The organism is Helicobacter sp. NHP22-001, from assembly GCF_030270165.1.
Taxonomy (GTDB): domain Bacteria; phylum Campylobacterota; class Campylobacteria; order Campylobacterales; family Helicobacteraceae; genus Helicobacter; species Helicobacter gastrofelis.
Genome location: NZ_BSWS01000002.1, coordinates 57,672 through 147,159, shown reverse-complemented (window position 1 = coordinate 147,159; position 89,488 = coordinate 57,672). Strand labels below are relative to the sequence as shown.

The window sequence follows — 89,488 nt, the reverse complement described above, 5'->3', positions numbered from 1 at the left end:
CAAATAACACGCTTTAAGTCCGCTTTTTTGAGAAAAAAGCTTTCACCTTTTCCATGCAAGCTTTCTTAGAAGCAAAACGTGATAATAGCGGTTTTAAGCTTAAGGGGGGCTGAGACCGCAAAAATTCTAGAGCATAGCATTTAGTCATGTAGGCTGTTAAAATAACCCTAACACAATCCACCCCCTACAGCTAGCCGCTCTTAAGACAGAGATCGTTGGGTTAATTTTGGCACTAAATCAAGCACTAAATCAAGCAATGACTAGGGCTAAAATTAGGTAAATTTTGCTAGAATGGAAAAATGTTTAAAATCAAAGTACAAGCTTTTGGCGCAGCGCAGACAAATTGTTATGTCTTGCAACTGAAGCAGGGCGATTTGGTGATCGATCCGGGGGTTGGCGCATGCTCTTGGGTGCGAGAGCATGCCAAAAATCCCTTGGCTATCTTAATCACGCATGGGCATTATGACCATATCTGGGATGTAGCTGCCTTGAAACAGGCTTGGGCTAGTGTGCCCTTGTATGCACCCAAAGAGGATATGTTTATGCTCACCACAGATTGCTTTAACTTGGGACAGCCCACTTGTAAAGAAGCGGACATTCATCCCATTGAGGGGTGCAAGGGGAACTATTCTTTTGAGGTGGGTGGGGTAGAGATCGTCTATTGGCACTTCCCCGGACACACCCCGGGTTGTAGTGTTGTTGAAGTTAACGGGGTGTTCTTTAGTGGAGATTTTATCTTTTATAGAAGCATAGGGCGTTATGACTTCCCCTACTCTAATCCACAAGACATGAAGGATTCTTTGCAACGCTTTTATGCTTTGGATAGGGCAGATTGTGCCATTTACCCCGGGCACGGGCACGCCACAAGCTTAAAAGCCGAACAACCCCACATACCCGCTTGGATCGCACACATTAACCCTTAAGGAAAGGAAAGAGATGACAGAGAGCCAAAAAGAACGCTATAAACGGCATTTGATGTTGGAGGATGTGGGCGAGGAGGGACAGGAGAGGTTGCTTCGTGCTAGCGTGCTCGTGATCGGGGCTGGGGGTCTTGGCTCGCCTAATTGTTTTTATTTGGCGGCGGCAGGCATTGGGCGCATTGGGATTTTGGATTTTGACATCATCGAATTGAACAATTTACAGCGCCAAATCATCCACACCACACAGGAAATCCACAGCTCTAAGGTCAAATCTGCCGAGCGTAAAATGTTGGCTCTAAACCCTGAAGTGCAGGTTGAAACCCACTTTGAAAAGCTAACCGCTACAAACGCCCTGCATTTAGTTCAAGATTACGACTTTATCATCGATGCGACCGACAATTTTGCGAGCAAGTTTTTAATCAACGATGCTTGTATTCTAGCAAGTAAACCCCTAAGCCATGCCGGGATTTTCAAGCACCATGGGCAGACCATCACAATTTTGCCCAAAAAGAGTGCGTGCTTTGCTTGCGTCTTTGACAAGCCCCCAAGTGTAGAGCTTAACAGCGTGTTTAAAGCGGGGTTGTTTGGGGTTGTGCCCGGCGTTGTGGGCTGTATCCAAGCTTCTGAGGCGATTAAATATTTTCTAGGTTTCCCCTTACTCACCAACCAACTCTTGCATGTAGACACCAAGAGCATGGATTTTAGAAAAATCAATGTCCAACGCAATGCAGAATGCCGTGTGTGTGGGGCGCATGGCATTGAAAACTTAACGGATTATCCGCAGTAGATTTTAAAGAAAGGGTAGTTTCTCATGGATTTGTCATCAATCCTAGGTGTGTTTTTGGCGATTGCGTCTATTTCAGTGGGAGATATTTTAGAGGGGGGTAACCCCATCCATGTAGTGCATCTAAGCTCACTCATCATCATCATACCCACGACCCTGTGCGCGGCAATGGTGAGCACCCATGCCCACCATGTCAAGGCGGCCTTTAAAGAGATCAAGATTGTGTTTTTAAACCCCAAGGTGCATTTACAAGACACGATTAAAAACATCGTGGAACTCTCCACAATGGCAAGAAAAGACGGCGTGCTTTCGCTAGAGTCCAAGGTGGCGCAGATCGAGGACGACTTCTCCCGCAATGGCTTTTCAATGATTGTGGATGGCAAAGACATTCACTCCGTGCAAGAGAGCCTAAATGTGGCGATCGAAGAGTTAGAAGAGTATTACCACGGGGCGGCGCACTATTGGATCACCGCCGGCGAGAGCGCGCCCACCTTTGGGCTCGTGGGAGCGGTGTTGGGCTTGATGCTCGCTTTAAAAAAGCTAGACAACCCTGCAGAAATGGCACTGGGCATTGCGGGGGCTTTCACCGCCACGGTTACGGGGATCATGTGTTCTTACGCCCTTTTTGGTCCCTTTGGCAACAAGCTTAAAAATAAGTCTAAAGACATTTTAAAAGAAAAGGTGGTGATTTTAGAGGGCATCATTGGGATTGCCAATGGGGATAACCCACGGGACTTAGAAATGAAGTTGCTCAACTACATCGCCCCCGGTGAGCCTAGAAAGTCGCAGTTTGAATAATGGCAAAGAAAGCTAAAAAGGTCGAGTGTCCTGCTGGGGAGCGTTGGGCTGTGCCTTATGCCGACTTTTTGTCCTTGCTACTCGCCCTTTTTATTGCCCTTTATGCGATCTCTGTGATCAATAAAGCCAAAGTCAAAGCCCTTAAAAAAGAGTTTATTAAGATTTTTGACTACGCTCCCGTGCCAGACTCTGTGCAACCTGTGATCCCCATCCCCCCCGCCCCGGGCGAAACCCAGAGTAATGAAGTCGAAGAAGAAAAGGAGTCTAAGGAGCATGCTAGTCGATCGCAAGTTACTATCACCAAAGTGGGCGAGGGCTCGATTTTAGAGCAAACCGATCATGGAGCTGTGTTAAAGCTACCTTCCAACTTGCGTTTTGAAGACCCCCCCTATGGAGATGTCATCAACGCCTCCATGCGCGAATACATCCGCCGCATCGCTAAGATCATCCAACTCTTGCCCGATCAAGTCCAAGTCAATGTGCGCGGCTACACGGATAATACCCCTCTGCCCGCTGCCAGCCACTTTAAAAACCACTACACCTTAGCGGCGAGTCGGGCATATAAGGTCATGCATGCTTTGCTAAATGATGGCATTAGTCCGCAAAAACTCTCTTTTGCCTCCTATGGCAAGAACAACCCCATCTTCCCCAATAACAGCGTTGAAAACCGCATACGCAATAATCGTGTAGAGATTTATTTTTACACGAGCCAGCACAATATAGAAAAAATCCGCTCCATTTTAGACCATAACATGGGCGAAATTAATGGAGAAGGTGATTGAAAGCAGTTCTTGCGCTTAGTTTACTCTTAAACTCTTTGCTTGCCTTGCCCACCGGCGAACAACTTTTAAGAGAAGAGCAAGTGCAACTGCCTAAAGTCCCCTTAAGTGCGGTGTTTTTTAGCCAAAAACAGCCCTACACCTCTTGGAGCAAAGATTATGGTGTGTGGCAAACCAAGCACATTTTAGAGATCAGGGCCCTTAGCAAAAGGGTGCATATCAATAAAATCACCCTCAATCGGGGGCGTTGTGCCCTCTTGCCTATTCTGCCTAGTTACATTTTGAACTTGGGTGAAAAAATGGACTATGAAGTCTTTTGCGAGGGGCGCTTAAGGGTGGAAGTGGACACGGACTTTGGGGCGCAAATCTTTCATTTGCGCGAAGATCTGCCTAACGACCCATCTTAGACTTAAACTTCTCCACTAAGTGGTGGTAATCCATGAGTTGATCAGCATCTAGGGCTTGGCTGATTTTATGCACCCCTTGTGCGTAGATTTGCGTTAAGATTTGGTAAACATTGCTGTCAAAGCCTTCCCCGCGTATGGGGGTTACCACACTTGTGGGCATAAACCCACCTGAAACGCTACGCTCTTGGCGCACGGTCACACGGGTGCGGACTTGATAGCCGGGCAACTCCAAACTTGCCATGTTTAAGGGTTTTTTGCTCTTAGGCTCTAGAACTTTTAAAGTCAAATAGCCCATAGACAAACTAGAGTTTTTGCCCTCCAATCCACCATTTCTTAACCTATCCTCTCGTAGGCTAATATCCTCTAACACTTTCACAGACCCATTCACTTCTACAAGCACATAGCCTTGCTCTTGCTGGGTAGGGGTTAGGGGGAGTTTTGCCTCTTGCACACTAAAACCGCGTTTTTCTAGGATTTCTTTGATTTGATCGCGCATGGAATCCTTGAAACCTTGTTGCATATTCAGCGGCACCGTCTTACTAAAGGTGATGTTTAAGGGCGGGAGCAAGACCAATAAATGGTTTTTGGGTTCGGGTTTTTCGTTTTCTTCGTAGTAAGAAAAGGGGATGGGGCCTTGTTCGTGTTTGTCGGGGGCTTTAGGCGCACAACCAAGCCCCAACAGACCCACTAATACTAATGATAAAAGTCTAGATTTTTGCATGTTCTCCTCAATGTTTTTTTAAAAAACGCCCAAGAGCTTTTACCAAACGCATGAAAACTTTTAATTTTTTATGGCTTTCATAAAGGGATTTACCCCGGCGTTTAGGCATTAGCAAGAATAAGTGGTCTTAAACTCAAAGGGGTGGGGGCGGCTCTCCCAAGGGAAGACCTCTGAGCGGAATTTAAAGCTCTGGTAGGCTTGGATAAAATCTTCGGTAAACACTTCCCCTTTTTTCAAATACTCTTTATGCACCAACATTTCCTCTAGCGCACTTCTTAGGGTGTGGGGGAGTTGTTTAATCCCTTTGTCTCTGATCTCATCTAGGGTGAGCTGGAAGAGGTTGATGTCCATGGGTGCGCCCGGATCCATTTTTTGCGCTAGCCCGTCTAAACCTGCCATTAAAATGGCGGCAAAGGCCAAGTAAGGGTTGGAAGAATTGTCGGGAAAGCGGAACTCAAAACGCGCCGCCTTGCCCTTCACCCCATAGGGGATACGCACGCTGGCACTGCGATTTTGCGCCGAATAAGTTAAAATCGAGGGGGCTTCAAAGCCGGGGATCAAGCGTTTATAAGAATTGCTAGAGGCGTTGGTAAAAGCCGCCAAACTTCTGGCGTGGCGCAAGACCCCGCCTAAAAAGTGTAGCGCCATTTGGCTTAGGTTTTTGTAAACATCACCGCTAAAGAGATTCTCGCCATTTTTCCACAAACTCACATGCGTGTGCATGCCGCTGCCATTGTCCCCGTGCAAGGGTTTTGGCATAAAAGTCGCCGTTTTGCCATTTAAATGGGCGACCATTTTCACCACATATTTAAGTTTTTGCACATTGTCCGCCGCCTCCACTAACTCCCCAAAGCGCACGCCGATCTCGCCCTGCGCCTGCGCCACTTCGTGGTGCACGACATAGGTTTCTAGCCCCACTTGGTTTAACACCTTGACAATTTCGGCGCGGATGTCCATCATCGTGTCCGTGGGGGGGGTGGGTAAATACCCGCCCTTATGCCCCGTGCGGTGCCCGAAATTCACCCCCCCCTCAAAACTGCGATCCCTATTCCATTCGCCCTCTTCGCTGTCAATTTCATAATACTGGCAATTTGCGCTGTTTTTGATCTTAATGGAGTCAAAAATAAAAAACTCATTTTCTGCCCCAAAGTAAGCCATGTCGGCAATGCCAAGATTTTGTAAATGCCTTAGTGCCCGCTTGGCAATGCTTCTAGGGCATTTTTCGTAGTCTTGCTCTTTGTAGACATCCCACACATCGCAAAAGACTATAACCGTGATATCCGCACTAAAGGGGTCGATGAAGTAGCGGATCAAGTCGGGCTTTAAAATCATATCTGACCTATCAATGCTCTGCCACGCCTTAATGGAGCTTGCGTCAAAAGGGATACCCTGTTGCAACAAGTCCTTATCCACACCCCCAATAAAATAGCCCATGTGATTCCAAGTGCCTTTCACATCTGTGAATCTAAAATCCACAAATTCCACTTCTTTTTCTTTACAGAAGGCAAAAAACTGCTCTACATCTGCATCGCTGTTATGAATGTCCATCATTATCCCTTGAATTTTTCGTCTATTTTAACATGGCTAGCATTAAGGCATGGCTATTGAGCCGATTTGACTAGGGCGGATGAGATAGGGGGCTTGAGGGGTTTTTAAAAGAAAAACGGTCTAGCTCAAGCTTGTATAGCTCTTGCAATTTGTTAAACTCCCACCCTTAAGGGGAAAACATCGCCTTAAACCGCTTTAAATTTTAAAATTAATTGTACTACAATACTAGAATCCATGGTTTCGTGCAGTTAATGGTCTGTGTGGGGTGTGGACATTTACCACATATTTGGATTAAAATGTTTTGATAGGTGCTGGGGCTTATGCGGATTGCCCAGATACGAGATGGTTAATGACAGTTGCTTTTATTTCTCTTAAATTGGTGTCCTTGTGTAACAAAAAGAGAGCCAAGACTTTAAAAATGCTTGCAGTGTTTGGGGCTCTTGGCATGGCTTTTACAGCTTGCCAACAGGGGGGGGGGGGGGGCGAGCTTAAGGCATGACTTACGCAATGGCTTTTTTGTCGCCGCTAGTGTGGGCATTTCAAATGTGGCTACAAGCACACAAAAGCACACAACCACGCCCATTTATTCCTCAAGAACTCTCCAAGCCGCAAAGCTACAAGATGAAATCGTTTCTAACATCAACCAAATGAATGTAGCACTTAACGGCATTTGGCAAGTCATTGAGGCGGCTCAGCAGAACACAAGTGCGATCCCTATCCAAAGCATAAACATGCAGTTACCACTCGCTCAATTTAAGGCATTAGCGGCAGAAGTTCAACAAGAACTCAGCCAATTTTCTATAGTCCCCGGGGCTTTGGCAGAGTTGCAAGCAACGCTCCAAGTCCTAAATTTAGAGGCTAAAAAATTACAAAATCTCAGCAAAGCGGACAACACCCCCTCAACTTCTTTTTCTAATTTGCAAGACACAAAGAGCACACCCAACTCCCAAATACAACAAATCGCCTCCATTGTTAAGAACATGCAAGGTGCGCTAAATGAAATCACCACACAAGAGGCGCACATCATGCAAGGTGCCAACAACTACAACTCTGAATACAACACTTGGCAGAACCAAATAAATCAACAAGACGCCTACCAAGCCATTTACAACACTCTTAAAACCGAGTTAACCAACATGGAAAAATCAATCGAAAAAGCCGAAATAGCCGAAAATGGTGGAAATGGTGGAAATGGTGGAACACTTCAAAACACATTAGGTAGAATCGATGGGCTATTGAAAGGTTTTGAAAACATTACAACAAGTAGCGCAGGTCTACAAAAGGTCCTCAGCTCAAAAGATTACGAGGATAATGTAAAACAAGGTAGGCAAGACGCAGAGGGTTGCAAAAACCTAGCAGCTACCCCCGAACTTTGCTTCGGACAATCTTTTCCCATAACTAGTCTTCAGCAAATGTCCATGCAAAATTTTTTACAAGTTCTAGGGTGGTTTAGGGAACTGGCTAAATATGCTGAATATGAACAAACGATACTTTCATCATCTGGTCCAGAGGAACAAAAGATACTAGACAAATATATTAATAGTCTGGAGGCAGCTTATCGCTTTAATCTCGGTACAATTCTTGATAGCTCAAACAATTTTTCAACAATCTTAGGCAGTCCACAGAAGTACTTCCCCATCACCCAACAACTCACCCCGGTCTCCGCCCCACATATCCAAGCTCCAAATTTTAAAAAAATGCCCTCTTCTGTAAACATTACGAGCACAAGCTTTATAAACTCCGTCTCCCGTGCCGTAAACAGCACTATCTTTGAAAACAAGGCTTATAACCTTGGTGGAGGTGCTGGCTACCAGCGGTTTTTTAGCAAATACTTTGGCTTTGATGTGTTTGCGCTCGGTGGCTATTCCTTTCTAGTACCAGCCCCCGGTTTTGCGGCACTCAAAAAACTAGATGTGGGCTATTTGCAATTAACCGCAGATATTTTGGCAGATTTCTATGTCAACAACGATGCGTCTAATGCAAATTTTGCCGGCTTTTATGTGGGCTTTACAGAAAAATTCAATTTTATGGGCACACAAGCACCGATAGCCCCCACCCACGGGGTTTTATACGATTCGCTTATCGACTTTGGCACAAGATACCAGCACAATGCTTGGGTTTATAAACTAGGTGTGAGGATCCCCTTGTATAAGGGCACACCTTTTCGCATGGGCTATCAAGACTTTACCTACTTCATCAACAACACGCCCTCAAATATTGAGGTCTATTTTATGCTAGAAAGACTTTTTGGCAAATGGACCGGTCGACAAACAAGACCTAGGCGTATTAGGTGAGCAGATAGTAAGCCTAGTCATCTAAAGGCTGCAGACTTACAAAGAAAACCCGTAGTTAAAGAAAACATTAAAATGGGTGCTACCCTCTTGGATCAGCACCTCGCCCGCATAATCTTGGGTATTTACACGAACCTTTAAATTTCTTTGTATCAAGGGCACAGAGACACCGAAACTATACTTAGAGCGTCCGTAGTAGTAGTTAAAGCCCGAAACCGCATTTACATTGCCTGTGTCCCTAAAAGTCCGCAGTAAGTTATAGCGATTCCAAAGCCCCCTAGCCCCTACGAAAATCCCCATGCTTGCTTTGTCATTTGCAAAAAAATTCACCAACATATCCGCCCCAACCCCAGCACCCATTTGCGTGACGGTCTTGGCATAGCCTTTTGTTTTTGTCCAGCCATATTTAAAGAGTGCGTAGTAGGCTAAACCAAAGTAGGGGTTAAAAAATTGCTGATAACCACTTTTGACATTAAAGCCCACAATGGCATCCGTGCTTTGGTTATTCAAGGTGTTAGAGAAACCTTGCATAAAGCTTGCGTAGGGAACAGAGTTGATTGTGTGCGAAATGGGGATCTCGGTGTAATTGATCGGCAACTTATTGGCATGCCCTAATTGCGCCCAAACCTTTTCAGTCAATCTAACAAAACCGGCATCCACCTTTTGGTTGTCGATGGTGTATTGGCTATTGGGGGCATTGGCATAGGTCATGTTGCCGTTGTGGGTGTAATTCTTGGTGTGTGCAAACTCGTGTATAATGGCCTCTAAAGGCTCGTGCTCACGCTCTTTTGTCAAAGTGTCGTAAGTTTTCCACATCCTAGCCCTTGAAGGGTCTATCATCCAAGGTTGCAAACCAAATGACCCCACCCCTCCCAAACCATAGAGATTATATTTTTTCTCATTGATCACACCAAGATCGAGATGTGCTGCTTGGCGGAAAACATCCACCACTACTTGCGGATCGATCTTAGAAGCCACAGCACCTAGTTTGCTAGGATCAAGCCTACCATTTTGCCCGGGAGGTGTCCTATCTGAGAAGTCAAAAGGGGCATTTAAAATTGCCTCTTCAAATTCTTTTGAGCTGAGAACGGAAGTGAGGTTTAAAAGCAAATCCACATATTCGCTCGCTTGTTTGGGAGTGGGGGGCTGCCAATTATTCGTTTTATCCCCATTGGACCAATCCACAAAAGTTCCCATTAGATTAACTTTAATCTGCTCAATCGCCTCCAATACCCTATGCGTGATGACATCGGATTGTGCAGAACTCCTAATCAAAAATTCAGAACCTAAATTGTTCTCCACTTTGGCAATTTCTGGCAAGAGATTAACAGAGAGGGTTGTTTCTATGTGCCCGGGCAAGGATTCTAGCGTCCCAACCTTAACTTCTTTGCCATTGATGTTAGCGTAGAGATCTACATTGTGGAGCGTGTAGGGTAGAAAGTTTTGCAGAGTGAGAGTTTTGTCTTTAAGAGAGATTTTAATGGGGGATAGAGTGTTGAAATCTCTCTTAGGATTTTTAATCACCTTATCTGTAGAGTTGAACATGGTTAAAGCGTGTGCTTTGAGTTGGGCAGTACTAATAAAAGATGTCGCCCTTTGTTTCTTAGCCAACACCTCGCTACTTTTTAGCATGCCTGTCATAAACCCCGCCTCTATGAAGAAACCACTCTTGGAATCCGCCAAGCATTCACCAAGCCCCACCAACACGAGGGCATAAAGTAACTTACTCATACCAAATATTGCTAGCATAAAATTTTTAATTTGTCAAGAGCTAGTGCCATTTGGCATTTTTATTTTAGAATAAAGGCTTCTAAAGGCTTCGTAGTTACCCATAAAGAAATGGGGGCACGCCAAAAAACTTGGCAAAAATACCTACCTAATTTTTAAATCATCATTGAACTGCAACCTAAAACGATCGCCCTTAAAGCCGTCTTGTTTAATGGCTTGCTGCCCAGCTGCACTCTTAAAGTATTGGTTTAACAGAAGAAAATAAGCGTCATGGGTTACGCCAATTAAGTTTGGCTGGTAATAGGGAAAGGTTGTAGGGTCAAGCACCCACTCTGCAGTTTTGTTGTAGGCTTTAAAAAGTTTTTGGGCTGTGCGGCTATGCCATAGATCAAAGCCATTTTCTGCAAGTAATTGTCCGGCTACACTGATAGGTGTAAGGGCAAAGTGCGTATAGGCAATTCCCTTAATGCCCTTAGTGGGGCCTCCATTGTAATTAGCGGTGTTGCTGCGCACGATTTCTTTTGCCATCACACCATTTTCATCAATGGCATTTAAAATCCACTTTTGCCACTTATGCGCCATCCTTAGAAGCAGAGCATGATCACCGATTACAAGTGCGCTACTCACACCAAAAAGTATACTCCAAGCCCCGATGTTATTGTCTTTGCTATAACGCGCATACACTAGCATATTACGAGAAAATCGCTCAAATGCAGGGCTAGGAAACTTTGAGCGGATGAAAAGATAAGCCATGTTCATGTAGGGCATGTAGAAATTGATCAAGTTTTCGGCTTCTTTTGAGCCAACCACTTCAAGACTTTGTGCCCACTTCTCCAAGATCTCTTTAGCTCTTTCTCCGTATTCTTTCTTTTCACTGACAAGGAAGCCTAAGGCTAAATCGTAGGACAGAGTGGCCGATCTTTTGAATTCTGCGCTGCATGGATCGGCTTTTCTCTCACCCGTGGGGGTATAATGTGGCAGTGTGTTAAGTTGCGTACATGTTTGGATTTCTTTTCTAAGCTTTCTGTGCAGATGGGTAGAGCGCTCCAAATGAGCAGAGTGAAAATCTCTAAAGAAATATTGCGTGGCTTGCAGAGTGCTTAAAAAATACAATCCTAAAAGTATCATTTTTTTCATCATGTTCCTTACTAATGCATATCTGTTGATTCTACCAATAATCTCACCTTTTGGAGAGGAAGTTGTAATTTTATGGTGGATAATCTAGTATGCTACAATAACACATGAAGACTTGCAAAGGATGGGTATGACAGACTCAGAAGGACCAAAAATGGGTAGGTTTTAGAGATAGGGCCACAAGCCAAGCACATGGCACAAGAATCTAAAGAGGTGCGTACTGCGTGTAGGGCGAGGTTGAATGACCCTGAGATTTTAGCGGTTTATCAACGATTGGCAAAAAAATAAGTGTTTTTTTTGTTTTTTTTGTTTTTTTGAAACGGTGATTGAAATCCATGATGAGATATTAGGGCTCACCGAGGGGCTTAAAGATTATAATCTAACTAGCATGGGGTATTTAGAGAGTGTCCTAAACTATATCCGCAACGATAGGCATTGCCCCACTTTTGAGTCTAAACTCGCATATCTTGTCTTTTCATGTGTGAAATTCCATCCATTTTTTGATGAAAACAAGCGCACAGCCGTGTATTTAGCCATACACTTTCTCAAGCTCAATGATAAACCTATAAACAATGATTGTGAAAAATTTTTTGAACCCTTAGTGTTAGACATTGCTACGGATAAGATTGGTAAGGAATAACCAGAGAGGACACTCAAAGAATACCTAAAAAAGGGGTTTAATGACAGATATATTGACAGAATCGTACTTTAAGTCTTATGGGGGAGTTTAAGTCCATTTACGCTAGCATGCGGCTTTAGTTTATTTTAGGGGTTTGCTGTGGTGCATGTGGTTTTGAGTGGGGGCAGTGGCAAGAGATTATGGCCTTTAAGTCGAGAGCACTTCCCTAAACAATTTTTAAAACTCTATGGGGAGCAAAGTTTATTTGGGTTGGCTTTGGAGCGTTTGAAATCCCCCAACGCAAAATTTTTAGTGGTGTGTAACGAGGTGCATTACTTCCACGCCCTAGAAGAGATCACAAAAGCCCATTTAGAAAAGCACACGCAATTTTTGCTAGAGAGTGCGGGTAAGAATACGATGAACGCCTTAATGCTTGCCGCCCTAGCTTGCGACTCTAATGAGATTTTAGTCATCAGCCCCACAGACCACATAATGGATAAAGAGGCATTCAACACTGCCTTACAAACCGCCCTAGATTGCGCCAAAAATAACCATATGGTGCTCTTTGGCATTGCTAAGAAGCCGAGCAACCAATACGGCTTTATGCGCTGTGAAAAGGCACAAAATGGGGTGTGTGCGGTGTTAGACTTCATAGAAAAGCCAACCCCCGAAGAGATTGCCAAATTGCAGCAAGAGGACGGAGATTTTTATATCAATAGTGGCATGTTTGTCTTTAAGGCAGGGGTGTTCTTAGAGGCGTGCAAACAACACGCCCCCCAAATGTTGGAGGCGTGCAAAAAGGTTTACCTCAGCGCCAAGAAACTGCCCACCATTTTAAAATGCGAGGATATGGCAGATCTAGAAGAGGGCAGCGTGGATGTGTTGTTGTGGCAAAAGTGCAAGGGGTTAAAGCTCGTGCCCTTAGATGCCCATTGGCAGGATGTGGGGCATTTTGCGAGCTTGCAGGCGAGTTTGCCCGCCGATGATGTGGGCAATGTGGCGCACCAAGGCACGCTTTTAAACCTACACGCCAAGCACAACTACACCTACAGCACGCCCGATAAATTGGTGTGTTTGCTAGGGCTTGAAAATTGCGTGGTGGTGGATAGCAAGGACGCTTTGCTAGTCGCCACAAAGACGCATTTAGATCATTTAAAAGAGCTTGTGCTGTGCGTGGGGGAGAAATACCCCAATCTGCTTAAAACCTACCCCCTAGAATACCGCCCTTGGGGTAGTTTTGAAGTGCTGCTAGAGCGTCCTTTTTTTAAGGTAAAACTCTTAGAGATCACCCCACATAAACGCCTGAGCCTTCAAAAGCACCAACACAGAAGCGAGCATTGGGTCGTGGTGGAGGGGGTGGCGAGTGTGGTGGTGGGCGAAAAGTCTTTAAGTGTGCCCACCAATGAGAGCGTGTTTATCAAACAGGGGCAAATCCACCGCCTTGGCAACGACACAGACCAGCCCCTAAAAATCTTAGAAGTGCAATGCGGAGCAATCCTAGATGAAAATGATATTGAACGCTTGCACGATGACTACCAAAGACCTTAGAGGATAAAAAGACCACCCTCATCGTAGGCATTATAGGATAGGATGGGAGCTATTTAGCCCACTTCCACTAGATTTGGCTATGCAGGCATTAAAAGGTTGTTTGTCTTTTCGCCGCCCGTATAGACGCGATTTATGAAGACATCCTTGCCCATAAACTGCTTTTTGCACTATGGCGATTTGATCGACCCAAGCAACAAGCTAGCTTAGTTGCCAAAGTCTAGCCCGCAAAATGAAAACACCCCCTTAACCCACGAAGCCCCCACGCCGTAGCTAAACTCTACGCCTATTACATCAGCAAGAAGCACTGCGAAGCCTACAACATGTTTGCGCTCAATGGGATTTTATTCAACCACGAAAGCCCCATGCGGGGCGAAACCTTTGTAACGCGTAAAATCACCATGGCACTTAGCCGTATTGTTTTGGGACTACAAGAGTGCTTGTATTTAGGTATTTGGATACTAAGAGGGTTACGGGCACGCCAGGGACTATGAGCCATGCGCTTGATTTTACAACACAGCCAGTCGGTGGATTATGTGGTGACGAGCGGACAGACGATGAGAATTAGGGATTTCGTTTTAATGGCGTGTGAAAAGCTAGGGCTCAAGCTCGAGTTTTAAGGCAGTGGGCTAGATGAGAAAGGGTGTTGATAATTTTAAATCTAGCCCGCTTTTAGACAGTCTCAAACTTGCTCCGCTTAAAAAAGGGTGTGTGCTACTTAGGGTAGATCACCACTACTTCCGCCCATAGAGGTGAATTTACTCCCTGGCAACCCTCTAAAATTGAAAAAGAGTTAGGCTAGCAAAGGGAGTTTAGCGTGCAAGATTTGGTGCTAGACATGCTCCAAAGCGATTTAAAACGCCCCCATAAAGAAGCTCTAACTAGGTAGCAAAACGCCCGGGCTTTTTCCATATACCCTTTTTGTAGGCAATGTAAAAAAAGCCCGCCCGTGCAAAGGTTTCCAAACAAATCAGCACAAAGAACCAACGCACTGAAAGCCCCAAACGCCAAAAGATAAACATGGGCAAAATCCGCAAACTCCACAAGCTACAGGTGTTGATGAACAGCGATACCTTCGCCATCCCCGCCCCCCGAAACGCCCCATCGAGCACAAACAAGCAAATTAAAGGCATTTGCGACACCCCCACCGCCATTAAATACCACGCCGCCACCTGCACAACCTCCTTATTGGTGCTAAAGATTGTGGCTAGCTCTTTGGCAAAAACAATCATCCCCACGCCCAAGAAGCCCAGCCCCACCCCCGCCACTTTTAAAGTCGTGCGGATATACTCTTGCGCTCTGTTGACCTGATTTGCCCCCAAATGCTGCCCCACCAACACCATACACGCAATGGTGAAGCCAAGACCTGGCATGTAGCTAAAGGTTTCCACCCTTAAGCCCACTTGCATGCCCGCCAGCACTTCATTGCCATAACTTGCCACGAACTTAGACACCAACGCCATAGAAAAGAGGGTCAAGAGCCTTTCAAAACCCGAGGGCCAGCCCACTTGCCAAGCTTTCTTAAAGAGGGTGTTGTCAAAGACCAAGCGGAACTTTAAGGGGTTGTGCTTTTTAAGACTAATGGCTAAAAAGAGCAGCAAGAGCTCTATAACCGCCACCGCCACGCTCGCCACCGCTGCCCCCTTAATGCCAAGGCGCGCAAAGCCAAAATGCCCAAAAATCAAGGCATAATTTAAGAACAAGCACAGCGCACTCATCACAATTTTAAGCACAAAGGGGGTCAGGGTGTCAGACAAGCTTGCGAGTGCGCTTGCCATCGTGTTTTTCACCAAGAGGGCGGGCATCGCCCAAATTAAAATCTGTAAATACTCTTTGGCTAGGCTTCTTGCTGTGCCAGCAATTCCCATCCACTTGACAAACGTATTAATGCCAAGAAAGCCGGCCACCCCAGCCGCCGCACACAGCACACACGCCCCGATTAAAATGCTTGAGTAGCCTATGGCGACCAATTCGATATCCTTTGCCCCCACGAGGCGGCTTAAAGTCGCGTTTGTGCCTATGTAAAAAATGGAGTTTAGGGCGTAGAAAAGCATGATGTATTGTAGCCCCACGCCCATCGCCACAATATGGTTGTCTGAAAGCCGTCCCATGAAAACCACAGACACGGCGAGCACAAAAATTTCTAAAAAGTTATTCACCCCTGAGGGGATCGCCAGCTTTAAAATGCGCCTTAAACGCCACCATTTTTGCGCTTTTATAATAGCAACGCTCCCACTATGCCAAAGACCATGAGGGGGATATTGTAAACCAAGAAAGTGGGGATACAAGTGTCGTAGATGTGGTTGTGCTGCTGGTCGGCGTTTAGCCCCGTGGTCGGTCCTATGGTGCTATCTGAAGCCGGTGAGCCTGCATCGCCTAAGCCCGCTGCGATGCCTATAAGCAGGATTGTTGCTTTTGTGTCAAAGCCCAAAGCCACACATAGGGGGCAGTAAAAGGTGGCGATGATGGGCAGAGTGCCAAAGGAAGTGCCTATGCCTAGCGTGATGAATAGCCCAATCACTAGCATGATAAGAGCCCCCGCAAACTTACCTGAGATCGCCCCACTGGCGATATGCACCAAATCCGTAATGGCGTGTGTCTTTTGCAAAACTTCGCCAAAGCCCGAAGCCACGAGCATGACAAAGGCGACAAACGCCATCATTTTCACGCCCTCATCAATCACCATGTCCATCTGTCTCCACTTAATCACCCCCCCCACGAGCATCACCATAAGCCCAATAAACGCCCCAAGGGGCAAAGACCCCGTGAGGATCTGCACCACAAAGGCGAGCACAATGCCCACTAAAGCAAGATAGTCCTTTTTTTGCAGTTTCAGCTCTTCATGGGTGCTGCTTTCTAGGCGGTCTTCATAGATACGCGGCTTTCTATACAGCACCAAGATCGCCACCACAAGCCCGCAGAGCATGGCTAAACCAGAAATAGACATGACGGCCACCACTTCGCTAAGGTTGGTTTGTATGCCGTTTTGGTGTAGATTATCCACGATCAAATTTAGAAAAATCAGCCCAAAGCCCGCTGGGATGGTCATGTAAGGGGCTTGCAAGCCAAAGGTGAGCGCACACGCCACCGCGCGCCGATCGACTTGTAGGCGGTTCATTAAATGCAAGAGCGGGGGGATTAAAATGGGGATGAAGGCGATGTGCACGGGGATCAAATTTTGCGAAAAGCACGCAATGAAGGCGATTAAAAAGCAAAAAATCGTGCGTTTTTGATCCAACCAACCCACAAGCTTAAACAAAACCACCTTCATTAAATTACCGCTGGAAATCGTTACAGCCAAAGCCCCGAGCAGAATATAACTTAAAGCGGTTTCTAAATTGCCTTGCATGCCATTAATCATAATTCTTGTGGTGTCTACAAGCCCAAGCCCCCCCATAAGCCCACCCACAAGTGTGGCGCTGATGATCGCAAGCAAAATATTCAAGCGGGCTAAACTAAGAGCCACCATGACAAGCACGGCGATAACTGCGGGATTTGTGAGCAGCAAAACCTATCCTTTATCCACAACCCGTCTTATGAGGGGTTTATAAGTGTCGATGCGCCGATCCCTAAAAAAAGGCCACATTTGGCGCACTCTCGCGCTTTCATCCAAATCAATGCAGGTATATAAAATCTCTTCCTCAAAGCCCGCTTGGGCTAACTCTTTGCCAAACGCCCCAAAAATAAAACTAGAGCCAAAAAACTCTAATCCGCTCGTCTCCCCCGAAGGGTCAGCCTCAAAGCCCACCCGATTAGAGGCGATCACGGGGATCGTGTTGGCGATGCTGTGCCCCCTTTGCACCCCAATCCACGCCTGCCTTTGTAAATCTTTCTCCTCTAAATCCTCGCTCTCTTCATCACAAAACCAGCCGATCGCACTCGGGTAAATCAAAATATCCGCCTTTTGCAAGGCCATCAGCCTTGCTGCCTCTGGATACCATTGATCCCAACACACCAAAACCCCTAAATTGCCGACACTACTAGCAATGGGGGCGTATCTATCCCCTGGGGTGAAATAAAATTTTTCATAAAAGCGGGGGTCATCGGGGATATGCATTTTTCTTTGCACCCCGAGTAACTTGCCATTTTTCTCAAACACCACGGCGCTGTTATGATACACCCCCACCATGCGCTCCTCAAAGAGCGAGCCGACCAACACCACCTCGTGCGCCTTAGCCAGCCCACTTAAAAAATTGCACTGCGCCTTAAACTCCCGTGCCCATGCAAAATACTTAGCGTCCTCGTGTTGACAAAAATAAGGGTAGGGGTGCAACTCGGGCAAGACCACTAAATCTAAATGGGGGTGCTTGGCCTTGGCCTTGGCTAAAAGCGTGGCGATGTGCTCTAAAGTGGCTTGCACACTGCCCTGATAGCCGTGCTGTAAAATCGCAACTTCGATGGTGTTTAAATTAAAATCCATAAAAACCATGTGCGCTCCCTAAAAAAGATAAATTATAACAAAAAACCTACTCTTGCATAGCAAGGGTGCGTAAGTAGCCATTTTCACTCAGCATCACATACAACCGCCCGAGCATTTCCTTTTTATCCTCGCTATCCTCCAACAGCTCGCTATCCTCGATCTTTTGTTTCAAAATCCGCTCGATCTCTTTGGTGTCGTAGTCCAAATCCTCCAAAGCGTCTAAAATCGTTTGGGCTTGGGTGATATCGGTGAGTTCATAGCCCTCGTCTGTGATCTGCACGCTGCACTCTGTGGGGTGCGTGAATAAATTATGGTGCATGCCTAAAACCTCTTGATACGCCCCCACTAAAAAGAAACCCAAAAAATAATCTTCTTGGCGCACATCCACATCGTGCAAGAAAAGGGGTTTGTCTTTATCAAAGCTGATCTCCCCATCGCTATCGCATGTGATGTCCCATAAACTCGCACTCCTTGTAGGCTCCTCCTCTAACTTGTGTAAGGGCATTACAGGAAAGCCCTGCCTTAAGCCCCAATAATCGGGCAAGCTTTGGAAAAATGAGCAATTTAACAAATAACGCTCTTGCACCTGCTCTTGGATACGGATGATGTCGTTGTGATCTTTGTGGCGCAAAAACCCGATCGCCTTTTTAATGATCAAATGCCCCAACACCTCAGCATTGCTGCGATCTTGTAGGTCGATGTAGCCCAAATCAAAGAGCGTAAACAACGACTCCATGTGATCTAGGCTGTCGTGCAAATACTCAATGGCGTTTTTGCTATTGATGTTGTGGTATAAGTCCTCCATCTCTGCCACTAGGGGGGGGTTAGACTTTTTAAGGCGCAAGGTGCTTTCATCGTAATCTTGGGAGAACAACTCCAACACGGGGGCGACAAGCACGGCGTGTGTAGCACTGATGAAACGCCCCGATTCGATAAAAATATTTGGCTCTAGCTCTTTCTTATTTTTTACAATCTCTTTAAGCAAAAACACCACATCGCCGGCAAATTCCTCTAGGGTGTAGTTGCGCTCACACTGGTGCTTGTGCTGGGAATATTCAATGGCTAGCCCCCCGCCGATGTTGATGCTATTCAAGTTAAACGCCCCCATTTTACGCAACTCGGCGTAAATGTTGCCCGCCTCTTTGAGCGCCTTTTTTAGGGGGGTGATGTCGCTAATTTGGCTGCCGATGTGAAAATGGATCATGGTAAGTTGCCCTAGCAAGCCATGCGTTTCTAGTAGATGCATGGCTTCTAAGAGCTCGGTGCTAGCCAGCCCAAATTTGGCGTGTATGCCCGTGCTTTTGGCCCAAATCCCCACTCCTGCGCTGTGTAGGCGCACTCTAATGCCGATTTTGGGGCAAAATTTGGTGTTCTCGCCAATGGTGTTGTTCTCTAATGCCACTTCTAAAATGCTCTTTAGCTCGCTTAGACCCTCAATCGTTAGCGTGATGTCCGCGCCCATGCTCGCAGCGATGAAGCCTAGCTCGATCATCTCCTTGTCTTTAAAACCATTGACTGTAACGGGGGCGTTGTCGTGGATATACGCCATGGCTAAAATCAGCTCCGCCTTAGATCCCGCCTCTAGCCCATACGCCCCCTTAAATTTTGCAGAAATTTCCACCAAAGCATGCACAAAGTTTGGCATGTGGTTGACCTTTAGGGGAAAGACCGCCTTAAACGCCCCGCTGTAATGGTATTGGGAAATGGCATGGGAGAACATAGAAAAGAGCTTGTGCACTTGTTTAGAAATCAAATGGGGGAAGCGTAAAAGCAAGGGACCCTTAAAGCCCTGCTCGCGCATATCCAAGACCAAATCTAGTAGGCTGGGCTTGTTGCCCGTATTGACTTTTACAAGCCCCTCCTCAATGATAAAATCCTCCTTGCCCCAATAATTCAAACCATAATTTTGCATGCCAACCCCTATGCGTTGATGAGCTTTTAGTATAACTAAAAATGCTCTTTTGTGTTACAATCCTCCCTATGAAAAACCGCCCCCCCGCCATGCACGCCCTCTTAAATGCCCCAGCTTTGCAAGATTACCCCAAAGCCCCTCTAAAAGCTCTAGCCACAGCCCTTTTTAAAGCCCACCAAGTTACTCCCTTTGCCTGTGCAAGTTTAAATGAGTGGGTAGAGCTTGTCAAGGAACGCTACGACTCTTTAATGTCGCCCCCCTTAAAGCTCCTTTACAACGCCACGGGGGTGGTGCTCTCCACAAATTTAGGGCGCGCCCCACTAGAAGCTAGCCATTTAAAAGAGCTAGAACTTTTAAGTGACTATGTTAATTTAGAAGTAGATATGCAAACGGGCAAACGGGCGAATCGGTGCGCCCTAGTGCAAGAGCTCTTAAAGGTGCTTTTTGGCGCAGAGGACGCTTTGGTGTTAAACAACAACGCCAGCGCCTTAGTCTTAGTGGCAAGCGTCTTTGCCCCTAAAGCCCAAAACAAAGAAACCTTGCTCTCTTACGGGCAGTTAGTGGAAATCGGGGGGCATTTTAGGGCACACGAACTCTTGGATTGCGTAACAAATTTAAAGTTTGTCGGCAGCACGAATAAGACCTATCTACAAGACTACCAACACGCCCTAAGCTCCAACACAACCCTCATTGTAAGCATACATCTTAGCAACTTCTCCCAACAAGGCTTTGTCGCCTCGGTGGGGGCTAAAGAGTTGCTTAAACTCACCACAGCGCATAAAATTTTATTCTATGAAGACCTGGGCAGTCTGCAAAGCGTGCCACAGGTGCAAAAATCCTTAAAGCACGCCCATTTAGTGAGTTTTAGCGCAGATAAACTCTTAGGGAGCGTGCAAGGGGGGGTGGTGCTAGGGGCTAGTGAGTGCATCCAAAAACTAGCCAAACACCCCCTTTATCGGGCATTTAGAGCGGATAAAATCCAACTTTACATGCTTTCTAAAAGTTTGCAAGCCCACATACAAGGGCAAACAAACCCCACACAAAGATTTTTAGCCCAAGATAGGGACGCTCTTTTAAACAAGGCGTTAAAACTCTTGCAACTTTTAGGCGGAGTGCGGGCTACGCTCATAGAAACAACCGCTTTAGTGGGGGGGGGCGTGGCAGATAGTGGGCTTAAAAGCTTTGGCTTGCTCTTAACGCCTAAAAGAAATTTTAAAGAGTTACACCACACTTTGCACCAACAAGGGCTAGCCTGTGTGCTGCGCTACGATGGGGTGCTTGTAGACATCTTTGCGCTGTTTGAAAAAGACTTAAACACGATTGCTAGCATTATTAAAAATACACTTTAAGAGGAGTCCCCCATGCTTTAAGTTAACAACTGGTTAATGCCCACATCTAGGTTGGCAGTGGAGGTGCTGAGCGCAATGTCGTTGATGATGTTAAAATGCTTTTTACCAACATCATGAATCTTTTATTGAAAAATTAGACTACAAGTGTGCTCTTGTTGGGTTAACATGAGCGTTAGTAGACCAAGGCACAGCTTCAATCCATGCTTAAATTTTAAGAGCGGTAGATGTCTTGGATATTGTAAAGTCCGGGTTTTTGGACGGATAACCACTTAGCCGCCTCCAGTGCCCCTTTGGCAAAAATGTTGCGGTCCGTGGCAGTGTGGCTCAGCTCCAAATACTCCCCATCTAAATAAAAGCCCACAGTGTGCCGCCCCACGACATCACCCGCCCTTAAGCTCGTAAATCCGATCTCCCCCCCTTTGCGTGCGCCCTCTCTATGTTCTTGGATCACCTCTTTAAAATCCACACCTCTAGCGTGGGCGCAAGTTTGCCCTAGAGTCAAAGCCGTTCCGCTCGGTGAATCTTTTTTATAGCGGTGGTGGATCTCTGTGATCTCAATGTCGGCGTGTTCTAAGTTTCTAGCCACCTCTCCCACCACCTCGTTTAACACCGCCACACCTAAAGACATATTAGACGCGTATAAAACGGGGACTTTTTGGCTCAGTTCGGCTAAGACTTGCCATTGTTCTTGCAACCCTGTTGTGCCGCACACAAGGGGTAGGGGATTTGAAAGCAAGGCTTGCAAGAGCATGTCTAAAGCCTTGGGAGAAGAAAAGTCGATCACAAGCTGACAATGGGCAAGAAATTGCTCTACATCATTGGTTACAAAAGTTTCTTGGGGCAAGATTTGGGCGAGCTGCAGGCTCAAATTTTGGCGCAAAAAGACACTTGAAAGGGCCAGGTGGGGGTGCTTTTGTATCTCTTTAGCCAATAACCCCCCAACTTTTCCACTCGCCCCAAAGATCCCCACTTGTAATTGTGGCATTCAATGCCCCTCTAAATAGGCAAGAGCCGAGAGCGCAGCCGTAGCACCATCCCCAGCCGCACAGACCACTTGTTTTGCCGCCTGTGTGCGTATATCTCCAACGGCAAATAGACCTTTAATGTTTGTTCTCATCGCCAAGTCCACCACAACAGCCCCATGAGGATCGCATGCACAAAGCATGTCCCCATCCTCTTGTTTTAAAATTTCATTGTTGATTTCATAGCCCACAAAAATAAAAACTCCGGGAACGGCCAATTCTTTCACCATGCCCGTATGGGTGTTTTTAAACACCACACCGCTAACCCCATTCGCATCACCCTTGATCTCTTCAATCACAGCGGGGGTCAAAAACTCGATTTTGGGGTTATTTTTGGCTTTGTCTAAGGTAATGGGGGCGGCGCGGAAAGTATCGCGGCGGTGGATGAGGTAGACTTTGGTGCAAATTTTGGCTAGGTAAAGGGCTTCTTCTAAAGCCGTGTCGCCCCCGCCCAAAACCGCCACTTCTTTATTCTTGTAGAAAAAACCATCACAAGTTGCACAAGTACTCACCCCATTGCCCCAAAAAGTGTCCTCACCTTTAACGCCCGCTCTCTTAGGTCTACCACCTGTGGCTAGAATCACACTTTTGGCATAAAAAACCTTATTTTCATCCGTGTGGATTGCAAAATGTGTCCCATGGGGTTTAATCTGTGTTACAAGGGTCATTTCGTGCCTAAGCCCAAAGCGAAAACACTGCTCCTGCCAAGGTTGCATGAAGTCCAAACCGCTCACCACTTCACGCACCCCTGGGTAGTTTTCAATCTCGCTACTAAAGGTGATTTGTCCTCCGGGCGCGCCCTTTTCAAACAGCACCACCTCTTTAAGCCCCCCCCTTGTGGCGTAAAGCCCCGCACTTAGCCCCGCAGGACCCCCGCCGATGATCGCTAAGTCTAGCGGGGGCGTATTAGAGGAGTTTATCAATGTGATCCTTTAAGGATTGTTTAGAGAGTGCACCCACGGTTTGGTTGAGCACTTTACCATCTTTCATATATAAAATAGTGGGGATGCTACGGATGCCGTAGCGGGCGGACAACTCCTCTTGTTCGTCTGTGTTCACTTTGCAAATCTTAGCCCTACCGGCATATTCACTAGCCAGCTCATCAATGATGGGGGAGAGCATTTTACAAGGCCCGCACCAAGGTGCCCAAAAATCTACCATCACTGCGCCATTTTTAGTTTCTACATCAAAATTCTCATGTGTCAATTCAATATAACCTGACATTAATTCTCCTAAATTTTTAAATAGGTGTGCATTATAACATGGATTATCAAGCTTGCCTTTAAACCTAAAATATAATGTTTTGAATCCACTCAAACTGGCAATTTGGTAACTCCCCTTTAAGCGTGAGCACATCAATACAAAAGGCTAAATCATCACTAGGGTTTTTTTGAAAATAAAACCCGATGGTTTGTTGGATTTTTTGCAATTTACTAGGTGTAACGGCATAAAGAGGCTCGTCTTTAGCCCGGCTTTTTACCTCAATAAAGTGCAACACCTCATCTTTTAAAGCAATGATGTCAATCTCGCCATAAGGACTGAAAAAGTTGTGGCAAATAATGGCACACCCATGTTTTTGCAGATACTGGCAAGCCAAATCCTCGGCTAACTGCCCCCTTGTGTTCACGCTAAAATGGGGTAAATCTGCGCCCCAGTGCCTAGGTGCTCTTGCAAATAGGCTAGACTTGCGGGCGGTGTGGTGTAGATGTGCTCTTGCCCTACACAAAAGTGCAAAGTGGCGGGGATATTTTTAGGCATGGCTTGCTCTAAGCGGACATAGTGTGGGGTGGGGGGAGTGGGGGCTGTGGCGATTTTGTTCAAGGTTGTTGGCTTTGGGGTGTGTCTTTGTTTGCAAAAGTCTACAATGTCGTTCACCACGGCACTGGCTGTGGCTAACCCTCCCGCTCCCGCTCCATAGTAAAAAGTCTCCCCCACAAAGTCGCCCACGACAATAGCCCCATTCATTACACCTTTAACTTGGGCAAGTAAATGCCCTTGTGGCAGCAAGACAGGGCCCACGCTTAAGGCTAGCCCACTTACACTTTTATGCGCTTGGACTAGAAGTTTAAGGGTGTAACCTAAGCGTTTGGCATGCATTAAATCGGCGTTGCTAGTCCCCTCAATGCCCCGTACTGCCACGCCTTCAAGCGCAATCTGCCCTCCAAAGGCTAGGGAAGAAAGAATCAAAAGTTTATGTGCGCTGTCTTGCCCGCTGATGTCTAAGTGGGCATTTGCCTCAGCGTAGCCTAACTCTTGGGCTTGTTTGAGCGCATCCTCAAAACTAGACCCCCCGCTCATTTGCTCCAAGATGAAGTTACAAGTTCCATTGACCACGCCTTGTATGCTGATAATGGCATTAGATGCTAACCCCTCTTTAAGTGCCTTGATGAGAGGGATGCCCCCGCCCACACTCGCCTCAAAGCCGATGGGGCTGTGGATCAACTTTTGGTGCTTGGCAAGCATGGCTTTGTTTGCGGTGATAAAGCCCTTACCTTGCTCTAGGGCTTTTGTAGCGAGCTTGTAAGCCAAGTCCACCTGCCCACTCAGCTCCACGATGAGATCGATCTGCGGGTCGTCTAAAAGGGCGTTGATGTCCGTGCTTAAAGCAAAGCCCACGGGGCGTTTTTTGTTTAAATCCCGAATAACCCCCCTTTGCACCACCAACTCACGCCCACACCTTTGTGCCAACAGATCGGCGTGCTTGTTTAAAATCTCCACCACACTTAGGCCCACACAGCCCAAGCCCACAATCCCAATTCGAACCATCCTTGATTAAGCCTTGTTTTTGTTAAATTTATCGGTGAAAAAGTCCACAATCGCATCTAAGTATTTCAAAATAAAGGGGGTGATGAGCATGGAAAAGATGATCATCAACACCAAGAATTGTTGGATGTCGTCCGCCCCGACATGGATGATGTCGTGATCGCGCAAGAAGGCTAAAATGCCCTCGTGTTTTTGCAAGGTTAAAAGTTTGTGTTTGCTCGCACTCAAAAACACCACTAGGGCAAACTCCCCAATTTGCGCTAAAGACAAGGCGGCCTTTAAAGAGCTCTTGCTGTCTCTAAAGATGCGTAAAATCCCAAATAAAAACGCTGTTTTTAAGAACATGACAAAGACAAGTAAGAAAATCACCGCAAAGAGGTTTTCAAATAAAAAGCCCAAGTGGATTTGCATGCCCACCGTAACAAAGAAAAGCCCCAAAAAGATGTTTTTAAGCTGGGCGAACTCCTCTTGCACGCGGATACGATAACGCGACTTGGAGATCGCCATGCCCGCCACGAACGCCCCAAGCGACATGGAAAAGCCAAAAAAGTGGCTAAGGCTTGCTGCCCCAAAGACAATCAGTAGAATCGTTCCCATGAAAATCTCAGGCAAACGGCTCTCTGCGGCTAGGCTTAAAATCCTTGTGGCGGCAAGTTTTCCGGGCAAGAGCAAGAGGGTTAAAATGATCACCGCCGAAACGATGGTTTTGATCACCAAGCCTAAAAAGTGGTTACTCCCCCCACCCATGAGCATTAAAATCAAGAGCATGGGGATCGCCGCAATGTCTTGAAAGATCAAAATCCCCACCACAATTTTGCCCACGGGGGCGTTTAACTGCTTGCTCTCTTCAAAGAATGTCAGCACAATCGCCGTAGAGGAGAGCGAAAAGCCCATCGCCACAACCAAAGAAAAGCCCCAAGACGAACCCATCACAAAGTAGCCAAAGAGCAAGTACAAGGCGGAGGTAACGACTACCTGCAACCCGCCAAAAAGCAAGACCTCCTGTTTCATGGTCTTTAGTTTGTCAAAGTTGAACTCCAGCCCGATCATAAACATGAGGAACACGATCCCAAAGTCGGCGATTTCTGAAAGCGATTCAAAGTCTTGGATGTGAAAAAGGGCGGCGATGATAAGGCCGGTGAAGATATACCCGATGATGACGGGCATTTCGATCTTTTTAAGCAATAGACCGCTCACCACACTAAGTCCCAATCCTGCCACAACCACATACAGCGCATGCACTTCCATTTTGCGCCCTTATCCACTCTTTCAAACTGAATTTTAAAAGCAATTATTAAAAGGGGCTATTATATAATAAGTTGAATAAACGATTAAGGTTTTTAGAGTGGAACAAGCGATTGCGTTAGCGGGTGTGTATGAATTACAAGGGCGTGTTGTGGAAGCCTTACAAATTTACAAAAGCATTTTAAAGAGCGATCCACACCACAAGCAAGCCTTGCAAAGCCACAAACGCTTGAGTGCGCTTGAGCCAAAAACCCCCCAAAAACCCGCTCAAGCCAAGCCCAAAGTGGGGGCAAGTTTGAGCCAATACGCCCCCTTGCAGCGTTTTCAAATCCAAAACATGCAGACCCTATTTAGCCAAGCTGCCACCCCGGCTGAACTTGCAACAATCGAACAATGGTTACTCAAATGGAATTAAAAAACATCATCTCCCAAACTCTAGATGAAATCGAACAAGTCGAGCAAAAACCCAAGGCGGTTAACAAAACTCCGCCCCCCAAACAAAGCCCCAAGGTCTTGCAAGAGGAACAGCAATTCTTAAAGGACCTAGAGCAAAAGACCCTTTTACTCTTCGAGGGTCTAAAGTCCCCCCAAATCAAGAACTTGCCAATGAAGTTAGATCTAGTGGTCAATTATTTGCAATACCAACTCTATATGGTTCAAGAAAGGCTGAAATCTTTCAAGGATTGATTTCGTTTTCATTGATTTTATGTTAATATTTGGCGTTTGTTAACTTTCTATTGAGGTGCTTATGACCAAGATACTCATGATAGAAGATGATGTTGAGTTAGCTGAGATTTTGAGCGAATTTTTAAGCCAGCATGACATTGAAGTGGTGAATTGTGATGAGCCCTACACCGGCATCAGTGCCGCCACTACCCAACAATACGACCTACTGCTCTTGGACTTGACCTTGCCTAATTTAGATGGCTTAGAGGTGTGTAAGCGCATTTCTAAACAAAAAGACATTCCTATTATTATCTCTTCAGCTAGAAATGACCTTAGCGACAAGGTAGAAGCCCTAGAGTGTGGGGCGGACGACTACATCCCCAAACCCTACGACCCTAAAGAACTTCTAGCCCGCATCCAATCCTTGTTGCGCCGCTACAATAAAAAACCCCCACAAGAGGGAGAAACGCAAGCCAAAAACAACCTTTTTAAGATAGACCACGATGCTAGAGAGGTCTATATGCAAAATAGGAAACTCGAGCTCACCCGAGCGGAGTATGAAATTCTTACGCTCTTGATCAGCAAAAAGGGCTATGTCTTTTCTAGGGAGTCGATCGCCATTGAATCCGAGTCCATTAGTCCCGAAAGCTCCAATAAAAGCATAGATGTCATCATTGGGCGTTTGCGCTCCAAGATCGAGCAAGACCCTAAGAAGCCTAAGCACATCATCTCTGTGCGGGGGGTTGGCTATAAACTAGAGTTTTAAATGCCTTTTTCAATCTTTAGTAAGATTGTCTTTTTGTTTGTGATCTCGATCACAAGCTTTGCGGCGTTTTCTTACTATTTTATCCGCTCACAGATCGATCATGAGAATTTTCAAACCCAAATCCGCCACCAACAATTCATCACCACAATCAACCAAGTTCTAGCCGACAAAAATAACCGCTACTCTGCTGAAGTCTATTTACATGAATTGGGTTTTCAAGAGATCACCCAACAAGAACTGCACGAAATCCTAGACAAACAGAAGGGTATAATCGAAAACGATGAGAATCCCCTAGCCCGCATCATCAAGGTTGGCAACAAAATTTTTATCTCCCTTAAAAGTCAGGGCGACACGGTGCTGTATAAGGAAATCCAAAAGACCTCTTACCGCAACTACTACTTTGCGATCTCTGTGGGGGCGTTTTTAATCACCATGATTTTTGTTTTCATGTTGCAAGGTTTTATCCCCATCAATGAACTGCGTAAAAAAGTCCACCTATTTTCAAGCGGGGAAATGGATATAGAGTGCAAGTTAGACCAACAAGATGAGATCGGAGACTTAGCCCTAGCCTTTGACAATGCTATCAAAAAAATTAAAGGCATGAACGAGTCGCGCATTTTATTCTTGCGCGCTATCATGCACGAGCTACGCACCCCTATTGCAAAGGGAATGATTGTCGCCGAAATGGTGAACAACAGCGTGCAAAAAGAAAGGCTACTCACCACTTTTAAGCGTCTAAACGCTTTGATCGAGCAATTTGCCCGCATCGAGCAGCTCTCCTCTAAGAACTACAAAATCACCAAAGAAATGTTTTTGATGGACCGCCTATTAGAGCATGTAAAAAACATGTTGCTCTTAGACAAGGGGAGTGCTTGCATTGTAGCAAATGTGCCAAACCACACCCTTGAGACCGACTTTGAGCTTTTTAGCCTTGTGGTTAAAAATTTGCTAGACAATGCCTTAAAATACAGCCCCGATCGGCAGGTCAAAATTGAAACCATCGGTAAGGACATTGCCATCTCAAATCGGGGCGAGCCTTTAAAAGAGGACTTAATGCACTACTTCAAACCCTACTTCCACCACGAAAACCCTAGCGAGGCGCATGGTTTTGGGCTGGGCATGTATATCATCAAAAGCGCATTGGACACTTTAGAATTGCGTTTAAGCTACGCCTACAAAGATGAGCGCAACATTTTTACGATACACGGATGCATTTTGCAAGAATTTGGACCGCTCTTTTCCAAAGTGCCTAAACGGGGGGCAAAGGTCTAATGTTTGGCCTATTTGCCTGCGCCACCCCCGCCCTAGCCCACCAAGCCCTGCTCTCTTTGCAACACCGCGCCCAAGAGGGCGTCGCCCTAGCCACTGCTAACAGCCACATAGAGTTTAAGCAATCTCAAGGGTTACTGAGCAGCACCCCCCCCGATTTTTTCACCTCCGCCCCCCACGCTTTAGGGCAGGTTTTAGGCAGTTACCACGACTTTTACGCCAATGAGAGATTAGCCATCGCCTTTTGTGGCAATTTACACAACACAACAACCCCCGCAAAGTTCATCGCCAAAGCCCTAGAGCAAGCCACAGCCCCTAGTCTAGAAGCTAGACTTAAGGAAATTGTCCCCACGCTTAAAGGAGCTTACTCCTTTCTAGTCTTAGCCCCCAATGATTTAATGGCAGTGCGCGACCCAAAAGGTTATCGCCCCCTTTTTGTGGGGGATTTAAACGGCGGGTTTGCCCTAGCCAGCGAGACCTGCGCCCTGCAGGCTTTAGAGGCGATAAACATCAAAGAATCCCCCCCCGCCACGCTTTACACTAAAAAGGGCGTAGCTCTTTTAGCCACCCCCACGCCTAGCCCCTGCGTGTTTGAAGCCATTTACTTTAGCCGCCCTAGCAGCATAGTGTTTAACCAAAGCGTGTATGCCCTGCGTGCCAAATTAGGCCAAGCCCTAGCCAAAGAACACCCCTTAAAAGCGGATTTTGTGCTGCCTATCCCAAGTAGCGGCACCCTAGCCGCCCTAGCTTATGCCAAAGAACTAGGTCTAGACTTTGCCCCTCTTTTAAGCCTTAATCCCTATGTGGGACGCTCTTTCATAGAGAGCAGTCAAGAGAGCAGGGAGCTTAAAGCCCGCCAAAAATTTAGCCTAGTGGCTGAACCCATTAAAGGCAAGGATATTATTTTAATAGACGACTCTTTGGTTAGGGGGACGACCAGTAAAGTCGTGGTCCAAATGCTCAAAAGTGCAGGGGCTAGGCACATCCATTTATTGCTCACTTCCCCCGCCATTTTAGCCCCCTGCCTTTGGGGCATTGACATCCCCAAAGAAAACGAGCTTTTAAGCGTGCAAGGCCATGAAGCCCAAACTATAGGGATTGATAGCGTGGGCTTTTTATCCCTAAACGCCCTAAAGACAGCCATCAATACCCCCTTTTGCAAGGATTGTTTCATCTTAAAAAATAAGGATTGCCATGTTTAAACGATTCCGCCGTCTTAGGACCACGCCCACTTTGCGTAGCCTCGTGCGTGAAACGAGGTTACACACCGCCGACTTCATCGCCCCACTCTTTGTGCGCCAAGAAGGCAAGAGTGCGCCCATCGCCTCCATGCCCGGGGTGTTGCAAATGGATTTAGAGGATTTACTCAAAGAGTGCACCTTACTACAAAACCTAGGCATTAAGGCGGTGCTGCTCTTTGGACTGCCTAGCCACAAAGACAGCACGGGCTCAAGTGCCTTAAAAGATGATCACATTGTCGCCACCGCTACAAGGGCGATCAAAGAAAACTTTCCCGATTTGTGCGTGGTGGCGGATTTGTGCTTTTGCGAATACACCGACCACGGGCATTGTGGGATTTTAAAAAATGGGGTGTTAGACAACGATGCCACTTTAGAAATTTTGGCAAAACAAGCCCTCATCTTGGTGCAAAGTGGGGTGGATATGATTGCCCCTAGCAGCATGTTAGATGGTATGGTAGCCGCTTTACGCCAAGCCCTAGATTCTAACGGCTTTAGCCACCTACCCATTATGAGCTACTCTACAAAGTTTGCCAGCAGCTACTACGGGCCTTTTAGAGAGGCGGCTAACTCCGCGCCTAGCTTTGGAGATCGTAAGGCGTATCAAATGGACTTTTCTAACCGCTTTGAAGCGATTTTAGAGAGTTTAGAGGACGAAGTGCAGGGGGCGGACATTCTCATGGTAAAACCCGCCCTTGCCTATTTAGACATCATCAGGGACATTAAAGAACGCACCCTGCTGCCCCTTGCTATCTACAATGTGAGTGGGGAGTATTCCATGTTTAAACTCGCCCAAGCCCACAATCTCATGGACTACAATAATTTAGTGCTAGAGACCATGACCGCCTTTAAAAGGGCGGGGGCGGATATGATCATTAGCTACCACGCCAAAGAGGTGGCTGAGTTACTACAGAAAGGATTTTAATGGGACGGGCTTTTGAATACAGACGGGCAGCGAAAGAAAAACGCTGGGATAAAATGAGTAAGGTGTTTCCTAAATTGGCTAAGGCGATCACGCTAGCAGCTAAAGAGGGTGGAGGGGACCCGGCCAGCAACGCCAAATTACGCACAGCGATTTTAAACGCTAAAGCGCAAAACATGCCTAAGGACAACATAGACGCGGCGATCAAAAGGGCGAGCAGTAAAGAGGGGCAATTAGTGGAGGTGAGCTATGAGGGCAAGGCGAATCACGGGGTCTTGCTTTTCATCGAGTGCATGACCGACAACCCCACCCGCACCATCGCTAACCTTAAAAGCTACTTCAACAAAACCCCCGGGGCGAGCATTGTCAATAACGGCTCTTTGGAGTTTATGTTTTCAAGAAAAAGCGTTTTAGAGGGGCGTTTGGAGGATTTAAAACCTTTAAATCTGTCCTTAGAGGATTTGGAGCTTAGTTTAATCGATTATGGGCTAGAGAGTTTAGAAGTGGAAGGGGAAAGCTTTTTTGCCATTGGCGATTACCAAGACTTTAAACAGCTAAACGAGGGCTTTGAAACCTTAAAAATCCCTGTGCAAAAGGCGAGCTTGCAACGCATTGCCAACGCCCCCATTAGCCTAAGCGAGCAAGCCCTAGCCGAGAGCGAAAAACTGATCGACAAGATCGAAGAGGACGACGATGTGATCGCCCTTTACACCAACATTTCGTGATAGCGTTTTAAGATTTCACAGGCAGCGAGGCTATCCAGAGTGCCGTCCTTGCGGGCTTTTTGGCGTTTTTGTGTCTTGAGGTGGTGGGTGTGCTCTAGGGCATCTAGGCTGGTGTTGCACTCATTGACAAACACTACAGGGGCAAAGTTTAAAAGCCCCACAAAGTGCAGAATGCGTTTGCGTGTGTCGGCGTAGTTTTCAGGGGGCAAGCCCACCACAAGGCAAGAAGGCTTTTTGGTGTCTAAGAGGGCTTGCAACTCTTGACTGGCTTGTTTGCGGCTGGTGCGTAAAATCGGCTCTAAAGGCAGAATAATGCCCTGCACGCTTAAAGCCAAACCAATTCTCTTTAGCCCTATGTCGCACGCCATGATCATACAAGCACCACCCGCCCATTTTCTCTTTTCACCACGCCCAAGAGCTCTTGCTCGAGCACTAAATCTCCAAACACCGCATAGGCTTCTTCAAAGCTAGGGGACTTTTGGCAAAACTCTAAAAAGTCTGTATTTGTGCTTTGGGTTTTTGCAACCGGTAGGCTTAAGCCAAAATCCCTAGCTAAATCTCCCACGAACTCCACTATGTCGTAAATGGCTTGGGCTTTATTTTGCGCTAAAAGAGCATTTGTGCCCGGGCTCTCAAAGAGCCTTTGGGGTAGGACAAATAAGGGCTTGTTTAATTCTTGGGCTAATCTTGCACTCGCCATAGACCCGCTGTTTTCTTGTGCTTCGGGGATAACGACGACATCACTTAAGGCAATAACCAAGCGGTTGCGCTCTAAAAAGGTGTAGCGGTGGGGCTGCAAATCCTTAGTGTATTCGCTTAAAATCAGCCCCTCTTTGGCAATTTCTTTAATGACTTGGGCGTTGCTAGGTGGGTAAATGCGCTCTAAGGAGCAGGGGGCGAGCATGATCGTGGCGGGTAGGGCGTTTTTTTGAGCGATAATGTCTACGCCTAGTGCTCCCCCACTTATAACCACCGCCCCGATTTTGGCTAATTCTCTTGCCAGCGTGGCGGTGCATTGCTGGGTGTAGGTGGTGGGTTTTCTAGTGCCCACCACTGCCACCTTTAAGGGGGCTTGCAAGTGCCTTAACTCCCCCACATAGTGCAAGAGTTTAGGAGGGTTTTTTAGGGCTTTAAAACTTAAAGGCAAGAAGTCTAGGGGCTTTGGCGTAAAATGGCTTTGCATTTAAGAAGTGGGGGTTTGCTTTTCGAGCACAATCTCCACTTCTAGGGTGTCTATGTCGTGGTTGGAATTTGCCCGCACATCGATTTTGCTTGTATGGATGTATTTTTGCACAACGGCTAAAATCTCTTTTTTCATCTCCTCCATGTAGGGCAGACGGACACTGCGTTCATAGGCGAGCACGAGCTTTAAGCGGTCCTTGGCAATGTGTGCGCTGCTCGTGCCCTTAAACCATTTGGTGAGCAAGGTCATGCAAACAAGCCCCTTAACGCCCCCATCAACCCCCGCTTAGTTTTAAACTCTACAAAGGGGACATCCTCGCCCAAAATGCGCTTGGTGATCCTTTGAAATGCGAGTGCGCTTGGGCTTTGGGTGTAAATGATCGGCTCGCCCGTGTTTGTAGCGGATATGATTTTAGGATCCTCGGGCACTAAGCCGATTAAGGGCAGAGCAAGGATTTTTAACACATCCTCATTAGAGAGCATCTCTTGTTTCTCCACCAACTCGGGCTTAATGCGGTTGATCAAAATGTGCTTGACCATTTCTTGCCCGTCCTTAACCTTTTGGCTTTTGGCGTCCATGATCCCTATGACCCGATCGCTATCCCTAACACTGCTGACTTCAGGCGTTACCACCACGATCGCCCGATCGGCAAAGAGCATGGCGTGCTCAAATCCGCTTTCAATGCCTGCGGGCGAGTCGATCAACACGAAGTCAAACTGCGCTTTTAAATCCGCAATCAAGGCTTGCACTTTGGACTTCTCTAGGATATTTTTGTCCTTGCTCTGTGAAGCGGGCAAAAAGAACAAGTCTTTGTTCTTTTTGTCTGTGATTAAAGCCTGAGGCAACTTACAGTTGCCTTCCATCACATCCACCACATCGTAGACAATGCGGTTCTCTAGCCCCAAAATCATGTCTAAATTACGCAGACCTATGTCAAAGTCAATCGCCACGACTCTTTTGCCCTGCATGGCAAGCCCAATGGCTAAATTCGCCGTAGAGGTGCTTTTACCCACCCCGCCCTTGCCCGAAGTGATTGTGATGACCACGAAAACCCCTACTTAAACAAATATTGCCGCAAATGCGCCCCCACCTGCTCCAAGGGGTGCACCCCTAGGGCTTTGCGGCTCTCGTGGATTTGGGGATAGCCCTGCTCTTTCTCATCTAAGAAACTCTTTGCAAACGAGCCGTCCTGTATCTTCGCCAGAATGCTACGCATTCTTTCTTTCACGCTTGTATCCACGACTTTGCCCCCACTCACTAGCCCCCCATACTCAGCGGTGTTAGAGATATGCTCTTGCATGCTAACCAAGCCTTTAGCGTAAATCAAATCTGCAATCACCTTCAACTCTTGCACGCACTCAAAATAGGCGACTTCTTTAGGATAACCCGCCTCCACGAGGGTGTTAAAAGCGTTGAGCAGCAAGTGCTCCACCCCCCCGCACAGCACCGCTTGCTCGCCGAACAAATCGCAATGGGTTTCGTCCTTGAAGGTGGTTTCTAAAATCCCCACCCGCCCACAGCCCAAAGCGCAGGCATAACTTAGGGCGATTTCTTTGGCGTTTTTGTGGCTGTTGTCTTGCTGCACGCCCATTAACGCGAAGACTCCTCGCCCCTCTTTGTAATTTTCTCTTAGGGCATAACCCGTACTTTTGGGCGACACCAACGCTAAGCCCACACCCTCAGGGGCTTGCACCTGCCCGAAACACACGCTAAAGCCATGCGCAAAGATCAAAGTCTGTCCGGGCTGTATGTAGGGGGCGAGCTCTTGCTTGTAAATATCCCCGTGGATTTCATCGGGTAAGAGAAATGCCAAAGTGGAGCACTCTTTCACGCATTTTTTGACACTAAAGACTTCAAAGCCATCTTTTTTGGCAACGGCTGCACTAGGGCTTCCGTCATACAACCCGACTTGCACCGCCACCCCACTATCCCTCAAATTGAGCGCATGCGCACGCCCATGCGCCCCGTAACCCAAAACGGCGACCTTTTGGCTTAAAAGCGTTTCTAAATTGCCATCTTTGTCGGTGTAAATGGGTAAATCGCCCATAAATTACCCTTTTATTTATGATAAGTGCCTATTCTAAACGAAAACAACTTAAGTTTTGTTTTTAGGAGAGTGCGTGGCGCAAAACATCCAAGTGGAATTAGACTTTTTGCAAGACTTACTCTTAGAAATTTTACAGGAGTTTAGCCCTAAAAGCACTAGCTATTTTAGCACCCTCAAAAGCCTATTTAAAAGCTACGCCCCCCCCACGCAATTGGCCCAAGAATTGCAAGCCACGATTAAATCGGATCAAATCTTAGAAGTGATCAAAGCCTTTTCGCTCTACCACATCTTAGCCAATCTCGTAGAAGAGCGCTATAGAAACAAACAACCCTCCACCATGGGGCTAGCCAAAGCCCATAAAGATCTCAGCCAAGCGGGCTTTAGCCCTAAGGAACTTGCCGACAAACTGCAACACATCCGCTTTTACCCCGTTTTCACCGCCCACCCCACGCAATCCATGCGCCGCACCTTTTTAGAAGCGATCCAGGAAATGTTTGGCGATCTTGCTACGATTTTTGACCACCCCTGCGACCCTTTGGGGATGAAAAAAGCCAAAGAGCGGCTCGCCTACCGCCTGCGCCTGCTGTATAAAAGCCACCTCGTGCGCCAAGAAAAATTAGAGGTCTTGTTTGAACTAGACAACCTACTTTATATCCTAGAAAACTCGTTTCTGCCTAGCTGTTTAGATTTATGCCAACAAATCCAGGCGGCGTTTAAAACCCCCCCCACCCCCGCCCCGCTCAAACTGGGCAGCTGGATCGGCGGGGATCGCGATGGCAACCCCATGGTTACTAATGCCCTCATGCGTGAAGTCGTGGCGATCCAACACCACTTTATCATCGACCTCTACCTCAAAGAGCTAGACAAATTGCGCCGCGAGTTGTCTATCTCTGTGGACTTTTGCCCCATCTCTGCTGCCCTGCAAGCCGATTTAAACGAGTCCTATCACAAACTAGACCCCACGAGTGCAAGGTTGCACCCCAAAGAGCCCTTTAGAGCCAAATTGCTTTTAATGCAAACCAAATTAAAAAACCGCCTCATCGCCCTTAATTCGCCCACCCCCATTGACTTTAGCTACCAACACGCCGGCGAACTTGTTGCCGACATTGATTTGCTTTTAGAAAACTTAGAGCCCAGTTTGCAAGGCTCTATGCGCCGTTTTAAAAATTTAGTCTTGCTCACGGGCTTTCACTTGCTGAGTTTGGATTTTAGAGAACATCGGGCGGTGTTTGTCAATGCCCTGAGCGAGGTCTTTTCCCTGCTCTCTCTTGCCACCGACTTTTACGCCCTGCCTGAGGAGCAAAAGCTAGAAGCCCTCAACCACGCCCTCAAACTAGAGCCCATTTCCTTTTGGTCGCTGCTGCCGCAGGTGAGCGCAGAGTGCAAACGGCTACTAGAGGGCTTTTTAACCATGCTTTGGGCACAGTGCAAAATCGCCAAAAACGCCTTTTCAAGTGTCATCATCTCCATGACAACGCAGACAAGCGACCTACTCGCCGTGCTGTGGTTGGTCAAACAAGTGGGGCTAGAAAAAGATTTATACATCACTCCCCTTTTTGAAACCATTGAGGATTTAAACCACGCCCCCAAAATTTTAAAAGCCCTGCACGCCAACCCCCACTACCAAGCCTATTTGCAGGGCATGCAAAACACCCAAGAGATCATGGTGGGTTACTCCGATTCAAGCAAGGATGGGGGGATTTTTGCGAGCAACTACAACCTACACATGGCGATCTGCCGTTTGGTCGCTTTGGGTCAAGAGCTGGGCATTGAATTTATTTTGTTCCATGGGCGGGGGGGGAGTGTGAGTCGGGGCGGGGGAAGCTTAGAGGACGCTTTATTAAGTGCCCCGCTTTTTAGTGTGCAAGACACCTTGAAACTTACCGAACAAGGCGAAACCATCAGCTCGAGATACCTCAACAACACGAGCGCGCTCAATAATCTATCTAACATTGTGGGGGCGTTGCTAAAAAAGTCGCTCTACGATGAAAAGGGGATGTCTAAAAACCCCATTAGCCCCGCCACTAAAGAGCTCATGCAACAACTCTCAAAAATCTCTTACACCACCTACCGCCAGCTCTACACCATGCACGGCTTTTTGGAATACTTCAAACAAGCCACCCCCATCGCCTTTATCCAAGAGTTGAATTTAGGCTCACGCCCCGCCAAGCGCAAGGAAAGCACGAAGTTAGAGGATTTAAGGGCGATCCCATGGGTCTTTGCGTGGACGCAAAATAGAAGCATTTTACCGGCGTGGTTTGGCGTGGGCAGTGCGCTTAAGAGCGTGGATTTAGCCGATTTGCAAAAATGCTACCTTGAGGGTGGGTTTTTTAAGGTGGTGATCGACAACATCGCCCAAGTCTTATTAAAAGTGGATTTAGACACCGCTAGAGAATACCACCAATTCGCCCACGATGTCCCCAATGCTGCGCACATTTGGGCGCAGATTAAAAACGAATTTACCACGAGCCTAGAGCGCATTTTAGCTATCCGCCAAGAGAGCGCGTTATTAGAAAAAGACGAACTAGTTAGGCAAGGGATTTTATTTAGAACCCCCTACATCAACGCCCTTAGTTGCTTGCAAACCGAGCTCATCAAGGCGTTTAAGCACCACCCCAAAGACGAAATCAAGCTTGCCATACAAAGCACTTTAATTGGTATTGCTCAAGGCTTGAGAAACACCGGCTAGGGGGTTTCATGTTTTGGGTGTTGTGGCTTTTAGCGGTGGCTTGTTTGCAGGGTTTGACCATCCAAACCCTCCAAGATTTGCCCCTAAAACAAAAGAGTGGGCGTTTTAGCGGGTATGTCCTTTACAAAAACACCGCCCAAAAACAGCTCATTGTCGAGGGGGTGTATCGACTTCAGGGCAATCAACTTTTTTTACAGACCTTGCGCCTTAAAAAGTTACCCTCAAGCAAACGCGCAACGCCAGCAAAACACGCACTGCGTGTTTTGCCCCTAAAACTCCAAACCACGCAAGAGCTAGGTGCGCTTTTGCTAAATAAAATCCACAAAGGCACACGCATTTATTTCAAAGACCCTAGCCCCTCAAAAATGGCACAAATGCTAGACTTGCCTCCACAAACTTATCCGCACTTTGCGTCCCCACAAAGTGCCCCTTTTCTAACACCTCTAAGCCCCACAAGTGTGGGCGTAAACCCACCAAATATAGGCACGCAAAACCCGCCCCAAAACAGCACCAAAGAGAGCCAAGAGAATAAAAGTGTAAAAACCACATTCCCTACATTCCCCACCTACAACCCTAGAAGCTATAGCAGAAAACCCATGAGCACAAGAAAAACCACAAGCTCTAAGAGTTCTAGCCCACGCCCCAGCTCTGCTAGAAGTACAAGGGGTTCTACAGCCACAAGCCGCAATGCAGGCAGTTCTACGGGCGCAAAAAGCACCACAAGCACTAGAAGTTCTCCTTCTGCCCACAGTGCAGGCATACAAAGTAGAAACACACGCCGCTACAGCCCAAGGCGCACAAGCCCCAACCCCCAAAGTCCTCGTTCGAGCGCACAAAACACACCCCCTCTTTTAAGTCTGCCTTTAAGCACACAAGGGGCGCAAGAGGAAGCTTGTGGGGTTTGGAGCTATGACGATGAAAAATTGCAAGCCACACGCCCGAGTGTCGTGCGCGCTTTGGATAAAGCCAGCGGGCACTACATAGACATTAGCCCTTGTAGCCTTCAAGCCGACAGCGCACATGGCAAAGAGGCGGGGATCACGCTAGATTACGTAGAATTGCCCCCTAAAATTGAAGTGTTAGGACCCACCACGACCACACACACTTTTATTTTAAGCAAGGCAAATTACAGCGAAGGGCTATGCCCTAGAGCACGCACCCGCCAATGCCTGCAGATCGAGCCTAGCCGTGTTACAGAGTGGAGAAGCACCTACTCCACCACCACCACAAGGACCATTAGGACCTACCAACGCCCCCCACAAGTGGGGCAAGACACGCCCACAGAGTTTAGCACCACTACCGATGAGATCAAAGCCGAGAGAAAAACCGACATCAAAAAGAACGACTTACACTTAAGTCCTAAGTTTTTAGAGTTTGTAGAAGTGTATGAAAAAGAGTATTTGGATAGCCAAGTGGCGCACTCTAAAGAATATTTGGAGTGGCAAGATAAGTATGTCCGCCCAAGTCAAGGCACTTGCAAAGAATACCAAGTGCAAGAGCTGAGTAAAGGTCAAAAAACGCGCCCAAGCATCCACAACACCCGAATCCTTTGTGTCAAGAGCGGAAACTATCTACTAGAAGAAGATAAACAAAAAGTTAATTGAGCCAAATTTTTTAGAAAATCTTAAGTTTATTAGAATACAATACGCCAACTTTATTAAAAAAGTTCGATTTTTATTACTGGCTCTGCCGGTGGTTAGGTTGAGGGCTTTCGGGTTCTCTGTGTTTTGTGTTCGACCTTTAAAATTTAGAGCGAGGAGTTTTTCGCATCATGCATAAAAGATTGCTTTCGGCTTTGATAGCCTCTTTGGCGTGCCAAGCGGCTTTAGAAGCTAAGGATAAAACCTATACTTTGGGTAAGGTGTCCACCACCGGACAAAAAGGTAAAACCGACTACTCCGGACATGTCAATTTGGGCTATAGCGGAATCACCGCTCCTAAAAGCTGGCAAGATGAAGAGGTGAAAAAATACACCGGTAGCCGCACAGTGATCTCGCATAAAGCCCTCAGCCAACAGGCCAACCAAAGCATCGAAGAGGCCTTACAAAATGTCCCGGGCTTACAGGTGAGAAACGCTACTGGCGTGGGGGCGATGCCCAGTATCCAAATCCGCGGCTTTGGCGCGGGCGGGTCCGGGCACAGCGATGCCACGCTCATGCTCGTCAATGGCATTCCCGTTTATATGGCGCCTTACTCGCACATTGAGCTAGACATCTTCCCCGTAACCTTCCAAGCCATCGATCGCATCGATGTGATCAAGGGCGGGGGAAGCGTGCAATACGGACCCAACACCTATGGCGGGATCGTCAATATCATCACCAAGCCCATTCCCAAGCACTGGGAAAACCAAGTGGCGGAGAGAACCACCTTTTGGGCTAAGGCGCGCAATGCAGGATTTGCTGCGCCTCCTGGCAAAACCGGTAACCCATCTTTCTTAAAATCTTTGGGCAATGACATCCTTTACAACACCTATGTGCGTAGCGGAGGGATGATCAACAAACATGTCGGCGTGCAGGCACAGGCTAACTGGGTCGATGGACAGGGCTTTAGGGACAACAGCCCGACCAATATCCAAAACTACTGGCTCGATGGAGTCTATGACATCAACGAAAAAAACGGCATCAAAGCCTACTACCAATACTATAAATTCAACATCGCCCAGCCCGGGAGCCTAAGCGCAGAGCAGTACCAAGAAAACCGCTTTGCCAACATGCGTCCTTTGAACTCCAAAGGCGGGCGATCCCAGCGCTTTGGCATCGTGTATGAAAACCGCTTTGGCGATCTAGAAAAGGTGGGCGGTACTTTTAGCTTCACCTACTATGGGCAATTCATGACGCGCGACTTCCAAGTGAGCTCTAGCTACAACAGCGCGAACATGGTGACTTGCTTTAGTGCTGCAAGCTGTGCGGCGCAGGGGCTTAGTGGCTACAACTTAGCCGTGCCCTACTACGCCACGAACTACAATGGTTGGGCGGAGGTAGAAAACCCCGTGCGCTCCATCAACAACGCCTTTGAGCCTAAGGTGAATCTCGTGGTGAATAGTGGCAAGGTCAAACAAACCTTTATCATGGGCTTGCGCTACATGACCACCACCTTTTTACAACGCCAATACATGAACACCAACAATTGCGCGACCCAAACGAGCGGAGAAGGCAAGGGCTTTTTGTGTGCGGGGGCTAATGATATGAGCGGCTGGCAACCCCACATCAAACATGGTTTGTATAAGAACTGGAATAACTGGCGCAACGACTACACCGCCGTGTATTTGAGCGATCGCATCGAGACTTGGAATGGGCGCTTTTTTGTGGTGCCCGGACTGCGCTACGCTTTAGTGCAATACAACAATGAAAACGCCGCTAACTGGGCCTCCATCCCCAAAAAAGATCTAGAAAAGATCAAAAATATGAACAACTGGATGCCCTCGACTAATATAGGCTTTATCCCCATACAGGGCGATCACACGCTGCTCACTTACTTTAACTACCAACGCTCCTATGTCCCACCACAATTGGATGTTTTGAGCTATGGCGGGGCGGAATACTTCACCCAACATTTTGACACCGTAGAAGTTGGGGCACGCTACACTTATAAGAGTAAGGTTAGCTTCAATGCCGACTTTTTCCGCATTTGGGCTAGAGATTTTGCGACCGGGCAATATTCTATCTACACCAGCGGACCTATGAAGGGCAATGTGCGCCCCGTCAATGGCTATTCTCAGGGTGTAGAGTTAGAGGCATACTATAGACCCATTCAGGGTTTACAGCTCCACGCGGCCTTCAACTACATTGACACGCGTGTTACCAGCCACGGACCCTTAACAGACCTCAATGGCGATGTGCTGCCCGGGACCAGCTACAACAAGCACTTCCCTTTTGTGAGCCCCTACCAGTTCATCTTAGACGCGCGCTACACCTATAAAAAAACCACCCTTGGTTTGTCTAGCTACTTTTACAGCCGGGCTTACAGTGGGATCAGCAACAGCGCAGCGGGGGGCTACTATGGGACACAACACTATAGTGCAGGTGCTAACTTTGAGAGCGTGTTAAATAGCGGCTACCAATGTGCGGCGTGGTGTATGACCCAACACGAGGGGATGTTGCCCTGGTATTGGGTGTGGAATATCCAAGTGAGTCAAGTCTTTTGGGAGAGTGGGCGGCATAAAATTGTGGGTAGCTTACAGGTGAATAATATTTTCAACATGAAGTATTACTTCACCGGCATCGGTTCTAGCCCAGCAGGTTTGCAACCCGGCCCCGGGCGCTCGGTTACGGCGTATTTGAGTTACACTTTCTAAACTTTAGATTGGGTGATTTAGGCTATAATGTGGTTTTAATTTTGAATAAAGGCTAGCCATGTTGCGATCTCTTTACAGTGCGACCACAGGAATGCTCGGGCAACAAACCCACATCGACACCACTTCTAACAACATCGCCAATGTCAACACCGTGGGCTTTAAACGCCAACGGGCAGACTTCAACGATCTCTTCTATCAGGCTTTGCAATACGCTGGCACCTCCACCTCGGACACCACCAAATCGCCCAATGGCATTGAAGTGGGCCTAGGTGTGCGGACTTCCAGTGTGACGAAAATGTTCTCTCAGGGCAGCCCTAAAGAAACGGAGAACAACCTAGATTTAGCCATCACAGGCAAGGGGTTTTTCCAAGTGCAAATGCCCGATGGCTCTACGGCTTACACCCGCGCGGGCAATTTTAAAATTGACGATCAGGGCAATATGGTAACCACCGAGGGCTATTTACTCATCCCCCAAATCACCTTCCCCCAAGACACCACACAAATCAGCATCGGCGTGGATGGCACGGTGAGTGTAACGCAGGGCAATGCCAGCACTTCTAATGTGATCGGGCAAATCACCCTAGCCAATTTTATCAACCCCGCGGGGTTGCACGCTTTGGGCGATAATCTTTTGGCCGTAACCTCTGCTAGCGGTCCGGCCATTGTGGGTAACGCCAATGCCGATGGCTACGGGCAGTTGCGCCAAGGGTTTTTGGAGCTTAGCAATGTGCGCTTGGTTGAGGAGATGACCGATCTCATCACTGCCCAACGCGCCTATGAAGCCAATTCTAAGACGATCCAAACTGCGGATAATATGCTCCAAACGGTCAATAGTTTAAAACGCTAGGGGGCTTGACAAAGTCTTTTCTTTTACGTTAGAATGTGGGGTTTGTTTAATTTTTATAAAGGAGTTTATGGTATGGTGAAAAAAGCAATCAGCAATCAGCAATCAGCAAGGACAAGGCAAGTAAAAGTAAGTTTCTAGCCCTCTTTGGCTCTCTAGCCCTTTGTTCTTTTGCCCCTTTGAGTGCCGAGAAAAACGGGGTTTATACTTCCATAGGGTTTCAATACAGCATGGTTAAGACGACCAATAGTGGCGCAAGTTATGGGAAAATGAAGGTTGAACAGCCTACTTTCAGCTATAAAAACGGGCAAAGCAACATGTATGGCTTTGGCTTTAACATAGGCTACAAAGCGTTCTTTGGCAAAAGCAAACGCAATGGGTTGCGTTTCTTTGCCTACTACGATTATGGCTACAGCAACCCCAACTTTGATGGCCCACGCTATAACCTCAATGCCTACGGGGCGGGCATGGATTATCTCTTTGACTTCATCAACAAAGATGATACGCAAGTGGGCTTTTTTATCGGCTTTGCGCTTGCGGGTAACTCTTGGAACAACTCAGGAGCGTCTAATATAGAATCCACAGCTAAATATCTCAATGATGTCTTAGCCCCCTTAGCTGCCGCAAATGATGGAAGCGTAAAAGCCAGCACAAATTTTAGCTATTTTCAACTCCCTATCCAATGGGGGATTAGGGCAAATGTCAGCAAACACCAAGGTTTCGAGTTTGGCATGAAAATCCCCTTAGTGCGCAACTACTACTTTAAGTCGGTCGCCAAAAGCAATGCCCCCGGCGACAAAGCCGTTCACATTGACGGCATCACCTTCCAAAGAAGCGTGGTGTTCTACGCCAACTATGTGATCAACTTCTAGGCTAAGACTCTCTTAGCCAAAGTGGGGGGGTCGATTTGCAAGGCTTGCTCGACTAAAGAGCTTTTGCCATGCGCGGGGTAGCAATCTGCCACTTCAAAACTTTCAATGCTGACCCCCCCGCCCAAAAACTCTAACAAGGCGCTAGCTACTCCCCCCATTAAGTAGGAATCGCTAAAGACATAGATTTTAGAGTAGCGGGGCAGAATTTCTTTAAGCGCACTATCTAGGGGTTTTAAAAAACATAAATCCAAGAGAGCCACTTTTAGCCCCTTGTCTTCTACAAGTTTTAAGGTTTGGTGCGCCCGCCCCACGCCATTGCCATAGCCCACAAATAAAATATCTCCCTCATGTTTGAGAAGTGCGCATTTGCCTAGCGTGTAGGGCGTGGGCGCAAAAACCCCCTCTTCTAGCAAAAACGCCCCCCGTGGGTAGCGAAAAGCACAGGGACCCGTTGTGTGCTCTTTAGCAAAATGGATCGCATTTTGTAGCGTAGCGTTGTCTCTTGGGGCAAGTAAAGTCATATTAGGGATCGGGCGCAAATAGGCGATGTCTAACAAACCTTGGTGGGTTTCGCCATCCTCGCCCACAATCCCGGCGCGATCGATCGCAAATTTTACAGGCAAGGACATGATACCCACATCATGCACGATTTGATCGAACGCCCTTTGTAAAAAGGTCGAGTAAATGCTGACAAAGGGTTTAAAGCCCTCTTTGGCTAAAGCCGCCATAGAAGTTACGGCGTGTTGCTCGGCAATGCCGACATCCCAAAATCTTGTAGGGTAGCTGTCTATGAGTTTGCCAAGCCCCGTGCCCCCGGGCATGGCTGCCGTCACGCCCACGATTTTATCATCACGGCTGGCTAGTTCAAAAAGTGTGTTTGAATAAACTTGGGTGGGGTTAGCCACTTTGGGTGCGCTTTTGAGGCTTTGCCCCGTTTCTAAGTCAAAGGGACCCACGCCATGCCACTTTTCATACTTGCCCTCTGCCATTTTATAGCCCTTGCCCTTAGTGGTTTGGGCGTGGATGAGTAGGGGGGTTTTGGTGTCTTTGGCAATTTTTAACGCTTGCGTGATCGCCTCTAAGTCGTGCCCGTCAATGGGACCTAAATAGCTGATGCCTAGCTCTTCAAAGAAAATCCCCGGGGTGATGAGCTTTAAGGATTCTTCAAAGCGGTTAGCTAAATAATTCACGCCCTCGGGCATGGACTTTAAAATGTTTTTGATCCTCTCTCTAAAAGACTGGTAGAGTGGGCGTGCCATGAGTTGCGATAAGGCGTTGCTGATCGCGCCTATGGGCTTGGCGATACTCATTTCGTTGTCGTTTAGCAAAATCACTAAGGGGTATTTGCGATCGCCCAGCTCATCTAAAGCTTCGTAAGCAAGCCCTGCACTCAAACTTCCATCGCCCACCATCACCACCGGCACTTCTGCCTTGCCTTGCAAAGCGTAAGCCTTAGCCACGCCCACGCCCACAGAGATCGCCGTAGAGCTGTGCCCGGCGATGAAGTAGTCGTAGGGCGACTCACTAGGGCGCACAAAACCGCTAAGCCCGCCCATTTGGCGCAAAGTGCTAAAGCTCTCAAAGCGTCCTGTTAAAAGTTTATGGGCGTAGGCTTGGTGGCTGGTGTCAAAGATGAAGGGGTGTTTGTCCTTGTCAAAGACATTATGCAAGCCCACAATCAGCTCAATCGCCCCAAGAGACGAGCTTAAATGTCCCCCATGCGCACTCACCACTTCTAAAATCCGCTCCCTCAGTTGGGCACACACCCGCTCTAAATGGGGCAAATCTCTTTGATAAACTTCTAAATCCATGCCTTGTCTAAGCCTTTAGATTGTCTAGCACGCTCTCTTTTAAGTTCTTGTAGCGCGCCATTAAATTGCCATCAATGTTGCCCTGTGAGCTGGTGATTAAAACCCCCCCCTTAGCGATCGCATCGCTGGGTTCTAGCTTGATTTTGGGGAGGTTTTTAAGGTTTTGGGAGAGAAAGGGATAATCTAAAGTGTTGACCTTCACGCAAATGTCGGTGGCATCCATGATATTTTTTAACAACTCTTTAGCTAGGGCTAGGGCGACCTCTTGGCTCTTTTCCTCCACTTCTTTAACGATCACCTCTTTAGCAATTTCTACCGCGATCGCACTAAGTTCCTTTTCAAGGGCTTCTAAGTGGGTTTGGGATTGTTGCATTTTTTGATCGATCGTTGTGAGCGATTGCAATAAATGGTTTTTTTCCTCATCTATGCTAGCGCTCAGCTCGTCTTTAGCTTTTTGCTCGCCTTCTTTAAAACCTATTTTGTAATTGTCCTCCCTAGTTTGTTGCAAGAGGGTTTGGTTCTCCTCTTGGCTCTTTTCAAATTGCATTTGGAGTTTGGCAAGTTGCCCTGAGAGTTCATCGGTTTTTTTTAGCAAACACTCGATGAGGTCGTTTTCTAATTGTATGGAGCGTTCAATGGGTGCGCTTTCTTCAATGGGCTCGGGGTGTTGTTCTTTGGGCGGTTTTTTCTCCTCGGGTTTTTCGGCGGCAATTTCAGCAAAGGATTTAAAGGTGTATTTTTTAATCGTGTGCTTGTCAAGATCTTCTTTGGGGATTAAATTTTCATCGCTCGAATTATTCAATGACATCTTCCTCTCCGCCCATTTGGATCACGCCTTTTTCTGCGAGCGATTGGACGATCTCGATAATCTTGCGTTGCGCTGATTCGACATCTTTGATTTTCACCGCCCCCAGGTACGCCATTTCCTCGACGAATTGGTCGCTTGCACGGGTACTCATATTGCTTAAGAATTTTGTTTTTAACTCTTCTGTGGAAGTTTTGAGTGCCAAAGTGAGATCTTTTTTATCCGCCACCTTAAGGATTTCACGGATCGCAAAGTTGTCAAGCCCACTGATGTCTTCAAAGGTGAACATCATCTCTTTAATGTCATTGGCAAGTTTAGCATCGATGTTTTCAATGCGCGCCAAAGTCGTTTTAGCCGCTTTTTGCCCCAAGCGGTTAAAGATTTCAGCCACCGCACGCGTGCCGCCCACTTCGACTTTGTAGCTAGTGAGGGCTTCTAATTTATTTTCTAGCACGGTAGAAACCCGTTTAACCACCTGTGGGGAAATGTCGCCAAGACTTGCCATGCGGATACTCACCTCTGCTTTCATGTCATCGGGGAAAAAGCTTAGGGTTTCGGCGGCATTGGCCGATTCCATATGCGCTAAGATCAAGGCGATGGTTTGAGGGTGTTCGTTGATGATGAAGTCAGCAAGTTGCTGGGGTTTGATACGCCCCAAGTAAGAAAAGTTTTTTTGGGTTTGCAGGCTACGGCTCAGTTTCTCTAAAATGATCTTTGCCTGCTCGGGACCTAGTGCCTTAATTAAAAGCTCTCTAGCATACTCCAAACCGCCGCTGTTGATGTATTGGTTGGATTGCAAAATGGCAAAAAACTCTTCTAAAACCGCTGCCCCGATGGCTTTATCCGTGCCGTTAAGTTGCACGATTTGCTTGCTGATCTCGGTGATCGAATCCACATCTAAATGGCGTAAAATCCCGGCAGTGGCCTCCTCGCCCACTTGGATGAGCAAAATAGCAATTTTTTCAGACATCGTAAACTCGTCTAATTGCGTCTTCTGTCTAGGGGTTAGTTTAGCCATTAATTCCCTTTGGTGTTAGTGATAGCAACCTCATCCTTAATCAAAAGCTTAAACAAAGAGGCGATTTCTTCGGGTTTTTCTTTAATAGAGCTACGCACCCGCTCAAGCATAATATCATACTTAACATCCTCTTCATTAAAGCTCGCACTAAGCCCCAACTGATCCTCCACCTTTTTACGCATTTCGCCGAAACGATCGACCTCCTCCTCATCATCCTCGTCCATAGCAAAGAGGGATTGCACCTGTTCCTCTTCATCGGGGTGGATCTCAAGCATGCGTTGGCTGAAAGGCGTGATGACTTTTTTGTAAAAGACAAACAGCACCAAGCCTACAATGATGTATTTAAGCAAAGATGAGAAAGGACCTAAAACTTTCTCAGTAGTCGCCACGACTTTTTCATATGCACTCATGGGTACATATTTAGCCGACTTACCATTAAATTCAAAATTGCTGACGGTTACTGCATCGCCTCTAGCTTGATTATAGCCGATGGCTTGCTTGACTAAGGCATTGATTTTACTCATTTCATCCGCACTCAATGCGACATATTCTACACTCTCTGTGCCGTTTTTATCTACTTTTTTGTATTTGCCATCCACGACTACAGCGGCGTTTAAGCGGGTCAAAACCCCAAATTCGCCCTTGATTTCGCTCACGGTCTTACCCACTTCGTAGTTGGTGGTGTTGGTGGATTTCTCGTATTTTTCTTTTTCTGCGCTGTTTAAGCCTTGCACAGGCCCGATGTTGCTCACCACTCCGGGCACCCCACCCACTTGCTTTTTGGGTAAGCCCTCTTTTTTCTCTTCCATCGTTTGCTCACTGCGCACGACATTGTTAGGATCAAAGGTTTCTTTGGTGCTTTTCTTTTGGCTAAAGTCAAACTCCGCGCTCACCTTTGCCACGACCTTGTCGCGCCCGCCCACGATGGGAGCTAAAATGTTGGCAATTTTACTTTCTAAAATGTTTTCAAAGTTTTGTTTGTAGTGCAACTGGGCTTGGGCGAGTTCTCTCGTGGTGTCTAGCTCGTCATTTTCGCCCAAAGGCTCGCCATTCTCATTCACCAGCTTGACATTTTCCACCGTGAGTTTAGGCACAGAGGCGGCGATTAAATTTTTAATGCCTAAGATTTGCTTAGGCAACAAGCGCATGTTGGGTTTGATTTTGAGCATCACCGAGGCAGTAGGGGGGATCTCGCGGCTCACAAACACGCTGTCTTTGGGAATAGCGATGTGCACATCCGCCTTTTCAATCGGCACAAGGCTTTCAATGGTGCGGCTTAATTCCCCCTCAATCGCGCGGATGTACTTAATGTTCTGATCAAAGTCTGTTGCCCCAAAATCCTTCACATCAAAGATCTCATAGCCGACCTTACTAGTTTTGGGGATGCCCTGAGAAGCTAGAGAAATGCGCTCCTCATAGACCTTGTCTTTGGGGATTAAAATGGTGTCGTCTTTGGGGATTTTATAGGGGATGTGTTTTTGCTGCAGATGTTGTAAAATCAGCGCATTGTCGCTAGCGTCCATGCCCTCAAAGAGCACCCCATACCCGCTCAAATCCCCCCTATCTTTGGTCGGGTAAACCAATAAAAAGATCAAAAAACCCACAATTAAGGATACCGCCACCACAACAGTGATCTTTTGTGCTTTATTGAGTCTTGAGAAAAGACGGATAATCTGTTGTAATAAGCCCCTAAAATCCACGAGCCATCCCAAAAGTCATTGAACTAAGTCCGTTTTAAATAGCCTAAATAAAATCCCATAGAACAACACACACAGCCCATGCCCATTAAAAATCCCCCCAAAACATCCGTAGGGTAGTGCACTCCCAAATACACCCGATCATACATCATCAAAAAAATCCAAAAAAACAAGAACACAAAGCCTCCCACCTTTGCCCCCACATTTACCCTAGAGGTGCAGAGTAAAAACGCCAACAAACCATAAAAAAGTGTAGCGGCTAGGGCGTGTCCGCTAGGAAAGCTAAACCCATGCGCTAAATACAATTCTCCATTAGTGGCAGGGCGGGGGCGTTGCACAAGGTGCTTTAAGGTTTTAAGTGCCACCTCACCCACAAGCACGGTGCTAAAAAACCAAACCCCCAGAGCGGTGCGCTTTTTAAACACCCACCAAAGGGCGATGAGTAGAGCCGCGGGTGTGGTGAGTTTGGATTGGGCAAACCAAGTGCTCAAAAGCACAAATTTAAGCCAAATCCCTTGAGTGGGCTCTGGAGTGCGGATCAAACCAATGAAAAAGCGATCCACACTTTGCACCCACTCTTGTTTTTGGATCACCCCACTGGCATCTAACCCCAACAACACAAAGAAAATCGCCCCCCAAAACCACAACAACTTGACCGCTAATTTTTGCCCATTTCTCACACCCACCGACCCTTTATAGGGAGTTGCCATTTAAAATCTCCATACCACATAATAAGCGGGAATGATAACGAAAAATTGGTAAAAAATAGCCATAAACCCAGTCATTTACTAAGTATTTGCCCTACAAACGCATAAATTTTGACTATAATATCTCCACAAAAGCATAAAGGACAGTCCATGACAACAAATCCCTCAGAAGATGTAACCCCCCAAAATGAGAGCCGCCGAGAGTTTTTAAAATCAGCCGCCTTAGCCTCTGCGATGGGCAGTGCAGGGCTCTTAACCCCTCCCGCTTTGCAAGCCAAGGCCGAACATGCCCAAGAGGGCTGGAAGTGGGATAAAGCCGTATGCCGCTTTTGCGGTACGGGTTGCGGGATCATGGTTGCCACCAAAGGCGATAAAATCGTCGCCACAAAGGGCGATCCACTAGCCCCCGTCAATAAGGGGCTCAACTGCATTAAAGGCTACTTCAGCGCCAAGATCATGTACGGGGCGGATCGCCTTGTCGAACCGCTTTTAAGGGTCAATGACAGGGGTGAGTTTGATAAAAAGGGCAAGTTCCAGCAAGTGTCTTGGAAGCGCGCCTTTGATGAAATGGAAAAGCAGTTTAAAAAATATTATAGGGAAATGGGACCCACGGGGGTAGGTGTCTTTGGGAGCGGGCAATACACGATCCTAGAGGGTTATGCCGCCCTTAAATTGATGAAAGCCGGCTTTAGGGGCAACAACATCGACCCCAACGCTCGCCACTGCATGGCAAGCGCGGCTGCCGGGTTTATGCAAACCTTTGGGATCGATGAGCCCAGCGGGTGCTATGACGACATCGAAGCCACGGACACCATCATCACTTGGGGGGCAAACATGGCCGAAATGCACCCCATTTTATGGTCCCGTGTCAGCGATCGCAAATTAAACAGCCCCGATAAAGTCAGGGTTGTCAATCTCACCACTTTTTCTAACCGCACCTCCAGTGTGGCGGATGTGGAGATCATCTTCACGCCAAACACGGATTTAGCCATTTGGAATTACATTGCCAGAGAGATCGTCTATAACCACCCCGAGGCGATCGATCAAAAATTCTTAGACGATCACATTGTCTTTGCCACCGGATACGCCGACATTGGCTATGGCATGCGCTCCGATCCCAACCACCACGGCTTTAAAGCGAGCGAAAAGGACACCGTCGCCAAACAAAACGCCATCACCTTGGATGAAGATGAGGCGATCGCCTTAAAGCACTTGGGCGTGAAAGCGGGCGAGGTGTTTAAAATGGAGCACCAAAAACAAGCGGGCAAGCATTGGCAAATCACCTTCGCGCAGTTTAAAGAAGCCCTAGAGCCCTACACCCTAGACTATGTCGCCAGAGTCGCTAAGGGCGATCGCAACGAGTCGATGGAGAGCTTTAAGCATAAATTACAGCACTTGGCTAAACTCTACATTGAGAAAGATCGCAAAGTGGTGAGCTTTTGGACGATGGGCTTTAACCAACACACCCGGGGCTCTTGGGTGAATGAACAAGCCTACATGGTGCATTTCTTGCTCGGCAAACAGGCTAAGCCGGGCTGTGGGGCGTTTTCACTCACCGGCCAGCCCAGTGCATGCGGCACGGCTAGAGAGGTGGGGACATTTAGCCACCGCCTGCCCGCAGACATGGTCGTGAATAACCCCGAGCATGTCAAAATCGCGGAGAAACTTTGGCACTTGCCTAAGGGCACGATCAACCCCAAGCCCGGCTACCCCTTCTTGACAATGATGCGCGCCTTAGAGGATGGCAAAGTGAAGTTTATTTGGGTGCAGGTGAATAACCCTTGGCAAAACACCGCGAATGCCAACCACTGGATCAAGGCGGCTCGAGAAATGGATAATTTCATCGTGGTGAGCGATTGTTATCCGGGGATCAGCGCAAAAGTGGCGGATTTGATTTTGCCCACCGCGATGATTTATGAAAAATGGGGGGCGTATGGCAATGCCGAACGCCGCACACAACACTGGAAACAACAAGTCACCCCCGTAGGCTCGGCGATGAGTGACACTTGGCAGATTTTAGAGTTTGCCAAACGCTTCAAGCTCAAAGAAGTTTGGGGCGAGCATAAAATCGATGACAAGCTCACCTTGCCTAATGTCTTGGCTGAGGCGCGTAAAATGGGCTACAAGGACAACGACACGCTCTACCATGTGCTCTTTGACAACCGCTTTAGCCGTAAGTTTTTAGCCAATGACCCCATCGGTCGGGGTGCGCCCAACTCCGAAGTCTTTGGCGATAGACGCCATGTGATCGGCAGTGATGGCAAGCCTTTTAAAGGTTATGGCTTCTTCATCCAAAAATACTTGTGGGAAGAGTACCGCAAATTCGGCAGAGGGCATGGGCACGATTTGGCTTATTTTGACGACTACCACAGAGCAAGGGGGCTAAGATGGCCGGTGGTCAATGGCAAAGAAACCCTCTGGCGTTTCAACACCAAGTACGACCCTTACGCCAAAAAAGCCGCCCCCAATGGGGATTTTGCCTTCTATGGTAAGGCGGGTAAAAAGCTGGTGAGTGGGGATTTAAGAGGCCCACAGGGCACAGAGGCCAAAAGCCTAGCCAACAAGGCTAAGATTTTCTTTAGACCTTTCATGAAAGCCCCTGAGCGCCCCAGCAAAGAGTATCCCTTTTGGCTGGCTACGGGTCGGGTGTTGGAGCATTGGCACAGCGGCACGATGACGATGCGTGTGCCCGAGCTCTTTAGAGCTGTGCCCGAGGCTTTGTGCTACATGAATGAAGAGGATGGCAAAAAGCTAGGCCTAAATCAAGGTGATGCAGTGTGGATTGAATCACGTCGGGGTAGCGTGAAGGCTAGGGTGGATATGCGTGGGCGCAACAAGCCACCCGCAGGGCTGGTTTATGTGCCTTGGTTTGATGAAAATGTGTTCATCAACAAGGTTTGTTTGGACGCAACCTGCCCCATTTCTAAACAAACGGATTATAAAAAATGTGCGGTGAAAATCACCAAAGCTTAAGGGAGCTTGATGACAAAATTTAAGAGGGCTTTGGCGGTTTTGGCTGTGTCGGGGTTGTGCGTGGGGTTGTGGGCAGACCCAAACCCCTTTGCCCGCCCATGAGAGCGACCAAGAGCTCATCAGCATGGCGGGCAAAATAGACGCAGAAAAAGTCCCCGACTACCACATGGAGCTATACAAGCGGGCAAAAAAATTGAGCCTAGCAGAGCGCAAGAAGTTTTACCATAGGGTGATTGCAGCGGCGAACAAAAACACCGCCAACATGACAATGGAGGAATTTGAAAACCACATGGAGGCGATCCAAAAAGCGATTAGGGCTAGGGTGGCTAAAATGACGCGCACACAATTTGACGCCACGGGGTTACGCCTAGATGGCAAACTCCCCTACACAAATTAAAGGTTTTGATGCAAAGACGGGCGTTTTTACAAACAGCCCTTAAGGGGGCTTTGCTGTGCGGCAGTGGGGGGGCGTTTTTGGCTGCCATGCTCAAAGCCAAGCACAGCAAGGACTCGTATGCGCTAAGACCCCCCGGGGCAGAGGATGAAGAGCGTTTTTTGAGCCTATGTATCCGCTGTGGGCTGTGTGTGAAGGATTGCCCCTACAACACCCTAAAACTCGCTACTTTGCTCGATCACGCCAAGGTCGGCACGCCTTTTTTTGAAGCCCGCAAAGTCCCTTGCTACCTCTGTCCCGACATCCCTTGTATCAAAGCCTGCCCCACAAGCGCACTAGACAAGAAGCACTTAGAGAAAAATCAAGGCGTGGGCTCGCTTAAAATGGGTGTGGCGGTGGTCGATCCGATCTCTTGCGTGGCGTTTTGGGGGATTCGTTGCGATGTGTGCTACCGGGTTTGCCCCCTCATCGATCGCGCCATTAAGCTAGAAAACAAACACAACGAACGCACGGGCAAGCACGCCTATATGTTGCCCATGGTCCAAAACGATGTGTGCGTGGGCTGTGGGCTGTGTGAAAGGGCGTGTATCACCAAAGAGCCGGCGATTCGGGTCTTGCCCGTGGCGTTTGTGAGTGGCAAGGTGGGCAACCACTATGTCAAGGGCTGGGACGCAAAAGATCAAGAGCGGGTGAAAGACGCCAAGCCCAACACCCTAAACCCCAAGACAGACAACCCCCTAGACTACCTGAATAAGGGGCTTTAATGCGCTATTTAGTGCTAAGGCGGCTCATGCAATGCGGTATTTTAGCCCTTTTTGCCGCCAACACTTGGATACTCAAGGGCAATTTGAGCGCGTCTAGGTTGTTCAACACGATCCCCCTAAGCGATCCTTTTGCGGCTCTGCAGGTGTTTTTAGCCAGTTTGCACGTTGAGATCACGGCACTCTTGGGGGCACTCTTGGTGCTGTGTGTGTATGGCTTGTTCTTGGGGCGGGCGTTTTGTGCGTGGGTGTGTCCGGTGAATATGATCGTGGATTTTGCGGCGTGGGTGCGGCGCAAACTCCAATTTAGGGGCGTGCATTTGGGCTTGCCTAAGAATTTGCGCTACATCCTCTTAGCTCTAAGCTTAATCCTCTCCTTTGCGCTTGCCACGCCCGCCTTTGAGAGTGTGTCCTTCATCGGGGTGGTGCAAAGGGGGATCATTTTAGGCACGGCCTCGTGGCTCATTGTGGCGTTGTTGCTCTTTTGCGTGGATGCGTTTTTGGGTGATAAAATCATTTGCTCCAAACTCTGCCCCTTGGGGGCGTTTTATGCGCTCACCAGCCGCTACGCGCTCTTAAAGATCAAGCATGACGCGATGCGTTGCACCAAGTGCGAACTGTGTTGGGAAATTTGCCCCGAGCGGCAGGTGCTGTGGATGGTGGGGCTTAAAAGCGTGTCGGTCAATTCGGGGGAGTGCACCCGTTGCGGGCGGTGCATTGAGGTGTGCGAGGACGATGCGTTGGGGTTTAGCATTTTGGACTTGAAAGGAAGTTTTAAGAAAAAGGACCTAGGCTAGAGCTTTTATCGCTTTGGAGGATAAAAGCCATGCTAACCCTTTTTGCCATCCTCATCATCACTTCGTTGATCGCCTTGCTTTTGACCGATAAACTCTCGCCAATGGTCGCCTTAACCCTCGTGCCTTTAGGCGGATTGTTTGGCTTTTGGCTCACTTCTGCCCTAATCTTTCAGCCTGTAGTGCCTAAGAATTACGCTTATATGCTCAGCCACTCCAATGAAAAGCACTTTTTAAAGCACCTTGCTAAAGATAATGGTTTTGATCCACCAGATGGGCATTTGCGCCACGCCTTTAGAAAAGCGGGCAATGTGGCGCTGGGTTTCAAGCCCAAAATGAAGGACTACCCCCCACTCTCTAAAGCGCAAGTGGAAAAATTTTATCTAGCCGGCGCAGCAGCCCTTTATCCTAATGCCAAACACATTGAGGAGAATTTAGCTCCGCTCTTTGCCAAGCACAACGCCCTCTACACCTTTAAAGACCATATGCAAGAGTTGGTGCGCTACTTCAAACAGGGCATCGGCAAAGTGGCACACATCGCGATCATGTTCATCTTTGCGATTTTGTTTTTTGGGGTTTTAAACGATGTGGGGGTGTTTAATCCGCTCATCAATGCGCTGATTAAACTCAGTCAAGGCAGTGTAGTGGCGGTGTGTGTGGGGACATGCCTCATTGCGATGATCGCCCACTTGGATGGCTCTGGGGCAAGCACCTTTTTAGTGGTGATCCCTCCGCTCTTGCCCATTTATAAACGCTTAAACATGAACCCTTATTTGCTCCTACTGCTCGTAGCCGCCAGTGCGGGCGTGGCAAACATGCTCCCTTGGGGTGGGCCGCTTGGGCGTATCGCCAGCGTGCTAGGCACAGATGTGAGTGCGCTCTACACCCCCTTGATCAAGGTGCAGCTGCTTGGCTTTGCGTGTATTTTGCTCATGGCGGTGTTTCTAGGCTTTAAAGAAAAGCGGCGCATTATGAAGACGGGGCTAGAAGTGCAGGGGGGTTTAGGTGTGCAGACATTGGATCACCCTCGCTTTTTTTGGATCAATGTCGTAACCGCCCTGATTGCTTTGGGATCGGTGATGCTTAAAATCTTGCCTCCTGAGTTTTGCTTTCTCTTGGCCTTGTGTGCGGTGCTTTTAATCAATTACGCTAACCCCAAGGAGCGCATGGCAAAGGTGAAGGAATACGCCCCTGAAGCCATCTCTATGGCGGTGATCTTGCTTGCCGCCGGGGTGTATATTGGGATCTTAAGCGGCTCTGGCATGCTTGTGGATTTAGCCCAACATTTAAGCCTGCTCTTACCCGACTTTGCGACTAAACACCTACACATCATCACAGGAGTTTTTGGCGTGCCTTTTGAGTTGCTCTTAGACACCAATGGCTATTATTTCACACTTTTTCCCATAGTCGCCCACATCACCGCCCCCTATGGTGTGAGCGGGGAAGCGACAGGCTATGCAATGCTCATCGGTTCGATTGTGGGGACTTTTGTCTCCCCCTTTGCGCCCGCCTTATGGCTAGGTTTGGGGCTAGCTAAACTTTCTATGGGGCGGCACATCGCCTACAGCTTCTTTTGGCTTTGGGGGCTCTCCTTAGTGGTGCTCGCCCTTGCCAAACTCTTGGGGTTGTTTTAGACTACATGCTTTGGGGGACTTTCACATCTCCATAGTTCATCGCATCCTTAAAGACTTGGCGGACTGCTTGTTGCAGGGCTTTGATGGTGTTGGTGTGGATGGGTTTGATGGCGAGTAAATTCTTTTCAAGTAAGCCCCGATCGTAGCCATCCACGCGCACCAAAATAAAAACTTCTTGGTTATTGGGGTTGATGTATTCGCCCAGCTGGACTCCCTGATCTAGGCTGGCAGCGATGGCTTGGACAATCTGTTTAAAAATATTGTCATCAAAGGGGCGTTGATTGGCGTTTTGGGTTTGTTTGAACACATCTTTAATTTGCTTGCCGATGTGCTGGGCGACTCGAAAGCGCGCCCGCTCCCTAGCGATTTTCTCCGAGCGGGCGATCTGCCCGTCTATGATGTGCGAACTATCGATGCCCTGCGTGATGAAGGCACTACGGTCTTCAAGCATCCAAGCGGGCACATTGGCTAGAAAAACATCTTTCTTGTGTGTGCTGGTGCAAGCCGAGAAACCTAAAATCACCAAATAAAGCAAAGTCGGGGGTAAAAAGCGTGTTTGAAACACTTCAGTTCCTTTCAACAAGTTTAGGAACTGTAGTATACGCTTTTAGAGTGAATAAATCCCCCCCACTTGCAAGAATTACGAGAGTTGCCCTTTCACTTCACCGATCCAAGCATCGATGCGGCTGTCGGTGAGATCGTCCTGGTTGTCTTCATCGAGCACGAGACCCACGAATTTACCACCCTCTACAGACCTAGAAGCCTCGAAATTGTAACCATCTGTAGAAGTGAAGCCCACAACCTTACCAGCTTTGGCTTTTTCATAGATGTGGAAAATGCCCTCAGCAAAGGTTTCAGAGTAGGTGTCTTGATCACCAAGACCCACTAGAGCGATGGTTTTGTTGGCAAAATCCGTATCGCTCAAAGTACCTAAAAACTCCTCCCAGTCACTTTGCAAATCCCCAGCTCCCGCAGTGGGTGCCACCAAAACCACAGAGCTACAACCATCAAAGTCTGCTTTAGACGCTTTGGCCACATCATATACTTTCACCCCACCTAGTTTTTCAGCAATTTTACCGCTAATTGTTTCAGAATTTCCGCTGTCTGTGCCGTAAAAAATACCAACTGCCATGTTAATCCTTTCGTTTTTTAAAAATAAACCCGCCCATTATAACGAATTTTGGTAAAAATGCAAAAAGCAATCAATAGCAATCTGCAGAGAGTTTAAAGGGGGCTTGTTTGTAGGGGTAATTTTCAATGTCCATCACCAAATCCTTAGCTTGTTTGGGGGGGATTTGTACCTTAAAACTTTGGGTGTAGGTGTGTGCAAACACCCATTTGTGCAGATACTCTTGGAACTTATTGTATGATGGGTGTAGAATATCTAGGCGCAAAATACACTGATTGATGGCTAAATGTCCGACATTTTTGACATGGACCTTTGCCATAAAAGCATTGGTGTAGGTGAGAGAAAAGGCTTCGCGTATGTCGGTTTGGATTTTAAAAAGCTGCTCTTCAAGCAGATAGCGTACCGTAAAGGGTGTACCAAGGATACATAAGGTGGCTAAAATATAAAAAAAAGAGGACACAAGACCCCGGAACAAGAGCCCTGGGATATAAAAACACAAGAAAAACGCACAATGCATGCCAAAAACCACCAAGGCAAAGGGGCTGGCATTTGCCCAAAAGACCTTTAAATGGGCAAGGACAGAGTATAAAATTGTGGTCGTGTCGATCATTTATTGTGCGTGGTGGCTGTTGCCTTTTGGTGGCTCTTGGTGTCTAGCCAAATGTTGGGCACGGCACCGCCGGGGACCAAAAAGATTTGGGCGTTTTTATTCACTTTCAGTGCCTCGTCAAACTGCCCCTGGGTTTCAATTTGGCGCAAACTCAAAAGCTTTTCACTCAGGCTTTGGGCGATGCTGGTGTTGGCCGCAGATTTGGCCTTGGCCTCGATCACGATCGCATCCGCCACGCCCTGAGCTTTAATACGATTGGCATCCGCCTCACCTTTAGCTAGAGCCGCTGCTTTTTGGGCCTCTTGTTTGGCCTTTTCCACCTCGTATTTCACCCGCTCGGATTCTTGGCGGGCGATCTGCACCTTCTCGATCTGCTCTTTGATCTTGGTAGGCAAGACAATTTCTCTTAGCTGGATAGAACTTAATTGCACAGGAGAATTGGGCAGTTTAGACACCTCCTTATTAATGTCTGTGTTGATGAGAGCAGCGATTTCGTTGCGCTTGATAGGCAAGTCCTCGGCTGGATAGCGTCCCACCACAGAGCGCACGACATCACGCACCACAGGGTTGATGATCTTTTGCTCCCAACTAAGACCATAGGTGGCGATCGTTTGGGGCGTGGTTTGGGCGTTGAGGCGGTATTGCACGGTGAGCTCAATGGAGACGGTGAGCCCCCTTGAGTCCATCACATTGATCGCATCGTTTCTAAAAATCCCCTGATTTTTCCCCACAATCCCCATGTCCTCGGTGCGCGAAAAGTTGATCGTGCGCACCCTTGTATCTATGACTAGAATATCCTGCACTAGGGGGATAAAAAAGTGTATCCCGGGTTGCAAGGGGATCGGGTCGTAACGCCCCGCCGTAACCTTAATGCCGATCTCACCCGATTGGATCACCATGAAGGGCTTTGCCAAAAAGAGCAGGGCACACACAACAATCGCAATGATTAAAGTTGTGAATCGCTTGGATTGCAAGAAATTAGAGGGCAGAGTTGGGGGTTTGGGGCTCTTGGGGGTGTTGTTAGAATTATTGGGGGTATTGTTGTCAGAGTTAGGACTCTGCTTACGCTTTAGATGCTCGTTGAGATCAATGGGCATACACTTCCTTTAGACCCGAACGACATAATGCGCAAATTTTGCCAAATCACCGGTTGTTTCACCCTTAACAAGCCTCATATAGGTGTCGAATAGGGCTTTGGTGATGGGTTTTTTATCCGTGCCAATGGGTCTAAAGTCCAAAGACTTAATGGGTAAAATCTCCATACCCGTGCCCACAAAGAAGGCTTCTTGGGCGCTGTAAATTTCCTCACGCACCACATGGCGGTGCACCATGGGGATGTTTAAGTGCTCGGCGAGCTCAATGATGGTTTGGCGGGTGATTGAATCGAGCGAATAATCTAGGGGGGGGACAATGAGTTTGTCTTTTTTCACCATAAAAAAGCTTTCAGCCGAACCCTCCGCCACAAAGCCATTGACATCAAGCAGCAAGCCCTCATCGCAACCGCAATCTAAGGCTTCTTGCTTAGAGAGTTGGGAGTTTAGGTAGTTGGAGCTGGCTTTGGCTTTATTCATCGTGGATTGCACGCTGGGCTTTCTATAAGAGCTGGTTTTGACCTTAATGCCCTCGTGTTGGTTGTCTTTCCAAGTTACGGTGGCAATGGCAGTGTGGATGGGGGGGTTGCTCGCACAAATGCCAAGTGTGCCAAGCCCCATGAACACAAAGGGGCGGATGTAGGTGTTGGCATCGCACTTATTCGCCCGCAAGGTTTCTAGTGTGGCGTGGTTTAGCTCTTCTATGGAGTAGGGGATCTTTAGCCCCACCGCCTTACACGAATCCAAAAGCCGTTGCATGTGATCGTGCAAACGGAACACAAACAAGCCGTCCTTGCCCTTATAGGCGCGGATGCCTTCAAACACCAAATTAGCGTAGTGCAGACTATAACTGAGAACATGGATGGTGGCTTTTTCAAAGGGGACAAGCTTGCCATCTTGCCAAATAAAAGGGTGGTTCATGATGTTTTCCTATTTTTCTATTTTCTTAATACTTGCGTCTGGAGTCCTTAAAACGCCCATTTTTGCGGGGTCTCGAACTTCTTGGGGGTTTTTTAGACTCGCTTGGCTTTGACTCTGTAAAAATATGGTCTAAATCTACCTTGTGGCTCTTAAATTGCAAATTTAAGAGCTTGAGCACCAACTGAGAGGGTTCAAACTGCTCAGTCAGTTGCTCGTATAAGCTCACGACCTCAGCGTCCACTTCCACCTTTGAAAGGGCTTTGACCAAGCGATCCTCATCCATGTGTGGGATTTCGTAAAGCTCTAAAGACGCGCCGATGTCCTTTTGCATGCGTTGCAACTCTTTATATTCTAAGGGGGTTACAAGTGTGATCGCCACGCCCTTTTTGCCCGCCCGCCCCGTGCGCCCGATACGGTGGATGTAGCTCTCGGTGTTTAGGGGCATGTGGTAGTTGAATACATGGCTTACATCGCTGATGTCTAGCCCCCGACTCGCCACATCCGTGGCGATCAAGACATCCGCTTGTTTGGACTTAAAGGCTTTAATAGAAGCTTGCCTCGCCCTTTGCTCCATGTCGCCGTGTAGGGGCGTGGTCTTATAGCCCTTCGCACTCAAAAATTGGTGCAATTCATCCACTTCTCTTTTCATCCGCATAAAAATGATGCTTTTGCTGGGGGTTTCTTTATCCAACAAGCGCATGATCGCTTCGTTGCGCTCATGTTCATTGATCACATAAAAGCGTTGCGCAATGTCGGCGTTGGTTACATGCGTGGGGGCAATGTGGACGGACACGGGGTTTTGCAAGATTTTATTCGCCAACTCTTTAATGGGCGGGGGCATGGTGGCAGAAAACAAGAGAATCTGCGCATTTTCGGGCAAATAGTCAAAAATCTCTTCAATGTCATCCAAAAAGCCCATGTCAAGCATTTCATCGCTTTCATCCAAGACCACGACTTTGGGTGCAAAGCGTTTTAAGCGTTTGTTTTTTAGGTGATCTAAGAGCCTGCCCGGGGTGGCGATCATCACCTGCGGGTTGCGCTCCAAAAGTTCGCATTGTTTGCGGATGCTCTGCCCGCCATAGACACAAATCGTGCGGGTGCGTGAGCTTTTGCCGAGTTTAAAAATCTCATCGCTCACTTGCATCGCCAGCTCTCTAGTGGGCGTGATCACCAAAGCTTCTACGCTTTTATTGTTCTGCAAGTTTTGGATAATGGGTAGGGCGAAGGCGGCGGTTTTGCCCGTGCCGGTTTGGGCTTGGGCGATCACATCCTTGCCTGCAAGCACTAAAGGGATCGCCTTTTCTTGTATGGGGCTAGGCTGGGTGAAGCCCACTTCGGCGATAGATTTTAAAATCTTGGAGTTTAAGCCCAAATCTTTAAAAGACTTCGTGGGCTGGGTGGTTTCTTCAATGGGGGTTTGCATCGGTGGCTTAATGTCCTTAAATCTAAATGCTAGGTGTACTATAATTGTGCGGTATTATAGCAAAAAACTTAGGATAGGTAGATGTTCGAGGACAACCTTTTGACGCTCTTTGACAAAACACCCTTGATTGCTTCATTTTTGGCGGGCATTTTGGCGTTTTTAAGTCCCTGCGTTTTGCCCCTAATCCCCGCCTACTTGTCCTACATCTCGCAAACTTCTTTAGAGGAATTAAAAAGTGGCAACGCCCCGCGTTGGGCGGTTTTGGCTAAGGCTAGCTTGTTCGTGCTGGGCTTTGGTTTGGTCTTTTGGCTCATCGGGGTGTCTATGGCAAGGATCATGCACGCTTATTTAAACGCCCCTTGGGTGCGGGTGGTGGCGGGCTTGGTGGTGGTGGTCTTTGGCTTACACTTTTTGGGGGTCTTGCCTATTAAATGGCTTTACAAAAGCAAAACCCTAGAAGTGCGCCTAGAGTTTAAGAATCCTTTTTTAAACAGCCTCATCCCCTTCATTTTGGGCGTGAGTTTTGCTCTAGGTTGGACTCCTTGCATCGGCCCTATCTTTACAAGCATCGTCCTACTTAGTGGGGCGGAGCACGCCTATGGCATGGCGCTTTTGGGCGTGTTTGTGCTGGGTTTTGGGCTGCCCTTTTTGGTGGTGGCGCTGTTGCTTAACCAAGTGTGGGGAGTGCTCAAAAAAATGCGCACTTACAGCCGGGCGGTGGAGGTTTTCTCAGGGTTGCTCTTAGTGGGCATGGGTGTTTTGATCTTAAGCGGACAAATGGATCGCTTGGGGGCGTTTTTACTGCAACTTTAAGGAGGTCTTTTGTTACTCAAAAATATCAAGCTTATGGGCGGTGCGGGCGTGGATGTGCGCATTTTAGGCGCACACATCGTCCAAATCGCCCCATCCCTATGCCCCACAGAGGGCGAAAAGGTTTTAGAGGGCAAGGGGCTTACACTTTTGCCTAGCCTTGTGGATTTGGGCGTGTTCTTGCATAACCTGCAAGCCACCACCTACGCCGCCCTAAAAGCCCAAGCCTTTAAAGGGGGGGTGGGCACGCTCATGGGGATTGATTTAGAGCCCCTTTACTCTTTACACGAGCCAGAAATGCAGCCTTTGGACTTTAAAGAGGCAGAGGACAATTTAGAAAACACCACCGCCAAAGAGGCGCAAAAAGCCAAAGACCCCATTTGTTTGCACCCCTTAAACGCCAAACAACGCCTACAAAATTTATCTAAGATTGTAAGCAGTTTATCTAGCCCTGCCTGCCTTTACATTTACAACCTAGAGGGGCAGAAGCTCTTGCCCGCCCTAGATTATGCCAAAATGTTGAACTTGCCCCTGGTGTGCGGTGTGCGCGGCTATGAGGGCCGCCCCACTCTAGGCATCGCAGACAGCACCCCCCTAGCCTACAAACTCGGGCTGCCCAGTGTGAGCCCGCTCATCCAAATTAAAGAGGTGGGCAAATACGCCAGCATGGCGCTGCATATCCAAAGAGACACCATGCTAGATAGCGTGGTGGAAATGGACGCGTTAAACATCGCCGCAAGCTTAAAATCTCTAGGCGCGCCCCTATTCGTGCAAACCCCTCTACACCACCTCATCCTCACCGAGAGCGTTTATAGAACCTACGAGCCCCGCTTTAAAATCCTGCCCCCCCTGCAAAGCAAAGAGAAGCAAAAAGCTCTACACAAAGCCCTAAAAGGGGGGCAAATTGACATGCTAACAAGCCTACACTACACCCGTCCCCCCAAAGCGCAAGACATCTTTGAAGAAGCCCCTTTTGGCATGCATTGCATTGAAAGCAGCTTTAGTCTCGCCTACACGTATTTAGTCCAAACGGGCCTAGTGAGCCTTGAAAGGCTCATAGAGCTCATGGCAAGCACGCCGGCTAAATTCTTGCGGTTAAATTGCGGTGCGGTGCAAGAGGGCAAAGAGGCGCGCTTGATGCTCGTGGACCTTGGGGGGGAGGAGGTGGTGCAAAACCAGCACAGCCCCTACTATAAAGAGAGTTTAAAAGGGGTTGTGCGCTTGGTATTGCAAGGGGAAGATATTGTCTATGGGGCTTAAAATTTTGGGAGCGAAGTGCGCGCTTGTGTGTAACCCGAGCTTTGATATTCTGCCTAATGGGGGGGTGTTGTTTGAGGGGGGGCGCATTTTAGAAGTGGGCGATTACGCTAAACTTTGCACCAAGCACCCAAGCGCAAAAGCCCATTTTTATAAAAACGCCCTTTTAATGCCCGCTTTGGCAAACCCGCATATCCATTTTGAGTTTGCGGGGCAGAAAAATAATTTTAGCTATGGGAGCTTTGAGGGGTGGCTTAGCTCAGTCATGTCCAACAGAAGCCAAGTGCTCAAAAAAGCCACAGCGCATATGCAAAAAGCGGTGTGCGAGCAACTCATGCAAGGCGTGGCGAGTGTAGGGGCGATCAGCAGTTATGGTTTGGATCGCCCTATCTTAAAAGAGAGCCCCTTACGGGTGGTGTTCTTTGATGAGCTCATCGGGGCAAACGCCGATATCACCCCCGCTTTTGAGGCGTTTAGTAAGCGCCACGCTCTAAGCCTTGAATGTCAAAGTGCGAAATTCACCCCCGCCATTGCCATCCACGCCCCCTATTCAGTGCATAAAGACTTAGCCAAGCAGGTTTTAAGTACCTACAAAAGCCCCGTGGTCTCCACGCATTTTTTGGAGTCTAAGGCGGAGTTGGACTTTTTAGAGGGGCGGGGGGGATATTTCAAGGATTTTTACGCCAAACACGGGCTAAGTGCCCCACACTATGTAAGCCCTTTAGAGTTTTTAGACCTATTTCAAGGGCAAAAGTTGCTTTTAGTGCATGCCATGTTTGCCACAAAGGTGCATTTACAGCACGTCAAAGAGAGTGCGCACCCCACGCTCATTTCTTGCCCGCGCTCTAACCGCCTGTTAAGCGGTAAACTCTTGGATTTTAAGCAGGTAAATAAGGCGGGTGTGAAGATCGCCCTAGCCACAGATGGCGCAAGCTCTAATGCCAACACCCTACTTTTAGAGGAACTGCGCATCGCCCTTTTTGCCTTGAATGTTCCCCTTTTAGAGGCCCTACCCCAAATTTTGCTCGGGGCGACCCTACGCGCCAGCCACGCTTTGGGCCTACAAGGGGGGAGTTTGCAAGCGGGCTTTTTAGCGGATTTTGCCCTCTTTGGTTTTAACTCTCAGCCCAACTTACAAGGGGTGTTGCATTGGCTCTTGCAGGCAAGAAGGGCGCAGAGTCTATACATCGGCGGGGAGTGGGTGTGGGGCTCTAAAAGGGGTTTTAAGGCAAGGTAGGCTAAACTTCAAGGCTATTTCATGGGAGGTCTTAATGGAACTGCGCTTGGCGAAAATGGATCGCAAACAGAGCAAAACCCCTAGCTTGAGTTTAGAAGAATTGCACCAAAAATACCTAAAGAACGAGCATATTTTTTACTTTGCCCCCACAAATCCCCATAAGGATATGTTGGCCACGGTGGCGTTTTTGGAAAAAAAGAATTGTCGGGTGCATTTGTCGCAAGTGCAAGTAAGCTCGGATGAAAAGGACTTCATCTACCAAATGCACATCATTTAGGGCGGTTTGTGAAACTTTACATTGAAACGATGGGTTGTGCGATGAATAGCCGTGACAGCGAGCATATGGTGGGCGAACTTGGCAAGGTGGGCTACACCCCCACAAGCGAGCCTAGCGAGGCGGATTTGATTTTAATCAACACTTGTAGCGTGCGTGAGAAGCCAGAGAGAAAGTTGTTCTCTGAGATCGGGCAGTTTGCTAAGATTAAAAAGCCGGGGGCGAAGATCGGCGTGTGTGGTTGCACGGCAAGCCATATGGGCGCAGAAATCCTAAAAAAAGCCCCGAGCGTCAATTTTGTTTTGGGCGCGCGCAATGTGTCTAAAATCAGCCAAATCATCAAGCAGGATAAAGCAGTTGCCATCGATTTAGACCATGACGACAGCACTTATGTGTTTGCCAGCCAAGCCCCAAGCAGCGTTAAAGCCCTTTTAAACATTTCTATCGGGTGCGACAAGCATTGCACCTATTGCATTGTCCCCCACACAAGGGGCAAAGAGATTTCTATCCCTATGGATTTGCTCTTAAAAGAGGCGGACAAATTAGCACAAGCTGGGGTGAAAGAGATTTTGCTTTTAGGGCAAAATGTCAATAACTACGGCGTGCGCTTTAGCACCGCACACCCAAAGGTAAATTTCACCACTTTACTAGAAAACTTAAGCCAAATTAGCGGGCTTAAACGCATCCGCTTTACATCTCCCCACCCCTTGCATATGGACAACGCTTTTTTAGAGCATTTTGCCGCTAACCCCAAGGTGTGTAAAAGTATTCATATCCCCCTGCAGAGCGGCTCTAATGCCATTTTAAAAGCCATGAAAAGGGGATATAGCAGAGAATGGTATTTAGATCGCATCACCCGTTTAAAAACCCTCGTGCCTGAAGTGGGCATTAGCACGGACATCATCGTGGGCTTTCCTGGCGAAACGCCTAAGGACTTTACGGACACTTTAGATATTTTAGAGCAGGTGCGCTTTGACACACTCTATAGTTTTATTTACTCCCCCCGTCCGCTCACGCCTTCTTACACATGGGAGAATAAAGTCCCCAAAGAGGAAGCAAGCGCGCATTTAGAACGGCTACAAAGCCGCCACAAAGAGATTTTAGAGCAAAAGGCTAGAGCCGAGCTTGGCAAAACCCACGAGGTTTTGATCGAGAAAATCGCCGAGGGTGTGGCTGAGGGGCGCAGTGGTAACGGGCGGCTACTTAGCTTTGAGGCTGGCGGGGCTGGCGTGGGGGATTTTGTGGCGGTTAAAGTGGTGGCGCACCACAAGGGGAGTTTAAAGGGGAGGATCGCTTAAGTGTGTTGTTGAAACGCTTACGAAACGGCTTTGTTTTACGCGCTTTACCCGTGTTGCTCTATTGGGTTTTGCGGATTTTGTTTAAGACTTGTAAAAACCGCTTTTTTTTAGCCGAGGGGTTGCAAAAACAAACTTTCATCGCTAGCTGCTGGCATGGGGAGATGGCGATGTTGCCCTTTGCCTATTTGCGCATCAAGCCTAAAGCAAATTTATCAGTGATCGCCAGCCAGCATTTTGACGGCGGGCTAGCGGCAAAACTCTTTGAGTGCTTTGGCTTTCAAGCCATTAGAGGCTCTAGCAAAAAGGGCGGGGTGGGCGCGCTCATTGAGGCGATCAAAAGGCTCAAGGGTGGGGAGGATATTGGCATCACCCCCGATGGTCCCAAGGGACCAAGGCATAGCGTTGCCGATGGGGTGGTGGCGTTGGCACAAAAAACGGGGGTGGGGGTGGTGGTGTGCCGCGTGGTTTTTAGCAACGCTTTCACGCTCAACACTTGGGATCGCTTTAAGTTGCCTAAACCCTTTTCTAAAATCAATTACTACATGTTCTCCCCCTTGTTCATCCCTAAGAACATGGATTTACAAGAGGCTAAAGCGTTGCTGAAGCAGCGCATGGAGGCGGTGTAATGGGGGTTTTTAGCTTTTTTAAAACCGTCTTTCATGACAGCGTGCGCTCCTTGCTTTTCTCCGATGTTTTTATCTGTTTTAATTTAGACCATGAGGTTTTACTCGGGCGGGCAGAAAGGTTAAAATGGAGAAAGACACGCGAAATTGTCAACAAAGCCTACCCCGTGAAAGATGGCATGATCCCTATCAAGGCAGTAAAGGATACCCGCGATTTTACTAGCGTCTACCCTTTTTCTTATATCTGTGGGATGTCTAAAAGCACAGATCAAGGGATGTGTAAAAAATCTGAGTTGGAGCAACACATCCCACAGGGGTTGCGCAGAAAGGACTTAGTTGTCCTAGAAGTCGATGATTACTGCTTTTATATCCCCAAGCAATCTTTAGAAAGCGACCGTAAAACCTTTTCCTTCGCCTTCAAGGTCGACTACATTTTTTCACCTTTTCTTCTTATGTATAGCTTCATCAAACCCATGTTAGAAGAGAAAGTGGCCGTTTATGCACTCTTAGAACACTCTCGTTTGTTTGTGATGGTGAACAACTGCAAGAGCATTTGTTACAGCAAATTCTACCCCCTAGGAGTGATCGAGGCGGATTATGGGGTACAAATGCAAGAAGATCAAGTTGGCTATGAACACGAAGAGCATGTTTTGCAATCTTTTTTAAAGTCTATTGAGGCTAACCTGATGCAAATGGATTTTAATTTTGAGTCCCCTCCACCTGAAGAAAAGTCTAATCAAGACCCCAAAGCCTTAGTGGATAACATGTTCCACGCTTCCGATATTATCAAGTATTTAGAGGAGTCGATCAAGACAGCCTACGAAAACCCAAACTACCGTGTTGAGGATTTTGTCCAAAAGGTGTGGGTGTTGCACACCTATGAAATTTCTTACCAACTCATCGATGCGCTAAAAGACGAGCTCATGCTAGAAGTTGTCCACATCCCTATGTCTTTAGTCGAACAGATGGGAATTTTAGCCAAAAAAGAACAATACAATGAAGTTCAGCTATAGTAAACCTTTCCCCAAACACATGTTGGATCTGCTCGCCAAGATTTGGCTGTTTTATATTCTGCTCTCTATGGGGGTTGTATATGGCCTAACTTATCTTTTGCAAAAATACATTGAGATCACCAAAAGCAGGACAGAAATATCTCAAGTGCAGGGCCGTATTTATAGCCATGAGATCCACTATGTCCAAGAACGCATCGAACATACAAGACAAGCTTTAAAAAGTGCGCAAAGTCAAGCCTCCCACATAACTGGTACCAAAGACTCCATTAGGGGGATTTTAGAGATAATCCCCGACTCTATCACCATCAATTCTATCACCATCGATTATTCCAGCTTGGTTCTTAAGGGTGTTGTCCCCTCCAAAGAGGTTTTTAAGCGCACAATCCAACAAAGGCTCAACTTGATCTTTGAAAATAGCAATGTCAAGTTTTACCCTCTCAGTAATGGGTGGTTTAGCTTTGTTTCCATAAATTCCTCTGTTTTACCCTACATTGAAAAGGCGAGCGACTGACAGAGCAAAATCTCGAACAACTCTACGCTACCCGCTACGCTGAGGATTTGGCCTTTGAACGCTTGGTTAAGAACTTCGTCTTTTTCATAGTTTTTGTGGTGGTGGGGGTGGTGAGTGTGAGTCTGTGGCTCTACCCAAAGATGATCGGTTACCAATCTCAAGATGCCGATGCCCGCCAGCAAGCCATGATTGTTGCCTACCAGCGCCAAAATTTTGTCAACGCCTTGCAGGTCTACCGCACCATAAAACAAAAAAATAGTCGTTTGCTCAAGCACCCCAACTATGCCGTGTTAAACAATCATCTAAACACTCTACTACACAAGCACTTCACCCACATTCAAATCCGAAAAAAAAATCGTAGGATCGACCTCATAAACCATTGCATCTACGAGGAATTGCGGGTGAGCGCCCACGCACGCAATTTGGATGATTTTTACGCCTTTTTTGATGGTTTAGTGGGCTTTAGTGCGCATATGGAGATTGAATTTCCCATCACCATTGCCAAGAGTGAACATGCCCTTGCTTTAGACTTTGGCATGCGTGTCGCTTACAAAGCTGTTGAGCCTTAATGGATTTTACTTTTAACCCCAAAGCTTGCGCCACATGTGGGGCAAAATGCTGTTTAGGGCAGAAAGGTTATGTTTTTCTCAAGCCGGTAGAAATGCAAGCCATCAGCACATTTTTAAATTTACCTTTTGAGAGTTTCACCCTTAAATATGTCAAAAAAGTGGGCTATGCCTACAGCCTGCTAGAAAAGCCCGCTAGCAACCCTAAAGAGGGCTATGCGTGCATATTTTTGGATGAAAACACAAAGCTTTGTCAAATCTACCCCGTGCGCCCCAAACAATGCAAGACTTTCCCATTTTGGGAGTGTTTCAAGGATGTAAAAGAGATGAGAAAATTGTGCGCCCTTTGCCCAGGGGTCAAAGTTAACTAAAACATGTTTTTTATGCGGTATACTCCGGTGCAAATTTTACACATAAGCGAGGTTTCGAGGTTTTATGCCACAACAGAGAATTAAAGCTTGGAGGTTTTTGGGTCTAGGGCTGGCTCTAAGTAGCATGCTCTTTGCCCAAAGTGCTACAGAAGATCAGCAAATTTTAATCACATCGGATGCCTTCCACAGGGGCGACTTTGCCACGGCTAAAAAGGGCTATCTACAGCTTTACAAAGAAACGCACAATATCATTTACGCCAAAGAGGCTGCCATTTCAGCTGCCAGCTTGGGCGACATTAACACCGCCGTAGAGCTCGCCATGCTCTATAAAAAGGTTACCAAAAACAACAAAGACTTGTCGATCAACAAGATCTTAGTGGATGGCTACATCAAAACGGGGCAAATCAAAAAGGCAATCATTCTACTAGAGAGGATCCGCAAAGAGGACAAGTCTTTGATGCTTGATAGCGTGTTAGGTGCACTCTACATTGGCGAGAAACAATACACCAAAGCCTTTGACATTTTAAGTAAGCTCTACAACCAAGTGCACGATGAGGACACTTTAGAGAAGCTCATCACACTTTACTTCATCCAAAACAGCCAACAAGAAGCTGCAGACCTCATCGTTTCTCACTTAGAAAAATACGGCTGTTCGCCCGGATTGTGCCAAAAGAGTTTCAACACTTTAGTCCAAATGAACCAACTTGCCAAAGCCAAAGAGGTCTTTGGGGTGCTCTACCACAAAAACCCCATAGTGCAAAACGCACAGCTTTACATTGAGGTTTTGGTGATGCTCAAAGAATTTAATAAGGCTGAAAAGATTGCCAAAAACTTCCCCTTTAACCGCCGTTTGCTCCTAGACCTTTACACCGCTCAAAAAAACTTCGCCCTAGCCTCCAAACAAGCCGGCTTGCTCTACAAGGAACATAGGGACCCTAAATTTCTAGCCCTAGAGGCGGTTTACACCTATGAACACCTAACAGCACATAAAAAACTCAGTAGAGCGGACATGTTGCCTATCACCCATAAACTTGAGAGGGCCATTGCCGAACGGCGGGAGCAAATTAGATTGCATAAGGGTCGATTAGATGTTCAAGATGCCTTTTTCTATAATTTCTTGGGCTATTCGCTCATTGAGTCCGGTCTAAATATCCGCAAGGGGATTAACTATGTTAAGGTGGCTTTGCAGATCGAGCCCAAATCGATTTTTTACATCGATTCGTTGGCATGGGGTTACTTCAAGCTGGGCAATTGCGCTTTAGCAAAGAAACTCTTTTTAGGCATTTCTAAAGAGGACATTGCCGCCCAACCCGAGTTAAAAGCCCATGCCCAAGCCATCGCTGAGTGCCAATAGACAATCTTAAAGCCCTTTTAAAGCTCAAACAAGAAATCCGCCCCTTTGAACTTTTGGGGCGTAGCCTTGCCTACAACCCCTACTTGCCACGATTAAGCCTAGAGCAACTTAAGCGCCCCAAAGAAACTCCCCTAGCCCACGCCCTTTTAGCCCTAGATTTACGCCAAGATTTAGAACAATTCTTAAAAAATCTACAAAAGGCGCAAGAGAGCCAAGCTTTGGCTTTATTGCTTGACTTCACCCCACTTTATGCCAAAGAGCCGTCCCTAGAAATGTTGGATTTGTTGGGCTATGTGCGTCGTCTTTGCACCAAGCCCTTGATTTCAAAAGATTTGATTGTGGATCGCTACCAAATTTTAGAAGCCTTGGTTTATGGCGTGGACGCTCTAGTTTTAGACCCTAGCTTGTTGCAAAAGGATTTAAAAGACATGCTTGCCTACACCACGCATTTAGGCTTACTTGGCATCGTGCAAGTGGCGAGTGTGGCGGATTTAAAAAATGCCATTTTAGCACGGGCTAGAGCCCTTTACATCGTGCAAGATTTTAAAGAGATTTTGCAACTTGTCCCGCAGGGCTTGGTCATTTTAAAAGATTTAAACACCCCCCCCATTGATCCCACAAATTCCTATGGAGTGGATGGCTTGGTCTTGTGGGGCTAGTAGCTGTTTTGCGCTGAAAAAAGCTCGCCTAGTTTTTTTAAGAGGGTGGGTGCATCGTCCCTAGCCATCCCCACCTCTATCAGGGCTAATTTATCAGGGTGGCTGTAGGCTTGCTCTAAAGCGTGGCTCAAACTTTCAGCCGTGTCTACCTTGAAGGATAGGGGCTTTCTGTGCAAATGCACATCAAAGGCTTCTAAAAGCTTGGTGTAGTGCCACATATTAATGTCGTTGTATTTACGCTCAGGCCCATGGATACAGCGCTCCACCGTGTAGCCATCGTTGTTGATGACCAAAATAATGGGAGTGATGTTCTCTCTAAGCATAGTGGAGAGTTCTTGAGCGGTGATCTGCAAAGAACCATCGCCCACTAACAGCACATTGCGCCGCTTGCGATCAGCAAGCGCACTGCCTAGCAATGCCCCAAAGGTGTAGCCGATGGAGCCCCAAAGTGGTTGTCCAATAAAGCTTGTCCCCTTTGGCAAATTTACATCTATTGCCCCAAAAAATGAAGTTCCTTGCTCGGCGATCAAAACCCCGTTAGGCTGTAAATGCCCCTCAATCACTTTAAAGAATTGTTTTTGGGTGAGTTTGCCGCTGAAATGGGGCTTTTCTTTGGGCTCTTTGGAGGGCATTTTGGATTCAAACTTGAGCGTGGAGAGTTTTTTAAGCACATCTTGCATGAGAATATCGCTGTAAACTTTCTCACCTATCTTGCTGTAGAGCGGGTGGATTTCTATTTTAGGGGTGGGTTCTTCACAAATATAGTGGAATCCAGCGGTTAAAGAGTCGGTGAGTTTCACTCCGATTAAAATGTTGCAATCGGATTCTTTAATGGCGTTTGTAATGCGTTCATCGCTTAGTATCCCATTGTAAACCCCGATGAAATTTGGGTGTTGCTCGCAAAACACCCCCTTGCCCATAGAAAGAGAGGCGATGGGTAAATTCGTGGCTTCGATAAAGTCGTGCAATTCTTGATTTAAATGGTAGCGGTTCACCTCGTAGTCGGCTAGAGCAATGAAGGATTTATAAGTTTTTAAGCTTTTTTTTACTGCTCCAATGAAGGTGTTGAGGTTTTTTTTATCGCTCTTGGGCTTGTAGAGCATGGGGCTTGAAACTTCAATTTGCATGTGGGGCACATCGGCAGGGATACCGATGTATACGGGCTTTTTATGCAAGGCACACTCGGCCAACACCCGATCGATCTCACTCTTAGCATTTTGTTTATTTAAAATCGTTTGCGCCACACTGATGCCCTGATACATGGCATAAAACTTCATAAACTCGCCATCGCCCAAAGTGTGGTGCACAAAACGCTTGTTTTCTAATACATTGCGCGAGGGCATCCCCACGATTTTCACCACGGGCACGCTTTCGGCATAAGAGCCCGCCACGCCGTTAATGGCACTAAGCTCGCCCACGCCAAAGGTGGTTAAAAGCGCACCCATAGGCTTAATGCGCGCATACCCATCCGCCGCATAAGAGGCATTGAGCTCGTTACAATTGCCAATCCACTCTAAATTTGGATCGTCTTCAATCAAGTCTAAAAAACTCAAGTTGTAATCCCCGGGCACACCAAAAATGTGCTCCACGCCGTAATCTTTTAATCTCTCCAATAAATACTGACCAACGCTGATTGCCATAAAATCCCCTTTGTGCTATTGAACGATAAGCACTATTTTAACCTAAAAGTGAAGCAAAACTAGCGGTTTGGGCTTGAGTCAAACAATTTTTAGCCGATTATAGGTGCGCCAAAGCAAGGAAGCTTTAGGAGATCAACAAGGAGTTAGTATGGCATTTCAGGTCAACACGAACATCAATGCGTTGAACGCCCACGCCGCTGGGTTACTAACGCAACGCAATTTGAGAGAGTCGTTGGAGCGGTTGAGTTCTGGACTACGCATCAATAAGGCAGCCGATGACGCTTCTGGGATGACGATTGCCGATTCACTGCGTTCTCAAGCCAAGAGTTTAGGGCAAGCAATCGCCAACACCAACGATGCGATGGGCATCATCCAGATCGCTGACAAGGCAATGGATGAGCAAATCAAAATCCTAGATACCATCAAAACAAAAGCCACTCAGGCGGCTCAAGATGGGCAAAACACACAATCTAGAAAGGCTCTACAAGCCGACATCGTGCGCTTAATCCAAAGCTTGGATAATATCGGCACCACCACTTCCTACAATGGGCAAACTCTCTTAGCGGGTTCTTTCTCTAATAAAGAATTCCAAGTGGGGGCTTATTCTAACCAAACCATTAAGGCAAGTATCGAAGCAGCCACTTCCGACAAAATTGGGCAGACAAAAATCGTTACCGGTAAGACGATCACCGCTTCAGGTCAAGTGGCTTTGACTTTTAAACAGGTCGATGGCACCCATGACATTAGTCTAGAGAGTGTGAAAATTTCCACTTCTGCTGGTACAGGACTTGGTGCCTTAGTGGAGGTGATCAATAAGAACGCTAATGCCACTGGTGTTAGGGCAACGGCTAATGTGATCTCCACCTCAGACGAGGCTATCCGTTCGGGGAGTCTACATAATGTGGTTCTCAATGGTGTGCATATTGGTAATGTGGTGGGTGTGAAGAAAAACGACAGCGATGGTCGTCTAGTGGCAGCCTTTAACGCTGTCACCGCTGAAACAGGCGTTGAGGCTTATACAGACGCTGCGGGGCGTTTAAATCTACGCAGTCTAGATGGGCGGGGCATCAGCCTAAAGGCCGATAACGAAGGCGGTAGTGATAAAGACAGTGGCGGAGGCAAAATGGCTCTAGACACCCTCAATGGTGGTCAAAAAATCACAGATGGCTCTGTGAATTATGGTCGTTTATCCTTGGTCCGCCAAGATGCTAGAGACATCCTCATTGTTTCTGGGGCAAATGTAGCTGATGCCAACGCTGGTTATGAAGCCATTGGTTTTGGCAAGGGAGAAACTGCTAACACCACGGTTAACCTCAGAGATGTGCTCGGTGAATTTAACCAAGCTGTGCGCAGTGCTTCTGGGGCTAACTTCAACAACACCCTAGCTAAGGAAAACCTCACTTTAGGTTCTGGGGTTACAACGCTTCGGGGTGCGATGGTGGTGATGGACATTGCTGAATCTGCCCAAAAAATGTTGGATAAAATCCGCTCCGACTTGGGTTCTGTGCAAAACCAAATGGTGAGCACGGTCAACAACATAAGCATCACCCAAGTGAATGTGAAGGCCGCTGAATCTCAAATCCGTGATGTGGACTTCGCCGAAGAAAGCGCAAACTTCAGCAAAAACAATATTTTGGCGCAGTCTGGCAGCTACGCAATGAGCCAAGCCAACACAGTGCAACAAAATATTCTCCGCCTTTTAACATAGAGCCTTCGGGCTTTAAGTGAGCCACAAAGCGATTTCATCCGCTAGGAAGAAGTCGCAAGCAACCAAGCGTTGGTTGCTGATTTTGCATTTTTCCTCCTCTACAAGGGTTTGGGTTTTTTTAGGATCTAGCCCTTTTAACTCTACCCCCAAAACACAGCGCAAGCCTAAAAACAGTCTTTCAAACTCTAAATCTTGATCGCTTAAATGCTCTATGCGCCGCTTTAGGGGGTCTTTAATGTAGGCTAAAACATATTTTTGTTTGTAAAACCTCTCTTTACCCATGCGCCCCACAGCCCCAGCCCCACAGCCCAAATATTCACAGCCAGCCCAATAGCCCAAATTATGTTGCACTTGATAGGGTTTGGCGTAATTAGACACTTCATAGGGCGTAAAACCCAAATCTTTTAAAATATTTTGGAGCGTGGAGTCAGCGTTTAAAAGTGCACTTGGGGCGGTGCTTTTGGCGAGGCGGGTGTTGTCTTCAAGGGTTAGGCTGTAGGCAGAGAGGTGATCTATGGGTAGGGTGTTTGCTTGCATGCACTCTGCCTTAAGGCGGGCGGGCATGTCTAGTGGGGTGTTGTAAATTAAATCGATGCTTAGGTGATTAAATCCACAAGTGTGGGCGATCTCAAGGGCTTTAAAAATATCTTGTTGGCTGTGTTCTCTTTGCAAAAACCTTAATTTATCGGCAAAAAAGCTTTGCACTCCCAAAGAGAGGCGGTTAGCCCCAAGCGCCCTTAGAGTCTTGCACCACTCTTTGGTGATGAGATCGGGGTTGGCTTCTAAAGTGATTTCTATATTTTGGGCGCTAGTGGTGTGGGTGGCAATGGTGTTAAAAATGTACTCGTAGTGTTTGGGCTCTAGTGTGTTTGGCGTGCCCCCGCCGATAAAAATCGAGCTTAAAACCGGCGTGCTTTTAAGGCTGTCTTTGAGGTCTACAATCAAGGCTTCCACATAGGCATCTTTTAGGGAGTCTAGCCCGCTGAAAGAATTGAAGGCACAATACCCGCACTTGCTCGTGCAAAAAGGGACATGTATGTAAAGGCTAGGGGCTCTTGGAGGCGTGGATTTAAGCATAGCTTAATCCTTTAAATAATATCATCTTAGTATACTTTTTGATAAATTTAAAGGAGCTTGTTTTGAAAAAGGTTTTATTCTTGGGTGTTGTGTTGGGTCTTGGGCTTTTAGGGGCAGCTCAACCTGCCGAGATCATTAAACGCTGTGCTGGTTGCCATGGACCTTCTATGGACCGCAAGGCCTTTGGTAAGGGGCATGTGGTCAATACTCTCGATAGTGCGACCATTAAAGAGGATTTGATGGGCTATAAGGCGGGCACACTTAACCGCTATGGGGCGGGTGGCGTGATGCACGGGCAGGCAAAATCTTTGAGTGATGCAGACATCGAGGCTTTGGCAAAATTCATCCCCACTCTTAAAAAATAAATCCAAGCATAAAGAGGAGGGGGTTTCTTTCAGTTTTGCGTGTGTTATAATGTCGCCTAGTTTTTGGCTCTAAGTGCTAAAGTGAAGGACGACTATGGACACCAAAAAAAGTTATCGCCCAAATGTGGCCGCTGTTGTGCTTTCTTCCCACTACCCTAGGGATTGCGAATTTTTCCTCGCACAGCGCATAGACATTCAAGGGGCGTGGCAGTTCCCCCAAGGTGGGATCGATCAAGGCGAAACCCCCTTAAAGGCTTTGTATCGTGAGCTCTTGGAGGAGATCGGCACAGATGCGGTAGAGGTGATCGCCGAATACCCCAAGTGGATCACCTATGACTTCCCCCCCACGATGCCTAAAAAACTCTACCCCTTTGATGGGCAGAAACAGAAGTATTTTTTAGTGCGTCTCAAAAACAATTCTTTGATCAATATCCAAACCCTTTCACCCGAGTTTAATTGTTGGTGCTTTGTCAAAACACAGGATCTTTTCCATAAGGTTGTGCACTTCAAGCGCCAAGTTTACCGCCAAGTGATCGGTTATTTCCGTAAAGAGGGTTACCTATAATGCTGGTGGTGCAAAAGTTTGGAGGCACGAGCATGGGGGGCTGTGCGCGCATTGAAGCCGTGGCTAAACGGGTCGTTGAGAGTAAAAAACTCTACGAAGATTTAGTGGTCGTGGTTTCGGCAATGGGCGACACCACAGACGATTTTTTAAACCTTGCCCACTATTTTGGCGCACGCAGCAACCAACGCGAGTTAGACCGCCTGCTTAGCAGTGGGGAGCAAATTTCTAGCGCGTTGCTTGCCATTGCTTTGGAGTCTATGGGGCAAAAGGCGTGTTCTCTTAGTGGGCGTGAAGCGGGGATCTTAACCAACACACACTACACCAAAGCCCAAATTTTAGACATCAACACGGCTAAAATTCGGGAGTTGTTGGCACAAAACTTTGTGGTGGTGGTGGCGGGCTTTCAAGGGATTAGCCAAAGTGGGGAAATCACCACTTTGGGGCGAGGGGGGAGCGACTTAAGCGCAGTGGCTCTAGCCGGGGCTTTGCACGCCGAGCTTTGTGAGATTTATACGGATGTGGACGGCATTTACACCACAGACCCACGCATTGTGCCGAGGGCGCATAAAATTGATGTCATCAGCTACGAAGAAATGCTGGAGTTGGCTTCAATGGGAGCGAAGGTGCTGTTTAACCGCTCTGTGGAGCTGGCTAAAAAATACAATATCCCCCTTGTTACACGCAATTCCTTTAATAATAATGAGGGGACACGCATCACTTCAGAGGAGCAGATTTTGGAAAAACCCATTGTGAGTGGCATTGCTCTAGACACCGACCAAGCCCGCATCAACATTGTCGATGCTTTGGATTATCCGGGCATTGCCGGGGAGATTTTTGGACTCTTGGCCAGTGCAGAGATCAACATTGATTTGATCGTGCAAACAGTTGCCCGTAATAACAGAACTGACATTAACTTCACTGTGTCTAAAGGCGATTTAGAATCCTGTCTACGGGTTTTAAAGAATCTACAAAACATCGGTTCAATCGAACATGATGACAAGGTCGCTAAGGTTTCTGTGGTGGGGGTGGGGATGCGCTCGCACTCGGGAATTGCTAGCGTAGCCTTTAATGCTTTAGCCAAAGAAAATATCAATATTTTAATGATCGGCACCAGTGAAATTAAAATCTCTGTTGTGGTCGATATTAGTGCCGCCGAGCTTGCTTTAAAAACTTTGCACACGGCTTTTAAACTCGACCTTTAATGCACCTTAGGGAGTGGCTGTCTAACCTGCAAAGAGAGGGGTTTTTATGCCTTGAGTTGCCTAAAGATTGCACCCCTCTTTTGTGTGCCACAGAGCATATTTTAAAGGGGGGATGTGTTCTTATCGCTACGGATAGTCAAAGGGTGTGGCTTAAAACCTACGCTTTGGCGCATTTAAACAGCCACCCCATGCACCCCCTAGTGCCGGTCTTTGACCCCTTGCAAAGCTTCCAAATTTATTTGCAGCAAAGCCAAGACATTTCTTTGATACGCAACACTTTAGATTTGGTTTACCAAAACTATATCTTTTGGTATGTGGGGACAACCAACTCCAAAATAGCCCAACTAGCCCTAAGCGTGGAGCGCAGTTTATTGTGGCTTTTAGACAGCCTCAAAGAGGGGGCAATTAACTTCAAGTCCCTTGATCCTTTACTCGATCACAAGCTTTTACAGCTTTATCGGGTGTTTACGCACATGGTATTAGAGAGTTTGCTAGGCAAAGTGAGTCTAAATGACTAGCCAAATCATCTACACCAACACCCCTCACGATGAGGTCCAAAGTTACAGAGCATTTTTAGAGGCGGATTTTAAAGCCCAAAACACCCCCTTTTTAGCCGAAGTTATTTGTGAAGATGAGCTAAAAATCGAACATGCCCACGAGATTAAACGCCGCTGTGTGCTGAAATTTGCCGGTCAAAAGGCATTTCTCATCGCCACGCCCAGCTTAAACATTTTTGCCCAAAACGCCCTGCTTAAAATCCTAGAAGAACCCCCAAAAAACACCTTTTTTATTCTCATCACCAAACACCCAAGCGCATTGCTGCCCACCATCCGCTCTAGACTGCCCCACACCAACAAGCGCACCAAAACACCCCTTCCACCCTTTGGGCTAGACCTCAAAACTTGCGATCTATGCACCCTTTATCGATACCTACAAAACGCCGATAAACAATTTAACCAAGAGGAAGTGAAAGTCCAAATCGCCGCCCTTTTAGAGGCGGTCAAACAAGTCGGTATCCGCCTAAACCCCACTCAGCTCGCACAATTTGACAATGCCCTTTACGCCAACGCCCTTTATCTGCGCCCCAGCTATAATCTCTTGCCCTTGCTTTTAAGTGTCTTGCAAGCGAGGGGCTAATGTTTTTACAAAGGCTCAATCCCGCTAGTTTTTCTCATGCCCTCAAAGAGATCGGCACGCACCCCATAGGGCAAGCCATTATGGCTAAAAAAGCCCAGCTTTTGAGTTTTAAAATCACCGACCTGCCCCTAAGCGCCACTTTGATTCTAAAACAAGAGGCATTGCGTGTGGGTGCAGAGCTAGCCACGCCTAAAAGTTGCATTTTGGCAAAAGAAAAGGCTTATGATTGTTTGCTTGTGGGCACTTTAGACCAGCTCAAACACCTCGCCCAAAAATGCGCTAAACAAGATTTTGGGCTTAAAAAACTCGCTAAAGAGCTAGAAACCCACTTCATCCCCCCAACCTATACCCCCGCTCTAATGGCGATCGTTAACCTCACCCCCGATAGTTTCTACCCCCATAGCCGCTACAGCGCAAAAACAGCCCTAGAGCAAATCTACAAATTCTTAGAGCAGAAAATCGCCTACATAGACATCGGGGCGGCTAGCTCCAGACCGGGAAGCCTTTACACAGACGCCAACGCAGAAATTGCCCGCTTAAAAGATTTATGCACCGAGATCAAAGGTCAAAACCTTTACAAACATGCCAAATTTAGCATAGACACCTATAACTCCAAAACCGCCGCCTTTGCTCTAAAACATGGCTTTTGCGTGCTAAACGATGTGAACGGCTTTAAAGACCCGTTCATGTTTTCTGTAGCTAAGGAGTTTGGGGTGCAAGTTGTCTTGATGCACTCTTTAGGCGTGCCCCTGCAAGCGCAACAACAACTCACAGCCAACAATTTATGGGAGGACATGGAGGCGTTTTTTCGCGCCAAGATCGCCGCTTTGCAAGAGCAAGGCATGAGCGACATCATCTTAGACGTTGGCTTTGGCTTTTCTAAACAAATGCCCGAGAATTTGGCCCTCATCAAACACTTAGCGCATTTTCTGCACTTTGGCTACCCCTTGCTTGTGGGCTGTAGCCGCAAAAAAAGCGTGGGCGAGGTGTGTGCTAGAGAGGTGCAAGATCGCTTGGCCGGCACGCTCGCCCTACACTTAAAAGCCCTAGAAAATGGAGCGAGCATTCTAAGAGTGCACGACATCCCCGCGCATTTAGACATCTTAGCCATCCACAACGCTTTTTTGCAAATCCCCTAGATGACCGTCCGCCACAAAACTCCCCTAAATCGCCTTGCGTGGCTAGAACTGGTGGCCTATTGTCTTAATTTTGTTACAATACAGCCTTTGACTTTAAAGGTACAAGGGTTTAAATGGCGCAAGCGGATCAAAAATTAAATCTCTTTGACATCCGTTGGATGTGGTCGCTCTTTGGCACGGCTGTGGGGGCAGGGATTTTATTTTTACCGATTCAAGCGGGCAAACATGGGTTTTGGCCTGTAGTGCTTATGGCGATTTTGAGTTTTCCCATGACCTGGCTAAGCCATAGGGCTTTAGCGCGTTTTGTCAATGCCATAGGTAACCAAGACATCACCCACGCCGCCACCCGCCTAGGCAAAAAGGTTGGATTTTTAATCACCTTAATGTATTTCTTCGCCCTTTACCCAATCTGTCTAGCCTACGGTGTGGGGATCACCAACACAGTTGAATCGTTTTTTTCCAACCAGCTGAGGTTGCATTTCTTTGAGAACAACCGCTTCTTTTTGGCCGAACACCTTATCACGGGCATGATCTTTGTGATGCTTTTCAACACCAAGATTGTAACCCGGGTTGCTAACGCCCTTGTTTATCCTTTGGCGTTGATTTTATTAATATTTTCTTTATATTTGATCCCTTATTGGAAAACGGCGATGCTTACAGAAATCCCGAGTTTTAAAGGGTTTTTTGCGGCGTTGTGGTTCACTCTGCCTGTGTTGGTGTTCTCGTTTAACCACAGCGCGATCATTTCGACTTTTGCCCAAGCCGTGGAAAAACGCTACGGGGAACTTAAACACTATAAGACTAACCAAATTGAATTATTGAACACTTCCTTTTTACTCTTCTTTGTAATATTTTTTGTCTTCTCTTGCATTTTATGTTTAGACCCTACAGATTTTGCCAAAGCTAGAGCGCAAAACATCCCCATTTTGAGCTACTTTGCCAACACCCTACACAACCCCTTTATTGGTTATGCCGGCCCGGTTGTGGCGTTTTTAGCAATCACCACTTCTTTTTTTGGACATTACTACGGAGCCAAAGAGGGTTTAAAGGGCTTGATTGTGCAAATATTCACTAAAGATAAACTCAACACCCACCACCACCGCCGCATCGATGTGTGGACCACCATATTTTTTTGGATCAGCATCATTGCTGTCGCCTACTACAACCCCAGCATTTTAAGTTTCATTGAGGATTTGGGCGGGCCTGCCCTAGCTACTATTACCTTTATTTTACCCATTGTGGCGATGTATGCCCTGCCTTCCATGAAAGACTTTAGAAGCCCGATTGCCGATGGGTTTATCTTTGCAACGGGTGTGCTCACCGTTTTAAACGCCATTATCAATATTGTTAAATGAGGTAACCATGACACAACAAGAAATTTACAGCCAGTCCATCACTGCCATTTTTAAAATAGGCATCGGTCCTAGTTCTTCGCACACCATAGGCCCTATGGACGCTTGCGTGCGCTTTTGCAAACTTTTGCAAGAACAACAAGTTCTTGAGCAAGTGGCTAGGGTGCAGGTGATCTTACACGGCTCACTCGCCTTAACCGGCAAGGGGCATTTGACAGACTTAGCCTGCGTGGTGGGTCTTAGCGGAGTGTGCGCTAAAGAGGTGAGCGTGTCCCAAAGGCAAGAGATTTTACAAAAAGCGATCCAAGAGCACACCTTGCACCTGGCTAAAACAAAAAATATCTCTTTTAACCTTGAAGAGGACATCCTCTTTGAGTCCGAAGCTTTGAGTTTGCACGAAAATGGCATGGAGGTGTGCGCCTTTAATAGCAAACAGGATTTATTGCTCAAAGAAATTTATTACTCCACGGGCGGCGGATTCATCTACACAGAGGAAGAGCTAAAACACAAAACAACTAATTCCACAAAACCCAAACACAACGCTTTTGATTTTTCCAGTGCCAAAGAATTGATGGAATTGTGCGAAAAACACCGCACCCACATTGCGGGCATTGTGGACATGCACGAGAGCGCGCTATTTGGGCAGAATTACGCCCGCACCTACTGCCTAGAAATTTATAAGGCGATGTTAGAGTGCTATAAAAATGGGGTGTCTTCGCAAGAAAAGCAACTGCCCGGCTACATTGGCATGGCACGCCTAGCCCCCAAAGTCTATGCCCGCCTAAACAAACACCCTAGCCAAGCCGACCCGCTGGCAATGGTCGATTACGCCACGCTTTATGCTAGGGCTGTTAGTGAAGAAAACGCCTGCGGGCATAAAGTGGTGACCGCCCCCACCAATGGGGCGTGTGGGGTGGTGCCAGCGGTGCTACTTTATTGCCACCACCACATCAAGCCCCTAGAAACCGAGCAAATTGTAGACTTTTTACTCACTTGTGCGGCGGTGGGGTATTTATACAAACAGAACGCCTCTTTGAGCGGGGCGGAGGCGGGCTGTCAAGCCGAAGTGGGCACCGCTTCTTCTATGGCAGCGGCAGGCTTTGCCTTTGTGATGGGGGGCAATGTGCGTCAAGTCTTAAGCGCAGCCGAGATCGCCATGGAGCATCATTTGGGCTTAACCTGCGATCCGGTGGGCGGCTTGGTGCAAATCCCTTGCATTGAGCGCAATGTGGTGGGGACGATCAAGGCGATTTCTTCGGCAAGACTCGCCCTAGAAGATGGCTACCAAGCCAAAGTGAGCCTTGATGATGTGATCTCTACCATGTACGAGGTCGGCAAGGCATTAGATTCTAAGTACAAAGAAACTTCACTAGGTGGGCTAGCCACACACGTACATATCCCCAAGTGCTAGGGGGCTTGACCTTTATAAAGAAACAAGCTATAATGGCACTTTTTCGTTGGAGTATCGCCAAGTGGTAAGGCAGCAGGTTTTGGTCCTGCCATTCGGAGGTTCGAATCCTTCTACTCCAACCACTCCCCCTTGTGACGCGGGATAGAGCAGTCCGGTAGCTCGTTGGGCTCATAACCCAAAGGTCGGTGGTTCAAATCCACCTCCCGCAACCATCACACCAACTTTTTAAACTCTGCTTCAATAACGCTTTTTGTATCAGGCTCGACTAATCGTTGCCCCACTTCCGCCCCATCTTTATAGAAAATCAAAGTCGGGATGCGTTTAATGCCCAGGCTTTCTTTTAAATCCTCGCTCTTGTCAAAATCCACTTTAAAGATTTTCACTTGGCTGTAATCCTTGGCTAAAGCGTCCATCATAGGCGCGATTTTACGGCAATCGGGGCACCAATCCGCTCCCACATCGACCACAACCGCCCCTTGGCTTGTTTTTTCTTTATAATCCTGGCTGGTTAAAACTTCCATTGAATCCCTTTCTCTTAAGTAGATTAAAAGCCAAAGCATAACTTGAAATAACTAAGCTTTAGGTTAAGAAAACCCCACGCAAAAAGACTATAATAAGGCATTTTTTACAAAGGATGCCCCATGATTGTGATTCCTGCTAGGCTAGAGTCCACCCGTTTTCCCCGCAAGCTTTTAGTGCCGATCCAAGGCGTGCCTATGGTGGTCGCCACCGCGCGCAACGCCCAAAAGGTCGATGAGGTCATTGTGGCGTGCGATGACGCTTTGCTTTTAAGGGCTTGTGAGGATTTTAACATCAAAGCCATTTTGACAAACAAGGCGCACACAAGCGGAACAGATAGGTGCGCTCAAGCTTGCACGCTTTTAAACCTGCCCGAGCACACCCCCGTTTTAAACCTGCAAGGCGATGAACCCTTTTTAGAACCAGAGATCATCGCCACGCTTTTAAAAGAATCCCAAAACACGCCTTTCATGCACACCTGCATTAAAGAAATTAACCCTAAAGAAGCTAAGGACCCTAATATCGTCAAAGTCGTGCTCGGCGCAGAAAACCGCGCCCTGTATTTTTCACGCGCCCCGATCCCCTATGGCAGAGACGAACAACACCACGCCTTTTTAGGCCATATTGGCATTTACGGCTTTAGGGTAAATACGCTTTTAGAGTTTTGCGCCCTAGAAAAAAGCCCCTTAGAGGACATTGAAAAGCTCGAGCAACTAAGAGCGCTCTACCACCACAAGGCGATCACCACAAGTCTAGTGAAAACCCAAAGTGTGGGCATAGATACCTTGCAAGACCTACAAGAAGCCTTGAAAAGGTGCTAGAAGAGCTAAAAACCCATAAGGTTTTAAAGGCGCAGATCGCCCTTTTTGCCCCCTATTTGCAAAGTGGGGTTACCGAGCTTCTTAGCAACACTGAAAACGAGCTGTGGCTCTATAAGCTGAGTGGCGCGCGCCAAAAGATACAAGACCTCACTTTTAGCAAGGAGTTTTTATTGCGCTTTTGCGAGCAATTAGCCAGTTATAGGGATTTGCCCTTTAGTAGCCTTGCCCCCACGCTAAACTGCTCCATCCCCTTTACCCGCTACAGAGTGAGCGCAAACCACTTTAGCATCACCACGAATAACCAAATCAGCCTCAATATCCGCGTGCCCAGCCTACTAAAATTCCCCCTTGAGGCATTTAAAATCGCCCCCACCTGCGCCTTTAGCCACAGCGATTTAAAAAGCATGGCAAAAGAGGGGCACAACATATTAATCAGCGGGGCGACTGCCAGCGGCAAAACAAGCCTACTCAACGCCCTCTTGGAGTTTATCCCCAAAAGCGAAAGGGTGGTGAGCGTGGAGGACAGCCAAGAATTGGATTTAAGCGGGTTTGAAAACAGCGTGGGGCTCTTGGTGGGTAAAATGGAGCAAACCCCCTTCACCTACGAAAACGCCCTAAACATGGCGATGCGCATGCGTCCCGATCGGCTCATGGTCGGCGAAATTGACACCAGAAACGCCCTTTTGTTCCTGCGCTTTGGCAATACGGGGCATAAGGGGATGATGTCCACCTTGCACGCCAACAGCGTGGAGCAGGTCCTAGAAGCCATTGCCCTAAATATTGAAATGGGGCACAAGGCACGCTTTGACCTAAGTGTGGTGGAGCGTTATTTTAAAAGTGCGATTGATGTCGTGATCCAAGTGTGTAAAACCAAAGAGCAACGGCTCATTAGCCAAGTGCTTTTAAGCAAAGATTTATAATTCAGTAACGAGCTTATAGCCAGTCGCCGCAATGCTTAGGGTGTAAATGCCCAAGAGCAACACCCGATGGACTTTCTCAGTCGCCACTAGGATTAATCTAATGCCAAGCCCGACCCCGACAAGTGCGCCCACGCCTGTTAAAAAGCCGATCCACAAAACATGGGGGGTTAAAATGCCCGTGTGCGTTAGGGCGATCACGCCTGAGAGCGAGGAAAAGATGACAAAAAACAGCCCCAGGGGCACGATTTTTTGCGTGTCGTATTTTAAGAAATAGCCCAAAAAGGGGACAATCAAAATCCCCCCACCCATGCCAAGTGGGATCGAGAAAACCCCCGTGATGAGCCCTGCTAGGGTTAAAATGGCATGCTTTTGACTCAAGTGCCAATGGGTTAGGGGGATTTTAAAACGGGTGCGCTTAGAGTGCATTTGAAAGTGAGCACTTTGGTAGTTGCCCTTTCTCACAAAGGCGTATTTAAAAAAGGTGTAGCACACCACCGCCACAAACAGCCCCATTAAAATCCGATCGTCAATGTGCTTGAGTAAAAAACTGCCTAGCATTGCCCCAAACAACCCCCCTAGGGCGATTGCCAAGCCTTCTTTAATGTCTAACAAGCCCTTTTTATAGTTGATGAGTGAGCCCACTAAAGACGAAAAGAGCATTTGAAAAAGCGAAATGCCCACGGCGTGGCTGTAGCTAAAGCCGGCGAACACAGCGGCAGGCACGACAATCTCCCCTCCGCCGATGCCAAAAAAACCGGCTGTAACGCCCGTAACAAAGCCCACAAAAGCCAAGACAAAATCTAAAGCCACTTAATCAATCCCATTTTTATCCGACCATGTTTGGCAATAACCCTTCTCATAGCAATGATCTTCCAAATCATCCAATACATTATTGTCAATTTTATCTATAAAAATTTGTTTGTCATCTCTTTTTCGCTCATAAAAAGGATCGAGTCCAACACCATCGTCCCAACGGCTGTATGTTTGCAACACATAGCGGTTGTGCTCTTTAAGGGGTTTAAAGATTAACTTTTTATTCTCAAAATGCTCACGATCGCATACAATATAACGATCATGAAAGTCTAAAATAATAGCATCATTTTTAAACCCCACATGGATTTGTAATTGAGCGGATCTAGGAAATAGATATAAACAAAAACCTTTGAATGCAAAAGAGCCCTTTTTAGAAGTCTTAGTTACTTTAAAGCACATGGCGCGCATCACAGCGTATCTGTAGTATCGCGACCCTTCATCGCCTTCTAAGTCCTTTAAGCTGTCCGCACCAAAAAGGCGTGCCACAAAGCCACAATACAGTGCACCATCTACATGAGCCTTATAGACATCTAAGACATAAGCGGCTTGCTTTGGTTGGTTGGGATCGATGAGATAATTTTGATCTAGGCGGATTTTTGGATTGATAGGTATTTTTATAAACGCCTGTGCCTGTGCTCTTAGGGTAGTGGCTTGATCAGGGTTGCACTCCAAGCCCCACGCCACATTAGCCAAGAAGCACAAAAGCCCTAAAATTTTCGCCACTCTTAGCCTCGCCATTAATCATCACCCTCCTTACAATACCCCTTATTTTCGCAACGCTCCACTAAGTCTTGCAAAATATTTTTTTCTATGGTGTCCATGAAAATTTTCATATGATCTCTTTTTTGGCGATAAACAGGATCGATTGGTTCATCATTGTTTTTAACATCAAGCGTTGTTAAAACATAACGACCCTTAAAGGGCTTAAAAGTGAAATGTGCGCGGTTGATACCATTTTCTCGACCTATCCTGTCTGCTTCATCAGCGCATGCCCGGTAGTCCTCACGCAAGTGCAAGAGGAACGCATTCTTTTTAAACTCCATGCCAATTTCAGAGAAAGGAGCTTCTTCATTTAACATCAAACAAGAGCCCTTGTACCATTTAGAACCTTTAGCAAATCCAAAACACATAAAGCTCAAGTCAAGTCCAGCTGTCGTACCACGATCGCCATTATTGTAGATGATATTCCCGACCCGATAACCACGCACCACAGCCCCGCAATAAATATTCTTGCCTATCACCATGTGGCTTTCTTCAAGCACGAATTGCGGACCCAATGTGCTATGATCGCCATCACTGTTAAGACCGTGATTTTTTTGCGCAAAATCTCTTGCTTGCTCGAGCACATCATCCGGATGGTAATTTATGTTAGTTTTACAACCCACCCCCCATGCCACATGAGCCAAGAAACACAAAAGCCCCAAAAACAAACCAACCCGCCTCATAGTGCCTCCAACCCCTCCTTTTGTTTGTTATAAATGAGAAATGATCACCTCGCCAAATTCAGAGCTAGACACTTCGCTAGCCCCCTGCATCAAGCGGGCGAAGTCATAGGTAACTTTCTTGCTCTCAATCGCTTTTTGCATGCCCTTGACGATTAAATCAGCCGCCTCAATCCAACCCATATGCCTTAACATCATCTCAGCACTTAAGATAATGGAGCCGGGATTAACTTTATTTTGCCCTGCGTATTTGGGGGCGGTGCCGTGTGTGGCTTCAAACATTGCTACGCTGTCGTTCATGTTTGCCCCGGGGGCAATGCCAATCCCGCCTACCATCGCCGCCAAAGCATCCGAGATATAATCCCCATTTAAGTTCATGGTGGCGATCACATCGTATTCTGCCGGGCGGAGCAAGATTTGTTGCAAAAAGGCATCAGCGATCATGTCCTTAATGACGATCTCTTTGCCCGTTTTGGGGTTTTTAAGCACACACCAAGGGCCCTTGTCTAAGAGTTTTGCCCCAAACTCTCTTTGCGCTAGGGCATACCCCCATTTCATGAACGCCCCCTCAGTGTATTTCATGATATTGCCCTTATGCACGAAGGTTAAGCTGTCGCGGTCGTTGTCAATGGTGTATTCGATCGCCTTACGCACAAGCCTCTCCGTCCCCTCTAGGCTAATGGGCTTAATGCCTATGCTACTGCTCTCGGGGAAGCGGATTTTTGTAACTTTAAGTTCCTCTTGCAAGAATTTAATGAGCTTTTTAGCCTCTTGGCTGTCTTGGTTAAACTCAATGCCGGCGTAAATGTCCTCGCTGTTTTCGCGGAAAATGACCATATCCACTTTTTCAGGGTGGGAAACAGGGCTAGGGCTAGAATACCAACGCACGGGGCGCAAGCACACATACAAATCCATTTTTTGGCGCAAGGCGACATTGAGCGATCTAAAGCCCTCGCCCACAGGGGTGGTTAGGGGGCCTTTGATCGACACTTTAAAGTGGTTGATCGCCTCAATGGTGTCGGGCAAGAGCCATTGCTCTTCAACGCTCAATTCTTTGTGGTCCTTGAATTTGTTGTAGCATTTTTCGCCCACAAAAACCTCATACCAAGCGATCTTTTTTGCCCCTTTGTAAGCCTTTTGCACGGCGGCATCCACGACTTTACACATCACAGGCGTGATGTCTACCCCGATCCCATCGCCCTCAATGAAGGGGATAATGGGATTGTTTGGCACATGCAATTTGCCCTCTTTGTAGGTGATCGCCTCCCCTTCTGTAGGCACAGACAAGTACTTAGGATTGTAAGACACAAAAAACTCCTTAAAAAATAATATGCGTGGCATTGTAGCATAAAGCGGGTTTAAAGTTTTGGGTTAAAATAGGTGATCTTCAACTTTAAGGGGTGTTCATGGCGCAAGAAGTCGATCTTAATTTGGCGGATTTAATGTCTAAGGCACTTCATTTAGCCAAAGAGCACATCCACAGTGACACTAGCTTGAGCGACTCTTTAAATGTCTTGGTGGCAGGCGGCACGGGCACGGGCAAAAGCACCTTGATTAATGTGGTCTTTGGCGCAGAAGTCGCCCACACAGGGCAGGGCGCACCCATCACCCAGCAAATTAAAAGTTACAGCCAAGGGGGGCTAATAATTTACGACACAAAGGGGCTTGAGCTCAAAGACTTTGAGGCCACCAAGCAAGAGATCGCAAACTTCTTAGAGGGCATGCACCAAAAAGAGGCAAAGGATCAAATCCACATCGCATGGCTGTGTATCCAAGAGCCCGCAAGGCGTATCCAAGAGGGGGAGGTGGAGCTGTATGGGTTGCTAAAAGCGCACCAAGTCCCCACGATTGTAACGATCACCAAAGCCCAGCAAGACAAGGATGACAAGGGGGAAAAGTTCTCTAGCGTGTTGCAAGCGTGTTTTAAGCTTGAGGAGGCGCATTTGCAGAGGGTGAGGGCTTTAGAGGTGGAGGACGACGAGGGAGAAATCAAGCCCATCATGGGGATTGACAAACTCATGGAAAAAACCCAAGCCCTTTTGGCTGAGGGGCAAAAAGCGGCTTTCAAGCGCAAACAAAAATACGACCTCAAATTGCGCCGCCAGCAGTGCAAAGAGGATGCGCATAAAGCGATCG

The 89,488-nt window shown here is 47.4% G+C and carries 89 protein-coding genes and 2 tRNA genes (1 of these 91 running past the window's edge); 54 read left to right on the top strand and 37 right to left on the bottom strand.

Translation table 11 applies throughout. The annotated features are described in order from the left end of the window. Nucleotides 1-299 precede the first annotated feature (299 nt). From QSJ47_RS03560 to QSJ47_RS03540, 5 genes are read left to right on the top strand one after another with little or no spacing between them, the layout of a single operon-like run. Entirely contained in the window at nt 300-923 is a 624-nt protein-coding gene (locus QSJ47_RS03560) for an MBL fold metallo-hydrolase (protein ID WP_285602447.1), read from the top strand. A 13-nt stretch (nt 924-936) separates the two neighbouring features. Then, entirely contained in the window at nt 937-1,707 is a 771-nt protein-coding gene (locus QSJ47_RS03555; protein ID WP_221271167.1) for a HesA/MoeB/ThiF family protein, read from the top strand. A 24-nt stretch (nt 1,708-1,731) separates the two neighbouring features. Continuing rightward, nucleotides 1,732-2,502, top strand: a complete 771-nt coding sequence (gene motA / locus QSJ47_RS03550) for a flagellar motor stator protein MotA (protein ID WP_285602446.1) — start codon at nt 1,732-1,734, stop codon at nt 2,500-2,502. After that, a complete protein-coding gene (motB, locus tag QSJ47_RS03545) occupies nt 2,502-3,284 on the top strand; it encodes a flagellar motor protein MotB (protein WP_221271166.1) in 783 nt (260 codons plus the stop codon). The genes motA and motB overlap by 1 nt, the downstream gene beginning before the upstream one ends. Beyond that, the gene (locus QSJ47_RS03540) at nt 3,281-3,688 is read left to right on the top strand and encodes a hypothetical protein (RefSeq protein ID WP_260321524.1); all 408 of its coding nucleotides are present in this window, start codon (nt 3,281-3,283) and stop codon (nt 3,686-3,688) included. The genes motB and QSJ47_RS03540 overlap by 4 nt, the downstream gene beginning before the upstream one ends. Here the strand turns inward: QSJ47_RS03540 and QSJ47_RS03535 are convergent. Together QSJ47_RS03535 and glnA are read right to left on the bottom strand one after the other, a co-directional pair. Then, nucleotides 3,672-4,409, bottom strand: coding sequence for an HpaA family protein (locus QSJ47_RS03535; RefSeq protein WP_221271165.1), 738 nt, complete (start codon nt 4,407-4,409; stop codon nt 3,672-3,674). The two genes, QSJ47_RS03540 and QSJ47_RS03535, sit on opposite strands and share 17 nt — an antisense overlap. Before the next feature lie 108 nt (nt 4,410-4,517). Next, nucleotides 4,518-5,957: a type I glutamate--ammonia ligase gene (gene glnA, locus QSJ47_RS03530; protein ID WP_430886774.1), complete on the bottom strand. Its 1,440-nt coding sequence runs from the start codon at nt 5,955-5,957 to the stop codon at nt 4,518-4,520. 440 nt (nt 5,958-6,397) lie between these two features. Here glnA and QSJ47_RS03525 point away from each other — a divergent pair, with 440 nt between their 5' ends. After that, entirely contained in the window at nt 6,398-8,251 is a 1,854-nt protein-coding gene (locus QSJ47_RS03525) for a hypothetical protein (protein ID WP_285602445.1), read from the top strand. A gap of 36 nt (nt 8,252-8,287) precedes the next feature. Here QSJ47_RS03525 and QSJ47_RS03520 read toward each other — a convergent pair whose 3' ends face one another. Both QSJ47_RS03520 and QSJ47_RS03515 read right to left on the bottom strand, forming a co-directional pair. Further along, a complete protein-coding gene (locus QSJ47_RS03520) occupies nt 8,288-9,979 on the bottom strand; it encodes an outer membrane beta-barrel protein (RefSeq protein ID WP_285602444.1) in 1,692 nt (563 codons plus the stop codon). A 141-nt stretch (nt 9,980-10,120) separates the two neighbouring features. After that, a complete protein-coding gene (locus QSJ47_RS03515) occupies nt 10,121-11,113 on the bottom strand; it encodes an alginate lyase family protein (RefSeq protein ID WP_285602443.1) in 993 nt (330 codons plus the stop codon). A 319-nt stretch (nt 11,114-11,432) separates the two neighbouring features. Between QSJ47_RS03515 and QSJ47_RS03510 the strand changes: the two genes are divergently transcribed. From QSJ47_RS03510 to QSJ47_RS03495, 4 genes are all read left to right on the top strand, one after another. After that, nucleotides 11,433-11,750: a type II toxin-antitoxin system death-on-curing family toxin gene (locus QSJ47_RS03510; protein ID WP_285602442.1), complete on the top strand. Its 318-nt coding sequence runs from the start codon at nt 11,433-11,435 to the stop codon at nt 11,748-11,750. Between the two features lie 138 nt (nt 11,751-11,888). Beyond that, a complete protein-coding gene (locus QSJ47_RS03505) occupies nt 11,889-13,277 on the top strand; it encodes a mannose-1-phosphate guanylyltransferase/mannose-6-phosphate isomerase (protein ID WP_221271158.1) in 1,389 nt (462 codons plus the stop codon). A gap of 290 nt (nt 13,278-13,567) precedes the next feature. Then, nucleotides 13,568-13,768: a GDP-mannose 4,6-dehydratase gene (locus QSJ47_RS03500; protein ID WP_260321717.1), complete on the top strand. Its 201-nt coding sequence runs from the start codon at nt 13,568-13,570 to the stop codon at nt 13,766-13,768. Between the two features lie 3 nt (nt 13,769-13,771). Continuing rightward, nucleotides 13,772-13,894 carry a hypothetical protein gene (locus QSJ47_RS03495; protein WP_260321523.1) on the top strand — a complete coding sequence of 41 codons (123 nt, stop codon included), beginning with the start codon at nt 13,772-13,774 and terminating at the stop codon, nt 13,892-13,894. A 261-nt stretch (nt 13,895-14,155) separates the two neighbouring features. Here the strand turns inward: QSJ47_RS03495 and QSJ47_RS03490 are convergent, their stop codons facing one another. Genes QSJ47_RS03490 through speA form a run of 4 tightly spaced genes read right to left on the bottom strand, consistent with a single transcriptional unit; the run spans nt 14,156 to nt 19,606 of the window. After that, entirely contained in the window at nt 14,156-15,433 is a 1,278-nt protein-coding gene (locus QSJ47_RS03490) for an MATE family efflux transporter (protein ID WP_221271157.1), read from the bottom strand. 56 nt (nt 15,434-15,489) lie between these two features. Beyond that, the gene (locus tag QSJ47_RS03485; RefSeq protein ID WP_221271156.1) at nt 15,490-16,782 is read right to left on the bottom strand and encodes a Na+/H+ antiporter family protein; all 1,293 of its coding nucleotides are present in this window, start codon (nt 16,780-16,782) and stop codon (nt 15,490-15,492) included. Nucleotides 16,783-16,785: 3 nt separating this feature from the next. Then, the gene (locus QSJ47_RS03480; RefSeq protein ID WP_502875113.1) at nt 16,786-17,694 is read right to left on the bottom strand and encodes a carbon-nitrogen hydrolase; all 909 of its coding nucleotides are present in this window, start codon (nt 17,692-17,694) and stop codon (nt 16,786-16,788) included. Between the two features lie 46 nt (nt 17,695-17,740). After that, a complete protein-coding gene (gene speA / locus QSJ47_RS03475; protein ID WP_285602440.1) occupies nt 17,741-19,606 on the bottom strand; it encodes an arginine decarboxylase in 1,866 nt (621 codons plus the stop codon). Nucleotides 19,607-19,674: 68 nt separating this feature from the next. Between speA and selA the strand changes: the two genes are divergently transcribed. Then, nucleotides 19,675-20,955 carry an L-seryl-tRNA(Sec) selenium transferase gene (gene selA / locus QSJ47_RS03470; protein WP_221271154.1) on the top strand — a complete coding sequence of 427 codons (1,281 nt, stop codon included), beginning with the start codon at nt 19,675-19,677 and terminating at the stop codon, nt 20,953-20,955. 211 nt (nt 20,956-21,166) lie between these two features. On the opposite strand, the gene dapB is transcribed toward selA, so the two are convergent. From dapB to QSJ47_RS03440, 6 genes are all read right to left on the bottom strand, one after another. After that, complete coding sequence (gene dapB / locus QSJ47_RS03465; protein ID WP_285602439.1) at nt 21,167-21,940, bottom strand: 4-hydroxy-tetrahydrodipicolinate reductase; 774 nt, start codon at nt 21,938-21,940, stop codon at nt 21,167-21,169. Then, nucleotides 21,941-22,900 carry a thioredoxin-disulfide reductase gene (gene trxB / locus QSJ47_RS03460; protein ID WP_285602438.1) on the bottom strand — a complete coding sequence of 320 codons (960 nt, stop codon included), beginning with the start codon at nt 22,898-22,900 and terminating at the stop codon, nt 21,941-21,943. It lies immediately after the preceding gene. Then, the gene (gene trxA / locus QSJ47_RS03455) at nt 22,884-23,201 is read right to left on the bottom strand and encodes a thioredoxin (RefSeq protein WP_285602437.1); all 318 of its coding nucleotides are present in this window, start codon (nt 23,199-23,201) and stop codon (nt 22,884-22,886) included. The genes trxB and trxA overlap by 17 nt, the downstream gene beginning before the upstream one ends. Nucleotides 23,202-23,265: 64 nt before the next feature. Continuing rightward, nucleotides 23,266-23,604 carry a YraN family protein gene (locus QSJ47_RS03450; RefSeq protein ID WP_285602436.1) on the bottom strand — a complete coding sequence of 113 codons (339 nt, stop codon included), beginning with the start codon at nt 23,602-23,604 and terminating at the stop codon, nt 23,266-23,268. Next, the gene (locus QSJ47_RS03445; RefSeq protein WP_285602435.1) at nt 23,601-24,743 is read right to left on the bottom strand and encodes a homoserine dehydrogenase; all 1,143 of its coding nucleotides are present in this window, start codon (nt 24,741-24,743) and stop codon (nt 23,601-23,603) included. Before QSJ47_RS03445 ends, QSJ47_RS03450 begins: the two co-directional genes overlap by 4 nt. Before the next feature lie 6 nt (nt 24,744-24,749). Continuing rightward, nucleotides 24,750-25,988 (bottom strand): cation:proton antiporter domain-containing protein, encoded by a 1,239-nt coding sequence (locus QSJ47_RS03440; protein ID WP_285602434.1) that lies wholly within the window; start codon nt 25,986-25,988, stop codon nt 24,750-24,752. Between the two features lie 97 nt (nt 25,989-26,085). Between QSJ47_RS03440 and QSJ47_RS03435 the strand changes: the two genes are divergently transcribed. The 7 genes from QSJ47_RS03435 (at nt 26,086) to QSJ47_RS03405 (ending at nt 31,571) form a co-directional block, all read left to right on the top strand. Continuing rightward, entirely contained in the window at nt 26,086-26,400 is a 315-nt protein-coding gene (locus QSJ47_RS03435) for a hypothetical protein (RefSeq protein ID WP_221271148.1), read from the top strand. Beyond that, nucleotides 26,391-26,672 (top strand): CiaD-like domain-containing protein, encoded by a 282-nt coding sequence (locus QSJ47_RS03430; protein ID WP_221271147.1) that lies wholly within the window; start codon nt 26,391-26,393, stop codon nt 26,670-26,672. The genes QSJ47_RS03435 and QSJ47_RS03430 overlap by 10 nt, the downstream gene beginning before the upstream one ends. A 61-nt stretch (nt 26,673-26,733) precedes the next feature. Next, nucleotides 26,734-27,417, top strand: a complete 684-nt coding sequence (gene arsR / locus QSJ47_RS03425; RefSeq protein WP_285602433.1) for an acid response regulator transcription factor ArsR — start codon at nt 26,734-26,736, stop codon at nt 27,415-27,417. Further along, nucleotides 27,418-28,689: an ArsS family sensor histidine kinase gene (locus QSJ47_RS03420; protein ID WP_285602432.1), complete on the top strand. Its 1,272-nt coding sequence runs from the start codon at nt 27,418-27,420 to the stop codon at nt 28,687-28,689. After that, nucleotides 28,689-29,888, top strand: coding sequence for an amidophosphoribosyltransferase (locus QSJ47_RS03415; protein ID WP_285602431.1), 1,200 nt, complete (start codon nt 28,689-28,691; stop codon nt 29,886-29,888). Before QSJ47_RS03420 ends, QSJ47_RS03415 begins: the two co-directional genes overlap by 1 nt. Beyond that, entirely contained in the window at nt 29,881-30,849 is a 969-nt protein-coding gene (gene hemB / locus QSJ47_RS03410) for a porphobilinogen synthase (RefSeq protein WP_285602430.1), read from the top strand. Before QSJ47_RS03415 ends, hemB begins: the two co-directional genes overlap by 8 nt. Next, the gene (locus tag QSJ47_RS03405) at nt 30,849-31,571 is read left to right on the top strand and encodes a YebC/PmpR family DNA-binding transcriptional regulator (RefSeq protein WP_221271142.1); all 723 of its coding nucleotides are present in this window, start codon (nt 30,849-30,851) and stop codon (nt 31,569-31,571) included. Before hemB ends, QSJ47_RS03405 begins: the two co-directional genes overlap by 1 nt. On the opposite strand, the gene ruvX is transcribed toward QSJ47_RS03405, so the two are convergent. Genes ruvX through ilvC form a run of 5 tightly spaced genes read right to left on the bottom strand, consistent with a single transcriptional unit; the run spans nt 31,553 to nt 34,801 of the window. Next, complete coding sequence (ruvX, locus tag QSJ47_RS03400; protein WP_285602429.1) at nt 31,553-31,945, bottom strand: Holliday junction resolvase RuvX; 393 nt, start codon at nt 31,943-31,945, stop codon at nt 31,553-31,555. The two genes, QSJ47_RS03405 and ruvX, sit on opposite strands and share 19 nt — an antisense overlap. Next, nucleotides 31,942-32,754 (bottom strand): DNA-processing protein DprA, encoded by an 813-nt coding sequence (gene dprA, locus QSJ47_RS03395; RefSeq protein ID WP_285602428.1) that lies wholly within the window; start codon nt 32,752-32,754, stop codon nt 31,942-31,944. Before dprA ends, ruvX begins: the two co-directional genes overlap by 4 nt. Beyond that, a complete protein-coding gene (gene minE, locus QSJ47_RS03390; protein WP_221271139.1) occupies nt 32,755-33,003 on the bottom strand; it encodes a cell division topological specificity factor MinE in 249 nt (82 codons plus the stop codon). Beyond that, nucleotides 33,000-33,800, bottom strand: coding sequence for a septum site-determining protein MinD (gene minD / locus QSJ47_RS03385; protein ID WP_221271138.1), 801 nt, complete (start codon nt 33,798-33,800; stop codon nt 33,000-33,002). Before minD ends, minE begins: the two co-directional genes overlap by 4 nt. A gap of 8 nt (nt 33,801-33,808) precedes the next feature. After that, nucleotides 33,809-34,801: a ketol-acid reductoisomerase gene (gene ilvC / locus QSJ47_RS03380; protein WP_285602427.1), complete on the bottom strand. Its 993-nt coding sequence runs from the start codon at nt 34,799-34,801 to the stop codon at nt 33,809-33,811. Nucleotides 34,802-34,874: 73 nt separating this feature from the next. Here ilvC and QSJ47_RS03375 point away from each other — a divergent pair, with 73 nt between their 5' ends. The 5 genes from QSJ47_RS03375 to QSJ47_RS03355 all read left to right on the top strand — a co-directional run bounded on the left by QSJ47_RS03375 (nt 34,875) and on the right by QSJ47_RS03355 (nt 43,500). Next, a complete protein-coding gene (locus QSJ47_RS03375; protein WP_285602426.1) occupies nt 34,875-37,490 on the top strand; it encodes a phosphoenolpyruvate carboxylase in 2,616 nt (871 codons plus the stop codon). Nucleotides 37,491-37,498: 8 nt separating this feature from the next. Continuing rightward, nucleotides 37,499-39,094 (top strand): hypothetical protein, encoded by a 1,596-nt coding sequence (locus QSJ47_RS03370; RefSeq protein ID WP_285602425.1) that lies wholly within the window; start codon nt 37,499-37,501, stop codon nt 39,092-39,094. Nucleotides 39,095-39,261: 167 nt separating this feature from the next. Beyond that, nucleotides 39,262-41,784, top strand: coding sequence for a TonB-dependent receptor family protein (locus QSJ47_RS03365; protein ID WP_285602424.1), 2,523 nt, complete (start codon nt 39,262-39,264; stop codon nt 41,782-41,784). Nucleotides 41,785-41,842: 58 nt separating this feature from the next. Next, entirely contained in the window at nt 41,843-42,631 is a 789-nt protein-coding gene (gene flgG, locus QSJ47_RS03360; protein WP_285602423.1) for a flagellar basal-body rod protein FlgG, read from the top strand. A 227-nt stretch (nt 42,632-42,858) separates the two neighbouring features. Beyond that, complete coding sequence (locus QSJ47_RS03355) at nt 42,859-43,500, top strand: outer membrane protein (RefSeq protein ID WP_221271133.1); 642 nt, start codon at nt 42,859-42,861, stop codon at nt 43,498-43,500. On the opposite strand, the gene dxs is transcribed toward QSJ47_RS03355, so the two are convergent. From dxs to QSJ47_RS03330, 5 genes are read right to left on the bottom strand one after another with little or no spacing between them, the layout of a single operon-like run. Beyond that, a complete protein-coding gene (dxs, locus tag QSJ47_RS03350; RefSeq protein WP_285602422.1) occupies nt 43,497-45,311 on the bottom strand; it encodes a 1-deoxy-D-xylulose-5-phosphate synthase in 1,815 nt (604 codons plus the stop codon). The two genes, QSJ47_RS03355 and dxs, sit on opposite strands and share 4 nt — an antisense overlap. A 7-nt stretch (nt 45,312-45,318) precedes the next feature. Next, a complete protein-coding gene (gene fliH, locus QSJ47_RS03345; RefSeq protein WP_221271131.1) occupies nt 45,319-46,119 on the bottom strand; it encodes a flagellar assembly protein FliH in 801 nt (266 codons plus the stop codon). Next, nucleotides 46,106-47,134 (bottom strand): flagellar motor switch protein FliG, encoded by a 1,029-nt coding sequence (gene fliG / locus QSJ47_RS03340; RefSeq protein WP_221271130.1) that lies wholly within the window; start codon nt 47,132-47,134, stop codon nt 46,106-46,108. The genes fliH and fliG overlap by 14 nt, the downstream gene beginning before the upstream one ends. After that, nucleotides 47,134-48,834, bottom strand: coding sequence for a flagellar basal-body MS-ring/collar protein FliF (gene fliF / locus QSJ47_RS03335; protein WP_221271129.1), 1,701 nt, complete (start codon nt 48,832-48,834; stop codon nt 47,134-47,136). The genes fliG and fliF overlap by 1 nt, the downstream gene beginning before the upstream one ends. A 23-nt stretch (nt 48,835-48,857) precedes the next feature. Then, nucleotides 48,858-49,541 (bottom strand): phosphatase PAP2 family protein, encoded by a 684-nt coding sequence (locus tag QSJ47_RS03330; RefSeq protein ID WP_221271128.1) that lies wholly within the window; start codon nt 49,539-49,541, stop codon nt 48,858-48,860. A gap of 147 nt (nt 49,542-49,688) precedes the next feature. Here QSJ47_RS03330 and napA point away from each other — a divergent pair, with 147 nt between their 5' ends. From napA to QSJ47_RS03305, 5 genes are all read left to right on the top strand, one after another. Next, on the top strand, nt 49,689-52,511 hold the full coding sequence (gene napA / locus QSJ47_RS03325) for a periplasmic nitrate reductase subunit alpha (protein ID WP_285602421.1): 2,823 nt from the start codon (nt 49,689-49,691) through the stop codon (nt 52,509-52,511). A gap of 88 nt (nt 52,512-52,599) precedes the next feature. Then, nucleotides 52,600-52,908: a DUF1104 domain-containing protein gene (locus QSJ47_RS03320; protein WP_260321520.1), complete on the top strand. Its 309-nt coding sequence runs from the start codon at nt 52,600-52,602 to the stop codon at nt 52,906-52,908. Nucleotides 52,909-52,913: 5 nt separating this feature from the next. Next, nucleotides 52,914-53,669: a ferredoxin-type protein NapG gene (gene napG / locus QSJ47_RS03315; RefSeq protein WP_260321519.1), complete on the top strand. Its 756-nt coding sequence runs from the start codon at nt 52,914-52,916 to the stop codon at nt 53,667-53,669. Next, entirely contained in the window at nt 53,669-54,463 is a 795-nt protein-coding gene (gene napH, locus QSJ47_RS03310; RefSeq protein ID WP_221271126.1) for a quinol dehydrogenase ferredoxin subunit NapH, read from the top strand. Before napG ends, napH begins: the two co-directional genes overlap by 1 nt. A gap of 29 nt (nt 54,464-54,492) precedes the next feature. Continuing rightward, entirely contained in the window at nt 54,493-56,094 is a 1,602-nt protein-coding gene (locus QSJ47_RS03305) for a CitMHS family transporter (RefSeq protein WP_260321518.1), read from the top strand. A 1-nt stretch (nt 56,095) separates the two neighbouring features. Here QSJ47_RS03305 and QSJ47_RS03300 read toward each other — a convergent pair whose 3' ends face one another. From QSJ47_RS03300 to QSJ47_RS03275, 6 genes are all read right to left on the bottom strand, one after another. Beyond that, the gene (locus QSJ47_RS03300) at nt 56,096-56,659 is read right to left on the bottom strand and encodes a hypothetical protein (RefSeq protein WP_221271125.1); all 564 of its coding nucleotides are present in this window, start codon (nt 56,657-56,659) and stop codon (nt 56,096-56,098) included. A gap of 75 nt (nt 56,660-56,734) precedes the next feature. Beyond that, on the bottom strand, nt 56,735-57,226 hold the full coding sequence (locus QSJ47_RS03295; RefSeq protein WP_221271124.1) for a flavodoxin: 492 nt from the start codon (nt 57,224-57,226) through the stop codon (nt 56,735-56,737). Nucleotides 57,227-57,296: 70 nt separating this feature from the next. Beyond that, complete coding sequence (locus QSJ47_RS03290) at nt 57,297-57,833, bottom strand: DUF2393 family protein (RefSeq protein WP_197271400.1); 537 nt, start codon at nt 57,831-57,833, stop codon at nt 57,297-57,299. Beyond that, a complete protein-coding gene (locus tag QSJ47_RS03285) occupies nt 57,830-58,930 on the bottom strand; it encodes a prohibitin family protein (RefSeq protein WP_285602420.1) in 1,101 nt (366 codons plus the stop codon). Before QSJ47_RS03285 ends, QSJ47_RS03290 begins: the two co-directional genes overlap by 4 nt. Before the next feature lie 9 nt (nt 58,931-58,939). Continuing rightward, on the bottom strand, nt 58,940-59,845 hold the full coding sequence (locus QSJ47_RS03280; protein ID WP_285602419.1) for a branched-chain amino acid transaminase: 906 nt from the start codon (nt 59,843-59,845) through the stop codon (nt 58,940-58,942). A 25-nt stretch (nt 59,846-59,870) separates the two neighbouring features. Next, the gene (locus tag QSJ47_RS03275; RefSeq protein ID WP_285602418.1) at nt 59,871-61,268 is read right to left on the bottom strand and encodes a DEAD/DEAH box helicase; all 1,398 of its coding nucleotides are present in this window, start codon (nt 61,266-61,268) and stop codon (nt 59,871-59,873) included. Between the two features lie 81 nt (nt 61,269-61,349). On the opposite strand from QSJ47_RS03275, the gene QSJ47_RS03270 reads away from it, so the two are divergent. The 12 genes from QSJ47_RS03270 (at nt 61,350) to QSJ47_RS03215 (ending at nt 71,241) form a co-directional block, all read left to right on the top strand. Further along, nucleotides 61,350-62,081 (top strand): cytochrome c biogenesis protein CcdA, encoded by a 732-nt coding sequence (locus QSJ47_RS03270; RefSeq protein ID WP_221271120.1) that lies wholly within the window; start codon nt 61,350-61,352, stop codon nt 62,079-62,081. Between the two features lie 9 nt (nt 62,082-62,090). Next, entirely contained in the window at nt 62,091-63,338 is a 1,248-nt protein-coding gene (locus QSJ47_RS03265; protein WP_285602417.1) for an amidohydrolase family protein, read from the top strand. After that, the gene (gene mqnF, locus QSJ47_RS03260; protein WP_285602416.1) at nt 63,328-64,572 is read left to right on the top strand and encodes an aminofutalosine deaminase family hydrolase; all 1,245 of its coding nucleotides are present in this window, start codon (nt 63,328-63,330) and stop codon (nt 64,570-64,572) included. The genes QSJ47_RS03265 and mqnF overlap by 11 nt, the downstream gene beginning before the upstream one ends. A 34-nt stretch (nt 64,573-64,606) precedes the next feature. Further along, complete coding sequence (locus QSJ47_RS03255) at nt 64,607-64,849, top strand: HP0268 family nuclease (RefSeq protein WP_285602415.1); 243 nt, start codon at nt 64,607-64,609, stop codon at nt 64,847-64,849. Nucleotides 64,850-64,857: 8 nt separating this feature from the next. Next, the gene (gene miaB, locus QSJ47_RS03250; RefSeq protein WP_285602414.1) at nt 64,858-66,144 is read left to right on the top strand and encodes a tRNA (N6-isopentenyl adenosine(37)-C2)-methylthiotransferase MiaB; all 1,287 of its coding nucleotides are present in this window, start codon (nt 64,858-64,860) and stop codon (nt 66,142-66,144) included. 2 nt (nt 66,145-66,146) lie between these two features. Beyond that, nucleotides 66,147-66,770 (top strand): lysophospholipid acyltransferase family protein, encoded by a 624-nt coding sequence (locus tag QSJ47_RS03245; RefSeq protein WP_430886773.1) that lies wholly within the window; start codon nt 66,147-66,149, stop codon nt 66,768-66,770. After that, nucleotides 66,770-67,780 (top strand): DUF8569 domain-containing protein, encoded by a 1,011-nt coding sequence (locus tag QSJ47_RS03240; RefSeq protein WP_285602413.1) that lies wholly within the window; start codon nt 66,770-66,772, stop codon nt 67,778-67,780. The genes QSJ47_RS03245 and QSJ47_RS03240 overlap by 1 nt, the downstream gene beginning before the upstream one ends. After that, the gene (locus QSJ47_RS03235) at nt 67,764-68,291 is read left to right on the top strand and encodes a PilN family protein (protein ID WP_285602412.1); all 528 of its coding nucleotides are present in this window, start codon (nt 67,764-67,766) and stop codon (nt 68,289-68,291) included. The genes QSJ47_RS03240 and QSJ47_RS03235 overlap by 17 nt, the downstream gene beginning before the upstream one ends. Nucleotides 68,292-68,338: 47 nt before the next feature. Continuing rightward, the gene (locus tag QSJ47_RS03230; RefSeq protein ID WP_221271113.1) at nt 68,339-68,860 is read left to right on the top strand and encodes a hypothetical protein; all 522 of its coding nucleotides are present in this window, start codon (nt 68,339-68,341) and stop codon (nt 68,858-68,860) included. Next, a complete protein-coding gene (locus tag QSJ47_RS03225) occupies nt 68,860-69,228 on the top strand; it encodes a YkgJ family cysteine cluster protein (RefSeq protein ID WP_221271112.1) in 369 nt (122 codons plus the stop codon). Before QSJ47_RS03230 ends, QSJ47_RS03225 begins: the two co-directional genes overlap by 1 nt. 64 nt (nt 69,229-69,292) lie before the next feature. Continuing rightward, on the top strand, nt 69,293-70,582 hold the full coding sequence (locus QSJ47_RS03220; protein ID WP_502875109.1) for a tetratricopeptide repeat protein: 1,290 nt from the start codon (nt 69,293-69,295) through the stop codon (nt 70,580-70,582). Next, complete coding sequence (locus QSJ47_RS03215; RefSeq protein ID WP_285602411.1) at nt 70,573-71,241, top strand: beta/alpha barrel domain-containing protein; 669 nt, start codon at nt 70,573-70,575, stop codon at nt 71,239-71,241. The genes QSJ47_RS03220 and QSJ47_RS03215 overlap by 10 nt, the downstream gene beginning before the upstream one ends. Here QSJ47_RS03215 and QSJ47_RS03210 read toward each other — a convergent pair. Then, the gene (locus QSJ47_RS03210) at nt 71,238-72,881 is read right to left on the bottom strand and encodes an alpha-keto acid decarboxylase family protein (protein ID WP_285602410.1); all 1,644 of its coding nucleotides are present in this window, start codon (nt 72,879-72,881) and stop codon (nt 71,238-71,240) included. The two genes, QSJ47_RS03215 and QSJ47_RS03210, sit on opposite strands and share 4 nt — an antisense overlap. Nucleotides 72,882-73,029: 148 nt before the next feature. On the opposite strand from QSJ47_RS03210, the gene QSJ47_RS03205 reads away from it, so the two are divergent. Further along, nucleotides 73,030-74,589 (top strand): flagellin A, encoded by a 1,560-nt coding sequence (locus tag QSJ47_RS03205; RefSeq protein ID WP_221271108.1) that lies wholly within the window; start codon nt 73,030-73,032, stop codon nt 74,587-74,589. 12 nt (nt 74,590-74,601) lie between these two features. Here QSJ47_RS03205 and hemW read toward each other — a convergent pair whose 3' ends face one another. Next, nucleotides 74,602-75,666, bottom strand: a complete 1,065-nt coding sequence (hemW, locus tag QSJ47_RS03200; RefSeq protein ID WP_285602409.1) for a radical SAM family heme chaperone HemW — start codon at nt 75,664-75,666, stop codon at nt 74,602-74,604. A 62-nt stretch (nt 75,667-75,728) separates the two neighbouring features. Between hemW and QSJ47_RS03195 the strand changes: the two genes are divergently transcribed. The 10 genes from QSJ47_RS03195 to QSJ47_RS03150 all read left to right on the top strand — a co-directional run bounded on the left by QSJ47_RS03195 (nt 75,729) and on the right by QSJ47_RS03150 (nt 83,049). Continuing rightward, the gene (locus QSJ47_RS03195) at nt 75,729-76,031 is read left to right on the top strand and encodes a c-type cytochrome (protein WP_221271106.1); all 303 of its coding nucleotides are present in this window, start codon (nt 75,729-75,731) and stop codon (nt 76,029-76,031) included. A 94-nt stretch (nt 76,032-76,125) separates the two neighbouring features. Further along, a complete protein-coding gene (locus QSJ47_RS03190) occupies nt 76,126-76,596 on the top strand; it encodes an RNA pyrophosphohydrolase (protein ID WP_285602408.1) in 471 nt (156 codons plus the stop codon). Further along, on the top strand, nt 76,596-77,798 hold the full coding sequence (locus QSJ47_RS03185; protein WP_221271104.1) for an aspartate kinase: 1,203 nt from the start codon (nt 76,596-76,598) through the stop codon (nt 77,796-77,798). The genes QSJ47_RS03190 and QSJ47_RS03185 overlap by 1 nt, the downstream gene beginning before the upstream one ends. Next, on the top strand, nt 77,798-78,316 hold the full coding sequence (locus QSJ47_RS03180; RefSeq protein ID WP_221271103.1) for a HobA family DNA replication regulator: 519 nt from the start codon (nt 77,798-77,800) through the stop codon (nt 78,314-78,316). Before QSJ47_RS03185 ends, QSJ47_RS03180 begins: the two co-directional genes overlap by 1 nt. Beyond that, entirely contained in the window at nt 78,309-78,935 is a 627-nt protein-coding gene (locus tag QSJ47_RS03175; RefSeq protein ID WP_285602407.1) for a DNA polymerase III subunit delta', read from the top strand. Before QSJ47_RS03180 ends, QSJ47_RS03175 begins: the two co-directional genes overlap by 8 nt. Beyond that, nucleotides 78,935-80,074 (top strand): dihydropteroate synthase, encoded by a 1,140-nt coding sequence (folP, locus tag QSJ47_RS03170; protein ID WP_285602406.1) that lies wholly within the window; start codon nt 78,935-78,937, stop codon nt 80,072-80,074. The genes QSJ47_RS03175 and folP overlap by 1 nt, the downstream gene beginning before the upstream one ends. 113 nt (nt 80,075-80,187) lie before the next feature. After that, the gene (locus tag QSJ47_RS03165) at nt 80,188-81,429 is read left to right on the top strand and encodes an aromatic amino acid transport family protein (RefSeq protein ID WP_285602405.1); all 1,242 of its coding nucleotides are present in this window, start codon (nt 80,188-80,190) and stop codon (nt 81,427-81,429) included. 7 nt (nt 81,430-81,436) lie between these two features. Further along, complete coding sequence (locus QSJ47_RS03160; protein WP_285602404.1) at nt 81,437-82,837, top strand: L-serine ammonia-lyase; 1,401 nt, start codon at nt 81,437-81,439, stop codon at nt 82,835-82,837. Between the two features lie 47 nt (nt 82,838-82,884). Then, nucleotides 82,885-82,959, top strand: a tRNA-Gln gene (locus QSJ47_RS03155). Nucleotides 82,960-82,972: 13 nt separating this feature from the next. Next, a tRNA-Met gene (locus tag QSJ47_RS03150) sits at nt 82,973-83,049 on the top strand. On the opposite strand, the gene QSJ47_RS03145 is transcribed toward QSJ47_RS03150, so the two are convergent. Then, complete coding sequence (locus tag QSJ47_RS03145; protein WP_221271099.1) at nt 83,050-83,358, bottom strand: thioredoxin family protein; 309 nt, start codon at nt 83,356-83,358, stop codon at nt 83,050-83,052. A 120-nt stretch (nt 83,359-83,478) separates the two neighbouring features. On the opposite strand from QSJ47_RS03145, the gene kdsB reads away from it, so the two are divergent. Then, on the top strand, nt 83,479-84,177 hold the full coding sequence (gene kdsB / locus QSJ47_RS03140) for a 3-deoxy-manno-octulosonate cytidylyltransferase (RefSeq protein ID WP_221271098.1): 699 nt from the start codon (nt 83,479-83,481) through the stop codon (nt 84,175-84,177). Beyond that, nucleotides 84,171-85,097 (top strand): ATPase, T2SS/T4P/T4SS family, encoded by a 927-nt coding sequence (locus QSJ47_RS03135; protein ID WP_285602403.1) that lies wholly within the window; start codon nt 84,171-84,173, stop codon nt 85,095-85,097. The genes kdsB and QSJ47_RS03135 overlap by 7 nt, the downstream gene beginning before the upstream one ends. Here the strand turns inward: QSJ47_RS03135 and QSJ47_RS03130 are convergent. From QSJ47_RS03130 to icd, 4 genes are read right to left on the bottom strand one after another with little or no spacing between them, the layout of a single operon-like run. Beyond that, on the bottom strand, nt 85,092-85,907 hold the full coding sequence (locus QSJ47_RS03130) for a sulfite exporter TauE/SafE family protein (RefSeq protein ID WP_285602402.1): 816 nt from the start codon (nt 85,905-85,907) through the stop codon (nt 85,092-85,094). The two genes, QSJ47_RS03135 and QSJ47_RS03130, sit on opposite strands and share 6 nt — an antisense overlap. Further along, on the bottom strand, nt 85,908-86,648 hold the full coding sequence (locus tag QSJ47_RS03125) for a hypothetical protein (protein ID WP_285602401.1): 741 nt from the start codon (nt 86,646-86,648) through the stop codon (nt 85,908-85,910). It lies immediately after the preceding gene. Further along, nucleotides 86,648-87,355, bottom strand: coding sequence for a hypothetical protein (locus tag QSJ47_RS03120; RefSeq protein WP_285602400.1), 708 nt, complete (start codon nt 87,353-87,355; stop codon nt 86,648-86,650). The genes QSJ47_RS03125 and QSJ47_RS03120 overlap by 1 nt, the downstream gene beginning before the upstream one ends. A gap of 27 nt (nt 87,356-87,382) precedes the next feature. Further along, nucleotides 87,383-88,660: an isocitrate dehydrogenase (NADP(+)) gene (gene icd / locus QSJ47_RS03115; protein ID WP_285602399.1), complete on the bottom strand. Its 1,278-nt coding sequence runs from the start codon at nt 88,658-88,660 to the stop codon at nt 87,383-87,385. Between the two features lie 98 nt (nt 88,661-88,758). Here icd and QSJ47_RS03110 point away from each other — a divergent pair, with 98 nt between their 5' ends. Beyond that, a protein-coding gene (locus QSJ47_RS03110; protein WP_285602398.1) for a YcjF family protein crosses the window boundary here: on the top strand, nt 88,759-89,488 show its 5' portion. 419 nt of this gene lie beyond the right edge of the window; 730 of the gene's 1,149 nt are visible here — the first part of the coding sequence; the start codon lies at nt 88,759-88,761; the stop codon falls past the right edge of the window.

What these genes read in the sequence shown, in the direction of transcription:
- QSJ47_RS03560 (WP_285602447.1), top strand. Translation starts at nt 300, where the DNA reads ATGTTTAAAATCAAAGTACAAGCTTTTGGCGCAGCGCAGACAAATTGT.
- QSJ47_RS03555 (WP_221271167.1), top strand. Translation starts at nt 937, where the DNA reads ATGACAGAGAGCCAAAAAGAACGCTATAAACGGCATTTGATGTTGGAG.
- motA (WP_285602446.1), top strand. Translation starts at nt 1,732, where the DNA reads ATGGATTTGTCATCAATCCTAGGTGTGTTTTTGGCGATTGCGTCTATT.
- motB (WP_221271166.1), top strand. Translation starts at nt 2,502, where the DNA reads ATGGCAAAGAAAGCTAAAAAGGTCGAGTGTCCTGCTGGGGAGCGTTGG.
- QSJ47_RS03535 (WP_221271165.1), bottom strand. Translation starts at nt 4,409, where the DNA reads ATGCAAAAATCTAGACTTTTATCATTAGTATTAGTGGGTCTGTTGGGG.
- glnA (WP_430886774.1), bottom strand. Translation starts at nt 5,957, where the DNA reads ATGGACATTCATAACAGCGATGCAGATGTAGAGCAGTTTTTTGCCTTC.
- QSJ47_RS03520 (WP_285602444.1), bottom strand. Translation starts at nt 9,979, where the DNA reads ATGAGTAAGTTACTTTATGCCCTCGTGTTGGTGGGGCTTGGTGAATGC.
- QSJ47_RS03515 (WP_285602443.1), bottom strand. Translation starts at nt 11,113, where the DNA reads ATGAAAAAAATGATACTTTTAGGATTGTATTTTTTAAGCACTCTGCAA.
- QSJ47_RS03495 (WP_260321523.1), top strand. Translation starts at nt 13,772, where the DNA reads ATGCGCTTGATTTTACAACACAGCCAGTCGGTGGATTATGTGGTGACG.
- QSJ47_RS03480 (WP_502875113.1), bottom strand. Translation starts at nt 17,694, where the DNA reads ATGGATTTTAATTTAAACACCATCGAAGTTGCGATTTTACAGCACGGC.
- speA (WP_285602440.1), bottom strand. Translation starts at nt 19,606, where the DNA reads ATGCAAAATTATGGTTTGAATTATTGGGGCAAGGAGGATTTTATCATT.
- selA (WP_221271154.1), top strand. Translation starts at nt 19,675, where the DNA reads ATGAAAAACCGCCCCCCCGCCATGCACGCCCTCTTAAATGCCCCAGCT.
- dapB (WP_285602439.1), bottom strand. Translation starts at nt 21,940, where the DNA reads ATGCCACAATTACAAGTGGGGATCTTTGGGGCGAGTGGAAAAGTTGGG.
- trxA (WP_285602437.1), bottom strand. Translation starts at nt 23,201, where the DNA reads ATGTCAGGTTATATTGAATTGACACATGAGAATTTTGATGTAGAAACT.
- QSJ47_RS03445 (WP_285602435.1), bottom strand. Translation starts at nt 24,743, where the DNA reads ATGGTTCGAATTGGGATTGTGGGCTTGGGCTGTGTGGGCCTAAGTGTG.
- QSJ47_RS03440 (WP_285602434.1), bottom strand. Translation starts at nt 25,988, where the DNA reads ATGGAAGTGCATGCGCTGTATGTGGTTGTGGCAGGATTGGGACTTAGT.
- QSJ47_RS03430 (WP_221271147.1), top strand. Translation starts at nt 26,391, where the DNA reads ATGGAATTAAAAAACATCATCTCCCAAACTCTAGATGAAATCGAACAA.
- arsR (WP_285602433.1), top strand. Translation starts at nt 26,734, where the DNA reads ATGACCAAGATACTCATGATAGAAGATGATGTTGAGTTAGCTGAGATT.
- QSJ47_RS03420 (WP_285602432.1), top strand. Translation starts at nt 27,418, where the DNA reads ATGCCTTTTTCAATCTTTAGTAAGATTGTCTTTTTGTTTGTGATCTCG.
- QSJ47_RS03415 (WP_285602431.1), top strand. Translation starts at nt 28,689, where the DNA reads ATGTTTGGCCTATTTGCCTGCGCCACCCCCGCCCTAGCCCACCAAGCC.
- hemB (WP_285602430.1), top strand. Translation starts at nt 29,881, where the DNA reads ATGTTTAAACGATTCCGCCGTCTTAGGACCACGCCCACTTTGCGTAGC.
- QSJ47_RS03405 (WP_221271142.1), top strand. Translation starts at nt 30,849, where the DNA reads ATGGGACGGGCTTTTGAATACAGACGGGCAGCGAAAGAAAAACGCTGG.
- ruvX (WP_285602429.1), bottom strand. Translation starts at nt 31,945, where the DNA reads ATGATCATGGCGTGCGACATAGGGCTAAAGAGAATTGGTTTGGCTTTA.
- dprA (WP_285602428.1), bottom strand. Translation starts at nt 32,754, where the DNA reads ATGCAAAGCCATTTTACGCCAAAGCCCCTAGACTTCTTGCCTTTAAGT.
- minE (WP_221271139.1), bottom strand. Translation starts at nt 33,003, where the DNA reads ATGACCTTGCTCACCAAATGGTTTAAGGGCACGAGCAGCGCACACATT.
- ilvC (WP_285602427.1), bottom strand. Translation starts at nt 34,801, where the DNA reads ATGGGCGATTTACCCATTTACACCGACAAAGATGGCAATTTAGAAACG.
- QSJ47_RS03370 (WP_285602425.1), top strand. Translation starts at nt 37,499, where the DNA reads ATGTTTTGGGTGTTGTGGCTTTTAGCGGTGGCTTGTTTGCAGGGTTTG.
- QSJ47_RS03365 (WP_285602424.1), top strand. Translation starts at nt 39,262, where the DNA reads ATGCATAAAAGATTGCTTTCGGCTTTGATAGCCTCTTTGGCGTGCCAA.
- flgG (WP_285602423.1), top strand. Translation starts at nt 41,843, where the DNA reads ATGTTGCGATCTCTTTACAGTGCGACCACAGGAATGCTCGGGCAACAA.
- QSJ47_RS03355 (WP_221271133.1), top strand. Translation starts at nt 42,859, where the DNA reads ATGGTTAAGACGACCAATAGTGGCGCAAGTTATGGGAAAATGAAGGTT.
- dxs (WP_285602422.1), bottom strand. Translation starts at nt 45,311, where the DNA reads ATGGATTTAGAAGTTTATCAAAGAGATTTGCCCCATTTAGAGCGGGTG.
- fliH (WP_221271131.1), bottom strand. Translation starts at nt 46,119, where the DNA reads ATGTCATTGAATAATTCGAGCGATGAAAATTTAATCCCCAAAGAAGAT.
- fliG (WP_221271130.1), bottom strand. Translation starts at nt 47,134, where the DNA reads ATGGCTAAACTAACCCCTAGACAGAAGACGCAATTAGACGAGTTTACG.
- QSJ47_RS03330 (WP_221271128.1), bottom strand. Translation starts at nt 49,541, where the DNA reads ATGGCAACTCCCTATAAAGGGTCGGTGGGTGTGAGAAATGGGCAAAAA.
- napA (WP_285602421.1), top strand. Translation starts at nt 49,689, where the DNA reads ATGACAACAAATCCCTCAGAAGATGTAACCCCCCAAAATGAGAGCCGC.
- napH (WP_221271126.1), top strand. Translation starts at nt 53,669, where the DNA reads ATGCGCTATTTAGTGCTAAGGCGGCTCATGCAATGCGGTATTTTAGCC.
- QSJ47_RS03305 (WP_260321518.1), top strand. Translation starts at nt 54,493, where the DNA reads ATGCTAACCCTTTTTGCCATCCTCATCATCACTTCGTTGATCGCCTTG.
- QSJ47_RS03295 (WP_221271124.1), bottom strand. Translation starts at nt 57,226, where the DNA reads ATGGCAGTTGGTATTTTTTACGGCACAGACAGCGGAAATTCTGAAACA.
- QSJ47_RS03290 (WP_197271400.1), bottom strand. Translation starts at nt 57,833, where the DNA reads ATGATCGACACGACCACAATTTTATACTCTGTCCTTGCCCATTTAAAG.
- QSJ47_RS03285 (WP_285602420.1), bottom strand. Translation starts at nt 58,930, where the DNA reads ATGCCCATTGATCTCAACGAGCATCTAAAGCGTAAGCAGAGTCCTAAC.
- QSJ47_RS03280 (WP_285602419.1), bottom strand. Translation starts at nt 59,845, where the DNA reads ATGAACCACCCTTTTATTTGGCAAGATGGCAAGCTTGTCCCCTTTGAA.
- QSJ47_RS03275 (WP_285602418.1), bottom strand. Translation starts at nt 61,268, where the DNA reads ATGCAAACCCCCATTGAAGAAACCACCCAGCCCACGAAGTCTTTTAAA.
- QSJ47_RS03270 (WP_221271120.1), top strand. Translation starts at nt 61,350, where the DNA reads ATGTTCGAGGACAACCTTTTGACGCTCTTTGACAAAACACCCTTGATT.
- mqnF (WP_285602416.1), top strand. Translation starts at nt 63,328, where the DNA reads ATGGGGCTTAAAATTTTGGGAGCGAAGTGCGCGCTTGTGTGTAACCCG.
- QSJ47_RS03255 (WP_285602415.1), top strand. Translation starts at nt 64,607, where the DNA reads ATGGAACTGCGCTTGGCGAAAATGGATCGCAAACAGAGCAAAACCCCT.
- QSJ47_RS03240 (WP_285602413.1), top strand. Translation starts at nt 66,770, where the DNA reads ATGGGGGTTTTTAGCTTTTTTAAAACCGTCTTTCATGACAGCGTGCGC.
- QSJ47_RS03235 (WP_285602412.1), top strand. Translation starts at nt 67,764, where the DNA reads ATGAAGTTCAGCTATAGTAAACCTTTCCCCAAACACATGTTGGATCTG.
- QSJ47_RS03225 (WP_221271112.1), top strand. Translation starts at nt 68,860, where the DNA reads ATGGATTTTACTTTTAACCCCAAAGCTTGCGCCACATGTGGGGCAAAA.
- QSJ47_RS03220 (WP_502875109.1), top strand. Translation starts at nt 69,293, where the DNA reads ATGCCACAACAGAGAATTAAAGCTTGGAGGTTTTTGGGTCTAGGGCTG.
- QSJ47_RS03210 (WP_285602410.1), bottom strand. Translation starts at nt 72,881, where the DNA reads ATGGCAATCAGCGTTGGTCAGTATTTATTGGAGAGATTAAAAGATTAC.
- QSJ47_RS03205 (WP_221271108.1), top strand. Translation starts at nt 73,030, where the DNA reads ATGGCATTTCAGGTCAACACGAACATCAATGCGTTGAACGCCCACGCC.
- hemW (WP_285602409.1), bottom strand. Translation starts at nt 75,666, where the DNA reads ATGCTTAAATCCACGCCTCCAAGAGCCCCTAGCCTTTACATACATGTC.
- QSJ47_RS03190 (WP_285602408.1), top strand. Translation starts at nt 76,126, where the DNA reads ATGGACACCAAAAAAAGTTATCGCCCAAATGTGGCCGCTGTTGTGCTT.
- QSJ47_RS03185 (WP_221271104.1), top strand. Translation starts at nt 76,596, where the DNA reads ATGCTGGTGGTGCAAAAGTTTGGAGGCACGAGCATGGGGGGCTGTGCG.
- QSJ47_RS03180 (WP_221271103.1), top strand. Translation starts at nt 77,798, where the DNA reads ATGCACCTTAGGGAGTGGCTGTCTAACCTGCAAAGAGAGGGGTTTTTA.
- QSJ47_RS03175 (WP_285602407.1), top strand. Translation starts at nt 78,309, where the DNA reads ATGACTAGCCAAATCATCTACACCAACACCCCTCACGATGAGGTCCAA.
- folP (WP_285602406.1), top strand. Translation starts at nt 78,935, where the DNA reads ATGTTTTTACAAAGGCTCAATCCCGCTAGTTTTTCTCATGCCCTCAAA.
- QSJ47_RS03165 (WP_285602405.1), top strand. Translation starts at nt 80,188, where the DNA reads ATGGCGCAAGCGGATCAAAAATTAAATCTCTTTGACATCCGTTGGATG.
- QSJ47_RS03160 (WP_285602404.1), top strand. Translation starts at nt 81,437, where the DNA reads ATGACACAACAAGAAATTTACAGCCAGTCCATCACTGCCATTTTTAAA.
- QSJ47_RS03145 (WP_221271099.1), bottom strand. Translation starts at nt 83,358, where the DNA reads ATGGAAGTTTTAACCAGCCAGGATTATAAAGAAAAAACAAGCCAAGGG.
- kdsB (WP_221271098.1), top strand. Translation starts at nt 83,479, where the DNA reads ATGATTGTGATTCCTGCTAGGCTAGAGTCCACCCGTTTTCCCCGCAAG.
- QSJ47_RS03125 (WP_285602401.1), bottom strand. Translation starts at nt 86,648, where the DNA reads ATGGCGAGGCTAAGAGTGGCGAAAATTTTAGGGCTTTTGTGCTTCTTG.
- QSJ47_RS03120 (WP_285602400.1), bottom strand. Translation starts at nt 87,355, where the DNA reads ATGAGGCGGGTTGGTTTGTTTTTGGGGCTTTTGTGTTTCTTGGCTCAT.